At 74.0% G+C, this 109234-nt stretch carries 114 protein-coding genes, 1 tRNA gene and 1 pseudogene (1 of these 116 running past the window's edge); 66 read left to right on the top strand and 50 right to left on the bottom strand.

Translation table 11 applies throughout. From position 1 onward, the window contains the following. Positions 1-1070: the 3' portion of a sugar transferase gene (locus ACFYPD_RS00645; RefSeq protein ID WP_387107242.1), read on the top strand. The gene continues 415 nt to the left of window position 1, outside the view; 1070 of the gene's 1485 nt are visible here — the last part of the coding sequence; the start codon falls outside the window, past its left edge; the stop codon is at positions 1068-1070. Between the two features lie 18 nt (positions 1071-1088). Here ACFYPD_RS00645 and ACFYPD_RS00640 read toward each other — a convergent pair whose 3' ends face one another. After that, the gene (locus ACFYPD_RS00640) at positions 1089-2219 is read right to left on the bottom strand and encodes a PP2C family protein-serine/threonine phosphatase (RefSeq protein ID WP_387107240.1); all 1131 of its coding nucleotides are present in this window, start codon (positions 2217-2219) and stop codon (positions 1089-1091) included. 95 nt (positions 2220-2314) lie between these two features. Between ACFYPD_RS00640 and ACFYPD_RS00635 the strand changes: the two genes are divergently transcribed. Beyond that, entirely contained in the window at positions 2315-2839 is a 525-nt protein-coding gene (locus ACFYPD_RS00635) for a MarR family winged helix-turn-helix transcriptional regulator (protein ID WP_387107237.1), read from the top strand. Here the strand turns inward: ACFYPD_RS00635 and ACFYPD_RS00630 are convergent. After that, positions 2804-4453: a SpoIIE family protein phosphatase gene (locus tag ACFYPD_RS00630; RefSeq protein ID WP_387107235.1), complete on the bottom strand. Its 1650-nt coding sequence runs from the start codon at positions 4451-4453 to the stop codon at positions 2804-2806. The two genes, ACFYPD_RS00635 and ACFYPD_RS00630, sit on opposite strands and share 36 nt — an antisense overlap. Positions 4454-4584: 131 nt before the next feature. Beyond that, on the bottom strand, positions 4585-5844 hold the full coding sequence (locus tag ACFYPD_RS00625; RefSeq protein WP_387107232.1) for an ROK family protein: 1260 nt from the start codon (positions 5842-5844) through the stop codon (positions 4585-4587). 52 nt (positions 5845-5896) lie between these two features. Here ACFYPD_RS00625 and xylA point away from each other — a divergent pair, with 52 nt between their 5' ends. The 3 genes from xylA to ACFYPD_RS00610 all read left to right on the top strand — a co-directional run bounded on the left by xylA (position 5897) and on the right by ACFYPD_RS00610 (position 10087). After that, the gene (gene xylA / locus ACFYPD_RS00620) at positions 5897-7084 is read left to right on the top strand and encodes a xylose isomerase (RefSeq protein WP_387107229.1); all 1188 of its coding nucleotides are present in this window, start codon (positions 5897-5899) and stop codon (positions 7082-7084) included. A gap of 12 nt (positions 7085-7096) precedes the next feature. After that, positions 7097-8575 carry a xylulokinase gene (gene xylB / locus ACFYPD_RS00615; protein ID WP_387107226.1) on the top strand — a complete coding sequence of 493 codons (1479 nt, stop codon included), beginning with the start codon at positions 7097-7099 and terminating at the stop codon, positions 8573-8575. A 96-nt stretch (positions 8576-8671) separates the two neighbouring features. Then, positions 8672-10087, top strand: coding sequence for an MFS transporter (locus ACFYPD_RS00610; RefSeq protein ID WP_387107225.1), 1416 nt, complete (start codon positions 8672-8674; stop codon positions 10085-10087). Positions 10088-10141: 54 nt separating this feature from the next. Here ACFYPD_RS00610 and ACFYPD_RS00605 read toward each other — a convergent pair whose 3' ends face one another. From ACFYPD_RS00605 to ACFYPD_RS00585, 5 genes are all read right to left on the bottom strand, one after another. Beyond that, complete coding sequence (locus tag ACFYPD_RS00605; RefSeq protein WP_387109083.1) at positions 10142-11785, bottom strand: glycoside hydrolase family 13 protein; 1644 nt, start codon at positions 11783-11785, stop codon at positions 10142-10144. A gap of 36 nt (positions 11786-11821) precedes the next feature. Beyond that, positions 11822-12892: a LacI family DNA-binding transcriptional regulator gene (locus tag ACFYPD_RS00600; RefSeq protein ID WP_387107222.1), complete on the bottom strand. Its 1071-nt coding sequence runs from the start codon at positions 12890-12892 to the stop codon at positions 11822-11824. A gap of 63 nt (positions 12893-12955) precedes the next feature. Further along, positions 12956-13915 carry a carbohydrate ABC transporter permease gene (locus ACFYPD_RS00595; protein WP_387107219.1) on the bottom strand — a complete coding sequence of 320 codons (960 nt, stop codon included), beginning with the start codon at positions 13913-13915 and terminating at the stop codon, positions 12956-12958. A 1-nt stretch (position 13916) separates the two neighbouring features. Beyond that, the gene (locus tag ACFYPD_RS00590) at positions 13917-14963 is read right to left on the bottom strand and encodes a carbohydrate ABC transporter permease (protein WP_387107217.1); all 1047 of its coding nucleotides are present in this window, start codon (positions 14961-14963) and stop codon (positions 13917-13919) included. Positions 14964-15034: 71 nt separating this feature from the next. Further along, positions 15035-16375, bottom strand: coding sequence for an ABC transporter substrate-binding protein (locus ACFYPD_RS00585; RefSeq protein ID WP_387107214.1), 1341 nt, complete (start codon positions 16373-16375; stop codon positions 15035-15037). 262 nt (positions 16376-16637) lie between these two features. Between ACFYPD_RS00585 and ACFYPD_RS00580 the strand changes: the two genes are divergently transcribed. Continuing rightward, positions 16638-17411: a peptidoglycan DD-metalloendopeptidase family protein gene (locus ACFYPD_RS00580; RefSeq protein WP_387107211.1), complete on the top strand. Its 774-nt coding sequence runs from the start codon at positions 16638-16640 to the stop codon at positions 17409-17411. 36 nt (positions 17412-17447) lie between these two features. Here the strand turns inward: ACFYPD_RS00580 and ACFYPD_RS00575 are convergent, their stop codons facing one another. The 5 genes and pseudogenes from ACFYPD_RS00575 to ACFYPD_RS00555 form a co-directional block, all read right to left on the bottom strand. After that, a complete protein-coding gene (locus ACFYPD_RS00575; RefSeq protein WP_387107209.1) occupies positions 17448-17573 on the bottom strand; it encodes a hypothetical protein in 126 nt (41 codons plus the stop codon). A gap of 140 nt (positions 17574-17713) precedes the next feature. After that, complete coding sequence (locus tag ACFYPD_RS00570) at positions 17714-17860, bottom strand: GPGG-motif small membrane protein (RefSeq protein WP_189197857.1); 147 nt, start codon at positions 17858-17860, stop codon at positions 17714-17716. Next, positions 17851-18628: pseudogene (locus ACFYPD_RS00565) on the bottom strand (metallophosphoesterase). The gene ACFYPD_RS00570 and the pseudogene ACFYPD_RS00565 overlap by 10 nt, the downstream one beginning before the upstream one ends. Positions 18629-18638: 10 nt before the next feature. Next, positions 18639-18848: a hypothetical protein gene (locus tag ACFYPD_RS00560; RefSeq protein WP_387109080.1), complete on the bottom strand. Its 210-nt coding sequence runs from the start codon at positions 18846-18848 to the stop codon at positions 18639-18641. Between the two features lie 56 nt (positions 18849-18904). Further along, positions 18905-19486 (bottom strand): nucleotidyltransferase, encoded by a 582-nt coding sequence (locus ACFYPD_RS00555; protein ID WP_387107207.1) that lies wholly within the window; start codon positions 19484-19486, stop codon positions 18905-18907. A gap of 104 nt (positions 19487-19590) precedes the next feature. Here ACFYPD_RS00555 and ACFYPD_RS00550 point away from each other — a divergent pair, with 104 nt between their 5' ends. Beyond that, a complete protein-coding gene (locus tag ACFYPD_RS00550) occupies positions 19591-20370 on the top strand; it encodes a dTMP kinase (RefSeq protein ID WP_387107205.1) in 780 nt (259 codons plus the stop codon). On the opposite strand, the gene ACFYPD_RS00545 is transcribed toward ACFYPD_RS00550, so the two are convergent. Continuing rightward, entirely contained in the window at positions 20355-21098 is a 744-nt protein-coding gene (locus tag ACFYPD_RS00545; RefSeq protein ID WP_387107203.1) for an SDR family NAD(P)-dependent oxidoreductase, read from the bottom strand. The genes ACFYPD_RS00550 and ACFYPD_RS00545 overlap by 16 nt on opposite strands. 299 nt (positions 21099-21397) lie before the next feature. On the opposite strand from ACFYPD_RS00545, the gene ACFYPD_RS00540 reads away from it, so the two are divergent. The 3 genes from ACFYPD_RS00540 (at position 21398) to ACFYPD_RS00530 (ending at position 24706) form a co-directional block, all read left to right on the top strand. Continuing rightward, positions 21398-22312, top strand: coding sequence for a MurR/RpiR family transcriptional regulator (locus tag ACFYPD_RS00540; protein WP_387107201.1), 915 nt, complete (start codon positions 21398-21400; stop codon positions 22310-22312). Further along, complete coding sequence (gene murQ / locus ACFYPD_RS00535) at positions 22309-23256, top strand: N-acetylmuramic acid 6-phosphate etherase (RefSeq protein WP_387107199.1); 948 nt, start codon at positions 22309-22311, stop codon at positions 23254-23256. Before ACFYPD_RS00540 ends, murQ begins: the two co-directional genes overlap by 4 nt. A gap of 460 nt (positions 23257-23716) precedes the next feature. Then, a complete protein-coding gene (locus ACFYPD_RS00530; RefSeq protein WP_387107196.1) occupies positions 23717-24706 on the top strand; it encodes an RNA polymerase sigma factor RpoD/SigA in 990 nt (329 codons plus the stop codon). A gap of 68 nt (positions 24707-24774) precedes the next feature. Here ACFYPD_RS00530 and ACFYPD_RS00525 read toward each other — a convergent pair whose 3' ends face one another. Continuing rightward, a complete protein-coding gene (locus ACFYPD_RS00525; RefSeq protein ID WP_387107194.1) occupies positions 24775-25743 on the bottom strand; it encodes an NlpC/P60 family protein in 969 nt (322 codons plus the stop codon). A gap of 494 nt (positions 25744-26237) precedes the next feature. Between ACFYPD_RS00525 and ACFYPD_RS00520 the strand changes: the two genes are divergently transcribed. Then, complete coding sequence (locus tag ACFYPD_RS00520; RefSeq protein WP_387107192.1) at positions 26238-26756, top strand: DUF6232 family protein; 519 nt, start codon at positions 26238-26240, stop codon at positions 26754-26756. 9 nt (positions 26757-26765) lie between these two features. Here ACFYPD_RS00520 and ACFYPD_RS00515 read toward each other — a convergent pair whose 3' ends face one another. Both ACFYPD_RS00515 and ACFYPD_RS00510 read right to left on the bottom strand, forming a co-directional pair. Further along, entirely contained in the window at positions 26766-27095 is a 330-nt protein-coding gene (locus ACFYPD_RS00515; RefSeq protein ID WP_387107189.1) for a DUF3817 domain-containing protein, read from the bottom strand. 25 nt (positions 27096-27120) lie between these two features. Beyond that, on the bottom strand, positions 27121-27540 hold the full coding sequence (locus ACFYPD_RS00510) for a hypothetical protein (protein ID WP_387107186.1): 420 nt from the start codon (positions 27538-27540) through the stop codon (positions 27121-27123). 121 nt (positions 27541-27661) lie between these two features. Between ACFYPD_RS00510 and ACFYPD_RS00505 the strand changes: the two genes are divergently transcribed. The 3 genes from ACFYPD_RS00505 to ACFYPD_RS00495 are packed head-to-tail and all read left to right on the top strand — an operon-like array spanning position 27662 to position 28855. Next, complete coding sequence (locus tag ACFYPD_RS00505; RefSeq protein WP_387107183.1) at positions 27662-27961, top strand: DUF6158 family protein; 300 nt, start codon at positions 27662-27664, stop codon at positions 27959-27961. Beyond that, complete coding sequence (locus ACFYPD_RS00500) at positions 27961-28284, top strand: SRPBCC family protein (protein ID WP_387107180.1); 324 nt, start codon at positions 27961-27963, stop codon at positions 28282-28284. The genes ACFYPD_RS00505 and ACFYPD_RS00500 overlap by 1 nt, the downstream gene beginning before the upstream one ends. Before the next feature lie 31 nt (positions 28285-28315). Next, positions 28316-28855: a DUF1360 domain-containing protein gene (locus ACFYPD_RS00495; RefSeq protein WP_387107178.1), complete on the top strand. Its 540-nt coding sequence runs from the start codon at positions 28316-28318 to the stop codon at positions 28853-28855. A 58-nt stretch (positions 28856-28913) separates the two neighbouring features. Here ACFYPD_RS00495 and ACFYPD_RS00490 read toward each other — a convergent pair whose 3' ends face one another. Genes ACFYPD_RS00490 through ACFYPD_RS00480 form a run of 3 tightly spaced genes read right to left on the bottom strand, consistent with a single transcriptional unit; the run spans position 28914 to position 30525 of the window. Continuing rightward, positions 28914-29123 carry a hypothetical protein gene (locus ACFYPD_RS00490; RefSeq protein ID WP_387107175.1) on the bottom strand — a complete coding sequence of 70 codons (210 nt, stop codon included), beginning with the start codon at positions 29121-29123 and terminating at the stop codon, positions 28914-28916. A 40-nt stretch (positions 29124-29163) separates the two neighbouring features. Next, the gene (locus ACFYPD_RS00485) at positions 29164-29397 is read right to left on the bottom strand and encodes a hypothetical protein (RefSeq protein ID WP_387109077.1); all 234 of its coding nucleotides are present in this window, start codon (positions 29395-29397) and stop codon (positions 29164-29166) included. Between the two features lie 39 nt (positions 29398-29436). Continuing rightward, positions 29437-30525, bottom strand: coding sequence for a 3-deoxy-7-phosphoheptulonate synthase (locus ACFYPD_RS00480; RefSeq protein WP_387107172.1), 1089 nt, complete (start codon positions 30523-30525; stop codon positions 29437-29439). A 265-nt stretch (positions 30526-30790) separates the two neighbouring features. On the opposite strand from ACFYPD_RS00480, the gene ACFYPD_RS00475 reads away from it, so the two are divergent. Further along, the gene (locus tag ACFYPD_RS00475) at positions 30791-31006 is read left to right on the top strand and encodes a hypothetical protein (RefSeq protein ID WP_387107170.1); all 216 of its coding nucleotides are present in this window, start codon (positions 30791-30793) and stop codon (positions 31004-31006) included. Here ACFYPD_RS00475 and ACFYPD_RS00470 read toward each other — a convergent pair. Next, positions 30981-31694 (bottom strand): phosphodiesterase, encoded by a 714-nt coding sequence (locus ACFYPD_RS00470; protein WP_387107167.1) that lies wholly within the window; start codon positions 31692-31694, stop codon positions 30981-30983. The two genes, ACFYPD_RS00475 and ACFYPD_RS00470, sit on opposite strands and share 26 nt — an antisense overlap. 81 nt (positions 31695-31775) lie before the next feature. Between ACFYPD_RS00470 and ACFYPD_RS00465 the strand changes: the two genes are divergently transcribed. The 5 genes from ACFYPD_RS00465 to ACFYPD_RS00445 all read left to right on the top strand — a co-directional run bounded on the left by ACFYPD_RS00465 (position 31776) and on the right by ACFYPD_RS00445 (position 36664). Further along, the gene (locus tag ACFYPD_RS00465; protein ID WP_387107165.1) at positions 31776-33068 is read left to right on the top strand and encodes a M16 family metallopeptidase; all 1293 of its coding nucleotides are present in this window, start codon (positions 31776-31778) and stop codon (positions 33066-33068) included. Next, on the top strand, positions 33065-34411 hold the full coding sequence (locus ACFYPD_RS00460) for a M16 family metallopeptidase (protein ID WP_387107163.1): 1347 nt from the start codon (positions 33065-33067) through the stop codon (positions 34409-34411). Before ACFYPD_RS00465 ends, ACFYPD_RS00460 begins: the two co-directional genes overlap by 4 nt. Positions 34412-34699: 288 nt before the next feature. Beyond that, positions 34700-35725: an aspartate-semialdehyde dehydrogenase gene (locus tag ACFYPD_RS00455; protein ID WP_387107161.1), complete on the top strand. Its 1026-nt coding sequence runs from the start codon at positions 34700-34702 to the stop codon at positions 35723-35725. A 5-nt stretch (positions 35726-35730) separates the two neighbouring features. Further along, complete coding sequence (locus tag ACFYPD_RS00450) at positions 35731-36171, top strand: PPOX class F420-dependent oxidoreductase (RefSeq protein ID WP_387107158.1); 441 nt, start codon at positions 35731-35733, stop codon at positions 36169-36171. 76 nt (positions 36172-36247) lie between these two features. Beyond that, positions 36248-36664, top strand: a complete 417-nt coding sequence (locus ACFYPD_RS00445) for a CBS domain-containing protein (RefSeq protein ID WP_387107156.1) — start codon at positions 36248-36250, stop codon at positions 36662-36664. 55 nt (positions 36665-36719) lie between these two features. Here ACFYPD_RS00445 and ACFYPD_RS00440 read toward each other — a convergent pair whose 3' ends face one another. Both ACFYPD_RS00440 and ACFYPD_RS00435 read right to left on the bottom strand, forming a co-directional pair. After that, positions 36720-36929: a DNA glycosylase AlkZ-like family protein gene (locus ACFYPD_RS00440; RefSeq protein ID WP_387107153.1), complete on the bottom strand. Its 210-nt coding sequence runs from the start codon at positions 36927-36929 to the stop codon at positions 36720-36722. Then, positions 36869-37069 carry a hypothetical protein gene (locus tag ACFYPD_RS00435; protein ID WP_387109075.1) on the bottom strand — a complete coding sequence of 67 codons (201 nt, stop codon included), beginning with the start codon at positions 37067-37069 and terminating at the stop codon, positions 36869-36871. Before ACFYPD_RS00435 ends, ACFYPD_RS00440 begins: the two co-directional genes overlap by 61 nt. Before the next feature lie 435 nt (positions 37070-37504). Between ACFYPD_RS00435 and ACFYPD_RS00430 the strand changes: the two genes are divergently transcribed. Together ACFYPD_RS00430 and ACFYPD_RS00425 are read left to right on the top strand one after the other, a co-directional pair. Beyond that, positions 37505-37873 (top strand): SCP2 sterol-binding domain-containing protein, encoded by a 369-nt coding sequence (locus ACFYPD_RS00430; protein ID WP_387107150.1) that lies wholly within the window; start codon positions 37505-37507, stop codon positions 37871-37873. Continuing rightward, positions 37873-39936, top strand: a complete 2064-nt coding sequence (locus ACFYPD_RS00425) for a glycogen debranching N-terminal domain-containing protein (protein ID WP_387107148.1) — start codon at positions 37873-37875, stop codon at positions 39934-39936. The genes ACFYPD_RS00430 and ACFYPD_RS00425 overlap by 1 nt, the downstream gene beginning before the upstream one ends. Before the next feature lie 55 nt (positions 39937-39991). Here the strand turns inward: ACFYPD_RS00425 and ACFYPD_RS00420 are convergent, their stop codons facing one another. Together ACFYPD_RS00420 and ACFYPD_RS00415 are read right to left on the bottom strand one after the other, a co-directional pair. Continuing rightward, positions 39992-40384 (bottom strand): VOC family protein, encoded by a 393-nt coding sequence (locus ACFYPD_RS00420; protein ID WP_387107145.1) that lies wholly within the window; start codon positions 40382-40384, stop codon positions 39992-39994. A gap of 19 nt (positions 40385-40403) precedes the next feature. Next, the gene (locus ACFYPD_RS00415; RefSeq protein ID WP_387107142.1) at positions 40404-41051 is read right to left on the bottom strand and encodes an alpha/beta hydrolase; all 648 of its coding nucleotides are present in this window, start codon (positions 41049-41051) and stop codon (positions 40404-40406) included. 120 nt (positions 41052-41171) lie between these two features. Here ACFYPD_RS00415 and ACFYPD_RS00410 point away from each other — a divergent pair, with 120 nt between their 5' ends. The 3 genes from ACFYPD_RS00410 (at position 41172) to ACFYPD_RS00400 (ending at position 43670) form a co-directional block, all read left to right on the top strand. Further along, positions 41172-41921 carry a lysophospholipid acyltransferase family protein gene (locus ACFYPD_RS00410; protein ID WP_387107140.1) on the top strand — a complete coding sequence of 250 codons (750 nt, stop codon included), beginning with the start codon at positions 41172-41174 and terminating at the stop codon, positions 41919-41921. A gap of 95 nt (positions 41922-42016) precedes the next feature. Beyond that, the gene (locus tag ACFYPD_RS00405; RefSeq protein WP_387107137.1) at positions 42017-42673 is read left to right on the top strand and encodes an isochorismatase family protein; all 657 of its coding nucleotides are present in this window, start codon (positions 42017-42019) and stop codon (positions 42671-42673) included. A 4-nt stretch (positions 42674-42677) separates the two neighbouring features. Continuing rightward, complete coding sequence (locus ACFYPD_RS00400; RefSeq protein ID WP_387107135.1) at positions 42678-43670, top strand: GlxA family transcriptional regulator; 993 nt, start codon at positions 42678-42680, stop codon at positions 43668-43670. A gap of 7 nt (positions 43671-43677) precedes the next feature. On the opposite strand, the gene ACFYPD_RS00395 is transcribed toward ACFYPD_RS00400, so the two are convergent. The 5 genes from ACFYPD_RS00395 to ACFYPD_RS00375 all read right to left on the bottom strand — a co-directional run bounded on the left by ACFYPD_RS00395 (position 43678) and on the right by ACFYPD_RS00375 (position 48501). Continuing rightward, positions 43678-44421, bottom strand: coding sequence for a hypothetical protein (locus tag ACFYPD_RS00395; RefSeq protein ID WP_387109074.1), 744 nt, complete (start codon positions 44419-44421; stop codon positions 43678-43680). A 73-nt stretch (positions 44422-44494) separates the two neighbouring features. After that, positions 44495-45211 carry a response regulator gene (locus ACFYPD_RS00390; protein WP_387107133.1) on the bottom strand — a complete coding sequence of 239 codons (717 nt, stop codon included), beginning with the start codon at positions 45209-45211 and terminating at the stop codon, positions 44495-44497. Then, positions 45181-46335: a hypothetical protein gene (locus tag ACFYPD_RS00385; protein ID WP_387109071.1), complete on the bottom strand. Its 1155-nt coding sequence runs from the start codon at positions 46333-46335 to the stop codon at positions 45181-45183. Before ACFYPD_RS00385 ends, ACFYPD_RS00390 begins: the two co-directional genes overlap by 31 nt. A gap of 37 nt (positions 46336-46372) precedes the next feature. Further along, positions 46373-47548, bottom strand: a complete 1176-nt coding sequence (locus ACFYPD_RS00380; protein ID WP_387107130.1) for a sensor histidine kinase — start codon at positions 47546-47548, stop codon at positions 46373-46375. A gap of 77 nt (positions 47549-47625) precedes the next feature. Beyond that, entirely contained in the window at positions 47626-48501 is an 876-nt protein-coding gene (locus ACFYPD_RS00375) for a class I SAM-dependent methyltransferase (protein WP_387107128.1), read from the bottom strand. Positions 48502-48567: 66 nt separating this feature from the next. Here ACFYPD_RS00375 and ACFYPD_RS00370 point away from each other — a divergent pair, with 66 nt between their 5' ends. Further along, a complete protein-coding gene (locus tag ACFYPD_RS00370) occupies positions 48568-49380 on the top strand; it encodes a hypothetical protein (protein WP_387107125.1) in 813 nt (270 codons plus the stop codon). On the opposite strand, the gene ACFYPD_RS00365 is transcribed toward ACFYPD_RS00370, so the two are convergent. Continuing rightward, the gene (locus tag ACFYPD_RS00365; protein ID WP_387107123.1) at positions 49287-50138 is read right to left on the bottom strand and encodes an alpha/beta fold hydrolase; all 852 of its coding nucleotides are present in this window, start codon (positions 50136-50138) and stop codon (positions 49287-49289) included. The two genes, ACFYPD_RS00370 and ACFYPD_RS00365, sit on opposite strands and share 94 nt — an antisense overlap. A 189-nt stretch (positions 50139-50327) precedes the next feature. Between ACFYPD_RS00365 and ACFYPD_RS00360 the strand changes: the two genes are divergently transcribed. The 3 genes from ACFYPD_RS00360 (at position 50328) to ACFYPD_RS00350 (ending at position 52567) form a co-directional block, all read left to right on the top strand. Then, positions 50328-50936, top strand: a complete 609-nt coding sequence (locus ACFYPD_RS00360) for a dihydrofolate reductase family protein (RefSeq protein WP_387107120.1) — start codon at positions 50328-50330, stop codon at positions 50934-50936. A gap of 582 nt (positions 50937-51518) precedes the next feature. Beyond that, positions 51519-52100 carry a GrpB family protein gene (locus tag ACFYPD_RS00355; protein ID WP_387107117.1) on the top strand — a complete coding sequence of 194 codons (582 nt, stop codon included), beginning with the start codon at positions 51519-51521 and terminating at the stop codon, positions 52098-52100. A gap of 32 nt (positions 52101-52132) precedes the next feature. Next, positions 52133-52567: a hypothetical protein gene (locus ACFYPD_RS00350; RefSeq protein WP_387107114.1), complete on the top strand. Its 435-nt coding sequence runs from the start codon at positions 52133-52135 to the stop codon at positions 52565-52567. 23 nt (positions 52568-52590) lie between these two features. Here the strand turns inward: ACFYPD_RS00350 and ACFYPD_RS00345 are convergent, their stop codons facing one another. Both ACFYPD_RS00345 and ACFYPD_RS00340 read right to left on the bottom strand, forming a co-directional pair. Continuing rightward, the gene (locus ACFYPD_RS00345; protein ID WP_387107112.1) at positions 52591-53466 is read right to left on the bottom strand and encodes a GNAT family N-acetyltransferase; all 876 of its coding nucleotides are present in this window, start codon (positions 53464-53466) and stop codon (positions 52591-52593) included. Between the two features lie 98 nt (positions 53467-53564). Beyond that, positions 53565-53637, bottom strand: a tRNA-Arg gene (locus tag ACFYPD_RS00340). Between the two features lie 168 nt (positions 53638-53805). Here ACFYPD_RS00340 and ACFYPD_RS00335 point away from each other — a divergent pair. Further along, a complete protein-coding gene (locus ACFYPD_RS00335) occupies positions 53806-54543 on the top strand; it encodes a hypothetical protein (protein ID WP_387107109.1) in 738 nt (245 codons plus the stop codon). Between the two features lie 10 nt (positions 54544-54553). Here the strand turns inward: ACFYPD_RS00335 and ACFYPD_RS00330 are convergent, their stop codons facing one another. Both ACFYPD_RS00330 and ACFYPD_RS00325 read right to left on the bottom strand, forming a co-directional pair. After that, a complete protein-coding gene (locus tag ACFYPD_RS00330; protein ID WP_387107108.1) occupies positions 54554-55570 on the bottom strand; it encodes an alpha/beta hydrolase in 1017 nt (338 codons plus the stop codon). Positions 55571-55658: 88 nt separating this feature from the next. Continuing rightward, the gene (locus tag ACFYPD_RS00325) at positions 55659-56069 is read right to left on the bottom strand and encodes an HPF/RaiA family ribosome-associated protein (protein ID WP_357204644.1); all 411 of its coding nucleotides are present in this window, start codon (positions 56067-56069) and stop codon (positions 55659-55661) included. Between the two features lie 275 nt (positions 56070-56344). On the opposite strand from ACFYPD_RS00325, the gene ssb reads away from it, so the two are divergent. From ssb to ACFYPD_RS00310, 3 genes are all read left to right on the top strand, one after another. Continuing rightward, on the top strand, positions 56345-57136 hold the full coding sequence (gene ssb, locus ACFYPD_RS00320; protein ID WP_387107107.1) for a single-stranded DNA-binding protein: 792 nt from the start codon (positions 56345-56347) through the stop codon (positions 57134-57136). 93 nt (positions 57137-57229) lie between these two features. Next, on the top strand, positions 57230-58243 hold the full coding sequence (locus ACFYPD_RS00315) for a cobalamin biosynthesis protein (RefSeq protein WP_387107104.1): 1014 nt from the start codon (positions 57230-57232) through the stop codon (positions 58241-58243). Next, positions 58240-59781, top strand: a complete 1542-nt coding sequence (locus tag ACFYPD_RS00310) for a cobyric acid synthase (protein WP_387107101.1) — start codon at positions 58240-58242, stop codon at positions 59779-59781. The genes ACFYPD_RS00315 and ACFYPD_RS00310 overlap by 4 nt, the downstream gene beginning before the upstream one ends. A 4-nt stretch (positions 59782-59785) precedes the next feature. Here the strand turns inward: ACFYPD_RS00310 and ACFYPD_RS00305 are convergent, their stop codons facing one another. Then, positions 59786-60187, bottom strand: a complete 402-nt coding sequence (locus tag ACFYPD_RS00305) for a rhodanese-like domain-containing protein (RefSeq protein ID WP_387109068.1) — start codon at positions 60185-60187, stop codon at positions 59786-59788. 110 nt (positions 60188-60297) lie between these two features. Between ACFYPD_RS00305 and ACFYPD_RS00300 the strand changes: the two genes are divergently transcribed. The 4 genes from ACFYPD_RS00300 to ACFYPD_RS00285 all read left to right on the top strand — a co-directional run bounded on the left by ACFYPD_RS00300 (position 60298) and on the right by ACFYPD_RS00285 (position 64317). Then, positions 60298-60951 (top strand): uridine kinase, encoded by a 654-nt coding sequence (locus ACFYPD_RS00300; RefSeq protein WP_387107099.1) that lies wholly within the window; start codon positions 60298-60300, stop codon positions 60949-60951. A 21-nt stretch (positions 60952-60972) separates the two neighbouring features. Further along, the gene (locus tag ACFYPD_RS00295; RefSeq protein WP_387107097.1) at positions 60973-62340 is read left to right on the top strand and encodes a dipeptidase; all 1368 of its coding nucleotides are present in this window, start codon (positions 60973-60975) and stop codon (positions 62338-62340) included. Between the two features lie 78 nt (positions 62341-62418). Next, the gene (locus ACFYPD_RS00290) at positions 62419-62625 is read left to right on the top strand and encodes a hypothetical protein (RefSeq protein WP_151464953.1); all 207 of its coding nucleotides are present in this window, start codon (positions 62419-62421) and stop codon (positions 62623-62625) included. A gap of 108 nt (positions 62626-62733) precedes the next feature. Further along, positions 62734-64317, top strand: a complete 1584-nt coding sequence (locus tag ACFYPD_RS00285; RefSeq protein WP_387107095.1) for an ATP-dependent DNA ligase — start codon at positions 62734-62736, stop codon at positions 64315-64317. Between the two features lie 46 nt (positions 64318-64363). On the opposite strand, the gene ACFYPD_RS00280 is transcribed toward ACFYPD_RS00285, so the two are convergent. Together ACFYPD_RS00280 and ACFYPD_RS00275 are read right to left on the bottom strand one after the other, a co-directional pair. Beyond that, on the bottom strand, positions 64364-65116 hold the full coding sequence (locus tag ACFYPD_RS00280; RefSeq protein WP_387107093.1) for a hypothetical protein: 753 nt from the start codon (positions 65114-65116) through the stop codon (positions 64364-64366). 97 nt (positions 65117-65213) lie between these two features. Next, complete coding sequence (locus ACFYPD_RS00275; RefSeq protein ID WP_387107092.1) at positions 65214-66029, bottom strand: SURF1 family protein; 816 nt, start codon at positions 66027-66029, stop codon at positions 65214-65216. Positions 66030-66164: 135 nt separating this feature from the next. Here ACFYPD_RS00275 and ACFYPD_RS00270 point away from each other — a divergent pair, with 135 nt between their 5' ends. Both ACFYPD_RS00270 and ACFYPD_RS00265 read left to right on the top strand, forming a co-directional pair. Then, positions 66165-67529, top strand: a complete 1365-nt coding sequence (locus ACFYPD_RS00270; RefSeq protein ID WP_387107089.1) for a cobyrinate a,c-diamide synthase — start codon at positions 66165-66167, stop codon at positions 67527-67529. After that, entirely contained in the window at positions 67526-68095 is a 570-nt protein-coding gene (locus tag ACFYPD_RS00265; protein ID WP_387107087.1) for a GNAT family N-acetyltransferase, read from the top strand. Before ACFYPD_RS00270 ends, ACFYPD_RS00265 begins: the two co-directional genes overlap by 4 nt. 103 nt (positions 68096-68198) lie before the next feature. Here the strand turns inward: ACFYPD_RS00265 and ACFYPD_RS00260 are convergent, their stop codons facing one another. Then, the gene (locus ACFYPD_RS00260) at positions 68199-70334 is read right to left on the bottom strand and encodes a transglycosylase domain-containing protein (RefSeq protein WP_387107084.1); all 2136 of its coding nucleotides are present in this window, start codon (positions 70332-70334) and stop codon (positions 68199-68201) included. Between the two features lie 133 nt (positions 70335-70467). On the opposite strand from ACFYPD_RS00260, the gene cobC reads away from it, so the two are divergent. From cobC to cobA, 3 genes are read left to right on the top strand one after another with little or no spacing between them, the layout of a single operon-like run. After that, the gene (gene cobC / locus ACFYPD_RS00255) at positions 70468-71550 is read left to right on the top strand and encodes an Rv2231c family pyridoxal phosphate-dependent protein CobC (RefSeq protein ID WP_387107081.1); all 1083 of its coding nucleotides are present in this window, start codon (positions 70468-70470) and stop codon (positions 71548-71550) included. Then, the gene (gene cobT / locus ACFYPD_RS00250; RefSeq protein ID WP_387109067.1) at positions 71550-72620 is read left to right on the top strand and encodes a nicotinate-nucleotide--dimethylbenzimidazole phosphoribosyltransferase; all 1071 of its coding nucleotides are present in this window, start codon (positions 71550-71552) and stop codon (positions 72618-72620) included. Before cobC ends, cobT begins: the two co-directional genes overlap by 1 nt. A 55-nt stretch (positions 72621-72675) precedes the next feature. Continuing rightward, positions 72676-73917: a uroporphyrinogen-III C-methyltransferase gene (gene cobA / locus ACFYPD_RS00245; protein ID WP_387107080.1), complete on the top strand. Its 1242-nt coding sequence runs from the start codon at positions 72676-72678 to the stop codon at positions 73915-73917. A 115-nt stretch (positions 73918-74032) separates the two neighbouring features. On the opposite strand, the gene otsB is transcribed toward cobA, so the two are convergent. Together otsB and ACFYPD_RS00235 are read right to left on the bottom strand one after the other, a co-directional pair. Then, positions 74033-76594 carry a trehalose-phosphatase gene (otsB, locus tag ACFYPD_RS00240; RefSeq protein ID WP_387109065.1) on the bottom strand — a complete coding sequence of 854 codons (2562 nt, stop codon included), beginning with the start codon at positions 76592-76594 and terminating at the stop codon, positions 74033-74035. A gap of 38 nt (positions 76595-76632) precedes the next feature. After that, a complete protein-coding gene (locus tag ACFYPD_RS00235) occupies positions 76633-78033 on the bottom strand; it encodes a trehalose-6-phosphate synthase (RefSeq protein WP_387107077.1) in 1401 nt (466 codons plus the stop codon). A 306-nt stretch (positions 78034-78339) separates the two neighbouring features. Between ACFYPD_RS00235 and ettA the strand changes: the two genes are divergently transcribed. The 4 genes from ettA to ACFYPD_RS00215 all read left to right on the top strand — a co-directional run bounded on the left by ettA (position 78340) and on the right by ACFYPD_RS00215 (position 81833). Continuing rightward, the gene (gene ettA / locus ACFYPD_RS00230; RefSeq protein WP_387107076.1) at positions 78340-80016 is read left to right on the top strand and encodes an energy-dependent translational throttle protein EttA; all 1677 of its coding nucleotides are present in this window, start codon (positions 78340-78342) and stop codon (positions 80014-80016) included. Further along, positions 80009-80452 carry an acyl-CoA thioesterase gene (locus ACFYPD_RS00225; protein WP_387107074.1) on the top strand — a complete coding sequence of 148 codons (444 nt, stop codon included), beginning with the start codon at positions 80009-80011 and terminating at the stop codon, positions 80450-80452. The genes ettA and ACFYPD_RS00225 overlap by 8 nt, the downstream gene beginning before the upstream one ends. Next, on the top strand, positions 80449-81117 hold the full coding sequence (locus ACFYPD_RS00220; RefSeq protein ID WP_387107071.1) for a hypothetical protein: 669 nt from the start codon (positions 80449-80451) through the stop codon (positions 81115-81117). The genes ACFYPD_RS00225 and ACFYPD_RS00220 overlap by 4 nt, the downstream gene beginning before the upstream one ends. Before the next feature lie 131 nt (positions 81118-81248). Then, positions 81249-81833, top strand: coding sequence for a YbjN domain-containing protein (locus ACFYPD_RS00215; protein ID WP_313718602.1), 585 nt, complete (start codon positions 81249-81251; stop codon positions 81831-81833). Between the two features lie 40 nt (positions 81834-81873). Here ACFYPD_RS00215 and ACFYPD_RS00210 read toward each other — a convergent pair whose 3' ends face one another. The 3 genes from ACFYPD_RS00210 to ACFYPD_RS00200 form a co-directional block, all read right to left on the bottom strand. Continuing rightward, positions 81874-82293, bottom strand: coding sequence for a globin (locus ACFYPD_RS00210; RefSeq protein WP_387107070.1), 420 nt, complete (start codon positions 82291-82293; stop codon positions 81874-81876). 49 nt (positions 82294-82342) lie between these two features. After that, complete coding sequence (locus ACFYPD_RS00205; RefSeq protein ID WP_387107068.1) at positions 82343-83713, bottom strand: MFS transporter; 1371 nt, start codon at positions 83711-83713, stop codon at positions 82343-82345. Positions 83714-83962: 249 nt separating this feature from the next. After that, positions 83963-85015: a mechanosensitive ion channel family protein gene (locus tag ACFYPD_RS00200; protein WP_387107066.1), complete on the bottom strand. Its 1053-nt coding sequence runs from the start codon at positions 85013-85015 to the stop codon at positions 83963-83965. A 286-nt stretch (positions 85016-85301) separates the two neighbouring features. Here ACFYPD_RS00200 and ACFYPD_RS00195 point away from each other — a divergent pair, with 286 nt between their 5' ends. Beyond that, positions 85302-85841, top strand: coding sequence for an HNH endonuclease (locus tag ACFYPD_RS00195; protein ID WP_387107064.1), 540 nt, complete (start codon positions 85302-85304; stop codon positions 85839-85841). Between the two features lie 6 nt (positions 85842-85847). Here the strand turns inward: ACFYPD_RS00195 and ACFYPD_RS00190 are convergent, their stop codons facing one another. The 3 genes from ACFYPD_RS00190 to ACFYPD_RS00180 all read right to left on the bottom strand — a co-directional run bounded on the left by ACFYPD_RS00190 (position 85848) and on the right by ACFYPD_RS00180 (position 87795). Continuing rightward, positions 85848-86714: a class F sortase gene (locus ACFYPD_RS00190; RefSeq protein ID WP_387107062.1), complete on the bottom strand. Its 867-nt coding sequence runs from the start codon at positions 86712-86714 to the stop codon at positions 85848-85850. A gap of 12 nt (positions 86715-86726) precedes the next feature. Next, positions 86727-87233 carry a hypothetical protein gene (locus ACFYPD_RS00185; protein WP_387107059.1) on the bottom strand — a complete coding sequence of 169 codons (507 nt, stop codon included), beginning with the start codon at positions 87231-87233 and terminating at the stop codon, positions 86727-86729. A 91-nt stretch (positions 87234-87324) separates the two neighbouring features. Then, entirely contained in the window at positions 87325-87795 is a 471-nt protein-coding gene (locus ACFYPD_RS00180) for an Lrp/AsnC family transcriptional regulator (protein WP_387107057.1), read from the bottom strand. 142 nt (positions 87796-87937) lie between these two features. Between ACFYPD_RS00180 and ACFYPD_RS00175 the strand changes: the two genes are divergently transcribed. From ACFYPD_RS00175 to ACFYPD_RS00110, 14 genes are all read left to right on the top strand, one after another. Continuing rightward, positions 87938-88822, top strand: coding sequence for a tryptophan 2,3-dioxygenase (locus ACFYPD_RS00175; RefSeq protein WP_387107054.1), 885 nt, complete (start codon positions 87938-87940; stop codon positions 88820-88822). Positions 88823-88833: 11 nt separating this feature from the next. Next, positions 88834-90141, top strand: coding sequence for a kynureninase (gene kynU / locus ACFYPD_RS00170; protein WP_387107052.1), 1308 nt, complete (start codon positions 88834-88836; stop codon positions 90139-90141). Continuing rightward, positions 90138-91472, top strand: a complete 1335-nt coding sequence (locus ACFYPD_RS00165) for an FAD-dependent oxidoreductase (RefSeq protein WP_387107049.1) — start codon at positions 90138-90140, stop codon at positions 91470-91472. The genes kynU and ACFYPD_RS00165 overlap by 4 nt, the downstream gene beginning before the upstream one ends. A gap of 20 nt (positions 91473-91492) precedes the next feature. Continuing rightward, the gene (locus ACFYPD_RS00160) at positions 91493-92974 is read left to right on the top strand and encodes a 2-hydroxymuconic semialdehyde dehydrogenase (protein ID WP_387109062.1); all 1482 of its coding nucleotides are present in this window, start codon (positions 91493-91495) and stop codon (positions 92972-92974) included. Positions 92975-93090: 116 nt separating this feature from the next. Further along, entirely contained in the window at positions 93091-93885 is a 795-nt protein-coding gene (locus tag ACFYPD_RS00155; RefSeq protein ID WP_387107048.1) for a 2-keto-4-pentenoate hydratase, read from the top strand. After that, the gene (locus ACFYPD_RS00150; protein ID WP_387107045.1) at positions 93882-94811 is read left to right on the top strand and encodes an acetaldehyde dehydrogenase (acetylating); all 930 of its coding nucleotides are present in this window, start codon (positions 93882-93884) and stop codon (positions 94809-94811) included. The genes ACFYPD_RS00155 and ACFYPD_RS00150 overlap by 4 nt, the downstream gene beginning before the upstream one ends. Next, on the top strand, positions 94808-95869 hold the full coding sequence (dmpG, locus tag ACFYPD_RS00145) for a 4-hydroxy-2-oxovalerate aldolase (RefSeq protein ID WP_387107043.1): 1062 nt from the start codon (positions 94808-94810) through the stop codon (positions 95867-95869). Before ACFYPD_RS00150 ends, dmpG begins: the two co-directional genes overlap by 4 nt. After that, complete coding sequence (locus tag ACFYPD_RS00140) at positions 95866-96639, top strand: 2-keto-4-pentenoate hydratase (RefSeq protein WP_387107040.1); 774 nt, start codon at positions 95866-95868, stop codon at positions 96637-96639. Before dmpG ends, ACFYPD_RS00140 begins: the two co-directional genes overlap by 4 nt. Beyond that, complete coding sequence (locus tag ACFYPD_RS00135; RefSeq protein ID WP_387107038.1) at positions 96636-97058, top strand: RidA family protein; 423 nt, start codon at positions 96636-96638, stop codon at positions 97056-97058. The genes ACFYPD_RS00140 and ACFYPD_RS00135 overlap by 4 nt, the downstream gene beginning before the upstream one ends. Beyond that, positions 97055-97579, top strand: coding sequence for a 3-hydroxyanthranilate 3,4-dioxygenase (locus tag ACFYPD_RS00130; protein WP_387107036.1), 525 nt, complete (start codon positions 97055-97057; stop codon positions 97577-97579). Before ACFYPD_RS00135 ends, ACFYPD_RS00130 begins: the two co-directional genes overlap by 4 nt. Then, a complete protein-coding gene (locus ACFYPD_RS00125) occupies positions 97579-98580 on the top strand; it encodes an amidohydrolase family protein (RefSeq protein WP_387107034.1) in 1002 nt (333 codons plus the stop codon). The genes ACFYPD_RS00130 and ACFYPD_RS00125 overlap by 1 nt, the downstream gene beginning before the upstream one ends. Positions 98581-98646: 66 nt before the next feature. Continuing rightward, complete coding sequence (locus ACFYPD_RS00120; protein WP_387107031.1) at positions 98647-100110, top strand: amidase; 1464 nt, start codon at positions 98647-98649, stop codon at positions 100108-100110. A gap of 74 nt (positions 100111-100184) precedes the next feature. Then, positions 100185-100475, top strand: coding sequence for a hypothetical protein (locus ACFYPD_RS00115; protein ID WP_387109061.1), 291 nt, complete (start codon positions 100185-100187; stop codon positions 100473-100475). Beyond that, positions 100462-100875, top strand: a complete 414-nt coding sequence (locus ACFYPD_RS00110) for a DUF5130 family protein (RefSeq protein WP_387107029.1) — start codon at positions 100462-100464, stop codon at positions 100873-100875. Before ACFYPD_RS00115 ends, ACFYPD_RS00110 begins: the two co-directional genes overlap by 14 nt. Before the next feature lie 100 nt (positions 100876-100975). Here the strand turns inward: ACFYPD_RS00110 and pepN are convergent, their stop codons facing one another. Further along, positions 100976-103522 carry an aminopeptidase N gene (gene pepN, locus ACFYPD_RS00105; RefSeq protein WP_387107027.1) on the bottom strand — a complete coding sequence of 849 codons (2547 nt, stop codon included), beginning with the start codon at positions 103520-103522 and terminating at the stop codon, positions 100976-100978. 226 nt (positions 103523-103748) lie between these two features. Here pepN and ACFYPD_RS00100 point away from each other — a divergent pair, with 226 nt between their 5' ends. The 4 genes from ACFYPD_RS00100 to ACFYPD_RS00085 all read left to right on the top strand — a co-directional run bounded on the left by ACFYPD_RS00100 (position 103749) and on the right by ACFYPD_RS00085 (position 106674). After that, positions 103749-104372 (top strand): disulfide bond formation protein DsbA, encoded by a 624-nt coding sequence (locus ACFYPD_RS00100; protein ID WP_387107026.1) that lies wholly within the window; start codon positions 103749-103751, stop codon positions 104370-104372. A 121-nt stretch (positions 104373-104493) separates the two neighbouring features. Further along, the gene (locus tag ACFYPD_RS00095) at positions 104494-104853 is read left to right on the top strand and encodes a hypothetical protein (RefSeq protein WP_387107023.1); all 360 of its coding nucleotides are present in this window, start codon (positions 104494-104496) and stop codon (positions 104851-104853) included. Between the two features lie 77 nt (positions 104854-104930). Then, positions 104931-106139: a DUF1015 family protein gene (locus ACFYPD_RS00090; RefSeq protein ID WP_387107020.1), complete on the top strand. Its 1209-nt coding sequence runs from the start codon at positions 104931-104933 to the stop codon at positions 106137-106139. A 64-nt stretch (positions 106140-106203) separates the two neighbouring features. Next, on the top strand, positions 106204-106674 hold the full coding sequence (locus ACFYPD_RS00085) for a ribose-5-phosphate isomerase (protein ID WP_387107019.1): 471 nt from the start codon (positions 106204-106206) through the stop codon (positions 106672-106674). Between the two features lie 37 nt (positions 106675-106711). On the opposite strand, the gene ACFYPD_RS00080 is transcribed toward ACFYPD_RS00085, so the two are convergent. Then, positions 106712-107002, bottom strand: coding sequence for a hypothetical protein (locus ACFYPD_RS00080; RefSeq protein ID WP_387109058.1), 291 nt, complete (start codon positions 107000-107002; stop codon positions 106712-106714). A gap of 244 nt (positions 107003-107246) precedes the next feature. Continuing rightward, positions 107247-108467, bottom strand: a complete 1221-nt coding sequence (locus ACFYPD_RS00075) for a GNAT family N-acetyltransferase (protein WP_387107015.1) — start codon at positions 108465-108467, stop codon at positions 107247-107249. 99 nt (positions 108468-108566) lie between these two features. Between ACFYPD_RS00075 and ACFYPD_RS00070 the strand changes: the two genes are divergently transcribed. Continuing rightward, a complete protein-coding gene (locus tag ACFYPD_RS00070) occupies positions 108567-109097 on the top strand; it encodes a hypothetical protein (RefSeq protein WP_387107014.1) in 531 nt (176 codons plus the stop codon). The last annotated feature ends 137 nt before the right edge of the window (positions 109098-109234 follow it).

Here is a 109234-nt window from a genome sequence, read left to right as displayed (position 1 = left end):
CGATCGGCCTGGAAGTGGCCCGGTTCGCCGCCCGCAAGCGGCTGCACCGCGCCCGCGACCGGGGCGCCGGCTGGTCCCGCAAGGTGCTGGTGGTCGGCGACACCGCGCACGTGCTGGAGCTGGTGCACACCCTGCGCCGCGAGCCGTACGCCGGCTACCAGGTGGTCGGCGCCTGCATCCCGGACGCGCTGCTCGCCCCGGTGCCGCAGCGGCTGGGCGACGTGCCGGTGGTGGGCTCGTTCCGGGGCATCCCCGAGGCGGCCACCGCGATCGGCGCGGACACCGTGGCGGTCACCGCCTCGGGCGAGCTGACCGCGGCCCGGCTGCGCCGGCTGGGCTGGCAGCTGGAGGGCACCGGGGTCGACCTGGTGGTGGCCCCGGCGCTGACCGACGTCGCCGGCCCGCGCATCCACACCCGGCCGGTCGCCGGCCTGCCGCTGATCCACGTCGAGGCGCCCGAGTTCCGGGGCGCCCGCAAGCTGGTCAAGGGGCTGGTCGACCGCTCGATCTCGCTGATCGCCCTGCTCCTGCTGGCGCCCCTGCTGGCGGTGATCGCGCTCGCCATCAAGCTGAACAGCCGCGGCCCGGTGCTGTTCCGCCAGACCCGGGTCGGTCAGGGCGGCAAGGAGTTCGGTGTCTTCAAGTTCCGCACCATGGTGGTCAACGCCGACGCCCTGCTCGCCGAACTGGCCGCGCGCAACGAGACCGACGGTCTCATGTTCAAGATGCGCGACGACCCCCGGGTGACCCGCGTCGGCAAGCTGCTGCGCAAGTGGTCCCTGGACGAGTTGCCCCAGCTGGCCAACGTGCTGCTCGGCCACATGAGCCTGGTCGGTCCGCGCCCGCCGCTGCCCTCCGAGGTGGCCCGGTACGACGGCGACGTGGCCCGCCGCCTGCTGGTCAAGCCCGGCATGACCGGCCTCTGGCAGGTCAGCGGCCGGTCCGACCTGAGCTGGGAGGACGGCATCCGGCTCGACCTCTACTACGTGGAGAACTGGTCGCTCGCCGCCGACCTGACCATCCTCTGGAAGACCTTCGGCGCGGTGGTCAACAGCCGCGGCGCGTACTGAGCCGGGGCCGGGGCCGGGTCAGGGCTGCGGGCCGAGCCAGTCCAGGCAGACCACCACCGCGTCGTCGATCAGGTCGCCGGCCACGAAGGCGCGCAGGTCGCCGATCAGCGACCGGACCGCGTCGAGCGGCTCCATCGGTCCGGTGCGCCGCAGGAAACGGTCCAGCGCGGTCTCGCCGTAGCGGATCCGCTCGGCCGTGGCGTCGATCACCCCGTCGCTGACCACGAAGAGCCGGTCACCGCGGTGCAGCTCGAAGCACTGCTCCCGGTAGTCGGTGCCCTCGAACATGCCGAGTGGGAACTGCTTGTCCAGGACCTGCTCGGTCACCTCGCCGTCGCGCAGCAGCACCAGGCGGGGCGAGCCGGCGTCGACCACGGTCAACCTCCCGGTGGCCAGGTCCAGCTCCAGCAGGAGCGCGGAGAGGTGCTGCTCGCCCCGGTGCAGCGCGTAGATCGCCTGGTCGGCCAGGGCGGCCTGGTCGGCCAACCCGAGCTGGGCGCGGCGGGCGTTGCGCAGCGCGTGGGTGGCCAACGAGGTGAGCATCGAGGCGGCCACCCCCTCGCCCGAGCCGTTGATCACCGACAGCCAGAGCCGCTGGCCGTCGTCGGACCAGTCGAAGCCGTCGCCGCGCACCGCGTACGCCGGCTCCAGCTGCCCGGCCAGGCTGAAGGAGGGGCGGATCCGGCTGCGGCCCGGCAGCAGCTCCCACTGCATCTCGGCGGCCAGGGTGAGCCGGCGGCTGCGCCGGGCGGTCAGGTAGATGTCGGTGGTGGCCGCCACGGCCGCCAGCTCGTGCCCGAGCGCGGTGGCGACGGCGTCCAGCTCGGCCAGGGCGGCCGGGTCGCCCGGCACCGGCGAGATCTGGAGCACGCCGCGCCGCTCGCCGCGCATCCCGACCGGGAACCAGCCGGTGCCCTCCGACACGGTCGGCTCCTGGTGGTCGAAGCAGCGCCAGGCCGGGTGGCCGGGGGTGACGATCGACTCACCCCCGCCCAGCGGCAGCAGCGCGGCCAACCGGTAGTCGACCTGGTACAGCTCGGTGCGGGTGATCCCGTACGACCGTTCGAGCTCGGTGGCGAGCCGGTCGACGAGCTTGTCCGTCGGCGCCTCGGTGAGGCTCCGGCGTGCCCGATCCTCCGGTCCGCTCATCTTTGCTCCTTTGCACAGGTCGTCGGCCTGGTGAGCCGGGTAGTCTCGGGCCCACCATGGCCGAAGAACACGGTCCCCAGGGACCTGATGTGAGTATGGCCGCCGCACTGGACGAGGCGGCGGGCACCCTGCTGGCTGTCTGGGAGGCGGCCCGGGAGCGGACCACGAGCCGGCTCTCCGGCGCCCAGCTGCGCGCGGTCATGGTCGTCGAGCAGTACGACGGGATCAACCTCCGTCGGCTCGCCACGCTGACCGACATGCTGCTCTCCTCCGCCAGCCGGCTCTGCGACCGGCTGGTGGCGGCCGGCATGCTGGAGCGGGAGCCGGGCCGGTACGACCGGCGCGAGATCGCCCTGCACCTCACTCCGGCGGCCACCCAACTCCTCGCCGAGCTGCGTGCCGACCGGCGCCACCGGCTGGACCGGATCCTGGTCGGCATGAGCCCGGAGGGGCGGGCGGCGCTGGTGCGCGGGATGCGCGAGTTCGACGAGGTCGCCCGGCGCGGGGAGGCCGCCGCCGCGGAGGGTTGGCCGGTGCTCCAGCCCTCGGGGGAGCGGATCGGTGACCCGCAGGCCGAGCCGGAGTCACCCGGCGAGCCGCCGGTGGCCCGCACCGCCTGACCCGGCCGGGCCGGCCCGTCCCGCCGCGACGACCAGCATGGCGATGTCGTCGTGCATCTGGCCGTCGAGCCACTCGTCGACGAGCTGGAGCAGCCGGTCGATCAGCGCGGCGGGTGGCAGTCCGGCCCCGGAGGCGAGCGCCCGCCGCAGCCGGGCGTCGCCGAACATCTCCGGCTGGCCGGGGCCGCCCCGGGCCTCGGTCACCCCGTCGGTGTACGCCACCAGCAGGTCGCCCGCGGCCAGGCGTACCTCCGCCTCGACGAAGCGGGCCTCGGTCAGCGCGCCGACCGGCATGCCGCCCACCGGAACCGGCTCGATCCGGCCGTCGGTGCGGACCACCAGCGGGGCGGGGTGCCCGCCGCCCGCCACCCGGGCCAGCAGCCCCCCGTCCGGCTCGCGGGTCAGGGCGCCCAGCAGGAGGGTGGTGAACTGGGCCCGGCGGGCCGCGCCGGGCGCGTCCAGCAGCGCGCGGTTGAGCAGTTCCATCAGCTCTCGCGGGCCCTGCTCGACCAGCCGCAGGGTCTGCAGCGACTGGCGTACCCGTCCGGTCAGCACGGCCGCGCCGACGCCCTTGCCGCAGACGTCGCCGAGGGCGAAGAGGCCGCCGTCCGAGGTGGGGAAGAGGTCGTAGAAGTCGCCCCCGATCCGCAGGCTGTCCCCGGCGGCCCGGTAGCCGCCGGCCAGCGTCATCCCGGGCAGCGCCGGCAGGTCCGGGGGGAGAAGGCTGTTCTGGAGCACCCGGGCCAGGTGGGCCTGTTCGCCGTAGAGTTCGGCGGCGGCCAGCGCGGCGCCCGTCCGGGCGGCGAACTCCCGGGCCAGCTCGACCTCCCGCGGGTCGAAGCCGCTCCGGTCGGGGCGGCGGGCCAGGATGAGCGCGCCGGCCGGGCCGCCGGCGCTGCGCATCGGGCTGATCAGCACGGCGCCGGGCTGGCCGGAGCCCGCAGGCAGCACCTCGGCCAGGTCGGCGTCGAGCCACGGGCTGGGCTCGGTGGCGTCGCCGTCGAGCGCCTCGATCAGCCCGGGCACCGACTCGACCGTCCGCCAGCCGGCGACGCCGGTGACCGGGGCGGGGTCGTCGGCGGCGTACCGGACCCAGTGCGGCTGGTCCTCGACCGGCGGGGACGGGCGGTGCACGACCACGGCGGCGTCGGCCAGGTAGGGCACCGGCAGGGTGACGGCGGCGCGCAGCGTCTCGTCGCGGTGCAGGGCGAGCCCGAGCCGGCTGCCCGCCCGGGCCAGGAACGCGGTGCGGGACCGCTCGGCCAGCAGCGCTTCGGCCCGCGCCTGCTCCTCGGTGACGTCCCGCACGTACCAGGCGCTGGTGTCGCCGGCCAGGCCGCGCCGGACGCCGCGCAGCCGCCGGCCGTGGTGCTCGGTGTCGAAGGTCCCGCCGCCGCCGCGCACCGCGCCGGCCAGCGCGGGCACCGGGCAGTCGGCCAGGTCGACGCCGGGGGAGAGTTCGGGGAGGAGTTCCGCGGCCATCGCGTTGACCAGGGTCACGACGTCGGCGCGGTCGGTGGTCACGACGGCCTCGGCGAGGCCGTCCAGCAACTCGCGGGCGAGCCGGGAGTCGTCCGGCAGTGCGGCCCCGGCCGACCGTCGAGCGGTCGTCACCGCCGGTGGCGGGGCGCTTCGGTCTGTCGAACCGTGCGCATGCTGTCGGTGCACTCCTCGGTCGCGGATCCCTTGCCTGGCGGCAAGCGTACCGAGCGGGGGTGCCGGAAGCCCATCGAGGAGAGTGGCGGTCACCCGGAACGGGCCAGCCAGCCGACCGGCCGGTCGACCACCCGGCGGACCACCGAGGCGGCCCCGCCGACCGCCGCGGACCGCGCCCCGAGCACGGCCGGGCGCACCGTCACCGGGGACCAGGCGGCGGTGAGCACCCGCCGGGAGATCTCCGCGACCACCGGCGGGCGCAGCCAGGGGGCGAGCGGGGCGTATCCGCCGCCGAGCACCACGGTGTCCAGGTCCAGCAGGTTCACCACGCCCGCCACGGCCACCCCGAGGGCGGTCCCGGCGTCCGCCAGCGCGGTCAGGGTGGCAGGGTCGCCCGCGCCGGCCAGGTCGGCCAGCCGGGTGGCGGCGGTGTCCGCCGGCAGGTCCGCGCCGGACAGGCCGGCGGCGGCCAGGATGGCCTCCTGGCCCGCGTACCGCTCCAGGCAGCCCCGGCCGCCGCAGCGGCACGGCCGCCCCTGCGGCTGCACGGGGATGTGACCGATCTCGCCGCTCCAGCCGCGCGCGCCCCGGTAGAGCACCCCGTCCAGCACGATTCCGGCGCCGATGCCGATCTCGCCGGTGATGTGCAGGAAGGTGGCCGAGCCGGGTGGGCCGGCGTGCAGTTCGCCGAGGGCGGCCAGGTTGGCCTCGTTGTCGACCACCAGCGGGGGGATGCCGTCGACCGGCTCGGCGAGCGGGTGCCCGGCGAGCAGGGCGGGCACGTCGACGTCGCGCCAGCCGAGGTTGGGCGCGAGCCGGACCAGGCCGCCACTGTCGACCAGGCCGGGCACGGCGAGCGTCGCGCCGGCCAGGGTCAGCCCGTCGCGTACGGCGGCGGCGCGGGCCTCGGCGGCCAGTGCGGCGAGCCGGTCGAGGGCGTCGGCGGGGGTGACCGGGCGCAGGTCGGCGCGGCGCACCAGATGGTGCCGGACCGCCCCGGTCAGGTCGACCACGCAGGCGGCCAGGTAGTCGACGTTCACCTCCAGGCCGAGCCCGGCCGGGCCGTCGGCGGCCAGCACCAGCCCGCGGGCGGGCCGCCCGGCCCCGGTGCGCGGCGCGGGTTCCGCCTCGGCGACCAGCCGACCGGCGATCAGGTCGTCGACCACGGCGGAGACGGTGGCCCGGGTCAGCCCGGTCCCGGCGGCGATCCCGGCCCGGGACGGCGGTCGGTCGGCGGTGGCGATCCGCCGGAGCACGACCGCGAGGTTGAGCTCGCGGAGGCTGCCCTGGCGAACCGCGCCGGCGATGCTGGCGCTGGTCACCGCTTGACACTGCCACATCGCCGCCATTTAATTCAACCACTGAACAAATTGCGGCCGACACCACCACCCGGAGGTCCCCATGGCGCCCCGTCCCACCCCCGCGGACAAGTTCTCCTTCGGTCTCTGGACGGTGGGCTGGCAGGCCCGCGACCCGTTCGGTGACGCCACCCGACCCGAGCTGGACGCCGTCGTGGCCGTCCACCGGCTGGCCGAGCTGGGCGCGTACGGGATCACCTTCCACGACGACGACCTGGTGCCCTTCGGCGCGGACGCCACCACCCGCGACGCCCACCTGGCCCGGTTCCGCAAGGCCCTCGACGAGACCGGCCTGGTGGTGCCCATGGTCACCACCAACCTCTTCACCCACCCGGTGTTCAAGGACGGCGGCTTCACCAGCAACGACCGCTCGGTACGCCGCTACGCCCTGCGCAAGGTGCTGCGCAACGTCGACCTCGCCGCGGAGCTGGGCGCCCGCACCTTCGTCATGTGGGGCGGCCGGGAGGGCGCCGAGTACGACCTGGCCAAGGACATCCGCGCCGCGCTGGACCGCTACCGCGAGGCGGTCGACCTGCTCTGCCAGTACGTCGTCGACCAGGGCTACGACCTGCGCTTCGCCATCGAGCCCAAGCCGAACGAGCCGCGCGGCGACATCCTGCTGCCCACCGTCGGCCACGCCCTGGCGTTCATCTCCACCCTGGCCCGCCCGGAGCTGGTCGGCCTCAACCCCGAGGTCGGCCACGAGCAGATGGCCGGGCTGAACTTCGCGCACGGCATCGCCCAGGCGCTCTGGCAGGGCAAGCTGTTCCACATCGACCTCAACGGCCAGCGCGGCATCAAGTACGACCAGGACCTGGTCTTCGGCCACGGCGACCTGCTCAACGCGTTCGCCCTGGTCGACCTGCTGGAGCACGGCGGCCCGAACGGCGGCCCCGCATACGACGGGCCCCGCCACTTCGACTACAAGCCGTCCCGCACCGAGGACTTCACCGGGGTGTGGGCCTCCGCGGCGGCGAACATGCGCACGTACCTGCTGCTCAAGGAGCGGGCCGCGGCGTTCCGGGCCGACCCGGAGGTGGCCGAGGCGCTGGCCGCCAGCAAGGTGACCGAGCTGGCCGCCCCCACGCTGAACCCGGGCGAGGGCTACGCCGACCTGCTCGCCGACCGCGCCGCGTTCGAGGAGTTCGACCCGGACGCGGCCGGGGCGCAGGGCTACGGCTTCGTCCGGCTCAACCAGCTCGCCGTCGAGCACCTGCTCGGCGCGCGCTGAGGCGGGCCCGCCATGCCGCTCGTCGCCGGGATCGACTCGTCGACCCAGTCCTGCAAGGTGGTGGTCCGGGACGCGGAGACCGGCGCGCTGGTCCGGCAGGGCCGCGCGCCGCACCCGGACGGCACCGAGGTCGACCCGCACGCCTGGTGGGACGCCCTGCGGGCGGCCGTCGCCGAGGCCGGCGGGCTGGCCGACGTGGCCGCCGTCGCGGTCGGCGGCCAGCAGCACGGCATGGTGTGCCTGGACGAGGCGGGGCAGGTGGTCCGCCCGGCGCTGCTCTGGAACGACACCCGCTCTGCCGACGCCGCCCGTGAGCTGATCGAGGAGGCCGGCGGCGGGGAGGCCGGCCGCCGGTTCTGGGCCGACGCGACCGGCGCCGTGCCGGTGGCCAGCTTCACCGCCACGAAGCTGCGCTGGCTGGCCCGGCACGAGCCGGCCAACGCCGACCGGGTGGCCGCCGTGTGCCTTCCGCACGACTGGCTCACCTGGCGGCTGGCCGGCGCCCCCGGGCTGGCCGCGCTGCGCACCGACCGCGGCGACGCCAGCGGCACCGGCTACTGGTCGCCGCGCACCGGGGAATACCGCCTCGACCTGCTCGAACGGGCCTTCGGGCGGCGGCTGCGGGTGCCGGTCGTGCTCGGCCCGGCCGAGGTGGCCGGCCACCTCGACCCGGCGGCGCTCGGCGCCGGCGCGACCGCCGACGGCCCGGTCCTGCTCGGTCCGGGCACCGGCGACAACGCCGCCGCCGCGCTGGGCGCCGGCGCCGGCCCGGGCGACGTGGTCGTCTCGATCGGCACCTCGGGCACCGTCTTCGCGGTCGCCGACACGCCCGCCGCCGACCCGAGCGGGGCGGTGGCCGGCTTCGCCGACGCGACCGGCCGGTTCCTGCCGCTGGTCTGCACGCTCAACGCCGCCCGGGTGCTCGACGCCGCCGCGACGCTGCTCGGCGTCGACCTGGCCACCCTGAGCGAGCTGGCCCTGGCCGCCCCGCCCGGTGCCGGCGGGCTGGTCATGGTGCCGTACCTGGAGGGGGAACGGACCCCGGACCGGCCCAGCGCCACCGGCGCGCTGCACGGCCTCACCCTGGGCACCTCGACCCCGGCCCACCTGGCCCGGGCCGCCGTCGAGGGCATGCTCTGCGCGCTCGCCGACGGCCTCGACGCGCTGACCGCGCAGGGCGCCCGCGCCGACCGGATCATCCTGGTCGGCGGCGGGGCGCGCTCCGCCGCCGTGCGCCGGATCGCCCCGCAGGTCTTCGGGCGCCCCGTGGTCGTGCCCCCGCCCGGCGAGTACGTCGCCGACGGGGCGGCCCGCCAGGCCGCCTGGGTCGCCCTGGGTGGCGCGGCGCCGCCCACCTGGTCCGTCGGCGACACCGAGGAGTACGCGGCGGACGACGGCTCCACCTCGCGGCGCGGCGCGTCGGGCGTCCCCGCCATCCGCGAGCGCTACGCCGAGGCCCGGGACCGCGTCCTCGACCAGGTGTCGGGGTGAACCGGAGGCCGGTCGACGCGGCGGTCGGGATCCGCCGGTGCCGCTGACCGGCGGGTCGTGTTCCCGCCGTGATCTACGCCTGGTTTGCTGCCCGGCATGAGCAGCGGCACGAGGGTCTCCCGGCGGGGGAACGCGACGCACCGGTACTACAGCGTCGTGGTGTTCGTGGTGCTCGCCTCGCTGGACAACGTGGCCATCGGCCTGGTCCCGCCGCTGTACGGGTCGATCTCCGGCGCGCTGGGGGTGTCGCAGCGGCTGCTCGGGCTGGTCACCGCGGTCAGCTTCCTGGTCAGCGCGGTCGCCGCGGTGGCCTGGGCGTACGTCGGCGACCGGACCGACCGCAAGCCGCTGCTCATGGTCGGCACGCTGATCTGGGCGGCCGGCACCGGGGGCAGCGCCCTCGCCCAGCACTACCCGACGTTCCTGGCCGCACAGCTCGTCGCCGCGGTCGGGCTGGGCGCGGTCGGCTCGGTCGGCTTCTCCGTGGTCACCGACCTGATCTCGCCCCGCCGCCGGGGCCTGGTGATGAGCTTCTGGGGCCTGTCCCAGGGCGTCGGCACGCTCGCCGGCACGCTGACCGGCGGCCTGCTCGGCGCCACCGACTGGCGGCGGCCGTTCCTGGTGCTCACCGTGGTGGGCCTGCTCGCCACCGTGGCGTACCTGTTCACGTACGACATCCGGCGCGGGCAGAGCGAGCCGGAACTGGCCGCGGCGCTCGACGCCGGCGGCGAGTACGACTACCGGATCAGCCGCAACGACCTGCCCCGGATCCTGGCCCGGCGGACCAACCGCTGGCTGGTCCTCCAGGGGCTGACCGCGCAGGCCGCCTTCGGCTCGCTGGTCTGGCTGCCGGTGCTGTTCAGCCAGCGGGCCGAGGCGCAGGGTTACTCGGCGGCCACCGCCGTGGTGGTGGGCAGCGTCTTCGCCACCCTGTTCCAGATCGGCGGGGTGCTCTCCATCGTGGGCGGCCTGGCCGGCGACGCGCTGCAACGGCGTACGCCGAGCGGCCGGGCGCTGGTCGCGGCGGTGGGCATCCTCGCGGCCGTGCCGTTCTACCTGGTCCTGTTCTTCGTGCCGATCCGGATCGACGTGCCGGACGGCGGCAGCTCCGGCGCGGTGATCGCGGCGGTGCTGTCCAGCGTGCTCACCGAGCCCACGGTCGGACTGAGCCTGCTCACCGCCGTGCTGGCCCTCGCGCTCACCTCGGCGAACTCGCCCAACTGGTTCGCGCTGATCGCCGACGTCAACCCGCCCGAGCACCGGGGCACGGTCTACAGCCTCGGCAACCTGGTCAACGGGGTCGGCCGGGCGGCCGGCAACGGGCTGGTCGGGGTGGCCTTCCAGGCGCTGCGGGCGGCCTTCCCGCCGCCGCTGAACTACGCCGTCGGGCTGGCCGCGTTCCAGCTCTTCTTCATCCCGACCGGCGTCATGTACTGGCGGGCCGCCCGCACCTCGCCCCGGGACATCGCCCAGGTCCACGACCTCCTGCACACCCGCGCCGACCGCCTGTGAGGAAGGGCCCCCTCTTGACGCTGGGCGTCAAGAGGGGCCCCCTCCGTGCACCTGTCAGGCGCGGTACCAGACGGTCACGTCGGTGGGGACGGCGTCGCCCGCCAGCGGAGCGCTCGACGCCAGCACCTCGGCGCCGGCCGGCAGCGGCACCGGCTCCGCGCCGAAGTTGGTCAGCACGGTGAGCCCGCCGTTGGTGAAGGTCAGCACCTCGTCGCCGGAGGAGAGCCAGCGCAGCGGCCCCCGGGCCAGGGCGAGCTCACGGCGCAGCCGCAGGGCCGTCCGGTACAGCTCGTAGGTCGAGCCGTCGACCCCGCGCTGCCGGTCGAGCGCGTACTCGGCCCAGCTCGACGGCTGGGGGAGCCAGCTCGCGTCGGTCGGCCCGAAGCCGTACGACGGGGCGTCGGCCTCCCACGGGATCGGCACCCGGCAGCCGTCCCGGCCGCGCTGGGTGTGCAGGCTGCGCTCCCAGGTCGGGTCCTGCCGGGCCTCGTCGGGCAGCGTGGTGTGCTCCGGCAGCCCCAGCTCCTCGCCCTGGTAGAGGTAGGCCGAGCCGGGCAGGGCGAGCATCAGCAGGCTGGCCGCCCGGGCCCGGCGCAGGCCGAGCGCGGCGTCCGGCTGCGGGTCGCCGATGCCGATGCCGTTCGGGCGGCCGCCACCGATGGCCAGCCCGAGCCGGGAGGCGTGCCGGACCACGTCGTGGTTGGACAGCACCCACGTGGTCGGGGCCCCGACGGAGTCGGTGGCCTCCAGCGAGCGGGTGATCACCGCGTACTGGGCGGGGGCGGTCCAGGCGGCCAGCAGGTACTCGAAGTTGAACGCCTGGTGCATCTCGTCCGGCCGCACGTAGCGGGCCAGCCGCTCGGCCGGCTCCACCCACGCCTCGGCGACCAGGATCCGCTCCCCGTCGTAGGAGTCGAGCAGCCGCCGCCACTCCCGGTAGATGTCGTGCACGCCGTCCTGGTCCCACATCGGCGGGCGCGGCTTGTCCACCTCCTGGCCGGAGAGGATCTCCTGCGGCTCCTGCCAGTCGGCCAGGTCGGCCTGCTTGATCAGCCCGTGCGCCACGTCCACCCGGAACCCGTCGACGCCCCGGTCCAGCCAGAACCGGAGGATGTCCAGGAACTCGGCGCGCACCTCCGGGTTGCCCCAGTTGAGGTCGGGCTGGCCGGAGTCGAACAGGTGCAGGTACCACTGGCCGTCCGGCACCCGGGTCCAGGCCGGCCCGCCGAAGACGCTCTCCCAGTCGTTCGGCGGCTCGGCGCCCTGCGGGCCCTTGCCGTCCCGGAAGATGTAACGCTGCCGCTCCGGGCTGCCCGGCGCGGCCGTGACGGCGGCCTGGAACCAGCGGTGCTGCGACGAGGTGTGGTTCGGCACCAGGTCGACGATCACCCGCAGGCCGCGCGCCTTCGCCTCGGCGATCATCTTGTCGGCGTCCGCCAGCGTGCCGAAGAGCGGGTCGACGTCGCGGTAGTCGGCCACGTCGTAGCCGGCGTCGGCCTGCGGGGACGGGTAGAACGGCGACAGCCAGATCGCGTCGACCCCCAGCTCGCTGAGGTGACCGAGGCGGGCCGTGATGCCGGGGAGGTCGCCGATCCCGTCGCCGTTCGAGTCGGCGAACGAGCGCGGGTAGATCTGGTAGATGACGGCCTCGGTCCACCAGCCGGTGGCCGGGGTCTCCTGCGTCGCGTCGGTGTTCAGCGCCTTCTCCCTGTCGTGCGTACGGGACGAATCCGTTCAGTTTGCCCGGGGCTGCGCGGTCGATTCGCGCACCACCAGGCGAGTGGGCAGGATCACCGAGGCCGGCGACCCGTCGTCGGCGCCGGCGCCGCGCGGCGCCGACACCAGCCCGGGGTACGGGTGGGCGGCGCGCCCACCCAGCGGGTCGAGGAGCATCCGCGCGGCGAGGAGCCCCTGCTCCGCCGCCGGTTGGGCGATCGTGCTCAGGCCGAGTGCGCCGGCCAGGTCGTGGTCGTCGATGCCGATCACGCTGACGTCCTGCGGCACCCGCAGGCCCGCGTCGCGCAGCGCGGTCATAGCGCCCATCGCCATCTCGTCGCAGGCGGCGAAGATCGCGGTGGGCGGCTCCCCCCGGGCCAGCAGCTCGGCGGTCGCCCGGGTGCCGCCGTCGACGGTGAACTGCGACTCGACGTCGAGACTTGGGTCGGGCCGGAGCCCGGCGGCGCGCAGCGCCTCCTCGTAGCCGCGTCGCCGGTCCAGGTGGGTGGTGAAGGCCAGCTCGTCGTCCGGGTCGCCGGAGATGTGCGCGATCCGGGTGTGGCCGAGGTCGAGCAGGTGCCGGGTGGCGGTCCGCGCCGCGGCCACGTCGTCGATCCGGACGCAGGGCCAGCCGGGCACCCCGCTGCCGGAGCTGATGGTCACGCCCGGCAGGGCCAGCTTGGTCAGCGCGGTCAGGTCGGCCGGGCGCAGCGGGGTGGCGACCAGGATGATCGCGTCGACCCGCTTGTGCAGGCTGGCCGGGTGCAGCACCCGCTGCCGGACCTGCTCCCGCCCGCCGAGGTTGTAGAGCAGCAGGTCGTAGCCGTTCCGGTGGAGGTAGTCCTCGACCGCCTCGACCACCGTGCCGAAGAACCAGCGGGTGATCCGGGGGACCACCACGGCCACCGTGCCGGTCTTCCCGCCGGCCAGCCGGGAGGCGCTCGGCGAGACGGCGTACTGGAGTTGCTCGGCGGCGGCGAGGACCCGGCGCCGCGTCGCGGCCGAGACCGTCGGCAGGCCGCGCAGCGCCCGGGAGACGGTGGCCGTGGAGACCCCGGCCAGACGGGCGACATCGTCAATCTTCGTCATTGGTTCCCCGCTCCCGACCCGCGCCCGCCGCCGCCGGGGGACCGGCGGCGGCGGAGCAGCGGATCAGCCCTTGACGCTGCCGGCGAGCAGGCCCCGCACGAAGAAGCGCTGGAGGGACAGGAACACGATCAGCGGTACGACGATCGATACGAACGCGCCGGCCGTCAGCCGTTGCCACTCGTTGCCCCGGGTGCCGGCCAGCTCGGCGAGCCGGACGGTGAGCGGGGCGGTCTCGTCGCCGCCGCCCGCGAAGATCAGTGCGACCAGCAGGTCGTTCCAGACCCAGAGGAACTGGAAGATGCCGATCGCGGCCAGCGCGGGGGTGATCAGCGGCAGCACGATGGTCCGGAAGATCTTCGGGTGGGTGGCGCCGTCGACCCGGGCCGACTCCATCAGCTCGCCCGGCAGCTGCGAGATGAAGTTGTGCAGCAGGTAGACGGCGAACGGAAGCGCGAAGCAGGTGTGCGCGAACCACACCTGCGCGAACTTCTGCTCGTCGACCAGGTCCCAGGCGGGAAGCACCTGGATCCCGGCGATGGTCACGCCGGTGGAGAAGAACTTCAGCAGCGGCACGAGCGCCATCTGCAGCGGCACGATCTGCATCGCGAAGATGGCGATGTAGACCCAGTCCCGCCCCTTGAAGTTGATCCACGCGAGCGCGTACGCGGCCAGTGAGGCGAAGGCGATCGGGAAGAGCACCGACGGGATGGTGATCGCCAGCGAGTTGATGAAGTAGCTGGCCAGCTGCCCGGAGGAGCCGGTGCTGAACAACACCTCCCGGTAGTTCTCCAGGGTGAACTGCGGGTCGCTGAAGAACGTCCACCAGCCGGTGGTCTTGATCTGGTTCTCGGGCCGGAACGAGGAGATGAACAGGCCGAAGGTCGGGACCGTCCAGAGCAGCGCGAGCACGATCGAGACCAGTGTCGCGGTGCGGCTGTTCAGCCGCTTGCGGACCCGGGCGGCCCGGCCGGGCGTCGCGGTGGCCTGGACGCCGGCTCCGACGGTGGGGGTGGCGGTGGTCATGTCAGCCCTCCCGCTGCTGGCGCAGGTTACGGATCTGGTAGATCACGATCGGGATGACCAGGACGAAGAGGAAGACCGCGAGCGCGGAGCCCTGTCCGGGCTGGCCGTAGCGGAACGCCTGGTTGTACATCTCGTTCGCGATGACGCTGGTGTCGTAGTTGCCGTTGGTGGCGGTCCGGACGATGTCGAAGACCTTGAGCGTGGCGATCGAGAGCGTCACCACCACGACGATCACCGCCGGCCGGATGCTCGGCATGGTGATCCGCCAGAACATCTGCCACGGGGAGACGCCATCGAGGCGGGCCGCCTCGACGATGTCGGCCGGGATGGCCTTGATCGCCGCGGAGAGCACCACCATGGCGAAGCCCGCCTGGATCCAGACCATGATCACGATGAGCAGGAAGGTGTTCAGCGGCGACTCCAGCAGCCACTGCTTCGGCTCGCCGCCCAGGCTCACGACGATCTGGTTGAGCAGGCCGATCTGGTCGCCATCGCCCCGGTAGGCGTAGACGAACTTCCAGATGATGGCGGCGCCGACGAACGAGATCGCCATCGGCAGGAAGATCAGGGACTTGGCCACCGACTCGAACCGGGCCTTGTCCACGAGGACGGCGTAGATCAGGCCGAACGCGGTGGCCACCAGCGGAACCAGCAGCACCCAGGTCAGGCTGTTGATCAGCACGCGGATGATGGAGTCCTCGGAGAACATCCAGGTGTAGTTGGCCAGGCCCACCCAGTTGCTGCTGTCCTTGTCCATGAACGAGAGGAGGGTGGTCCGGATCGCCGGCACCACCAGCCCGACGGCGAGGAACAGCAGTGTCGGCAACAGGAAGAAGAGCGCGATCGCGCCTTCCCGCGGCTTGCGCCGGCGCGGCAGGGGCGTGCCGCTCGCCACGGCCGCGACCAGCCTCGCCTCCCGGCGGCGGTCGAACCAGGCCGGCACCACGTCGAGGAGCAGGAGCAGACCGCCCACCACCGCGACGAAAGCGATCAGCCCGTACATCAGCATGAGGAACTTCGGCTGTTCCGCCGCGAAGTCGAACTCCATCGACCCTCCCTCAAGGGTTCGGTTGCGGGCGGTGGCCCGGCCCGCGACGCGGACCGGGCCACCGCCTCAGATCACTTCCAGCTGCTCTCGATGCCGTTCAGCACCGTGGTGGTGTCCTTGCCGTTGATCCAGTCGACCATGCCCTTCCAGAAGGTGCCCGCGCCGACCGCGGCCGGCATCAGGTCCGAGCCGTCGAACCGGAACTCGGTCTTCGGGTCCTGCAGGATCTGGACGGAGAGCTTGTCCACCGGGTTCGGGACGTTGTTGATGTCGAGCTTCTTGTTCGCCGACAGCCAGTCGCCGATCTTGGCGCGGCTGTTGACGTACTCGCCGGAGGCCAGGTAGGTCTGCACCGCCTGGACCTCGGGACGGTCGGCGAACGCCGAGACGAACTCGCCGGCACCCAGCACCGGCTTGCCCTTGGCCGGGTCGACGGCCGGGAAGTAGAACGCGAAGACGTCACCGTCCTCGGCCACCTTGGTGCCCTGCGGCCACTGGTTGGCGTAGAAGGACGCCTGGCGGTGCATGGCGCACTTGCCGGTGGTGATGGGCGTGCCGGCCTCCTGGAAGGAGGTGGTGGCGATGCTCTTCACGCCGCCGAAGCCGCCGTTGACGTACTTCTCGTTCTTGAGGATGCTGCCCGCCTTGTCGACCGCGTCAGCGACCTTCGGGTCGTTGAACGGGATGCCGTGGGTGGTCCACTGGTCGTAGACCTCCACCCCCTGCGTGCGCAGCAGCACGTCCTCGATCCAGTCGGTGGCCGGCCAGCCGGTGGCGTCACCGGACTCGATACCCGCGCACCACGGCTTGGTGCCGCTCGCCGCGATCTTGTCGCTGAGCGCGATCAGGTCGTCCCAGGTGGTCGGGACGGACCAGCCCTTCTCCTTGAAGGTCTTCGGCGAGTACCACACGTAGGACTTCACGTTGGAGCCGAGCGGCACGCCGTAGAGCTTGCCGTCCACGGTGCTGTACTTCAGCCAGTCGGGGGAGAAGTTCTGCTCGGCCAGCGCCTTGGTGTCGGCGCCGACCGTCTTGATCTTGCCCGAGTCGACGAACCGCTTGAGCAGGCCCGGCTGCGGGATGAAGGCCAGGTCGGGAGCGTTGCCACCGTCGACCCGGACGCCGAGCTGCGCCTCGAACTCGGCGCTGCCCTCGTGGTCGATGTCGATGCCGGTGCAGTCCTCGAACTGCTTCCAGGACTGGTCCAGGCGGTCGGCCTCGATGTCCCGGATCGACGAGTAGATGGTGACCTTCTTGCCGTCGTGGCCCTGGTACTTCTCGTATGCGGCGCACTCGGGTGAGCTTGCCTTGCTGCTCTTCTTGTCGTTGCCGGTGCCGCAGGCGGTGACGCCGAGCGCCAGCCCCAGAACGCCGGCGATCGCGAGAGCCTGGCGTGATCTGGCAAACGCCATGCCGATCTCCTTCCTTGCCGGCGCGTGGAGGAAATCGAACTCGCGCCGGTCCGATGGTCGTCCACACATGTAAGCGCTTGCATCGCGTCCGGTCCACCCCCTGCCGGACACGGCCCGGTAACAATCCCGAAACCCGCTCACCGGCCGTGGGCGCGCTCCCACGCTGCGCTGACCGGTCCCGGGTGGGACCCCTTCCCATCGATGGAACTTTCTGCCACCCTGTCCCAATCGGATCGAAAACTTTCAACATAGGAGGCAGTGGATGCGCAAACGCTGGTTCAGCCTCGCGGCGGTGACCGCCGTCCTCGTGGCGCTGATCCCCGCGGCGCCGGCGATGGCCGCGCCGACGTTCAAGGTTCCGTTCCCCTGCAACCAGGCATGGTCCGGCCAGACGCGGTCCGACCACAGCCCGGCCTACGCCGTGGACTTCAACCGCACCGACGACCTGGGCGACCCGGTGGTGGCCAGCGCGCCCGGCACCGTGGACCGGGTGACCGACCTCGGCGGGACCAGCTACGGCAAGTACGTGCGGATCGACCACGGCAACGGATACACCACCTACTACGCCCACCTGAGCAGCTTCAACGTCTCGGTCGGGCAGACCGTCGGCTACGGCCGGGTCATCGGCTACGTGGGCAGCACCGGCGGCTCCACGGGTCCGCACCTGCATTACGAGCAGCGGCTGAACGGCAGCGACATCCAGGTGCGGTTCAACGGGGCCCTCGCCCTCTACTGGGGCACGAAGACCTACACCAGCGACAACGGGTGCTCCGGCGCGAACACCGGGGCGGGCACGGTGAACACCGCGGGCGCGGCCCTGACGGTGCGCTCCGGCCCGGGCACCGGCTACAGCGCGGTCGGCTCGGTGGCCGACGGCGCCGGCGTCACCATCTACTGCCAGACCAGCGGCACCAGCGTCACCGGCACCTACGGGACGAGTTCGATCTGGGACCGGATCGGCTCCGGCCGGTTCATCTCCGACGCGTACGTCTACACCGGCTACGACGGCTACATCCCCGGCGTGCCGCGCTGCTGACCCGAGGTGGGCGCGGGGCCGACCGCCCCGCGCCCCTCACCCGTTGAGCCGCCAGATGGCGAGGTTGAGCGCGCCGGCGAAGGTCACCGCGGCGCCGAAGCCCAGCAGCGGCCACCACCTGCGGCCGCGCCCGACCCGCCCGATGGTTCCCGAGATCGTCATGTCACCGGATGCCCGCTGGCCCCGGGGACAGACCGGCCGGCAGCACGACGCCGGGGTCGCCGGATCCGGAGCCCCTGTCTGGGAGGACGGAGCTTCGGACCCGACGACCCCGGCGGGTCAGGGGTGGTGGGAGGTCGACGCTAATTGTTGAAGATGCTGACGCCGCCCGGCCCGACCAACAGGCCGACGATGATGAGGACGATGCCCCACAGGATCTGCCGGCGGAACAGAGCGAGGATGCCGGCGACCACCAGTACGACTGCGAGAATCCAGAGAATCAGCTCCATGTCGGCTGGATACCCGTCCGTCGGATCCGGGAAACCTGCTTCTCAGTCCAGGTGATCACCCAGGTGGAAGATGCTGTACGCCTGCTTGATGACCGGGTGCGCGACGTTGCGGACGCGTACGCCGCCCGGGGTGGTGCCCCGCTCGGTGCCGTGGTGGGCGTGCCCGTGCAGGGCCAGCGCGGTGGGGGCCGAGTCGATCGCCTGGCCGAGCTGGTAGCAGCCGAGGAACGGGTAGATCTCCAGGGGCTCGCCGGCGAGCGTGTCCGGCACGGGGGAGTAGTGGGTGAGCGCGACCAGCACGTCGCAGTCCAGCCCGCGCAGCGCCGCGCCGAGCGCGTCCGCGCTGTCCTTGGTGGTCCGGACGAACGCCTTCATCTCCGGTTCGCCGAAGTCGCTGGCGCACCGCCCGGCGAACCCGCCGCCGAACCCCTTCGCCCCGGCCACGCCCAGCCGCCCGCCGGCGCACTCCAGCACGATCCCGGTCCCCTCCAGGACGGTGATCCCGGCATCCTCCAGCACCTTCACCACCTGCGGCACCTCGTCGCACTGGTGGTCGTGGTTGCCGAGCACGGTGATGACCGGCACGCCGAGGTCACCGAACTCCTGCGCCACGCAGCGCGCCTCGGACTCGGTGCCGTGCCGGGTCAGGTCCCCGGCGAGCAGCAGCACGTCGGCGCAGTCGGGCAGCTCCTCCAGGGCCGGCCGGAACCGGCCGACCACGTCCTCGTCCAGGTGAACGTCGCCGACGGCGGCGATCCGGATCACCATCGCACCTCCCTCACGGCAGCTCCTCGACCTCGCTGGGCGCCTGCGCGCGGATCACGCCGATGTCGCTGGTGACCGGCACGTCCGGGAAGCGCTCGGCCACCCGGCGCAGGATCTCCTCCCGCCGGTGCGGGCTCTCCACCTCGCCGTAGAGCATCAGGCCGCGCTCGCGGCGCACCACGGTGATGCCCTGTTCGGCGACGTCCGGGTCCTCGGCCAACATGCTCTGGATCTCCGCCTCGACGTACTCGTCGGGCGGCGCGCCGCCGTGTTGTCCGGTCACGGGGTTTCCCTTCCTCCGGACGCGCCGCCGGGCAGCACGTCGAGCCGGTCGAGCAGCACCAGGAACGCCTCGGCGTACGGCGAGTGCTGCGTCTCCTTCCGTACCCGTTCCCAGTCGATCTGTTCCCGCAGTGAGCGGGCGAGCGGCAGGGCCCGGGCGAAGTCGCAGTAGTGCTGGGAGAAGCTGAGCAGCTTGTGCACCATGAGCTGGCTGGCCGAGAGCACCGGCATGTGGATGGCGTCGACCGGCCGCACGATGGTGTCGGCGAAGGTCTCCTCGGTCACCGGAGTCTCGATCGGCCGGTGGATGAGGTCGACCATCCGGCCTTCGTCGTAGACCTTGACCAGCCAGTCCTCGGGCGGGCGCTCGGCGGTGAAGCCGGCCTCGACCAGTGCCTCCAGGGCCTGGTCCACGTCCTGTTGCCGGATCAGGAAGTCCACGTCGTGGTCGCTGGAGTGGCCGCCGTGGGCGTACACGGCGAAGCTGCCGCCGAGCGCGAAGGGGATCTCGGACTGCTTGAGCACGGCGGCGACCTTCTTCAGCGTGTGCACCAGGGTCTCGTCCCCGCGCTCGGCCATTCTGGGTCTCCCGTCGTCGTGGGTGGCGGTGGGAATGAAGTTGCGTACCCGGCGAACGGGTCGGCCACACCTGTTGGGGACGCGGCCCGCCGTGCCGGGGACATATGCGGACAAACGCCGAAGGCGAGCACTGGTCGGATAGCCTCGGGAGGGTGGCCAGGTCACTGTGGGTGCGGCGCGGCGGGGCCCGACTGCGCGCCGTCGCCCTGATCGGCATCGACGGCTCGGGCAAGACCACCCAGGCCCACCGGCTCGCCGAGGCGCTCACCGCCGCAGGCCATCCCGCCACCTACCACCGCAACGCGGGCGGCCGCCGCTGGCTCGGCCGGCTGGCCCAGCGGGTCGGCCGGCCCGACGCGCAGCGGCTCGTCGGGCGCAACGGGCTGCTCGCCCTGGAGTCCCTGCTCCGTTGGCTGGCCATCGCCCTCGCCCTGCTGACGTGCCTCGTGACCGGCCGGACGGCGGTGATGGATCGCTGGTCCGCCTGCCAGTACGCCAGCATCCGGGCGCACGGCGGGCAGCGCTGGGAGCGGCTGGCCCGGGCCGGCTACCGGGTCTTCCCGCCGCCCCGGGTCACCTTCCTGCTCACCCTGGACCCGGCCGAGGCGTACCGGCGGATCGAGCGGCGCGGCACCGACCACGAGAGCATGCGGTGGCTCAGCGCCGCGGCCACCGCGTACCGGACGCTGCCGGAGTACGGCAACTTCGTGGTGGTGGACGGCAGTGGCACCCCGGAGGAGGTGTCGCGCCGGATCCGCGCACACCTGACCGAGTGGCTCCCGGGCGACCCGCCCCCGCCGGCCGGGCCGGGCCCGGGGGGCACCCGCCCGCCGTCCGGCGGGGCGGGGCGCGGCGAACCGGTGCCGGCTCAGGCCCGCCCGTAGACCGGGATGCTGGCCCCGCTGGTCGGCGCCGACTCGTCGGAGGCCAGGAAGCGGATCACCGCGGCGATCTCGGCGGGCGGGACCCAGCGACCGTGGTCGGCGTCCGGCTGGGCGGCCCGGTTGGCCGGGGTGTCGATCACGCTGGGCAGCACGGTGTTGCAGCGCACGCCGCGCTGCCGGTACTCCACGGCCACGGCGTTGGCGAAGGCCTGCACGGCCGCCTTGGCCGTGACGTAGCCGGCCGCGCCGGGAAAGGGGGCCACCGCGGCCCGCGCCGACACGCAGACCACCGCGCCGCCGCCGGCCGCCACGAGGTGCGGCAGCGCGGCCTGGGTGACCAGGTACGTGGGCCGCAGGTTGATCCGCAGCATCCGGTCGAACTCCTCGATCGGGGTCTCGTGCACCAGGCCGCCGCTGGCGTACCCGCCGATCAGGTTGACCACGGCGCGCAGCGGCGCGCTCGGCTCGGCGGTGGCGACGGCCACCGCCCGTGCGGCCCCGTCGGGGTCCAGCAGGTCCGCCGCGACGGCTTCAGGTCGCCCCGCGGCGTCGGACGCGCCCGGCTGAAGTTGCCGTCGGACAAGGGCCTCCGCGCCGGCCGCCGGGGCCGTCCCGAGACCCTCCCGTCCGGGTACGACCACCCGCCAGCCGGCCTCGAGGAAGGCGGCGGTGACCGCACCGCCCAGCCCGCCCGTGCCGCCGGTCACCAGCACCGTGCGCTCCGCCATGGGCACACGCTAGCCGCCCGGCCGGCCCGGCGGTGGCCGGGGCGCGATCCGGGCCGGTCGATGCCGGTCGCCCGCGGCCCCGGCCGACCGGTGACCTGGGCGAGGCCGTCCGGCCGACCCGGCCGGCGCGACGGCCGAGCCGCCCGTCGGCCGGCGCGCCGGAGTCGACCGGAGCGGAGGAGGCGGTCGGGCTGCGGGAATGGGACCCTTGGCGCCGGGAGCGGGCGCGGTAGGCGGTACTTTTCCCGATACGCGCCGTCATGGTTGACGGTCACGCCTCATGAAAGTAAGTTTCATCCGTGGCGAAGAGTCCGAAGATTTCTGCGAGTCACGAGCCCGGTGGACTGATCGTCCACATCAGCGGGCTGCTGCCCTCGCTGTCCCCGGCCGAGCAGCGGGTGGCCCGGCTGGTCGTCTCCGATCCGGCCGCCGCCGCCCGGCGTACGATCACGGACCTCGCCACCGCCGCCGAGACATCGGAGGCCACCGTCATCCGGTTCTGCCGGTCGGTCGGCATGGACGGCTACCCCCAGCTGCGCATCCGGCTCGCCGCCGAGGCCGCCCGCCGGATCGAGCCACCGGACGCCCGGGTGGTCGGCGGCGACATCCCGCCCGGCGCCGACCTGGCCCAGATCATCGCCACCATCGCGTTCAACGACGCGCGGGCCGTCGAGGAAACCGCCGAGCAGCTCGACCCGGCCGTCTGCGAGCAGGTGGTCGAGGCGATCGTCGCGGCCGGCCGGATCGACGTCTACGGCGCCGGCGCCAGCGGCTTCGTCGCCTCGGACTTCCAGCAGAAGCTGCACCGCATCGGCCGCACCGCCTTCTACTTCCCGGACGTGCACACCGCGCTCACCTCGGCCGCCCTGCTCGGCCGGGGCGACGTCGCGGTCGGCATCTCGCACACCGGCACCACCTCGGACGTCATCGAGGTGCTCGACCAGGCCCGCGCCCGGGGCGCCACGACCGTCGCGCTGACCAACTTCCCCCGCTCGCCGATCACCGACGTCGCCGACCACGTGCTGACCACCGCGGCCCGCGAGACCACCTACCGCTCCGGCGCGATGGCCAGCCGGCTGGCCCAGCTGACCGTGGTCGACTGCCTCTTCGTCGGGGTGGCCGCACGGAACCGGGCCAAGGCCCGCAAGGCCCTGGAAGCGACCGCCGAGGCGGTCCAGTCCCACCGGGTGGGCGCCGGCCGGAGGCGGGCATGACGGCGGGACGGGTGGAGCGGGACGAGGTGGCCGCCGTGCGGCCCGTGGTCCGGGTGGGCGCCCCCACCGAGCGGCGCAACCCGCACAGCCTCGACCTCGACCTGATGTCGACCCGGGACGTGCTCACCGTCATCAACGAGGCGGACCGGCGGGTGCCGGCCGCGGTGGCCGCCGTCCTCGACGAGATCGCCGAGACCGTCGACCTGGCCGTCGCCGCGCTGCGCGGTGGGAACCGGGTGCACTACTTCGGCGCCGGCACCTCCGGCCGCCTCGGCGTGCTCGACGCCGCTGAGCTGGCGCCCACCTTCAACTCCCCGCGGCACTGGTTCTGCGCCCACCTGGCCGGCGGCCCCGAGGCCATGTGGCGGGCCGTCGAGGACGCCGAGGACGACGAGCGCGGCGGCGCCGCCGAGGCCGCCGAGTGCGTACGCCCCGGCGACCTGGTGGTGGGCCTGGCCGCCAGCGGGCGCACCCCGTACGTCCTCGGGGCGCTCGCCGCATCCCGGGCGCAGGGGGCCGCGACGGTGCTGCTCTGCGCCAATCCGGAGGCCGACGCCGCCGCGTCGGTGGACGTCTTCATCGGGGTGGACACCGGACCCGAGGTGGTCACCGGGTCGACCCGGATGAAGGCGGGCACCGCGCAGAAGCTGGTGCTCAACACGTTCTCCACGGCGGTCATGGTGCGCCTCGGCCGGGTCTACTCGAACCTGATGATCGACATGGTGGCCACCAACGCGAAGCTGCGCGGCCGGATGATCTCGATCCTCATGGAGGCCACCGGCTGCGCCGAGGAGGTGTGCCGCAGCGCCCTCAACGAGGCCGACGGCGACCTCAAGACCGCCCTCGTCTCGCTGGTCTCCGGCGCCGAGGTCTCCGCCGCCCGGGCCGCCCTGGCCCGCTCCGCCGACCAGGTGCGCGGCGCGCTCGCCCTGCTCGCCTCCTGACGCCCCCGCCGGCCGGATCCCCTCCCGGCCGGCTCCGCACCACCGGTGCGACGCGGGTCACGTGCCGGGTGGGTACGGCTCTCCCGCTGCGGATTGTTCAAGGAGGCGTGGGGTAATCCTCACCCGTGGCTGAACCGACCGGCCTGCGGGCGCGTATCTCGCAGTGACCAGGATCGCACCGAAGCGGTGACGCGGGTCGCTGTGTTCATGGAATTCGCAATGGTGCGATTTCCTGAGCGGACGACGATTCCGCTGCTCCGACGCCCTCCGACCGGGGCGTACGCGAGCCACCCGAGCAGGGGTCCTGACAGCAAACATGGACCGGGCTCTCAGCTACTACTCAGGCATTCGTGACAGTTTCGACTCACGACATGGAATCCCCGACGCGTCTCATCTGTTGTGTAGGTGTCAGCACCTACGGGCACAGCGGAGGTTACGGGGAGGGCTGATGAACGTGGGGATGGCAAGGAACCGGGCAACCGGCGCGAGCGAGGGGACCGTGGCAATCGTGGACAAGAACATCGGCATGCGTACCGACGAGGTCGCCGAGGAGCGGGACCTGGTCGGCGTCTACCTGCACGAGATCTCCCGTACGCCGCTGCTGGACGCCGCCAAGGAGGTCGATCTCTCCAAGGCGATCGAGGCCGGCCTCTACGCCGAGCACCTGCTCGGCGCGGACCGCGTCCCCGCCGGCGTCGACCGGGAGGACCTGGAGCGGCTGGTCGTCGAGGGAGAGCGCGCGAAGGACCTGTTCATCCGCGCCAACCTGCGACTGGTCGTCTCGATCGCCCGCCGCTACGTACGGTCGGGCATGCCCATGCTGGACCTGATCCAGGAGGGCAACACCGGCCTGGTCCGGGCGGTCGAGAAGTTCGACTACGAGCGCGGCTACAAGTTCTCCACCTACGCGACCTGGTGGATCCGCCAGGCCATCAGCCGGGCGATCGCCCAGCAGGAGCGCACCGTGCGCCTGCCCGTGCACCTGGTCGAGGACGTCAACCGGATGCGCAACGTGGCCCGGCAGCTCACCCGTGAGCTGGGCAGCGACCCGGAGCCGGAGCAGATCGCGGCGGCCCTCGGCGTCACCGTCGAGCGGGTCAACGAGCTGCGCCGCTGGTCGCAGGACACCGTCTCGCTGGACACCCCGGTGGGCGACGACGGCGACACCAACCTCGGCGACCTGGTCGCCGACAGCGACGCCCCGTCGCCGGAGGAGATCGTCCTCACCGGCCTGGAGCGGCAGCGGATCGAGGGTCTGCTCAACCACCTCGACGACCGTTCGGCCGGCATCATGCGGGCCCGGTACGGCCTGGAGGACGGGCGTGAGCACTCGCTGACCGAGGTGGCCTCGCGGTTCTCGCTCTCCCGCGAGCGGATCCGCCAGCTGGAGATCCAGGCCCTCGGCCGGCTCCGTGAGCTGGCCCGCGCGGAGGGGCTGCAGGCGGCCTGAGCTGGTAGTAATGGAATCGACGAACGGCCGGCGTCCGATAGGGGGACGCCGGCCGTTCGCCGTCCGGGTCAGCGCACCCGGCCGTAGCCGGCGATGCTCATGATGTCCATGTCGCGCTTGTTGACGTTGCGGCCCGCGCTGGGCGCGTCGATGATCTGGCCGCCGCCCACGTAGAGCGCCACGTGCCCGAGACCGGAGTAGAACACCAGGTCGCCGGGTTGCAGCGAGCCCCGGCTGATCCGTGAAGTGGCGTTCCACTGCATCGCCGCGTTGTGCGGCAGGGACCTGCCGGCGGCCCGCCAGGCCGCCAGGGTCAGCCCGGAACAGTCGTAGCTGCCGGGGCCGTCGTCGCCGTAGCCGTACGGCTTGCCGATCGCGCCGTAGGCGTAACGCACGGCCACGCCGGCGGAACCGGAGATGGCCGGGGCGCTGCCGGCGGAGCTGGACCGCGCGGGCGTCTCCGTGGCCCGGCCGTACGCCTTGCGGCGCAGCTCGTAGAGGCGGGCCAGGTCCGCCTCGATCTTCTTCTTGCCGGCGGTCAGCTGCTTGGCCTGCGCCGCCTCCCGGGCCAGCGTGGCGTCGAGCCGGGTCTTCTGGTCGATGAGCCGGCGCTGGCTCTCGGTGAAGCCGCTGATGGTCTGCTGCCGCTGGCGGGTCAGCTGGTCCAGGGTGCCCAGCCGGTCCGGCAGCGTGGCCGGCCCGCCCGGCTCCAGCAGGGCCTGCACGGTGCGCATGCCCCCGGTCTTGTACGCCGTGGCGGCGAGGACGCCGACGTCGGCCCGGCTCCGCTCGGCCTGCTCCTGCAACGGGCCGATCCTGGCCTGCAACGTGGCGGCGGTGGCCTTGTTGGCCTTGATCTCCTCGTTGAGCTTGTTGTACGACTCGACGATTCGCTCCAGCTCAGTCGAGGACTTCTCGATCTGCTTCGTCAGCTCGGCAGGGGTGGGCTCGGCCCGAGCCACCGACGCCGGGGCGAGCAGCGCGGCCGAGAGGCCGGCCACCGCCAGCGAGCGCAGCAGGATCCGTAAGGACGACAAGAGCGGAAAGCTCCTCTCCGATTCCTCGCCGGCGCGGCGTGCCACCCGGCGACACCGACCCCGGGGCCATCCGGGTGGATGGCGGTCGACCGGACCGGCCTGCCCAACCTAACCCGTGACCGGAGTGACGGGGAGTTGAAGCAGGGGCGAAAGTTGGCAAAGTGTCAGGAAGTGCCGCCGGTGCCGGTGACGCTTGGTGACCGGTTCGCGGGCGGGCCGTCGTGGCGCCGGAATCGGCTGGGCGGATCGCACCAGTGGCCCGATTCGTCGTTCTGGGCGGATGTCGCCAGGCAGCGCGGCGCAAAGTCGCGACAAAGGCGGAAATTGGTCCTGTTTCCTGGCGCGACCGTCGTTCGGCCGCAGGCGCGTGGCCAGGGAAAACGCCAGGCCGGGTGGCGCGCCGGCAACACAATGAAGCGCGGAGGCCGGGAATCCCGCAGTGCGGCAACGCCGACGGCGCGGAGGCCCGGCCCGCGAACCCCCGGGAGGCCGCCGTGCAGACCGATGGCTCCACCACCCGCCCGCCCCGGTCGCCGGGCGCGGCCTCATCCACCCTGCTCTACGCCCGGCCGGGCATCGTGGTCACCGGCGAGCGCTTCACCGTGGGCCGCAACAGCTGGCCGGTCGCCGAGATCACCCAGCTCTGGACCGCCCGCGGCCCGCACGACCGGCTCGCCCTCCGGGCGGTCGGCGTCTCCGCGGCGCTGATCGGCGCGGTCGGTGTGCTGCTCGGCTTCACCGGCGGGCTGCAACGGCTCACCGCGGCGGCGTACCTCACGCTGGGCGCGGTCGGGCTGCTGCCGCTGCTGCTCGTGCTGATCGGGGACCGCTGGCGGCCTCCCTCGCACGAGCTGTGGGGCCGGCTCCGCGGCACCGAGGTGCTGCTGTTCAGCAGCGACAACGAGCGGCAGTTCGGCCAGGTCACCCGCGCCCTGCAACGCGCCCGGGAGGGGGCACGCCACGGCGGCTGGGCGGCCCCGCCGGCGGCCGAGGCGTGGCGGCCGAACCGCTGACCGGCCGGGTCAGCCGGCGACCGGCTCCGGGGTCCGGGTCGCCCGCTCGGCGGCCATCCAGTGGCTCACCCGGCGCTCGGCGTAGAACGAGACGAACGGCACGGTGCCGGCGAGCATCACGAGCAGCATCCGCTTGAGCGGCCAGTCGGCCCGGCGCGACAGGTCGAAGGTGAGCGCCAGGTAGATCATGTAGAGCCAGCCGTGCGCGGTGCCGACCACGGCCACCACGGTCGGATTGTCGAAGCCGTACTTCAGCGGCATGCCGATCAGGACCAGCACCACCAGCGCCACGCCCACGATCCAGGCGATCACGCGGTACCGGGTAAGGGCTCCGCCCACCGTCGTCCGTCCTTCCGCACCGGCCTCAGCCGGGATAGTCGCCGGGCCTCGCGCCCGGGTTGGCGTTCAACCATGCAAGGTAGCGGTTGTAGGCGGCCAGTTCGCCGTCGTCGGCCCCGCCGACCGGGACGGCCGGCACCCGGCTGACCCGCACCGGCCGGCGTACCGCCGGGGTGGCGGCGGCCGGCTCGGGGCCGGCGGCCGTCGGCGGCGCCGGGGTGGTCGGCTCCTCGCGCGTGGCCCGCAGCGTGTGCCGCAGTTCACGCCACCAGACGAAGACCACGAAGGCGGCGAAGACCGGCCACTCGATCGCGTAACCGAAGCTCAGCGTGTTGCCCCCGGCGGCCCGGGTGACCTGCCACCAGCCCAGCCCGAGAAAGCCCACCACCAGCACGACCATGGCCACGTGGCGGGCGATCCACGCCGGTGTCCAGAGCCGCTTCATGCCATCGAGGGTACCGGGCCCACCGGCCGTCTCCGACGCGGTGTCGTAGGTGGTCGGGTTTGGTGGCAGCCCGGCTGGGCATCCGTCTAGACGCCAGCCCGAACGAGACGAGGGGGCGACGATGACCGAATCAGTACGCCGTGACGCCAGCCCGGAGCAGCGGGTGACCGAGTGGGACGGCGACCACGCCCGCACCCAGGACGTCGACGGTGAACTGCTCGGGGTGGACCCCGCCGAGCTCGGCGACGAGGACCTGATCCGGGAGATGCAGAGCCTGCACCGGACCCGGCTGGACACCCTCCGGCACGCCACCGACTCGGCGCTCGCCAACCACCTGCGCCGCACCGCCGAGCTGGAGACCGAGTACCTGGCCCGGAACCCGGGCCGGGAGGTCGACCCGAGCCGGCTCCGGGACGCCTGATGAGCAACCACGCCGAGCGCGGCATGTCCGCGCCCCCCGAGGTGGTTTTCAACACCGCCACCGACCCGGACCGGTCGTCGGCCTGGCTGCCCGAGGAGCTGCGCCGCTCCGGCACGCACCGGGTGGAGGTGGTCGACGCCGAGGACATGCGGGCCCGCTGGAGCTCCGAGGCCGCCGGCTGGTCGGCGGACATCGACGTGGAGCCGGCCGACGCCGGTGGCGCCCGGGTCCGGCTCGACCTGAACGGCACCGACCACGGGATGGCCGACGAGATCCTGGCCAGCCTCGCCCGCGAGGTGTCGGACAACCTGAACGCCGGCTGAGCCGGCCGCCACGACGAGAAAAGGAGGCCGGGTGACCGGGAGTGGCCTGAAGCAGAAGGTGGCGCGGCTGCGCCAGGCGTACGCGCCGCACGAGTACCGGCCGCTGGGCGGCTACCTGGCGGCCATGGGCACGTACGGCGCCGTCACCGCGTCGCTGGTCGGCCTGGTCAAGGCGACCGGCCGCCCGGTGCCGGAGCGGCCCTCGCCCGGGGATGTGGTGCTGCTCTCGATCGCGACCCACAAGCTGAGCCGGCTGCTCTCCAAGGACGCGATCACCAGCCCGCTCCGCGCGCCGTTCACCCGGTACGACCACCCGATCGGCAGCGGCGAGGTGATGGAACAGGTCCGCGACCAGGGCAGCGCCACCCGGCACGCCCTCGGCGAGCTGTTGAGCTGCCCGTTCTGCCTGGCGGTCTGGGTCGCCACCGGCCTCACCGGCGGGCTGGTGCTGGCACCCCGGCTGACCCGCCTCGTCGCCACCGCGCTGACCGCGGTGGCGGCCTCCGACTTCCTCCAGATGGGGTACGCGGTGGCCCAGCAGGCGGCCGAGGGCGGGCACCGGAAGGACTGACCGCACGACGGAAAGGGGGCCGGCGCGGCGCGCCGGCCCCCTTCTCGCGTTCCCGGGCTCAGGTGGGGGTGGTGCCGTGGTCCTCGCCGGCCCAGCCGCGCGACGCCTCCGGCTCCCTCTCGTCGCTGTCCTCACCGGTGATGACATCGTCGGAGACCGCGGTCTGGTCGTGCTCGCTGGCGAAGTCGGGCTCCGGCAGCGTGTCCGTGCCCTCGGGTGGCTCGCCGAGCGCCGGAGGGTGCTCGTGTTCCTCGTTGCGGTCGGTCATGGCGCTGTCCTCTCCGTCCTCGGGCCGCCTCGCCGCCGGCTCAGGCCACCGTCCCGCCGAGCAGGTCGGCCGCCTCGTCGACCGCGTACTCGCCCTCGGGCAGCCTGTCGATCCGGGACAGCAGGTCGGCGGGGAGCTCGGCGGACACCGCCCGGCGGTAGATGTCCGCCTGGCTCATCCGCTCCTGGCCACGGAAGATGTCGTCGAGCAGTTCGTCGAGCTGCCGGGTGTCCGGCTGCTCGGTCACGGGCGCGTCGTCGGTCACGCCGACCAGCTACCCGGGCCCGAATCGGTCAAACGTCCCCACCCCCGCTCACGCGGGGGTGGGGAGGGTGGCTCGGCGGGTGCGGACGGCCTGGGCGAGGTGGTCGAGGACCTCGGCCGTGGCGTCCCAGCCCATGCAGGCATCGGTCACCGACTTGCCGTACTCCAGCTCGCGGGTGGGGTCGAGGTCCTGGCGGCCGGGCTGGAGGAAGCTCTCCAGCATGATGCCGACGATGCCGCGCTGGCCGGCGGCGAGCTGGGCGGCCACGTCGGCGGCGACCCGCGGCTGGTTGCGGTGGTCCTTGCCGCTGTTGGCGTGGCTGGCGTCGACCACCACCCGCTCGGGCAGCCCGGCCGCGCGCAGCAGGTCCAGCGCCCCCGCCACCGATTCCGCGTCGTAGTTCGGCCGGCCACCGCCGCCGCGCAGCACGAGGTGACCGTCGGCGTTGCCCCGGGTGTGCATGATCGCCGGGGTGCCGGAGACGTCGATGCCGGGGAAGACGTGCGGCACGCCGGCCGCCCGGATCGCGTCCACCGCGGTGGAGATGCTGCCGTCGGGGCGGTTCTTCATGCCGATCGGCATGGACAGGCCGGAGGCGAGCTGCCGGTGCACCTGGCTCTCCACGGTCCGGGCGCCGATCGCGCCCCAGGCCACCGTGTCGGCGATGTACTGCGGGGTGATCGGGTCGAGGAACTCGCAGCCCACCGGCAGGCCCAGCCGCACCACGTCGAGCAGGAGCGCCCGGGCGGTGCGCAGGCCGGTGTTCACGTCGCCCGAGCCGTCCAGACCCGGGTCGTTGATCAGGCCCTTCCAGCCCACGGTCGAGCGCGGCTTCTCGAAGTAGACCCGCATCACCACGAGCAGGTCGTCGGCGAGCCGGTCGGCGACCTGGCGCAGGCGGCCCGCGTACTCCAGGGCGGCGGCGGGGTCGTGCACCGAGCAGGGGCCGACCACGACCAGCAGCCGGTCGTCGGCCCGGTCCAGCACCTGGCCGACGGCACGCCGGCCGGCCACCACGGCCTCGGCGAGGGAGTCCTCCAGGGGCAGGTGGTGGTGCAGCAGGGCCGGGGTGGTCAACGGCACGACGCGGTCGATCCGCTGGTCGATGACCCGATGGGCGTCCGGGGTCGTCGTCACGGTGGGGTTCCTTCCGCCGACCGTTCCCCGGGGCCGGCGCCCGGGATCGAGCCGGCTGCTCGTACGCGAAAGGGCAGGGAATCATCCCTGCCCGGCCGGCTCGAAGAGGAAGTGACGTCAGCTCATGGTCGAGTCACCGGCTCCTCCAGCCGGCTGCCTAAACCATCGATACGACCACGTCACGGCCGTCAGCGTACCCGACTTCAGGGGCGGGTCCCACCCGCTCGTCGGGTAGGCCGCGCCCCCGTGGGGGTATGGGGACGGCATGAGTCACCACGAGAGCGACCAGGACCGGATCGAGTCCCGTGCCCACCTGCTGCCCGAGGAGGCGGCGGTGGGCAGCGAGGATCCGGAGGCGCAGGCCGACGCGATCCTCGCCGAATCGGACATCCGGGAGGAGGACCGGAACGTCGCCCCGGACACCGTGCTGGAGCACCGGACCTCCGAGCAGACCGTCACCCCCGTCGAGCCTCCCGACTGAGCACGACGCCGCGGGCTCGCCGGGAACCCCGGTAGGTGGTGTCCCGCAACCAGGCGAGCGGACCGGCCAGCCGCAGGCCCGGCGGCACGTTGCCGACCGGGTCGAAGGCCAGCGCGGCGTCCTCCCGGGTGCCTCGCCGGCTGCCCAGCCGGACCTCGCCGAACGGCCGCCAGGGCCCGACCGCGGAGGCCACCGCCAGCACCAGCCGCGGCCCGTCGGGGCCGGCCACCGCCGGGAGTTCGGCCAGGCCGCGGCCCAGCTCCGGCGAGTCCGGGTCGGCCAGCACGGCCAGGTACAGCCGCCGCCGGCCGGCCCGGAAGGACATGATCGAGCTGTACGTCCCGGTGAAGCCGCGCCGGGGCAGCGGCAGGTGACGCAGCACCGGTGCGGCGGCGCTGGAACTGGCCAGCAGGTCCACCGGCGGCTCCGGGTCGCGGTGCAGCCGGATCCCCACCCCCAGCACGTCCGGCCAGCTCCCGGGAGTGGGCACGCCTTTCGACAGGCGGACCGTCGCCGGCCACCGGTCGGGCAGGTCGAGCAGCGGCACGCCGGTCGGTGGGCCCGGCGTACCCCAGATCAGCGCCTCGGCGGAGAAGGTGCGGCCGGCGGGATGCAGCAGCCGGGCGCGCCGGAGCCGGGCGAGCAGGAGGGCGGCGCGCTCGACCGCGGAGGATGCGGGGGTGGACATGCCGGGCGAGTACCCCGGCGCGCGGCGACGATGCTCCCCACGCGTCACCTTTCCACCCGCGAGATCGGATAGCGTCGTGCCATGCCCGACAGCGGTTACCCCTGGCCGATCGAGACGACCCGACTGGACAACGGTCTGCGCGTGGTGGTGAGCGAGGACCGCACCGCCCCCGCGGTCGCCGTGAACATCTGGTACGACGTGGGTTCCCGCCACGAACCGGCGGGCCAGACCGGCTTCGCCCACCTCTTCGAGCACCTGATGTTCGAGGGCTCGGTCAACGTGGCGAAGACCGAGCACATGAGGCTCATCCAGGGCTCCGGCGGCTCGCTCAACGCCACCACGAACCCGGACCGGACCAACTACTTCGAGACGGTCCCGGCCGAGCACCTGGAGCTGGCGCTCTGGCTGGAGGCCGACCGGATGGGCGGGCTGGTCCCGGCGCTGACCCAGGAGACGCTGGACAACCAGCGGGACGTGGTGAAGAACGAGCGCCGCCAGCGCTACGAGAACGTGCCGTACGGCGACGCCTGGCTGCGGCTGCTGCCGCTGCTCTACCCACCCGGGCATCCCTACCACCACGCCACGATCGGCTCGATGGCCGACCTGAACGCCGCCGACCTGGCCACCTTCCAGGCGTTCCACCGCACCTGGTACGCGCCGAACAACGCCGTGCTCACCGTGGTCGGCGACACCACCGCCGCCGAGGTGTTCGCGCTGGCCGACAAGTACTTCGGCGGGCTGCCGTCGCGCGAGGACATGCCGACGGCCCCGGACGGGCGCGCCGTCCCGGCCACCGGCCGGCCCGCCGTGGAGACGGTGACCGCCGACGTGCCCGCTCCCCGGGTCTACGTCGCGCACCGCACCCACCCCTACGGCACCCCGGGATACGACGTGACGACCGTGCTCGCCACCGTGCTGGGCACCGGCCGGGGCAGCCGTCTATACCAGCGCCTCGCCGACGGGGAACGGATCGCCCAGCCGGACCTGGTCGGGGCGTACGGCGTGGACCTGGCGCACGGCCCGGCACCGCTGATCGCCACCGCCACGGCCCGCCCCGGGGTGTCCGGCGACCGGCTGCGCGAGGGGCTGACCGAGGTGGTCGACGAGCTGGCCACCGTGCCGGTGACGGCGGCCGAGCTGGACCGGGCCAAGGCGCTGCTGAGCACCCAGTGGTGGCGGCACATGTCCACGGTGGATGGCCGAGCCGACGTCCTCGGCCGGTACGCCACCCAGTTCGGCGACCCGGCGAAGATCGGTGAGCGGCTGCCCGCCTGGCTCGCCGTCACCGCGGAGCAGATCGCCGAGCAGGCCGCCGAGCTGCTCGGGCCGGCCGACCGGGCGACCCTGACCTACCTGCCCGAGGAGACCTCATGACGCTGATCGCCACCCGTCCCGGGCCGGGCGCCGCCCGCCCGTACCGGTTCCCGCAGGTGGTCCGCCGGTCCGCCGCCGGCGGGCAGGTCGTGGCCGCGCACCTGCCCGGGCAGAACCTCGCCGTCGCGCTGCTGCTGCTCGACGGCGGCGCCGGCCGGGAGCCGGTCGGCAAGGAGGGGCTCGGCGGGGTGCTGGCCAAGGCGCTGGAGGAGGGGACCGCGCAGCGGGACGCCACCGCGTACGCCCTGGCGATCGAGGCGCTCGGCACCGAGCTGGTGACCGGTCTCGACTGGGACTCCTTCCAGGTCAGCGTGCAGGTACCGGTGGACCGGCTGAGCGCGGCCGTGGAACTGCTCGCCGAGGCGGTGCGGACGCCGAAGCTCGACCCGGCGGACGTGCGCCGGGTCCGCGACGACGAGGCGACCGCCCTGCGCATGGACTGGGCGAACCCTGGTCCGCGGGCCGACGCCGTGCTGCGCGCCGACCTGTTCGGCGCGGACAACCGCTGGGGTCGCCCGATGTACGGGGACCCGGAGAGCGTGGCCGCCCTGGACGTGGACGACGTGACCGTCTTCCACTCCGAGTGGTTCATCCGCCCCGGCACGCTGATCGTCGCCGGTGACCTGGACCGGATCGACCTCGACGCGCTGGCCGCGACAGTGTTCACCGGGGCCGGCGGCGCGGCGGCGGACAAGGGCGGCCCGATCGAGGTGCCGCTGTCCGACCGGCGGCGGATCATCCTGGTCGACCGTCCCGGCTCGGTGCAGTCCACGCTCCGCCTCGGGCACCCGGCGCCGCACCGCGCCCACCCGGACCACGTGCCGATGTCGCTGGCCGGCACGGTGCTCGGCGGGGCCTTCACCTCCCGGCTCAACCACCTGATCCGCGAGGTGCGCGGCTACACGTACGGGATCCGCGGGGACTTCGCCTCGTCCCGCCGGTTCGGCCGGTTCGCCATCAGCTCCGGGGTGCAGACCGCGGTGACCGCGCCGGCCCTGGTCGAGGCGGTCGGCGAGGTCTCGCGTACCCAGCTCACCGGGGTGACCGAGGACGAGCTGGCGGTGGCCCGCTCCTGGCGGGCCGGCCAGCTCTCCGTCGAGCTGCAGAGTCCGCGGGCCATCGCGTCGGCGCTGACCACGCTGGTCGTGCACGACCTGCCGGACGACTACCACGCCCGGCTGCGCGAGGCGCTGCTCGCCGCGACCGTCGAGGAGGTCTCCGCGGCGGCCGCCACCCACCTGCACCCGGAGTCGCTCACCCTGGTCGTCGAGGGCGACGCGGCGGTGATCCGGGACGAGTTGGTGGCCGCCGGCCTCGGCGACGTGGTCGACCACGCGTCCTGACCCGGCTCCGGCGCGGTGGCGGTGTCGACCGGCCGGGGACACCGCCACGCCGGGGCCTCGCCGATGTGATTCCCGTCGCGTCGCGCGGTCGCCGCGCCTCCGCCGGGTGGCCGCGGATGCTGCGGCCCGGGCCGCGGATGGCGGGGGATTCTCCACCGGCGGCCCGTCGTCGGCCGGTGTCGTTGCCGCTCGACGGCCCGTCGGGCGAAGGGCGCGGCCGGCGGCCGGCGGCCCGCGCGCTGGGAAAGGCTTCCCGCCGGCCCCGCCCGGCTGGGTAGCCTCGCGGGCATGAGGATCGGCATTGTGGGGGCCACCGGCCAGGTCGGTGGCGTGATGCGGCAGGTGCTGGCGGAGCGCGAGTTCCCGGCGGAGCAGGTGCGGCTGTTCGCCTCGGCCCGGTCGGCCGGGCGCACGCTGCCCTGGCGCGACGGCGAGGTCACCGTCGAGGACGCGGCCACCGCGGACTACCGCGGCCTGGACATCGTGCTCTTCTCGGCGGGCAAGGGCACCTCCCGGGACCTGGCCCCCCGGGTCGCCGAGACCGGCGCGGTCGTCATCGACAACTCCTCGGCGTACCGGATGGATCCCGAGGTGCCGCTGGTGGTCGCCGAGGTCAACCCGCACGCCATCGCCGACCGGCCCAAGGGCATCGTGGCCAACCCGAACTGCACCACCATGGCCGCCATGCCGGTCCTGCGCCCGCTGCACCAGGAGGCCGAGCTGGTCAGCCTGGTGGTCGCCACCTACCAGGCGGTCTCCGGGGCCGGCCTGGCCGGCGTGGCCGAGCTGGACGAGCAGGTCCGCAAGGTCGCCGAGCACGCCGCCGGGCTCGCCTTCGACGGGTCGGCCGCGGAGTTCCCCGCACCGCGCTCGTTCGCCCGCCCGATCGCCTTCAACGTGCTCCCGCTGGCCGGCTCGATCGTCGACGACGGCTCCTTCGAGACCGACGAGGAGCAGAAGCTGCGCAACGAGAGCCGGAAGATCCTGGAGATCCCCGGGCTCAAGGTCTCCGGCACCTGCGTCCGGGTGCCGGTCTTCACCGGCCACTCGCTCCAGATCAACGCGCGCTTCGCCCGCCCGATCACCCCGGCCCGGGCCCGCGAGCTGCTCGACGGCGCGCCGGGCGTGGCGCTGTCCGAGGTGCCGACCCCGCTGGAGGCGGCCGGCCAGGACCCCACCTACGTCGGGCGGATCCGGGCCGACGAGACCGTCGAGCACGGCCTCGCCCTGTTCTGCGCCAACGACAACCTGCGCAAGGGCGCGGCGCTCAACGCCGTGCAGCTCGCCGAACTCGTCGCCGCGGAAGGGCGCTGACTCCCATGGCGGACGAGCAGACCCGGCAGGCCCTGACCGACCTCGTCGCGAGCCGCCGGCTCGGCGTGCTCGCCACGCTGAAGCGGGACGGCCGGCCCCAACTGTCCACCGTGGTCTACTCCGTCGACCGGGACGCCGGGCTGATCCGGATCTCGGTGACCGACGGCCGGGCGAAGACCGCGAACCTGCGCCGCGACCCCCGGGCCAGCTTCCACGTCAGCAGCGAGGACGGCTGGGCGTACGCGGTGGCCGAGGCCCGCGCCGAGCTGACCCCGGTGGCGGAGCGGCCGGACGACCCGACCGTCGAGGAACTGGTCGGGCTCTACCGGGCGGTGCAGGGCGAACACCCGGACTGGGACGACTTCCGGCGGGCCATGGTGGCCGAGCGCCGGCTGGTGCTGCGGCTGCACGTCGAGCGGCTCTACGGGATGCCGCCGCGCGGCTGACCGCCGGTGCCGCCGCCGCGTTACCTCGCCCGCGCCGCCGGGTAGACCGCGGTGCCGACACCGAGAGGGGAGCACCATGACAACGGTCGGAGAATTCATGACGACCCGGTTGGTGACGATGGCCGGCAGCGACACCCTCACCGCCGCGGCGCAGGAAATGCGCGACAGCGCCATCGGTGACGTGGTGGTGACCGATGGCGACAACGTGGTCGGTATCGTCACGGACCGGGACATCACGGTCCGGGGCGTCGCCGAGAACCTGGATCCCAACACGACGAAGCTCGACCAGATCACCAGCAAGGACGTGGTGACGGTCAGCCAGTACGACGACGCGGTGGCCGCCGCCGACCTGATGCGCACCTACGGGGTCCGCCGGCTGCCCGTGACCGAGGACGGGCGCCTGATCGGCCTGGTGTCGATGGGTGACCTGGCCGTGGAGCGGGAGCCCCAGTCGGTGCTCGCGGACGTCAGCGCCGACGACCCGAACAACTGACCCGTCCGCCGCGGTGACGCCGGCCCCCGGTTCGGGGGCCGGCGTTTCGCAACGCTCAGCCGGCCTCGACGGTCACCCGCACCCCGGTGCCGCCGCGGGCCGCGCGGACCGTCTCCGCCTCCGCCTCGACCGCGCGGGCGACCCGGGCCGGCAGCGGCGCGAACGGCGTCACCGTCAGGTCGAGCCGCCCCTTCGTCGCCTGCTTCACCCGCCAGGTGCCAGCGACCTCGCCGTCGACCAGCAGCGCGCCCGGGTTGGCCAGCATTCGCCAGAGTTGCTGCTGGTGGGCCCGCAGCGGGGCAGCGCGTCCGCCGGCCAGACCCGGCGCAGCTCCCCGGCGGAGCTGCCCAGGAACCCGGCCACGTCGCCGGGGGTGGCCGGCCCGAACAACCGTAGGTAGGCCAGGACCAGCGCCTCGGTGCCGAACGCCGCGGCGGGTACCGGGGCCGGCTCCGCGAGCGGCGGTGAACCCGGCCACGCCGAGCTTCGCCCCGTCCCGGATCTGCGTCGGCAGGCGGCGGGCGGCGTCGGTGTCGCTCAGCGGCCAGAGCGCGGCGGCCAGCGCCGGCAGGTCGCCCGGCGGTGCAGGTGCGGGGCGCCGCGCAAGACCAGACCAGCTCCAGGCGGTCGTCGTCCAGGTCGGCGGCGGCCGGCCAGCGCCGTGCGGACTGGTAGGGCGTGTCCGGCGCAACCAGGTCGAGCACGGGCAGCACCGTACCGCCCGGATCCGACACCGCCTGCGGAGCGCGACTCACCCGAACCGGGCGAGGTTGGCCCCCGTACCCGGCGGGGACCCGTCCTCGGACGTCGGAGGCCGCGGATCGCGGGAGGAGTCGCCCGATGGACATGACCACCAGATTCTTCGAGGACCTGGACCGGCGAGGGTTCGAGCCACTGCTGGTCAAGACCTCCGGAACCCTCCGGTTCGACCTGCACGAGGGACCGCAGACCACGCACTGGCTGCTGGAGATCGACCGGGGCAACCTCCGGGTCCGCCAGGAGGACCGGGAGGCCGACACCGTGGTCGGGGCCGAGCCGCGGCTCTTCGGCGAGCTGGTCAGCGGTGAGGAGAACGCCATCGCGGCGCTGCTGCGCGGAGACATGACGGTCTCCGGCGACCTGCGCCTGGTGTTGCAGGTCGAACGAATCTTCCCCGGTCCGCCGGATTCGCGGGGGCCGCACCACGCGTTCCAGAGGAGGACTGCCTGATGGCCGCGAGCAACACCATCCGGATCCTGGACGGCAACACGTTCGTGGTCTCCGAGGACACCGGTGACATCGAGGCCACGCCGAGCGAGCCGACGGGCCTCTTCTCGCTCGACATGAGGTTCCTGTCCAAGTGGGTGCTGACCGTCAACGGCGAGCGCCTCAACGCGCTCTCCTACGACGACCTCCAGTACTACGAGGCCCGGTTCTTCCTGGTGCCGGGGATGGCCACGCACTACGTCGACGCCAAGCTGTCGATCATCCGGGAGCGGGCGGTGGGCGGCAGCTTCCGGGAGTCGCTGACCATCCTCAACCACGACGAGAAGGCGGTGGACCTGGAGATCCGGATGGACGCCGGCGCCGACTTCGCCGACCTGTTCCAGGTCAAGGACGAGATCTTGAACAAGAAGGGCGAGACGTACGCCGAGGCCGAGTCGGACAGGCTCCGGCTCGGCTACCGGCGCGGCAACTTCCGGCGCGAGACGGTCATCTCCGCCTCCCGACCGGCCCGCTACGACCGCAACGGGTTCGCCTGGACCCTCCACCTCGAACCGAACGAGCAGTGGGACACCGCCATCGACGTGCAGACCCACGCCGTCGGGCCGGGTGGCCGGGACCTGCGGATGGGGCTGCGGGCGCACGGCACCGAGCGGCTGGCCCTCCAGCACGACCTGGAGCAGTGGATCACGAGGGCGCCGAAGGTGAACAGCGAGCACGGCCAGGTGGCCGCGACGTACCGGCGCAGCCTGATCGACCTGGCCGCGCTGCGGTTCTCGCCGCTCTCGCTCGGCGGGCAGACCCTGCCGGCCGCCGGCCTGCCCTGGTTCATGACCATGTTCGGCCGGGACAGCATCCTCACCTGCCTCCAGGTGCTGCCGTTCGCGCCGGAGATGTCGAAGACCACGCTGCGCATCCTGGGCGCGTTGCAGGGCACCCGGTTCGACGACTTCCGCGACGAGGACCCGGGCCGGATCCTGCACGAGATGCGCTACGGCGAGACCGCCGCCTTCGAGGAGCAGCCGCACTCGCCGTACTACGGCTCGGTGGACGCCACGCCGCTGTTCATCGTGCTGCTCGACGAGTACGAAAAGTGGAGCGGCGACGTCGCGCTGGTCAAGGAGCTGGAACGGGAGTGCCGGGCCGCGCTGAAGTGGATCGACGACTACGCCGACCTGATCGGCAACGGCTACATCTGGTACGAGCGGCGCAACAGCGACACCGGCCTGGAGAACCAGTGCTGGAAGGACTCCTGGGACTCCCTCTCGTACTCCGACGGCACGCTGCCGCCGTTCCCCCGGGCCACCTGCGAGGTGCAGGGGTACGCGTACGACGCGAAGATGCGGGCCGCCCGGCTGGCCCGGGAGTTCTGGGACGACCCGGTGTACGCCGACCAGCTGGAACGCGAGGCGGCGGAGCTGAAGGAGCGCTTCAACCGGGACTGGTGGGTGGACGACGGCGGCTACTACGCCCTGGGGCTGGACCCCACCGGCCGGCAGTGCGACGTGCTCAGCTCCAACATCGGCCACCTGCTGTGGAGCGGCATCGTGCAGGAGGACCGGGCGGCGCAGATCGCCGCGCACCTGGTCGGCCCGCGGCTCTTCTCCGGCTGGGGGGTACGCACGCTGGCCGAGGGCGAGGTCCGATACAACCCGATCGGCTACCACAACGGCACGATCTGGCCGTTCGACAACTCGTTCGTCGCCTGGGGTCTGCGCCGGTACGGCTTCGCCGAGGAGGCCGCCACCATCGCCAACGGCATCCTGGACGCGGCGCGGTACTTCGACGGGCGGCTGCCGGAGGCGTTCGGCGGCTACCAGCGGGAGCTGACCAAGTTCCCGGTGGAGTATCCGACGGCGTGCAGCCCGCAGGCCTGGTCGACCGGTGCCCCGCTGCTGCTGATCCGGACCATGCTGGGGCTGGAGCCGCACGAGGGGCACCTCGCGGTGGACCCGCGGCTGCCGGTCGGCATGGGGCGGATCGAGGTGCTGGACATCCCGGGCCGGTGGGGCCGGGTGGACGCCTTCGCCCGGGGCCGGCTGGAACTGGAGAACCAGGCCGCCTCCTGACGCACGGGGTCCTGCGCGCCGCCGGTCGGAAGGCCGGCGGCGCGCCGCCGCGGCCTCAGTGCCCGGGCAGCAGCGTGTCGCCGTGCGCCTCGCTCCGGGGGAGCAGGCAGAACTCGTTGCCCTCCGGGTCGGCCAGCACGGTCCACCGGGGCAGCTCGCGGACCATCGTGGCGCCCGCCTCCAGCACGGCGGCCCGCTCCTCCGCGTCGCCGACCAGGTCCAGGTGGATCCGGCCGGCGCCGGGCAGGTCGTCGACGGGGCTGATCCAGACGTCGGGCCGGCGCCCGGCCGGGTCGCGCAACAGCACCGACTCGTCCGGCTCCAGCGACCGGTCGGCGAGCTTCGCCCGGTCCTCCTCGACCACGGGCAGCCCGGTCACCGTGCTCCAGAACGGGGCTAGCAGGTAGGGATCGCGGCAGTGGATGACGATCGCGGTGAGATCGGGCATGCCCTGCACCGTAGTCGGCTCAGCCCGGCGGGAGGACGCTGTCCAGGAACGCGGCGGTGACCGCCCGGATGTCGGGGCGGGCCAGGTCGAGCTCGTGCCCACCGTGGGTGAGCCAGAGGTGCGCCGGATGGCCGGCGGCGAGCAGCCGGCCGGCCAGCCCGACCGACTGGGCGGCCGGCACCGCGGCGTCGTCGCGGCCCTGCACCAGCAGCACCGGCACCCCCGAGCCCAGGTGGCTGGCGACGGTGGCGTCGACGGTCGCCGCGTCGCCCGCGGCGGGCGGGTGGCCGAGCAGGCCCGCCCAGGGGTCGTCGTGCCGGCGCCGCCGCCGCCACTCCGGGTCCAGCGGGTCGACCGGCGCCCAGTAGGCCAGCACCCCCCGGACGTCGCCCGGCCGGTCCACCCCGCGCAGGCCCAGGTGCAGGGCCAGCATCGCGCCGGCCGAGTCGCCGCCGACCAGCAGCGGCAGCCCGCCCGCCGTGGCGCGGGCGGCCCGCGCGGCGGCGCGTACGTCGTCGAGCTGGGCCGGCCAGCGGGCCTCGGCCGCGAAGCGGTAGGTCGCGGGCACCACCCGCAGCCCGAGCGGTGCGAGCGCGGCCCCGTCCTCGTCGGAGCGGGCCCGCCACCCGCCGCCGTGGATCCAGAGCAGTACGGCGCGATCGGTCATCCCGCCATGCTGGCCGCTCCGGTACGCCGTCGGCCACCCGCTCTGCCGAGGGCAGAGCGGGTGGCCGACCGCACTTTTCGCCCCTACGGTCGCGTAACCTACTCGGGGTAAAGTTGGCGGATGTCGGAACTCGTGTACCCGCCCGTGATCCTCGCCGCCAAGACGATGTTCCGCGCTCTCGACCTGCGCCTGCGCGTGGAGGGCAGCCACCACGTGCCGCGCACCGGCGGGGCGGTGCTGGCCTCGAACCACGTCAGCTACCTCGACTTCATCTTCTGCGGCTACGGCGCGCGGGATTCCGGCCGGCTGGTCCGGTTCATGGCCAAGGACGCCGTCTTCCGGCACAAGGTCTCCGGCCCGCTGATGCGCGGCATGAAGCACATTCCGGTGAACCGGGCCGCCGGCGCGGGCTCGTACGCCTCCGCGGTGAGCGCGCTGCGCCGTGGCGAGGTGGTCGGCGTCTTCCCGGAGGCGACGATCAGCCGCTCCTTCACCGTCAAGGACCTGAAGAACGGCGCGGCCCGGATGGCCCAGGAGGCCGACGTGCCGCTGCTGCCGGTCGCGCTCTGGGGCACCCAGCGGCTGTGGACCAAGGGCCGGCCGCGCACCCTGACCCGCCGGCACACCCCGATCACCATCCTGGTGGGCGAGCCGATCGACCCCGCCGCCTACCCGGACGGCAACGCCCTGACCGCCGAGCTGCGCACCCGGCTCACCGCGCTGGTCGACCAGGCCCAGCGGGAGTATCCGGACCAGCCCGCCGGCCCGGACGACGCCTGGTGGCAGCCCGCCCACCTGGGCGGCGCCGCGCCCACTCCCGAGCAGGCCGCCGAGCTGGACCGCCCGGGCCGCCGCACCCCCACCTCCTGATCCGCGCGCCGAGGCCCCGGGCGTGACCGGATCGTTCCGCATCCGGGCATGATGGTGTCTGCCGGCCGGGCGCCCGCCCGGCCAGGATCGAGCCCATGAGCAGAGCAGCACTCGTCGTCATCGACGTCCAGGAGTCCTTCCGGCAGCGCCCGATCTGGGCCCACGCCTCCCAGCCGGACATCGTCGAGCAGGTGAACCGGCTGGTCGACGCCGCCCGCCGCCGGGGCGACCTGGTGGTCTGGGTCCTGCACGCCGAGCCGGGCACCGGTGGCGTCTTCGACCCGGCCTCCGGGCACGTGCGGCTGATCGACGGCCTCGCCCCGGCGGCCGGGGAGCCGACGCTGGTCAAGACCTCGCACAACGCCTTCACCACCACCAACCTCCAGCAGGTGCTCACCCTCGCCGGGATCCGCGCGGTGTCGGTCTGCGGCATCCGCACCGAGCAGTGCGTGGAGACCACCGCCCGGGTCGGCTGCGACCTCGGGTACGAGATGACGTTCGTGACCGACGCGACGGTCACCTTCCCCACCCCGCACCGGGACCTGCCGGCCGACGCGCCGCTGGAGCGGATCCTGGCCGACCCGCGCACCCTGTCCACCGCCGAGATGACCGCCCGCACCGAGTACGCCCTGGCCGGCCGGTTCGCCACCGTGCGCACCGTCGCCGAGGTGGTACGACAACTCCGGCCCGGCGCGTCCGACGCCGCGCCGCGACCTGGAGCCGTCGCGGCCGCGGTCCCGGCCGGCGCCTGATCCCATGAGCCGGGTCGACCGACAACTCCAGCTCGGCGCGTCTGGCGCCGCGCCGCGACCTGGAGCCGTCGTGTTCCTCCTGGTCCCGCAGCTGCATCTGCTGGACCTCGCCGGGCCGGCCCAGGTCTTCTCCACCGCCGCCGACCTCGGGTACGACTACCGCCTGCACTACGTCGCCGCCACCCCCGAGGTGCCGACCGTGCAGGGGGTGTCGCTGCGGGCCACCCTCGACTGGCCCGCGCTGGACCGCGACGACCTGGTGGTCGTACCCGGTTGGCGGGTGTCGGCGCACGGCCCGGCGGGGCCGGTCGGGCCGGACGGGCTGCGGCGGCTGGCCGACCACCACGCGGCCGGCGGCACCGTGGCGAGCGTCTGCGCCGGCGCCTTCGCGCTCGCCCGGGCCGGCCTGCTCGACGGGCGGCGCTGCACCACGCACCACGACGTGCAGGACGAGCTGGCCCGGCGACACCCGGCGGCCCGGGTGGTCCGCGACGTGCTCTACGTGGTCGACGACCGGGTGGTCAGTTCCGCCGGCATCGCCAGCGGCATCGACGTGGCGCTGCACCTGATCGCCACCCGGCACGGCCCGGCGGTGGCCGCCCGGATCGCCCGCACCCTCGTCGTGTACGCCCGGCGCAACGGTCACGAACAGCAGGCCAGCGCCATGATGCGGCACCGGTCGCACCTCTCCGACGCGGTGCACCGGGCGCAGGACCTGATCGACGCGCACTACGCGGAGCCGCTGCCGCTGGCCGAGCTGGCCGCCGCCTGCGGGGTCGCCGAACGCACCCTGAGCCGGCTGTTCCGGCAGGCCACCGGGCTGACCCCGCTCGGCTACCAGCAGCTGCTGCGGGTGGAACGGGCCGAGCACCTCATCGGGCACGGGACCACGGTGGAGGCCGCCGCCCGCACGGTCGGCTTCACCGACGCCCGGATGCTGCGCCGGCTGCGCGCCCGGGGGCGCCCCGACCCCGCCGCGCTGCGGCTGGCCGGCTGAGCACGGGTCAGCAGGCGGAGCCGGGGCGGTCCCGCGCCGGGACGTCCTGGCGGGGCCAGCCCGGCGGCTCCGCCACCGCCGGGCGGTAGTAGTCGTCCCGGGACAGGAACTCGACCGGCAGCGAACCCGGCAGGGTCACCGCACCCAGGGTAGGGCCGGGCGCCGGGCTCATCCGGACCGCCAGGGTGTCCCGCTCCGGCGGGGAGAGGTCCACCAGCTCGGGGCGGGCCAGCCGGAACGCGGCCACCGACCGGCGCACCTGCCGGGTCAACCCGGCGACCAGGTCGACCGGGCCGGCGAGCGCCAGCGCCGGCTGCCGGATGGTCCGCAGCGCGTCGCAGACCACCCGCAGCTCGCCGGTGCCGTCGGGCCTCTCGGCCAGCTCCAGCCGGGACGGCCACTGCCAGCGGATCTGGCCGCTGACCAGGCGGGACAGCCGGAGCGGGCGCCGGTGCCGGGCGTCCGCCCGGCCGCCCCGCCCGGAGACCAGGGACAGCTCGGAGCCGGTGCAGACGTACGCCAGCCGCCGGTCGGTCACGGTGACCGCGGCCGGGGTGGGCAGCGCCCAGGACCGGAGGTCGTCGGTGGGGCCGAGCAGATGACCGGCCACCAGCAGCCGGTGCTGCCCGAGCAGTCGTTCGCCCGGTTCCGGGAGCAGCGCGTAGCGGCGATCGAGCAGGGGATGGGTGGGATCGTCATCCGCGTCGAAGCGGTGCGGCCCGATGAAGAAGGGAGCGGCGTCCTCCTGCACGGTCACGACCTCCCGGTGGCGGTTGGCGATACGTCGAGCCTGGCCCACCCGGGGGCGGCTGTCATGACGCCCGTTAGGGGGTCGGCCGGTCGGCGGACGCCTGTGACCGGTAGATGCCGATATCTTCCGGCCGGACGAGGCCGTCCTCAATCGCCCGGGCGAGCAGCGCCGCCTTGGTGGCGGCCGGCCGCCCCGCCCGGGTGTACTTGATCCGCGCCCGGTCCACGTACTGCTTCACGGTGTGCTCGCTGATCCGCATCCGGCGCGCCACCGACGCCTTCGACATCGACTGGAACCACAGCAGCAGGGCCTCGCGCTCCTTGTCCGACAGGGCCGGCCGGTCCGGACGCGGATCGCCCACGATCGCCCCGGCCAGCGCCGGCGGCACGTACGGGCGGTCGCTCGCCGCGGCGAGCACGGTGGCCACGCAGTGCTCCCGACCCTCGTGCTTGGCCAGGAACGCCACCGCGCCGGCGTCCAGCGCGGCCAGCATGGTCTCCGGGTCGGTGTGCTCGGAGTAGACCACCACCCGGCGGCCCGCGGCGCTCAGCTCGGCGAGCTTGTCGAGCACCATCCGCCCGTGCAGCCGCAGGTCGAGCAGGACCACCTCGGCCTCCGGGGCGGCCCTCAGCACCACGTCCGGGTCGTCGCCGGTGGCCAGTACGCGCAGCCGCGGCTCGCCGGCCAGCCAGGCCCGTACCCCGTCGATCACGACCGGATGGTCGTCCACGATCGCCACGCCCACCGGCTGCCCGCCGGTCACGTCCTCCGCCACCGGGTCTGCGTCCATCTGATCTCCCCGTCCCGCTCGTGCAGGTGTTCCACCGGCCCGTCCCCGTCCCCGCCGGGCGGGCCGGTCGCCTCCGGCCCGTCGTGGTCGGGGGTGACGAGGCTGACCACCACCTCGTCCGGGCCGGCCACCACGGTCAGCCGGGCCCAGCCCCGGGCGCCGGCGAGCCCCGCGGTCGCCGGGTCGGCCAGCCGCCGGCGGACCTCGACCGGCAGCTCCGGCGGCGCCCCGACGGCGACCAGCTCGATCGGCAGGCCGTTCCGTTCCGCCAGGTCCGCGGCGGCGCGCAGCTCGTGCAGCAGCGGATCCGGCACGTCGTCCGACTCGGCGATCAGCCGGCGCAACCGGGCCGCCGCCAGCACGGCGCGACCGCGTACCGCCGGGTCGCCCGGGTCGGCGTCGCCGGCCGCAAGGGCGGCCAGCACCTCCTCGGCGGTGCCGCTGACCAGCGCCAGGCGCGCCTGCCGCTCCCGCTGCGCCCGTTCCGCCGCGTCGCGTTCCACCGCCACGGCCCGTTCCGCCGCGGCGGTGGAGGCCCGGTCCCGGGCCAGCGCGGCGATCGCCGCCGCCCCGGCGAAGACGGCCACCGGCAGCGACGACGTGCCGTAGACGTACATGGCGTAGCGGCTGAGGTCGGCCGGGGCGGTGGCGCCGTGCAGGACCACCGCGGCCAGGGCGATCGCCGCGTGCGCGGCGAGCAGCCCGAGCAGCCAGCCCACCGGCCGCCGCCAGAGCACCAGCAGGAAGAACCACGCCAGGCCGCCCCACACCCAGTTGCCCGCGGTGAAGAGCTGCCGCTCACCGGCCGCCGCGAAGACCACCCCGTCGACGACCAGCAGCGCCACCGCCAGCAGCCGGGCCGGCGGCAGCCCGCCGCGCAGCAGGCGTACGCCGGCCGCGACGCCGACCGCCGCGGTCACCAGCCAGCCGGCGGCGACCACCGGCGGGGCGGCCAGCCGGGACCAGGAGGTGAGCAGCGCCGGCAACCCGATCGCCAGGTGCCAGGCCAGCGCGATGAGCACCGCCGCGATCCGGGCGCCCCGGTCCGAGGCGTCGCCCACCGCGTGCGCCGCGGTCGCGGCCGCCCCCGGGTCGGCGCCCTCCGGCGTCCGCTGCCGCACGATCGACGGAACCGCCGTGCCGGTCCCGACCGCTTCCGCCTCAGTGGACACCGGACCACTCCAGCCGGATCCGGGTACCCGTGCCAGGGGCGGAGGTCACGACCGCGCCGCCGCCCACCGTGGACATCCTCCCGTGGATCGACTCGCGCAGCCCGTACCGGTGGGCCGGGACGGTGGCCGGGTCGAAGCCGGGGCCGCCGTCGGCCACCTCGACCACGACGGCGCCGGCGTCCCCGGCCAGGCACAGCGTGGCGGCGGCGCCCGGCGCGTGCCGGACCACGTTGGCCAGCGCGGCGGCGGCGCTGTCGGCGAGCGCCGCGGCGACCGCCGCGGGCACCCTGCACGGCGCGAGCGTCGCGTGCACGGTCAGCTCGGGCAGCCGGGCGAGGACCGTCCGCAGGCGCTCGTCCAGGGCCACCTCGCCCGCCGGCGTCGCGCGCACGTCGGCGAGGGCGGTGAGGGCACGCAGGTCGGCCGCGCACCGCTCGCGCAGCGCGGCGGACGGACCGGGCACCGCGCCGAGCCCGACCATGGTCAGCGTGGCGAGGACGGTGTCGTGCAGGTCCCGGTTCTGCCGCCGCTCGGCCTCCCGGGCGGCCCGCCCCACCACCGCCTCCCGCGACAGCCGCTGGTAGTCCGCGAAGGCGGCGTCGCCGCGCCCGATCCGGCGGCGCATCACCGCGGTCATCACCGCCGTGCAGCCGGTCTGGACCAGCAGCGTCCCGGCGTGCGCCCGCGCCTCGACCGGGTTGCCGGCGAGCGAGGCGCCGGTCGCGTAGCCGGCGGTGACCAGCAGCCCGGCCGGGACCGACCAGCGGGCCGGGGCGGCGGCCTGCGCGTTGATCACGGTGGTGCTGGCCAGCACCGCCATCCAGCTTCCCTCGCCGGGCAGCACCTCCGGCGCGACCAGCCAGGGGATCGCCAGCCCGGCCGCGGTCGTCAGCGCCACGTCGCCGGCCACCAGCGCGGCGGTGAACCCGTACCGCAGCGCGCGGACGGCGTACCAGACGGACCAGACGGTGAGCGCGACGATCGCCGGAACCAGCAGGGACACCCGGACCGGCGGGGTGCGCACGGTCAGCGCGACCACCGCGGCGACCAGGCCGCAGGTGAGCCGGAGAAGCGCCGGCAGGGTGGTGAAGATCAGGGTGAACGCGCCGCCCGCCGGCCGGTCCAGCGGGGACGGCGGCAGGGTCGTGGCGGCTACGACCGGCATCGGGGGAGGTGTCCTTCCGGCAGCGACCCGGTCGGGTCCGCACGGTAGATCGACGCCGGAGAATAACACGTACGGCCCTACCTGGTCACCCTCGGTACGCGGCGCGTCGCTATGCAGATTTCCCGCCCGCCGGCCGGCCGGCTCCGGTCCGCTCCGGTGTGGGCCACGGCGAGCAGGTGGGCGCTTTCCCCGAGCACCGCCGGATCCCGCTCGAACGCCTCGGCGCACGCCACCGCGTCGGCGAAGAGCCGCTCGGCCGGGCCGGTGCCGAGCGCGTTCAGCACCGGCCACAGCGGACCCTCCACCCCGTACACCGCGGGGGCCGGCAGGCCGGCCGCGACGAACTCGTCCACCACCTGCCCGGGCCGGTGGAAGTAGGCCGTCGTGAAGCCGCTCCGTGGATCGTTCACCCCGGTGGCGTACTCCTCGCGCAGCAGCGCACGGTGGTGCTCGTCCACCCGCCCCTGAACGGTCAGATCCATCAGGGCCGCGTTGCGGCTGATCACGGCCGCGAGCACCGGACCGCCGGGCCGGGTCAGCCGGGCGGCCTCGCGCAGCGCCGCCACCCGGTCCGCCTGGTCAGGCAGGTGGTAGAGCGGGCCGAGCAGCAAAGTGGCGTCGGCCGCGTCGTCGGGCAGCGGCAGTTTCCGCGCGTCACCCACGGTCGCGGTGATCCCCGGGTACGTCGCCCGGGCCGCAGCGACGTGCGCCGGCACCAGGTCGACCAGGTGCACCCGGTGCCCGGCCGCGGCGAGCCAGCCCGCGTACGCGCCGGGGCCACCGCCGACATCCAGCACCTCGGCCGGCGGCGCCGGCAGCAGCCGGGTGAGCAGGTCGCGCGTGCGGCGCGCCTCCAACCGTCCCTGCGGTGACCGGTCCAACCGGTCCGCCTCGGCGAAGACCTCCGTGTAGTAGCGCGTGATGTCCGGCTCGGCGGGTCGATGCTGCGGCATCCGTCGATGGTGGACGCCCCGCGGCGGCTGGTCACCCTGTTTAGGGCGGGGGCCGCTCTTACCTAGGTGCGGACCCGGGTCGACGAGAGCGGCTGCGCCGTGTCGGGCTGCACGGGTACCGGGATGGCCGTCGTCGGCTGGCTCCTCATCACCCTCCCGGTTCTCTGGGTCGCGGTTGCCCTCGTGCTGTGGGCACGGCTCAGCGCGCCGGCCCGGGTCGCCGCCGTGCTGGTCGGCCTGGCGTTCCTGCTGGTCGCCTGGGTGCACGTGCCCGGCAAGCGATCCGCCCTGGACCTGCTCCTCGACGGGTCGGCGGCCGGGGCGATGGCCACCGGGATCCGCTGGGGCGGGGTCGGCGCCGGCCTGGCCGTGGTCGCCGTCTTCGTCCTGACCGTCCGGGCCGAGGGCCCGCGGCGGTCGGCTCGCGGACCCGGCGGACCCGCCCTCGTCGCGGTGGCCCTGCTCGGCACCCTCGCGGTGGCGCTGGTCCGGACCGAGGCGCCGCCGGTGACCGTGGCCGAGGCGATGCCGGAGCGCATGTTCCAGGCGGCGGGGGACACCCGAGACCATCACGGTGAGCTCCACGACCGGAAGCTGGGTGCTGCTCAGCAGCGTCGGGCACGCCGACGGGCGAAGCATCGCCGAAGCCGACCGGGGTTACCTGCTCTGGGCGGCGAAGCAGGTGGCGTACCGGTTCATCGGGCGGCAGGTGGGACTGCTGATCGGCCCCTCGGCCGCGGACGGCATCGGTCCGCGTACGCCCTGACCGGCTGCCGCCTCACCCGCTACCGGGCGGACGCCTCGTCGGCATGCCGGCGCAGCCACTCCAGCGCCGGCCCGGCGTGGCGCAGCACCGAGATGTGCCCGTCCTCCGGGTAGCGGCGCAGCTCGGCGGCGGGACAGCGGCCGGCCAGCCACTCGGCGTGGGCCACCGGCGCGACCCCGTCCCGCTCCCCGTGCACCAGCAGCACCGGCGGCGTCACCTCGGCCGGGTCAAAGCCCCACGGGTGCACGTACGCGAGGTCGTCGTCGATCAGCCCGCCCGGGCCGGCCCGCATCGCCGGGCCCACCACACCGTCGAACCAGGACCACTCGCCGTGCAGCGCGGCCAGGTCGGCCGCGGTGAACTCCGGGTCGTACGCAACGCCCGAAGCCTCGTGCGCCTCCTTGGCCGCCCGTCCCGCGGCGGCCGCCCGCAGCGACGCCGCCCCGGCGGGCACCATGCCGGCGAACCAGTCCAACCCGGCCGCGCCGTGCGGTGCCAGGCCGGCGCCGACCACCACCGCGACCACCCGGTCGGGCAGGAGCGCGCCGCAGGCCAGGGCGTGCGGACCGCCGCCGGAGTGGCCCATCACCGCGAACCGGTCGAGGCCCAGCGCGTCGGCCACCGCGGCGACGTCGGCGGCCGCGGAGGCGATGTCGCGCCCCGGCAGCGGCGTCGATCCGCCGTATCCGGGGCGGTCGTGGGAGACCCAGCGGAGGCCGAGCCGGTCGGCCGCGGCGAACAGCGGCGCGGGCGGGGCGCCGATGTTCGGCGTGCCGTGGTGCCAGAAGACGGCGAGCCGGTCCGCCCCGCCGGTGTCGTAGACGTGCAGCGTGCGGCCGTCGCCCAGGCGGAGATCCGTCTCGGTCACCATGACCGGAGACTACGTCGGCCCCGCTCCCGCCGCTGACCGCCGCCCCTGTCCGGCCGCAGGCCCTCCGGCGAACCGGACACTGTGGTCCAGGTCACAATCTTGGTCGGTCCGGGTTGTCGAATCGGTTGCTCCTCGGCCGTCGGCAGGGTGGAGGCCGGCGCGGGGCCGGTCACGAAGGAGGGGACAGTCATGCGACTCACCATCACCACGTTCCTGACCCTGGACGGCGTCATGCAGGCCCCCGGCGGGCAGGAGGAGGACCGCACCGGCGGGTTCGACCTGGGCGGCTGGCTGCCGCCGCACTTCGACGAGACGGTCGGCGGGTGGATGGGCGAGACCCTTGAGCGGGCCGAGGCCCTGCTGCTCGGCCGCCGCACCTACGACATCATGGCCGCCTACTGGCCGCACGTGACCGACCCGGCCGAGGGCGGACCGGACAACCCGCTCAACCGGCTGCCGAAGTACGTCGCCACCACCCGGAACGACGAGCTGACCTGGTCGGGTTCGCACCGCCTCGACGGCGACCTGGCCGCCGCCGTCACCGAACTCAAGAACCGCCCCGGCGGCGAACTCCAGGTGCACGGCAGCGGCGCGCTCGCCCGGTCGCTGATGCGGGAAGGGCTCATTGACACGTACCAACTGCTGGTCTTTCCGGTGGTGCTCGGGCGCGGGCAGCGACTCTTCGCCGACGCCGTGCCCCCGGCGGGCCTGCGACTGACCGGCACCCGCACCTCCGGCACCGGGGTGACCATGCTGACCTACGACGGCACCGGCGCGCCGACCTTCGGCAACCTCTGAGCGTTCCGGCCCGCCCAGCCGGTCGTACCGCACGCGGCTGGACCTCCGAGTGCTGGTAGGCGGAAGCCGACCGTGCGGCTCGTCGCTGCCTTCGTGGTCGGCGTTGTGCTGGCGGCCTCGCTGTCGGCGAGTTGCAAGACTCGCGCGCTGAGCGGGAGCAGAACGCTGTAGTCGCTCTCGTCGCCCTACCGGGATCGGCGAACCTGGGAGGCTCGTTCGCCCAAGGATCGGTCGAACTGTCCGGGCAGCTGACGTTGATCAACGCCGGACCCGCGCCCGTCACGCTACGTCAGGCTCATGCGGAGAGGCCGGGCGTCGTGGTGCGCAGCACGGGAGAAGGGCCGAGGTTGCCCGCGGGCAGCACCCGTCAGCTCCTGGTCGAGCTGAGCTTCGAGTGTGCGTTCGCATTTCAGCCGGAGCCGTTGTCGATACGGTTCTCCGTCGAGAGCGGGGACAAGCAGGTCAGGGAGGTCGGCTACCCCGTCGCCCTGGTGGGAAGCGACTGGGAGCGCGATGCCCGGAGCATGTGCGCGCTCCCCGCATAGCGACAGCGGGTGGGCTCGGCCGTACCCGGCCGCTACGGTGACCGACGTGAAGGACGATGCACGCGTGGTCGAGGTGGTGCCCTACGACCTGACCTGGCCGGAGCGGTTCGAGGCCGAGCAGCGGTTGTTGTCGGAGGCCCTGCCCGAGGCGCTGAGCGTCGAGCACATCGGATCCACAAGTGTTCCCGGCCTGGCGGCCAAGCCCATCATCGACATCATGGCGGTCGTGCCAGAGGTCGACGCGGTCGTCGCCAACCTCCGGCCACTCGAACAGATCGGGTACGTCTATCGCCCGATGGTCTTCCCCGAGGACAGCGACCACCTGTTCTTCGCGAAGGACACCGCCGGGAGGCGGAGCCACCATCTCCACGTCTTCGGCGTCACCTCGCTGGCGCCGGAAGAGAACCGCGTCTTCCGCGCCTACATCGAGGCCAATCCCGCAGCTGCCCGCCGGTACGAGGCGGCGAAGAGGCGTGCGGCCGAGCTGCATCCCGACAGTCGGGCCCGGTACGGCGCCGCGAAGGAGGTGACGGTGACGCGGTTGTCGGCGGAGGCCCGGCTGTGGAGCGAGTCAGTAAGAAGCTCGACCACCAGTGCAGAGGTTCGGCGTCGAGCTTGATCCGTCGGGCCGCGCTGATAACGTCCCGGGTCGTGACGGCCGAAGCAGCGGGGGTCTTTCGTCGGACGGAGATCGAGCGATCAGATCAGCGGATCGCCTGGGAACGGACGGACCAGGCCTTCTTCGCTGCCGGAGCGTGTCACATCCTGGCCTGGGTCTGCCGGGATTCCTACCCCGACCGGCCGATCGAGATGGCAGGGGTGCGCGTGGCGGGAGACTGGCAGGTCTTCCACGTCTACGCGCTCTGCGACGGCTGGGCATTCGACCACTCGGGCTGGAATCCGGAGCCGCAATTGCTGGCGGCGAACACGGCCTTCGAGGGCCGCCGGCTGGAGCGCGTCAAGATAGTGGAAGGCCTCGCTGAGTTCTGCGAGACCCACCACTCCCGCATGCCGGACCAGTATTGGCGGGACCCGCTCCCTCGTGCTCGCGGCTACGTGAGCCGATACACCCCACCGTGGACGTAGCGCCGTCGATACGGGCAGAACGCCTAGTGCGGGACGTCGTTGGAAAGGTTGATCCGGATCTCCGTATTGCGGTATCCGGCGCGACCGAAAGCGGCCGCCATGGGCGCGTTGCCCAAGTCGGTGGTGGCGGTGATGCGTGACGACCCGTTGGCCGCGTGAAGGCGGGTGATTTCGGCGAGCACCTCGTCCACGTAGCCGCGCCCACGGAACTCCGGCACCACCCCGAGATAGCCGACGTTCACGTTGTACGGGGTTGCGGAGGGAATCCCCAGGCCCGCCACCTCGCCCTCGCGCGTGTAGGCGATCCGCCACCACTCCCGCTTGCCCGGCGCGCTTAGATAGAAGTCCATCTCCTCGCGCGCGGTCGCGTCCACGCCCTTGGCGGCCAGGTTCGCACGGGTCTGGGCGTCCAGGCTGCCCTCGGCGATTCTCCGGAACACCGCGAGGAACTCCTCGTCGGAGGCCTCGGCGAACCGCAGCCTCCCGGCCGCGGGGGGCACCCCGTCGGCGGGCGCCCACTCGAACTGCAGCCGCTCCACCTCCCGGGTGAGGCCCGCCGCGTGCGCCGCCGCCCGCCGCCACTCCACGGCCGCCGAGGTGGCCGGATCGTCGCGCCAGCCACCGGTGACCTTGATCGCGTACTGCACCGGCTCCGGGAACCCGGCCAGCGCGGCCCTGATCAGCTCAGCGGCGACGGCGGCACGGTCGCCCACGGCAGGATCCACGTCGAGGCAGTCGAGCGCGACCGGATGCGTGCTGCCCTTCGGCCCCCACCACAACGCCCGTCCCACGACCCGGCCGTCGTGCTCGGCGATCCAGGTCCATTCCGGCCGGTACATGTCCTCGGCCAGTTCGGCCAGGTAACGGTCGGCGGTGATCCACCCCACGGGCTCGGTCACGATCCAGGAGGTCACGCGGTCGTGGTCTGCGGGGCCGGTAGCGCGGTAGGAGATCACCTGCAGAGACTAGTGAAGCTCCGCACCATGATTCGCAGGGGTGCGCCCGGCAGGATTCGAACCTGCGGCCTTGGGATTAGAAGTCCCCTGCTCTATCCGCTGAGCTACGGGCGCGCGTCGACGGTGTCGCGCCAAGAGGGTACCGCCGAGCCGGGGCTCGCCGGGGGAACGGGTGGGCGCGGCCACGTCGCTGCTCAGCGTCCCACGGCCCGGCCTCCGCGGGCACCCTGGATATCCGGGTCACGGGCCACCGACGCCGGGCCGGTCCGTACCCTCGGCGTCGTGCTGCTCGACCAGGAAACCGAGAACGAGATCGCGTACGAGCTGTGCCAGCTCCTCGGCCGCGCCATCCTGCCCGTGAGCGGGTCGGACGGGCCCGGTGCGCCGGGTACGACCGTCGGCACCGCCTTCTTTTACAGCGAGCTGATCGGCGCGACCGACGACGGCGAGGTGGTGCACGAGTGGCTGCTCACCGCCGCCGCGACCACCCGGGCGCCGTACGGGGAGCTCGGGCTGCGGCCGAGTCTCACCGAGCCGGCGGAGGCGGCCGCGGAGCCGATCGAGCTGCCCGACTTCGCCGACCGGTGGCTGCACCTGCCGGAGCTCGGCCTGGCCGCCATGCCCACGGGTGGGCTGCACGGATACGCCGAGGACGGGGGCTGGAGCTGGCGTACCCAGCAGGTGACCGACGCGGTGGCCGCGCCGGCCGACGCGGTCGCCCGGGTCGGCGCGGAGCCCGGCTCGGCGTTCGTGCTGGCGCTCGGCGTCGGCGACGACGGGTCGCGGCCGTTGGAGGCGGTGATCGAACGGGTGGCGCGGGACGGCGACGAGGTGCGGGTCACCACGGAGCTGCCGTCCGGGTACGTGGGCGCGCCGGTGTTCGGCGTCGAGGCACCCGACGGGGAGCTCTCGCTGCGCTGCCTGGGCCTCCTGCTGCCGGCGGACGATCGCGGCCACCCGGTCGCGACGTTCGACCGGATCCGGTCGGCACTGGCGGCGGCGACCGCCGGTTACCGCTGACCGGCCCGGCTCAGCCCTCGGCGGTCGCGCCGGCCGACTCGGCCGGCCGCCGCGGCGCCGGTGCCGCGGGCTCGGTCGGCCCCGCGCCGAGGAAGCCCTCCGCCCACCGCCCGACCTCCGTGAAGACCTTCTCGCGTACGGCGGGGCCGGACAGGGTCAGGTCGTGCAGCCCGCCGTCGAAGCGGGCCAGGGTGACGTGCCGGCCGAGCCGGGGTGCCCAGCGCACCATGTGTTCCACGTCGAGCACCGCGTCGGCGAGGGTGGCCGAGTCGTGCCACTTCGTGCCCCGGTAGCTGCGGGTGGAGCAGGCCAGCAGCACCGGCACCGGGATGTCCAGGCCGGCCCGGAGCTCGCGTTGGCCGGCGCGGATCGCGTTGATCCAACCGGCCCGCACGGGGAACCCGGCGAGCGGCTTCCAGGCCAGGTCGTAGCGCCACTCGCCGCGGTGGTCGGCGTGCAGGCTCTCGCCGTACACCGTGCCCAGCCCGAACGGGAGGATGCGCTGCGGCGCCCGGCGGCCCAGCCGGGAGACGGCGGCCGCGAGGGGTCGACGGACCAGCCAGGGCGCGTTGATGTCGAAGAAGGGGCTGTTGAGGACGATCCCGTCGACCAGGCCGGCCGCGCGGCGGGCGTGCGCCCAGAGCGAGATGATCAGGCCCCCGGTGGAGTGGCCCATGGCGAGCAGGGTGTCGTGGCCCTCGTCCTGACGGATGATCTTCGCGGCGGCGTCCAGTTCCGGGAAGTAGTCGCTCAGGTCGCGGCAGAAGTTCGGGGTCTGGTGCGGTTGCAGGCTGCGGCCGTACTTGCGCAGGTCGAGCGCGTAGAAGTCCCAGCCGCGCTCGGCGAAGAAGTCGGCGACGTGGGTCTGGAAGAAGTAGTCGACGAAGCCGTGCACGTAGAGCACGGCCCGACCGGTCGGGCGCTCCGCCCGCCGGCGGACCAGGGTCGCGACGACCGGTCCCTCGTCGTCGGTGCCCAGGTCGATCGTCTGCCGCTCGTACGGCGGTCCCAGCACGTCGGGTTCCACGACCGCGACGGTACGCCGCCAAGCTACCCGGCGGTAGCCCCCGCCCCCGCCCGCCGGCACCGGGTGCGGACGGGAGGCGGGGTCGCCCTCAGACGGTCTCGGCGTCGGCCCGCTCGGCGGCCTGCGCGGGGACGCCCTCGGGCTGGTCCGTCTCGCGCAGGTGCTTGTTGTGGCGCGGCTCCTGCCGGGTCTTCGCGTCGTTCAGGCGGCGGCGCAGGTCGTCCCGGACGTCGTTGAGCGCGGCGTGCAGGTCCTCCTCCGCGGAGGTGGTGACGATCTTCTGCCGGCCCGCGACCCAGCACTCCAGGGTGACCTTCTGACCCCGGGCGTTCCGGTCCTTGACCGACACCTCCAGCTCGGTGGCGTCGGCGTGGAAGCCGGCGAGCCGGGCGTCGAGGGTCGCGAACTGCTCCGCGATCCAGTTGCGGTCGCCCTGGGAGAACCCGGCGCCGACCCGCAGGCACTCGGCCACGGTCGCGGGGTTCGCCACGGCGCTCATCGCCGGGCCTCGCAGGCGTCTCGGAGAAGCATCGGCGCTCCCTTTCTCTCGGTTGATCAAGTTCTTACCCAATCGGGCTCGGCCGGAACCCGGCCTGCTGATCTGTTCCTTCGCAGGTCAGGGCCCTGGAGTCACCGGTCCTAGCGCATCGTGACCTTGATCAGGTGGTTGTCCACAGCCGGCTCCGTCGTCCACAGCCCGGCCGGGGACGGCTGGCCCACGGCCGGTCGCCGGCCGAGGCTCGCCCCACAAGCCGAGTTCCCCTGGGAGGGGCGATGTTCGATACGTACGTCACGATCGTCGGCAACGTGCTGACCGCGCCAGAGTGGCGCCGGACTACCCAGAGCAACACCCTGGTGGCCAACTTCAAGGTCGCGTCGACCGCCCGCCGACTCGACCGGGAGAGCGGCCGCTGGGTCGACGGAAACAGCCTGCGGGTCCGGGTGAACTGCTGGCGGAAGCTAGCCGAGGGGGTGGCCTCCTCGGTGGCGGTCGGCGACCCGGTGGTGGTGGCGGGCCGCCTCTACACCCGCGACTGGACCGACGACGCCGGCAACCACCGCACCCTCTACGAGCTGGAGGCGGTCGCCGTCGGGCACGACCTGTCCCGGGGCCGGGCCCGGTTCCTGCGCAACCGGCCGAGCATGACGACCAGCACCGTCGAGGACGCCGAGGCGGAGAGCCGGGTGCACGGCGAGGCCACCGAGCCGGTGCCGGTCGCGCAGGCCCCGGCCTCGTTCGACGACCAGCCGTTCGACGACGAGTTCCCGCCGCCGGAGTTCCACACGTCCCGGGTCGGACTCTCCGCCGGGGTGGACGCGACAGCGGGTGACCTCGACGAGCTGGCCGACCCGTTCGACGATCGGCCCGACGGCCCGGCCGCCGAGCCGGACGACCTGGCCGCCGAGCCGGACGACCTGGCCGCCGAGCCGGACGACCCGCCGACCGACGACGAGCTGGGCGCCGAGCCGGTGACCGGCGGCCCGGACCGGGCCGGTGCGGCTGCGGGGGTCACCGGGACCGGCCGCCCCCGGCGGGGCCGCGGGCGGACCCCGGTGCCCGCCTGAGCAGCTCGGCTCGTGCAACGGGGGAGCGGGGTGGCGACGCCGGCGTGGCCACCCCGCCGTACGACTAGGCTGGCCGGCCGGAGGTGGTGACGGGTGCGGCAGGCGACCGCCATGGCGAACGCGGCGGGACTGGTGGCGGGCTACGCCCTGGACTCGCTGCTCGGCGATCCCCGGCGGTGGCATCCGGTAGCCGGCTTCGGCCGGGCGGCCGGCGCCCTGGAGCGACGGATCTACCGACCCGAGCGATCGGCCGGCGCGGCGTTCACCGCGCTCGCGGTCGGCGCGCCGGTGCTGCTCGGGGCGGCCGCCGGTCTCGCCACCCGGCGTCACCCGGTGGCCCGGGCCGCGCTGGTGGCCGCCGGCACCTGGACGGTGCTGGGCGGGCGCACCCTGCGGCACGAGTCGCGGCTGATGGCCCGGGCGTTGCAGGCCGGTGACCTGCCCGCCGCCCGGGGCCGGCTCAACCACCTCTGCGGGCGGGACCCGTCGGCGCTCGACGAGCCGGAACTGGCCCGGGCCACCGTCGAGTCGGTCGCCGAGAACACCTCCGACGCGGTGGTCGCCCCGCTGGTCTGGGGCGCCGTCGCCGGGCTGCCCGGCCTGCTCGGCTACCGGGCGGCGAACACGCTCGACGCCATGGTGGGCCACCGCTCACCCCGCTACGCCCGCTTCGGCACCCCGGCCGCCCGCCTCGACGATGTGCTCAACCTGATCCCCGCCCGGCTGACCGGGCTGCTCACCGTCGCCGTGGCGCCGGCCGCCCACGGGGACCGTTCGGCCGCCTGGCGGGTCTGGCGACGGGACCGCAACGACCACCCGAGCCCGAACGCCGGCCAGTGCGAGGCGGCCATGGCCGGGGCGCTCGGCGTCCGGCTGGGCGGGCGCAACGTCTACTTCGGACGCGAGGAGACCCGGCCGTTCCTGGGGGACGGGCCTCGGCCCGAGGCGCGGCACCTGAAGCGGGCCGCCCGGATCTCCGGCGCGGTCGGCCTGGCCGCGCTCGGCCTCGCGGCGGCGTACCCGGTGACGGTCGGCCGTCTGGTCGGCGCGACCGGCCGCGCCGCGCTGCGCGCCCTCGGCGGGCCGCGACCGGGGAGCGGGCGATGAGCGGCGGGCTGCTGGTTGCCGGGACCACCTCCGACGCCGGCAAGAGCGTGCTCACCGCCGGCATCTGCCGCTGGCTGCGCCGCCGAGGTGTGTCGGTGGCCCCGTTCAAGGCGCAGAACATGTCCAACAACTCGGCCGTGGTGGTCGGGCCGGACGGGCGCGGCGGGGAGATCGGCCGCGCCCAGGCCATGCAGGCCGCCGCCTGCGGGCTCGCACCGGACCTGCGCTTCAACCCCGTGCTGCTGAAGCCGGGCAGCGACCACGCCAGCCAGGTGGTGCTGCTCGGCGAGGCGGTCGACACGGTCACCGCCGGCAACTACCGGGAGCTGCGTCCCCGGCTCGCCGAGACCGCCTACGCGGCGCTGGCCGAGCTGCGGGCCGAGTACGGCGTGGTGATCTGCGAGGGCGCGGGCAGCCCCGCCGAGATCAACCTGCGGTCCGGCGACTACGTGAACATGGGGCTGGCCCGGCCTGCCGGCCTGCCGGCCATCGTGGTCGGCGACATCGATCGGGGCGGCGTGTTCGCCTCGATGTTCGGCACGGTCGCGCTGCTCGACCCGGCCGACCAGGCCCTCGTGGCCGGCTTCGTGATCAACAAGTTCCGGGGCGACCTCGGGCTGCTCCGGCCGGGGCTGGACATGCTGCACCAGGTCACCGGCCGCCCCACCCTCGGCGTGCTGCCCTGGGCGCTCGACCTCTGGCTGGACGCGGAGGACTCGCTCGCGTACGGGCGGGTGCTCGGCCGGCCGGCGGCACCCCGCGGCACCGACTGGCTCGACGTGGCGGTGGTCCGGCTGCCCCGGATCAGCAACGCCACCGACGTCGAGGCGCTGGCCACCGAGCCCGGCGTCCGGGTGCGGCTCACCATCGAGCCGGCCGAGCTGGCCGCCGCCGACCTGGTGGTGCTGCCCGGCTCCAAGTCGACCGTGGCCGACCTGGCCTGGCTGCGGGAGAGCGGCCTGGCCGACGCCGTCCTGGCGCACGCCGCCGCCGGCAAGCCGCTGCTTGGCATCTGCGGCGGGTTCCAGATGCTGTCCCGGGCGATCCACGACCCGGTGGAGAGCCGCCAGGGCAGCGTGCCCGGCCTGGGACTGCTCCCGGTCGAGATCACCTTCGACCCGCGCAAGACGGTCCGGCGCGCCGCCGGCACCGCCGCCGGGGACGTGCCGGTCCACGGCTACGAGATCCACCACGGTCAGGTCTCCGGAGCCGACCCGGGCCTGCCGCCGCTGCTGCGCTACGCCGACGGCACCGGCGAGGGCGCCCGGCTGGGCGCGGTGCACGGCACCCACTGGCACGGCGCCTTCGAGTCCGACGCCTTCCGGCGCCGCTTCCTCACCGAGGTCGCCGCGCTGGCCGGGCGGACCGGGTTCAAGGTCGCCCCGGACACCTCGTTCGCCGCCGCCCGGGAGCGCACGTTGGACCTGGTCGGCGACCTGGTCGAGGAGCACCTCGACACCGACGCGCTGTGGCGGCTGATCGAGTCCGGCCCACCCGCGGACCTGCCGTTCATCCCGCCCGGCGCGCCGACGGCGTGAGGGGTCAGTAGCGGATGTCGGCGGGGCGGTCGGACATCGGCAGGCCCGCCTCCCGCCAGCCCTGCACGCCGCCGATCATGTCGGTGGCCTGGCGCAGGCCGAGCGCCTGGAGGCCGGCGGCCGCCAGGCTGGAGCTGTAGCCCTGCCGGCACACCACCACGATCTGCCGGTCGTAGCTGGTCGACTCCGGGATGCGCCAGGCGCTTGCCGGATCCAGCCGCCACTCCAGCACGGTCCGGTCGATGACGATCGCCCCGGGCAGCTCGCCCTGCTCGCGGCGCTGCGCCTCGGTGCGCGTGTCGACCAGCAGCGCCCCGGCGCGGACCGCCTCGACGGTGTCGTGCGGGGTGAGCCGGCGGAGGCCGGCCCGAGCCTGTTCGAGGAGGGCGTCGACGCCCGGACTCATCACGTCATGGAGCACCCCCCGATGATGCCCGCGGGGAGGCGGGCCCGCCCGGCGAACGGCCCGCTGGTGCCGCAGGATCCAGCGGACGGGGGACGGCTAACGTCGGCCGGGTGACGGTGGCGGTGGTCGAGGCGTACGCGGGGTTGGCCCGGCGGGTGCTGGCCGGGCCGGCGCGGTTGGGGCGTACCCGACTGGTGGCGGTCGACGGGCCGAGCGGCGCGGGCAAGAGCGTCTTCGCGACGCGCCTCGCGGACGCCGTCGCGGCGCTGCCCGGCGGCGTCCGGCCGCCGGTGGTCCGCACCGACGACCTGCTCGACGGCTGGGACGACCAGCTCACCTTCTGGCCGCGGCTGGAGGAGCGGGTGCTCGGACCGGTCCGCGCCGGCCGGCCCGGGGCCTACCGCCGGTACAGCTGGGTGCGCCGACGCTTCCTGGACCGGGCGGTGCCGGTGCCGGCCGGGCCGGTGCTGATCGTCGAGGGGGTCAGCGCCGCGCGGGCGGCGATCCGGCCGGAGCTGACCCTTTCGGTCCTCGTCACCGCGCCGGCCGGGTTGCGGTTGTCCCGGGCGCTCGCCCGCGACGGCGCGGAGATCCTGCCCGAGCTGCGCCGCTGGCACGCCGGGGAGCGGGCGCACTTCGCCGCCGACGGCACCGGGGCCGCGGTGGACCTGGTGGTCGACGGTGCCCCCGACCTGCCGCACGACGCGGACCGCTACTACGTCCGCCGGCCCGCGGGGACGGGCTCGGACGGCGGGGTCCGGTAAGGCCGGCATACGATTCCGGTCATGACCACACCGATCCTGTCCGAGTCCGAGGTGCGGGCCGCCGTCGAGCGGGAACTGCCCGGCGTCCGTGCCGACCTCGAGCGACTCGTCCGCATCCCGGGCATCGCCTTCGAGGGCTTCGACCACTCGCACGTGGAGCGTTCCGCCGAGGCGGTGGCGGAGCTGCTGCGCGGCTGCGGCCTCGACACGAAGGTCGTGCGCTCCGGCGGCCAGCCGGCGGTGATCGGGACGAAGCCGGCGCCGCCCGGCGCGCCCACCGTCCTCCTGTACGCCCACCACGACGTCCAGCCGGTCGGCGACCTGTCGCTCTGGGAGTCCGACCCGTTCGAGCCGGTGGAGCGGGACGGCCGCCTCTACGGCCGGGGCGCCGCCGACGACAAGGCCGGCATCATGGCGCACGTCGCGGCGCTGCGCGCGTTCGGCGACCAGCTTCCGGTCGGCGTGGTGCTCTTCATCGAGGGCGAGGAGGAGTACGGCTCGGACTCGCTCGAGCAGCTGCTCATCGCGCACCGTGAGGAGCTCGCGTCGGACGTCATCGTCATCGCCGACTCGACCAACTGGGACGTCGGCGTGCCCGCGCTGACCACCTCGCTGCGCGGCATCGTCAACTGCTTCGTGGAGGTGCGTACCCTCGACCACGCCGTGCACAGCGGGATGTTCGGCGGCGCGGTGCCCGACGCGCTCACCACGCTGGTGAAGCTGCTCGCCACGCTGCACGACGACGCCGGGAACGTGGCTGTCGAGGGTCTGGTCGGCCGCGAGGGCGCCAGCGTCGACTACCCCGAGGACCGGTTCCGCGCCGAGGCCGGGCTGGTCTACGGCGCCCAGCTCTTCGGCACCGGCCGGATCACCGACCGGCTCTGGACCAAGCCGGCCCTCGCGATCCTCGGCGTGGACGCCCCGGCCACCGGGGAGGCGCCGAACGCGCTGGTCCCGGCCGCCAAGGCGAAGCTGAGCGTACGGCTGGCGCCGGGCGACGACCCGAAGAAGGCGTACGCGGCGCTCATCGCGCACCTGGAGAAGCACGCCCCCTGGGGCGCGCAGGTGACGGTGACGTTCGAGCACGACGGCGCGCCCTGTGTCATCGACGCCACGGGGCCGATGTTCGAGGCGGCGCGGGCGGCGTTCCGGGGCGCCTGGGACGGCACCGACCCGGTCGACATCGGCGTGGGCGGGTCGATCCCCTTCATCGCCACCTTCCAGGAGATGTTCCCCGCCGCGGCGATCCTGGTGACCGGCGTGGAGGACCCGCACGCCCGGGCGCACGGGCCGAACGAGAGCCTGCACCTGGGCGAGTTCGCCCGGGTCTGCGTGGCCGAGGCGCTGCTGCTGGCGAAGGTCGCCGAGGCGGGCGCGAACCGCCTCTGAGGTGTCGAAACCGTAACTTCGGGGCGGATGTCGGAGTTTGCGGTGTGTCGGGCGACGGGGTGTTATAGCCTCTCGAACATGCGTACGAACGACGAGATGTCGCGGCTCCAGGCCGCCGTCAGTGCTCTGGGGGACGTCGATGTCTCCGCGTGGCCCGAGGACACGCTCAAGGACCAGCTCGGCGAGCTCTCGGCCGTGCTGGTCGCGCTCGACACGCTGCTCACCCGGGTCGCCGACGAGGTGCGCGCCCGCGGCCTCCGCATCGAGGAGCCCGTCTCGGCCTGAGCCGGCCGCCGCTGCCCCGCTCGTGGGGAGTTGACGTTCCCGGGGGACGCCAACTCTCCACGATCGGGAAGCGCCCGGCTGTCGGGGGCGGCTGGCAGGATGAGGGACGTGCGCTTCGTTGAGCTGGCGGCCACGTCGGCGGCCGTGGGCGCCACCAGCGGCCGACGGGCCAAGGTGGAGCTGCTGGCCGCCGCCTTGCGGTCGCTCGATCCCGACGAGGTGCCGGCGGGCGCCGGCTACCTCGCCGGCGAGCTGCGGCAACGGCAGACCGGGGTGGGCTGGGCGAGCCTGCGTGACCTGCCCCCGCCGGCCGCCGAGCCGAGCCTGACCGTCGGCGGCGTCGACGCGGCGATCGAGGAGATCGCGGCGGTCGGCGGCGCGGGCTCGCAGGCTCGGCGGCGCGAGCTGCTCGGCCGGCTCTTCGCCGCGGCCACCGCCGACGAGCAACGGCTGCTGGTCGGCCTGTTCCGCGGCGAGCTGCGCCAGGGCGCCCAGGCCGGCCTGCTCACCGAGGCGGTGGCCCGGGCCGCCGACGTGCCGGTCGCCGCCGTCCGGCGAGCCCTGCTGCTCGCCGGTGACCTGCGGGCGGTGGCGGTCGCGGCGCTCTCCGGCGGGGCGGCCGCACTGGCCGGATTCGGGCTCCAGGTGGGCCGCCCGCTCGCCCCCATGCTGGCGCAGAGCGCGCCCTCGGTCGACGAGGCGCTCACCGCCACCGGCACCCCGGCGGTGGTCGACGTCAAGCTCGACGGCATCCGCATCCAGGTACACCGGTCCGGCCAGGACATCGCGGTCTTCACCCGCAGCCTCGACGACATCACCGGCCGGCTGCCCGGGGTCGTGGCCGCCGTCCGCGCGCTGCCCGCCCGCGAGCTGGTGCTCGACGGCGAGGCGATCGGGCTGGACGCCGAGGGGCGCCCGCTGCCCTTCCAGGAGACCTCCAGCCGGGCTGCCCGGCGCATCACCCCGAGTACCACCGGCGGCACACCGGTGGCGCCCGCCGTGCTCGCCGCGGCCGAGCGCACCGGCGAGACGCTGCTGACGCCGTACTTCTTCGACCTGCTGCACCTCGACGGCACGGACCTCATCGACCTGCCCGGCCGGCAGCGGTGGGCCGCGCTGGCCGGCGCGGTCGACCCGGCGCTGCTGGTCGGCCGGGTGGAGGTGGACGACCCCGAGCAGGCCGGCGCCGCCTTCGCGGCGGCGGTCGACGCCGGCCAGGAGGGCGTGGTGGTCAAGGACCCGGCCGCCCCCTACGACGCCGGCCGGCGGGGCGCGGCCTGGGTCAAGGTGAAGCCACGGCACACCCTCGACCTGGTGGTGCTGGCGGTCGAGTGGGGCAGTGGCCGGCGGCAGGGCTGGCTCTCCAACCTGCACCTGGGCGCCCGGGACCCGCGCACCGGCGAGTTCGTCATGCTCGGCAAGACATTCAAGGGGCTCACCGACGAGCTGCTGCGCTGGCAGACCGAGCGCTTCCTCGCGCTGGCCGTGGAGAAGGGCGACTGGGTGGTCCGGGTCCGGCCGGAGCAGGTGGTTGAGATCGCCTTCGACGGGGTGCAGACCAGCAGCCGCTACCCGGGCGGGATGGCGCTGCGCTTCGCCCGGGTGATCCGCTACCGGGACGACAAGACCGCCGCCGAGGCGGACACCATCGACGCGGTCCGGGCCATCCACGCCGGTCGGGTCACCGGCTGACCTTCGCTCCGCCCGGAGGCGGCACGGCTGAACTCCGGCACGCGATTCAGGCGACCGACAGCGACCGGGCGTAGTTGACCTGGTTGTTGATCTGCTGCACCTGGAACTGGTCGGCCACCGGGATCCGGGCCACGTACTGGTAACCGCCGTTGGTGACCGTCACCTGCACGGTGCCGTGGTGCCGCGTCTCCTTGATCAGCAGGAACAGGAGGCTGAACACGGTCAGGCAGAAGAAGCCCAGGACCGCGGCGACCACCGCCCAGGTCGCCACCTTCTCCTCCTTCTGCCAGTGGTCCATCACGTGCCAGGAGGCGCCGGCGAGCGGCAGGACACCGGCCGGAGTGCGGATCACCGGCGGCGTCACCATGATCTCGCCGATCTGCACGGCCACCACGGACTGCGCCGGCAGCAGCGGACCCGCCGGCGGGACCGGAACGGGCGGGTACGGAGCCGCGGGGACCGCCAGCGCGTACGGCGCCGGCCCCCCGACCGGCGGAGCGGGCGGCGCGGAGAACTGCGCAGGCGGCGCGGAGAACTGCGCGGTCACGGGCGGGGCGGAGAACTGCGCGGGCGGCGCGGAGAACGGGGCGGTGGCCGGCGGGGCGGGGAACTGCAGGGGCGCCGGCGCCGGAGTCGCGGCCGGCGTCGGGAACTGCGTGGTGACCGGGGGATCCGCTGGTGGCGCGGCCAGCACCGGGAACTGCTCGGTGGGCGGGGCGCCGGCCGGCGGCATGGCGGCACACGGGTCGTACGTCGCCGGGGGCTCGGCGGGCGGCGGCATCGTGGGATCAGGGGTCACCGCGACCCCCCACGGTTCACGATCATGGGCGGACCCTACAGCGTCCCCGCCGCCGGGTGTGCCCGCCGAAGGTCCGGTTCGGAGGCCCCGACCGGGGTCAGGTGGCGGCCGGCTCGGCGGCCCGGTCCACCGGCTCGCGCGGCCCGTCCAGGCCGGCCAGCCGCCGCGCCTCCCGGCGGGCGACCCAGCCGTAGCCGACCAGGCTCATGGCGGCGAAGAGCCACCACTGCACCACGTAGCCGAAGTTCTGCCAGTTGTTGGTGTGCCCGATCGGCACCGCCTGGAACGCCGGGTCGGCGGCGGGCGTCTGCGAATCGAGCAGCACGTAGCCGCCGGACACCGGGTAGGGAAGCTGCTTCGCCAGGCGGGGGATGCTGATCCGCCGGGTCTCCAGCTTGCCGTCGCGCCGGTCGACCGCGCCGCCGCCGCTCTCGCTGGACACCAGCCGGCCGGTGACCGTGACCTCGCCGGGCGGCGCGGCCGGCACCTGCGGCTGGGCGGTGGCGCCGCCGCCGGGGACGGGCGGGACCCAGCCCCGGTCGACCAGCACGGCGCTGCCGTCGGCGAGGACCAGCGGGGTGAGCACCTCGAAGCCGACCGTGTTGTCGACGGTGCGGCCGCGGACCAGGACGACGTTGGCGCTGTCGTACCGGCCGGTGGTGGTGACCCTGGTCCAGGTGAGCCGGTCGGCCGGGGCCGGGCCGGTGGTGCCCGGGCCGCCGGTCGGGGCCGGCAGGGCGTGGCGCAGCGGGGCGGGTGTCATGGTGGCGCCGGCGTCGATCCGCTCGTTGATCGCCGTCCGGCCCCGGTAGCGGTCCAGCTGCCAGTTGCCGAGGAAGACCATCACCGCGGCCGCGACCAGGGTCAGCGCGAGGTAGCCGAGCCAGCGCGGGGTCAGCAGGAACCGGTACACGTTGGCCAAGGCTACCCGTATGAGCGGCGCCACTGGCCCGCGCCGGGCCGGAACGGGTCGGTCGCCGGCCGTCGCGCGTCGGTCGGGGCGGGTATGGTCACGCGGGCGGAAACCACCCCAGACCAGGAGTCGATGATGACCGTCGTGCCGCGCGTCGTGCTGAGCGCGCCCTCCTCGGGGCACGGCACCGGTGCCCTCTCGCTCGGCCTGCTCGCGGCCCTCGCCGACCGGGGGCTGGACGTGGCCGGGTTCAAGATCGGGCCGGACCAGGTCGACGCGGCCTACCTGGGGCTGGCCGCCGGGCGGCCGGGGCGTAACCTCGACCCGCGGCTGGTCGGCCCGGAGCGGGTCGTCCCGCTCTTCGCGCACGGCGCGGCCGGGGCCGGGTTCGCGCTGGTCCAGGGCACCATGGGGCTCTACGACTCGATCGCCGGCCGGCCGGAGACCGAGTCCACGGCGGCGGTCGCGACCGCGCTGCGCAGCCCGGTGGTGCTGGTGGTCGACGTGGCCGCGATGGGCCAGTCGGTGGCCGCTCTGGTGCACGGCTTCCGGGCCTACGACGAGCAGCTCTGGCTGGGTGGCGTGATCCTCAACCGGGTGGCCTCGCCCCGGCACGAGGCGATGCTGCGCGAGGCGCTCGACGACGTGGGGGTGCCGGTCTACGGCGCGCTGCGCCGGCACGAGCTGCCCCCGGTGCTGCCCGCCCGCCGGCACGGCCTGGTGCCGGTGGTCCAGCGCGACGCCGAGGCCCAGCGGGCGGTCCGCCGGCTCGGCGAGGCGGTCGCCGCCACGGTGGACCTCGACCGGCTGCTGGGGCTCGCCCGGTCGGTTCCGGAGCTGACCGCCGCGCCGTGGTCGCCGGAGCCGGCCGGTCCGCCCGCCGGGGAGCGGCCGGTGGTCGCGCTGGCCGGCGGCCCGGGCGGCAGCTACAGCCACCCGGAGACCGCCGAGCTGTTGCGCGCCGCCGGCGCCGAGGTGGTCACCGTCGACCCGCTGCGCGACGAGTCGCTGCCCGCCGGGACCCGCGCGCTGGTCGTCGGCGGCGGGCTTCCCGAGACGTACGCGGAGCAGCTCTCCGCCAACCGCCGGCTCTGCATCGCGGTGGCCGAGCTGGCCCGCACCGGCCGCCCCGTGGTCGCCGAGGGGGCCGGCATGCTCTGGCTGGCCCGGGAGCTGGACGGCCTGCCCATGTGCGGGGTGCTCGACGCGGTCGGCGCCAGCCGGGACGGCCTGGTGGTCGGCTACCGGGAGGCCACCGCGGCCGGTGACAGCGTGGTGGCCCGGGCGGGCACCACGGTGGTGGGGCACAAGCAGCACGGCGCGGTGCTCACCCCGCGGGCCGGCGAGCGGGCGGCCTGGCAGTGGGAGGGCGGCGCCCCGGAGGGCTTCGTGTGGCGGGGCGTGCACGCCTCGCAGCTCGTGCCGCACTGGGCCGCGTACCCGGAGATCGCGGCCCGGCTGGTCGCGGCGGCCCTGGCCCCCGCGGAGGCCCCGGCGTGATCGGGCAGGTGGCGGTGCGCCGCTTCCCGGCGCTGACCGTCTCCACCCCGCGCACCGAGGTCCGCCAGCTCGTCGTGGCGGATGCCGAGGCGGTCGACGAGGTGTTCGCGGACCGGCAGACCCAGCGGTGGCTGCCGCTGGCCGACGCGTCGGGGCAGATCGACGGGCGGGCCTGGTGCACGGAGCTGGCCCGGCAGCGCCGGGACAGCGGCGAGGGCGACCACTGGGCGGTGGTCCGCCGCGAGGACCGGCGGGTGATCGGCTGCCTCTGGACCCGCCGCACCGACTGGGGCGCCCGGCTGACCGAGGTGTCCTACGCGATCGCCCCGCACGCCCGGGGCTACGGCCTGGCCGCCGAGGCGGTCGACGCGGTCGCCATCGCGCTGATCCTGGAGCACGGCTTCCAGCGCGTCGAGCTGCGGGTGGCCCCCGGCAACGTCGCTTCCCGCCGGGTGGCGGAGAAGGCCGGCTTCAGCTACGAGGGCCTCCTCCGCAACGCCGGCTTCGTCCACGGCGCCCGAGTGGACCTGGAACTCTGGTCCTTCGTCAGCGCCGACCTCCGCTGACCCTCTGCGGAAGTTGATCAAGAGGTTTGCGTCAGGAATCGAGCGATTCCGCGCGCAAACCTCTTGATCAACTAACCCGGGCGCACCCCCGGGCGGCCCAGGGTCAGCCGACTATCTGGTCGCTGGGTGGCGTGAACTGGCGGGTGGGTTGGCCCTTCAGGGCGTCGCGGAGGGTCATGGCCACCGCGTTCACCGGGACCTGGGACAGCCCGTCACCCACCGCGTTGAACGGATTGTCCGGGTCGGCGATGAAGCTCGCCGCGGCCAGCTCCGGGGTGTAGCCGGCGAACCAGGCGGACCGGGTGCTGTCGGTGGTACCCGTCTTCCCGGCGACCGGGCGGCCGACCGTGCCCCGGACGCTGTCGGCGGTGGACCAGCCGCCGCAGCCGCCCCTGGCCGGGGTGTCACCGGTCGGGCAGCGGGCGGCGTCGGTGGCGGCCCGTGCCGCGTCCGCGCTGACCACCTGCCGGCAGCGCGGCTTGGCGACCTCCCGCTCCACCCCGCCGGCAGTCCGGTACACGGCCGGCGTGCCGTCCCGGTTCATGATCGAGTTGACCGGGATGGCCTCGCAGTACCGGCCGTCGGCCGCGACCGCGGCGTACGCGTTCGCCACCTCCAGCGGGGTGGCGTCGGAGACGCCCAGGGTGAACGCCCCCCACTTGTTCGCCTTGTCCGGCGAGGCGTGGTCACGGTCCACGTCGGTACGCCAGCGCAGCCCGAGCTGCTCGGCCAGGCGCACTCCCTTCTCCGCGCCGACCTTCTCCTCCAGCTGCACGAAGAAGGTGTTCACCGACTTGCCGAAGCCGGACCACATGGTCTGCACGCCGGTCATCGCGCCGCTGGCGTTCGACGGCGCCCACCCGTCGTAGACCTTGGACTGGTAGCGGTACGGCGAGTTGATGGTGTCGGAGAGCTTCGTCCCGGAGTTGAGCGCGGCGAGCATCGTGAACATCTTGAACGTCGATCCGGCCTGGTATCCCGGGAGTGTGCCCCCGCCGAGCAACGGCGCGACCGTGTTCGGATAGTTCGCCTTGATGTTCGGGCCGGCCTCCGGGTTGGAACTGTTCGGGTTCTCGCTCAGGTCGAGCGAATAGGTCCGGTTCACCGCCATCGCCTTGATCCGCCCGGTGCCCGGTTCGGCGACCACGACCCCGTTGGCGAACGGGCTGCCGGTGCCGTCCTTCGCGCCGACGTTCTTCTCCGCCGCCTCCTGGATCTTGGGGTCGAGGGCGAGCACGATGCGATAACCGCCCCGGCGCAGCTTGTCCATCCGTTCCAGCCGGTTGTCCCCGAACGCGGGCTGGCTGCTCCACCAGTTCTTCAGGTAGTCGCAGTAGAAGCCCCAGGTCGCCCGGTACTTCTCCAGGAGCGAGGCGCAGTCGTTCGGCGGGTTGGTCAGCCGCAGCTTGATGGGTTCGGTCTTGGCCGCCGCCACCGCGTCCGGCGAGAGGTAGCCGAGGCGGGCCATGTTGTCGAGCACGTAGTTGCGCCGGCCGGTGGCGTCCTTCTGGTCGGAGGTGATCGGGTCGTACTCCGAGGGGGACTTGACCAGGCCGGCCAGGGTGGCCGCCTCGACCGGAGTGAGGGTGGCCGGGGTCTTGGAGAAGAAGATCTGCGAGGCCGCGTAGATCCCGTACGCCCGGTGGCCGAAGTAGGCCGAGTTGAGGTAGCGCTCCAGGATCTGCTCCTTGCTGACGTGCTTCTCGATGTCCAGCGCCATGCGCATCTCCTTGACCTTGCGCAGGCTGGTCTGCTGGGTGGCCTCCTGGACCTCCTTCGGCGTCTTCGCGCTGTCCCGCAGGGCCATCCGGACGTACTGCATGGTGATCGTCGAGGCGCCCTGGGAGACACCGCCGGACCGGGCGTTGGACACGAAGGCACGGGCCACACCCTTCGGGTCGACGCCGTGGTGCTGGTAGAAGCGGTTGTCCTCGGCGGCGACGATCGCCTGCTGGATGTTCGGCGACATCTCGTCGATCTTGGTGTACTGCCGGTACTCCTCGTAGAACATCGTCAGCACGGTCTTGCCGTCCGGCGCGTACAGGTACGAGGTCTCGGCGGGCAGCGCGGTCTTGAGGATGCTCGTCTTCTGCTCCACTGCGTGTGCGGTGGCCTTGGCTCCGATGCCGGTGACGGCGGCCAGCGGATAGGCCGCGGCGGCGACCACGATGCCGGCGATGAGCCCGGCGCGGAGGAGGGGCACGGCACGACCAGCGGAGGCAAGGGGTCGGTTGCTCACGTGGTCAAGCTATGACATTTCCGATTCGGAAATGAGAAGAATTCATAAACGGGCGAGGGGGTTCAGCGGTGGTGACGCGGCCCACGCCGGGATGCGCTGTCCCGGGCGGCGGCTTCCCGGCAGGATCGCGGACATGCGTGCTCAGCTGATCGGGACCGCCGCCGCGGCGGGCGAGCCGGACCTCGGCCACCACGGGGACGCCGAGGCCACGCCCGGTCTGGTCGACCTGGCGGTCAACGTCCGCCGCGCCCCGATGCCGGAGTGGCTGGCCGATCCGCTGGTCGCCGCGATGGGGGCGCTGGCCGCGTACCCGGATCCCGGCCCGGCCCGGGCCGCCGTCGCCGCCCGGCACGGGCGTCCCCCGGAGGAGGTACTCCTCACGGCCGGCGCCGCCGAGGGCTTCGTGCTGATCGCCCGGGCGCTGCGCGAGGCCCGGCGGCCGGTGGTGGTGCACCCGCAGTTCACCGAGCCGGAGGCCGCCCTCCGAGCCGCCGGCCACACCGTCGAGCGGGTGCTGCTCGACGCGGGCGACGACTTCCGGCTGGACCCGGCCCGGGTGCCCGCCGACGCCGACCTGGTGCTGCTCGGCAACCCCACCAACCCCACGTCCGTGCTGCACCCCGCCGAGGCGCTCGCCGCGCTGGCCCGCCCCGGCCGGGTGCTGGTGGTCGACGAGGCGTTCGCCGACACCACCGCGGCGCCCAGCGTCGAGGGCGAGCCCGAGTCGCTCGCCGCTCGCCGCGACCTGCCCGGCCTCCTGGTGGTCCGCAGCCTCACCAAGACCTGGGGGCTGGCCGGGCTGCGGATCGGCTACCTGCTGGGCGACGCCGCGCTGCTCGCCCGGCTCGCCGCCGCCCAGCCGCTCTGGGCGGTTTCCACCCCGGCGCTCGCCGCCGCCACCGCCTGCGCGTCCCCGGCCGCCGCCGCGGCCGAGCGCGCCATCGCCGCCGGGCTCGCCGCCGACCGCGACCACCTGGTGGCCCGCCTGTCCGGCCTGCCGGGTGTACGCGTCGTCGGCCGTCCCGCGAGCGCCTTCGTCCTGGTCCACCTGGCCGGTGCCGCCGCCGTACGCGAGCGGCTGCGCGAACGCGGCTGGGCGGTCCGCCGCGGCGACACCTTCCCCGGGCTGGGCCCGGACTGGCTGCGGATCGCGGTGCGCGATCCGGCGACGACCGACGCCTTCACCGAGGTGCTGGCGGAGATCCTGGAGGCATGATGTTGGAGTCCACCGTCGCGGCGATCCGGCCGCTCGACGAGGCCGCCATGGCGGCGGCCCGCGAACTCCAGGGCCGGCTGACCAAGCCCGCCGGTTCGCTCGGCGCCCTGGAGCCGCTCTCCGTACGCCTCGCCGGCCTCGCCGGGACCTGCCCGCCGCCGCTGCCCGAGCCGGCCGCGGTGGCGATCTTCGCGGGCGACCACGGCGTGCACGCCCAGGGCGTCACCCCGTGGCCGCAGGAGGTCACCGCCCAGATGATCGGCAACTTCCTGGCCGGCGGCGCGGTGGTCAACGCGTTCGCCCGGCAGGCCGGCGCCTCGGTCACCGTGGTGGACGTCGGTGTGGCCACCCCGCTCCCGGCCGACCCCGCCGCCGACCCGGCCGGCCCCCGCCTGGTCGCGGCGAACGTGCGGCCCGGCACCCGGGACATGACGGTCACCGCCGCGCTCACCCGCGACGAGGCCCGCGCGGCCGTGGAGACCGGCATCCGGGTCGCCGGGGACCTGGTCGACGCCGGGGCGGGCATCCTGCTCACCGGGGACATGGGCATCGCCAACACCACCCCGGCCGCCGCGCTGATCGCCGCGTTCACCGGGGTCGACCCGGCGGCGGCGACCGGCCGGGGCACCGGGGTGGACGACGAGACGTACGCCCGCAAGGTCGGCGTGGTGCGCGCCGCGCTGGACCGGCACGCGCCCGACCCCGCCGACCCGCTCGGGGTGCTGGCCGCGGTCGGCGGCCTGGAGCACGCCGCGCTGGCCGGGCTGGTCCTCGGCGCCGCCGCGCGCCGGGTGCCGGTGCTGCTGGACGGCGTCATCGCGGTCAGCGCCGCGCTGGCGGCCGCCGCGTTCGCGCCGGACGCGGTCGGGGCCATGGTCGCCGGGCACCGCTCGGCCGAGCCGGGTGCCACGGCCGCGCTGCGGCACCTCGGCCTGGACCCGCTCATCGACCTCGGGCTGCGGCTCGGCGAGGGCACCGGCGCGCTGCTCGCGCTCCCCGTCGTCACCGGCGCGGTCCGGGTGCTGCACGAGGTCGCCACCTTCGACTCGGCGGGAGTGGCCGAGAAGTGACCGCGCGAAGCCCTCGGTTCAGCGCGCCGGCCCGGTCCGGCGGGGAGGCGGCCCGGTGACCGGCAGTCCGTACCCCCTCGGGTTGCGGCTGGCCGGCCGGCGGGTGGTCGTGGTCGGCGGGGGAGCGGTGGCCACCCGGCGGGTGCCCGCGCTGCTCGACGCCGGCGCGGACGTCCTGCTGGTGGCGCCGGAGCTGACCCCGGCGCTGCGGGCGCACGTGGACGCCGGCCGGCTGCGCTGGGAGCCGCGCCGGTTCGCCCCGGACGACCTGGACGGCGCCTGGCTGGTCCAGGTGGCCGTGGACGACCGGGTCGCGGCGGCGGCGGTCAGCGCCGCCGCCGCCGAGCGGCGGATCTTCTGCGTCCGCGCCGACGACCGGGCCGCCGCCACCGCGTGGACCCCGGCGGTGACCCGGCACGGCCCGGTCACCGTGGCCGTGCTGGGCGGCGGCGACCCCCGCCGCGCGATGAGCGTCCGCGACGCGGTGCGCGACCTGCTGGGTGCAAGCAGGGGCCCGCTGTTGACGCCTCCGGTGGAGCAGGGGTCCCCTGTTGACACCCCCGGCGGCGCCGGCGGGCGGGTGGCGCTCGTCGGGGCGGGACCGGGCGACCCCGAGCTGATCACCGTGAAGGGCTGGCGGCTGCTCACCGAGGCGGACGTGGTCGTCGCCGACCGGCTCGTCCCCGGGCTGCTCCTCGACGAGCTGCGCGCGGACGTCGAGCTGGTCGACGCCTCCAAGATCCCGTACGGGCCGGCCCGGGCCCAGGAGGAGATCAACCGGATCCTGGTGGACCGCGCCCGGGCCGGGAAGGTCGTGGTCCGGCTCAAGGGCGGCGACCCGTACGTCTTCGGCCGGGGCGGCGAGGAGGTGCTGGCCTGCGCGGAGGCGGGCGTGCCGGTGACCGTGGTGCCCGGGGTGACCAGCGCGATCTCGGTGCCCGCCGCGGCCGGGGTGCCGGTCACCCACCGCGCGGTGGCGCACGAGTTCACCGTGGTCTCCGGGCACGTCGCGCCCGACTCGCCCGCCTCCCTGGTCCGGTGGGAGTCCCTCGCCGGCCTGCGCGGCACCCTGGTGATCCTCATGGGCCTGAAGAACCTCGCGGCGATCAGCGCCACCCTCGTCGCGCACGGCCGGCCCGCGGACACCCCGGCCGCGGTGATCCAGGAGGGCACCACCAGCGGGCAGCGGACCCTCCGCTCGACCCTCGGCGCGGTGGCCGCCGACGTGGCGGCCGCCGGCCTGCGCCCACCCGCCATCGTGGTCGTCGGCGACGTCGTCGGCGCCCTCGACACCTGACCCTCGCCGATGCGGCGGGGTCGGCGCGCCCCGGACACCGGATCGCCGCACCGGAGCGGATCACACGAGCGGCCCGGGACCAGCCGGTCCCGGGCCGCCGTCATGGCTGGTCAGGTCACTGCTTGAGCATGTTGTCCAGCATCAGGGCGCAGCGGATCAGTCCGAGGTGGCTGTAGGCCTGCGGGTGGTTGCCCAGCCCGCGCTCGGCGAGCGGGTCGTACTGCTCGGGAAGCAGCCCGGTCGGCCCGGCCGTGTCGACCATCTGGACGAACAGCTCCTCCGCGTCGGTGCGCCGGCCGGTGCGCAGGTACGCCTCGATCAGCCACGCCGTGCAGATGTGGAAGCCGCCCTCCCGGCCGGGCAGGCCGTCGTCCCAGTGGTACCGGTAGACGACCGGGCCGCTGCGCAGGTCCGCCTCGATCTTCAGCACCGTGGACAGGAAGCGCGGGTCGTCCCCGGCGAGCAGCCCCGAGATGCCGATCCAGAGCGACGAGGCGTCCATCTCCTCGTACCCGTAGGCGACGCTGTAGGCCTCCGCCTCCGGGTGCCAGCCGTGCTCCAGCACGTTGTCGGCGATCCGGTCGCGCAGCTCGACCCACTCGGGCCGGTCCTCGCCGCCGTGCTGCCGCACCACGTGCAGCGCCCGGTCGACGGTCATCCAGAGCATGACCTTGGAGAAGACGTGGTGCCGGGGCGGGAGGCGGGCCTCCCAGATGCCGTGGTCCGGCTCGTGCCAGCGGCGGCGGACCGCCTCGACCATGTTCTCCAGCACCCGCCACTCGTCGTCGCGGACCGAGCCCCGGGCGTCGGCCACCGCGGCGATCAGGTCGGCGACCGGCCCGAATACGTCGAGCTGGAGCTGGTGGTTGGCGAGGTTGCCGACCCGGACCGGCCGGGAGCCGGCGTAGCCGGGCAGGGTGTCGATGACCGCCTCGGCGCCCAGCTCGTAGCCGTCGACCGTGTAGAGCGGGTGCAGCCGCTCCGGGTGCCCACCGGTGCGGTCGATGACGCCGTCGACCCAGCGCAGCAGGCCCTCGGCCTCCTCGGTGGAGCCGAGGTCGACCAGCGCGCGGGCGGTCATGGCCGCGTCCCGCAGCCAGCAGTAGCGGTAGTCCCAGTTGCGGACGCCGCCCAGCTCCTCGGGGAGCGAGGTGGTCGCCGCGGCGAGGATCGAGCCGGTCGGCTCGTGGCAGAGCCCGCGCAGGGTGAGCGCGCTGCGGGCCACCAGGTCCCGGGCGGTGCCGGGCAGCCGCAGCGAGGCCACCCAGTCCTTCCAGGGCTGCTCGGCGGCGGCCTGTCGCTCGTGGATCGGCACCCGGTGGTGTTCCAGGCTCTGCGTGCCGAAGCGCAGCTCCAGCACCACCTGGCCGCCGGCGGCCGACAGGTCCACCACGGCCTTGGCGGTCTCGTAGCCGGCGTCGTTGGTGACCTCCCACTCGACGCCCGGCGAGTAGAGGGCCACCGGCTCGTTGGAGCCGAGCACCAGCAGCCCGTCGTCCAGCGGCTGGAGCTGCACGGCGACCTGACCGAACTCGGGGCGCGGGGCGAACTCGATCCGGGCCCGCCCGGTGCCGCTGAGCACCCGGACCAGCGTCGAGTCGCCGGTGACGACCACCGGGCCGTCCGGCGTGGTCTCCCTCGCCGGCAGGTCCAGCCAGTCCGTCACGGTCAGGCCGGACCAGCGGGTCTCCACCGTCATGGTGTTGCTGCGGTAGCGCTGGCCCAGCGGGATGCCGCCCCGCTGCGGGCCGACGGTGAAGTGCCCGGCCGGGCTGCCGCCGACCAGGTCGGCGAAGATCGCCGCCGAGTCCGGCTTCGGGTGGCACAGCCAGGTGATCTTGGCTTCGGGGGTGACCAGCGCGACCGTGCGGCCGTTGGCCAGCATCGAGTGCCGCTCGATCGGCACCGCCCGCTCGCCGAAGAGCCAGTGCCGCCGGGTCTCCAGCAGCAGGCCCAGCGCCCGGGCCGCCTCGATCGGCTCGGCCACCCGGTAGTCGGCCTGGGTGTCGCCCGGACCGATCTTGATGCCGACGTCCGGCCCGTGCAGGTTGCCGAAGGCGTTCTCGTCGGTGACGTCGTCGCCGATGAACAGCACCGCGCTGGCCGCGAGCTGGGTGCGGAGCTGGTCGACCGCGGTGCCCTTGTGGGTCGCCACCACCGACAGCTCGATGACCTCCTTGCCCTGGGTGACGGTGACGTCCTCCCAGGTGGCGGGGCCGCTGCGGACCGCCTCGATGGCCGCGGCGGCGATCTGCGGGTCGACCCCGCGGGTGTGCACCGCGACGCTGGCCGGCTTGCGTTCCAGGCGGATGCCCGGGTGGGCCGCCGCGATCTCGCGCAGCTCGCCGCGGAGCCGGTGGCGGACCGCGATCAGCTCCGGGGTGAGCCGCTCCACGAAGCCGATGTCGAACTCGGAGCCGTGGCTGCCGACGAGGTGCACCTCGCTGGGCAGCCGGGAGAGCGTCGCCAGGTCGCGCAGCGCGCGGCCGGAGACCACCGCGACGCTGGTCTGCGGCAGGGACGCGAGGGCGCGCACCGCGGCCACCGACTCCGGCAGCGGCACCGCCTTGCTCGGGTCCTCGACGATCGGCGCGAGGGTGCCGTCGTAGTCGCAGGCGACCAGGAGCTGGGGGACCCGGGCGATCCGGCCGATCGCGGCGCGCAGCTCGGGATCCATCACCCCGCCGTGTGCAGTGGTGGGGGCAGGGAACGCGCTCACGCAACCTCCGCATCGGGCACGCCGAGTTCGGTCAGGAAGGACTTGGCCCAGTGGCCCACGTCGTGGCTGCGCAGATGGCGTTGCATTATCCGCATCCGGCGCCGGGCCTCGGGTTTCTCGACGTGCACGGCGCGCAGCAGCGCGTCCTTGACCGCGTCGGGGTCGTGCGGGTTGCACAGGAAGGCCTGACGCAGCTCGGTGGCGGCGCCGGCGAACTCACTGAGCACGAGCGCGCCGCCCTGGTCGGCACGCGATGCGACGTACTCCTTGGCCACCAGATTCATTCCGTCTCGCAGCGGGGTCACCATCATGACGTCTGCCGCGACGTACATCGCGGCCAGTTCGGAGCGACTGTACGACTGATGCAGATAATGCACCGCCGGCACGCCGACCCGTCCGAATTCGCCATTAATCCGGCCAACTTCGCGTTCCACCTTCACCCGAAGTGCCTGGTAGTGCTCCACGCGCTCGCGGCTCGGGGTGGCGACCTGCACCATAACCGCGTCGGGGACTGTCAACTTTCCGTCAGCGAGGAGTTCGCGGAAGGCCTTCAGCCGGAGCTCGATGCCCTTGGTGTAGTCGAGCCGGTCGACGCCCAGGATGATCGTCTTCGGGTTGCCCAGCTCCTCGCGGATCTGCTTGGCCCGGGCCTGGATCGCCGGGTCCTCGGCCAGCCGCTCCATCTCCCGGGTGTCGATGGAGATGGGGAACGCCCCGGCCTTCACCTGCCGACCGTCGACCTGGATCATCTGCCCCTCGTAGCGGAGGCCGAGCAGGTGCCGGGCCAGCCGGACGAAGTTCTGCGCCGCCAGCCGCTGCTGGAAGCCGACCAGGTCGGCGCCGAGCAGGCCGCGCAGGATCTCGGTGCGGAACGGCATCTGCATGAACAGCTCGATCGGCGGGAACGGGATGTGCAGGAAGAACCCGATCCGCAGGTCCGGCCGCAGCTCGCGGAGCATCGCCGGCACGAGCTGGAGCTGGTAGTCCTGCACCCAGACCGTGGCGCCCTCGGCCGCGACGTCCGCCGCGGCCTCCGCGAACCGAGCGTTGACCAGCCGGTACGCCTCGCGCCAGCGCCGCTTGTAGGCCGGGGTCTCGACCGCGTCGTGGTAGAGCGGCCAGATCGTCGCGTTCGACTGCCCCTCGTAGTAGCGCTCCAGCTCCTCGGCGCTCAGCGGCACCGGGTGCAGCCGGATCCCCTCCAGGTCGAAGGGCTCGGGGGCGGCGCCGGTGCCGCCGGCCCAGCCCACCCAGGTGCCCTGGTGCTCGGCGAGGACCGGGTGCAGCGCGGTCACCAGGCCGCCCGGGCTGCGTCGCCACTGCCGCCCTTCGGGTGTGCTCACCTCGTCGACCGGCAGTCGGTTCGCCACAACGACAAAGGAGCTACGGACGGTCACGATCGGCCACCTCCGGTTGCTGACGGGTCCACCGCGATGAGCGTACTGAGCGTAGCTGCGGCCTCTGTTGCCCCGTGCCGGAGTTCCCTACCCGTCCCGGAAGCGCCGAATCCACATCGTGATCTTGTCGACAGCGGCGGCGCGCCGCGTACCCGGGGCGGGGTGATGTGGGCGGAGCGGGGCTTACCTGTCAGGATTGACGACGGCGTGCGCGCGGCCGGCCCCGGCCGGCGGCGGCGGGCGGACCTCGCAGCCCGCGCCCGCGCCGCCAGCTCGCGATCGCAACCGACGGAGGTAGCCCGCACCGTGGCCCAGTTCATCTACGTCTTGGAAAAGGCGCGCAAGGCGCACGGCGACAAGGTCGTGCTCGACAACGTGACGCTGAACTTCCTGCCGGGGGCCAAGATCGGTGTGGTCGGCCCGAACGGCGCCGGTAAGTCCAGCCTCCTCAAGATCATGGCAGGGTTGGACCGGCCGAGCAACGGCGACGCCCGGCTCATGCCCGGCTACACCGTCGGCATGCTCGCCCAGGAGCCCCCGCTCAACGACGCCAAGACCGTCCTCGGCAACGTCGAGGAGGCGGTCGCCGAGACCAAGGCCAAGCTGGAGCGGTTCAACAAGATCGCCGAGCAGATGGCGACGGACTACTCCGACGAGCTGATGGAGGAGATGGGCAAGCTCCAGGAGGAGCTGGATCACCTCGACGCGTGGGACATCGACTCCAAGCTCGAACTGGCCATGGACGCGCTGCGCTGCCCGCCGCCGGACGCCGACGTGACCCAGCTCTCCGGTGGTGAGCGCCGCCGGGTCGCGCTGTGCAAGCTGCTGCTGGAGGCGCCCGACCTGCTGCTGCTCGACGAGCCCACCAACCACCTGGACGCGGAGAGCGTCTCGTGGCTGGAGCAGCACCTGGCCAAGTACGCCGGCACGGTGATGGCGATCACCCACGACCGGTACTTCCTGGACAACGTGGCCAACTGGATCCTGGAGCTGGACCGCGGCCGGACCTACCCCTACGAGGGCAACTACTCCACCTACCTGGAGAAGAAGGCCGCCCGGCTGGCCGTCGAGGGCCGCCGCGACGCCAAGATGAAGAAGCGGCTGACCGAGGAACTGGAGTGGGTCCGCTCCAACGCCAAGGCCCGCCAGACCAAGTCCAAGGCCCGCCTGGACCGGTACGACGAGATGGCCACCGAGGCGGAGAAGACCCGCAAGCTCGACTTCGAGGAGATCCAGATCCCGCCGGGCCCGCGCCTGGGCAGCACGGTGATCGAGGCGTCGCACCTGACCAAGGGCTTCGGCGACCGGGTGCTGATCGACGACCTGAGCTTCTCGCTGCCGCGCAACGGCATCGTCGGCATCATCGGCCCGAACGGCGTCGGCAAGACCACGCTGTTCAAGACCATCGTCGGGCTGGAGCAGCCGACCGACGGTTCGGTCCGGGTCGGCGACACCGTCTCGCTGTCATACGTCGACCAGAACCGGCAGGGCCTCGACGGGGACAAGACCGTCTGGGAGGTCGTCTCCGACGGCCTGGACTACCTGATGGTGGGCAAGGTCGAGATGCCGTCGCGGGCCTACATCGCCGCGTTCGGCTTCAAGGGCCCGGACCAGCAGAAGCCGACCAAGGTGCTCTCCGGCGGCGAGCGCAACCGGCTCAACCTGGCGCTGACCCTCAAGATCGGCGGCAACGTGATCCTGCTCGACGAGCCGACCAACGACCTCGACGTCGAGACGCTCGGCAGCCTGGAGAACGCGCTGCTGGAGTTCCCCGGCTGCGCCGTGGTCATCTCCCACGACCGGATGTTCCTGGACCGGGTCGCCACGCACATCCTGGCCTGGGAGGGCGACGACGAGAACCCGTCGCGGTGGTTCTGGTTCGAGGGCAACTTCGAGGCGTACGAGAAGAACAAGATCGACCGACTCGGCGCCGAGGCCGCCCGGCCGCACCGGGTGACGTACCGCAAGCTGACCCGTGACTGACCGGTTCGTCTACGACTGCGCGCTGCGCTGGTCCGACCTGGACGCGTACGGCCACGTCAACAACGCCCGCTTCCTCACGCTCTACGAGGAGGCGCGGGTGGCGATGATGTTCGCCGGCGGCCGGGCGTGGGGAGTGGGCTCGTTCGCCGACGGGGTGGTCATCCGCCGGCACGAGGTCGACTACCTGCGCCCGGTCGACTACGCGCTGGGCCGGGCCAGCGCGGAGGCGGCCCCCACGGTCCGGATCGAGCTCTGGGTCGAGGAGATCAAGGCGGGCTCGTTCACCGTCGCCTACGAGCTCTACGACCGGGACGTGCTGGCCAGCCGGGCCCGCTCGGTGCTGGTCCCGTTCGACCTGGCCGCGCAGCGGCCCCGCCGGATCTCCGCGGACGAGCGGGCCTTTCTGCTCCGGTACGCGCCCGGGCTGCCCGGATGACCACGCCGGCCACCGGGCACGGGCTGGACGGGGTGCCCGACGCGGGCGCCTTCCTGGCCCGCCTCGTCCGGCTGGACCCGGGCACCCTGGTCCGGCTCCGGCCGGTGCCCGGGACCGGGCGTACCGCCCTCTGGGCCCGGCTGCCGTGGGACGTGCTCGCGGTCCGGACCGTCTCGGGCACGGCGCCGGGCGACGTCACGGTGGCGGCGGGGGACCTGCTGGCGGAGCTGTCGGCGGGTGGCGACGCGCTGCCCCGGCGGCGGGACGACGGGTGGCGCTGGCCGCTGCCGCCGGCGGCCAGCCGGGCGGTGGAGGCGCTGCCCGCCGCCGAGGTCGAACGGATCGCCGCCGCGGCGGCCGGGACGCTGCGCGAGGCGGCCACTCACGGCGTGGCGGGCCGGGCGGTGGGCCAGCGGGCGCTGCGGGACGCGCTGCTGGACCACGTCGCGGTGGTGGTGACCCCGGACGAGGCGCCGGACGCCCCGGTGGAGGTGCCGCAGCGGCTGGTGCAGGGGCTGGTCCGGATGGGCTTCCTCGGCGCCGGCAACGTTCAGGTACGCGTCGCCGGCCGTTGGGTCGGCCTCGTCGGACCGTACGGAGCGGCCTGGTCGCGGAAGGTCGCGGGCCTCGCACTGACGCCCATCGGAGTTCATCCGAACGGATGACCCCTAGTCGTTCTTCCGGTTTGGGGCGACCGTTGGGGGGATGCCTCATGCCGGCTGTCCGGGTACCGTCCATCCTCGGATCCAACGCACCGTAGGCGGCTGGATCCGCTGGGGAGTGAGGTGCGCGAGCGATGCCGTGGTGGTCATGGCGCCCAGGTCCCGCCGGTGGCGGCGACCCGGAAACTCGAAGCGGGATCACAGTGGATGACACCGTCCGGGTCGGGCCACCGACCCCCCGTCAGCCGGCGGACGACGCGGCGGCCGCGGAGCGGCCCGTGATCGCCGACATGCCGGCAACCGTCGCCCCGGTCACCCTCCGCCGGGTCTGCGACGCGCTCGACCTGCTCGACGTGCGCTACCTGGCCGACGGCGACGGCAACCTGCTGGCCATGTGGGAGCGGCACGCGGTGCTGGTCACGCTGGAGGGCCCCGAGGACGAGATCCTGGTGATGCGGGCCCGGCCGCACGCGACGGTCCCGCCGGACTGGGCCGACCGCGCCTACCGGGTGGTCAACGAGTGGAACCACACCCGGCGGTTCTGCAAGGCCTACATCGGCGACCCGACCGAGCGCGGCCAGCTGCCCATCTACGCGGAGCTCCAGGTCCCGCTCGGCGCCGGCACCCACGACGCGCTGCTGGTCGAGATGCTCGACTGCGGCGCGGCGGTGGCCACGACCTTCGTCGACTGGCTGCACGACGAGGGCGCCCTGCTCTGACTCCTCCGGGCGGCGCCACGGCCCGCCCACCGCGCCCGGCTCAGCCCTCGGCCGCCGGGTCCTCCATCACGTTCACCATGAAATAGGCGGCCCGCTCCAGGTAGTCCCAGAGCGCGGCGGCGAGCTGCGGCGGCAGGTCCAGCCGGTCCACCGCCCGGCGCATGTGGCGTAGCCAGGCGTCCCGCTCGACCGCGCCGATCCGGAACGGGGCGTGCCGCACCCGCAGCCGCGGGTGGCCGCGCTGCTCCGAGTAGGTGTGCGGGCCACCCCAGTACTGGATGAGGAAGAGGGTCAGCCGGTCGGCCGCGGGGCCGAGGTCCTCCTCCGGGTACATCGGCCGCAGTAGCGGGTCGGTGGCGACACCGGCGTAGAACTCGTCCACCAGCTTGCGGAAGGTGGGTTCGCCGCCGATCGCCTCGAAGAGGGTCATCGACTCGCCAGGGGAAGTCACGCCATCCATCCTGCCAGGTGCCGTCCGGAGGCGGCCCGGGCCCACCTCCCGGCGGGAGTCAGGTCACCGCGTGCCGGCGCCGGCTGCGCTCGCCCACCGCCGCCCCGCGGGCCGGAGTGTGCCCGCCGCGCCCCGCGGCGGCCGTCGCGGCGGACTCCGCCCGAGCGCTCTCGACGGCCGCCTCGATCGTCGCCGGCCGCGGCCACGTGAGCACCGCGAGGAGCATCAGCAGTACGCCGGCGGCGCTCCACACACCGACCACCGAGGGGATGGCGAACCGCTCGGCGAGCGCCCCCGTGGCCAGCACGGCGGCGCCCTGGATGATCTGGGTCCCGCTGGCCATCACGCCGAACGCCCGGGCCCGGTAGCCCTCCGGCAGCGCCTGGACGAAGAGTCCGTTGGCGACCGGGATGAGCCCCGCCACCGCGAAGCCGCACGCGGCGGCGAGGAGCGCCACCACGATCGGCGGCGGGTCGAGCAGCGCCGGCACCAGCACCGCCGGAGCGATCACCGCCAGCGGGCGCATCAGGGCCAGCCGGCGGGTCGGGCCGACGAGCCGCCCGACGGCGAGCCCGCCGAGCACGTACCCGACCGGGTTGGCGGCCATGATGACCGCCTGGGCGGTGCCGGTGTCCATGCCGTCCCCGGCCCGCTCGGCGGCCCAGGCCGCGGCGAGCCCTTCGGGGACGATCGAGAAGACCATCGCGCTGAACACCAGCACGGCGATGGCGCGCAGCACCGGACGGCCGAAGACGAGCCGGAACCCCTCCGCGGTCTCCCGCAGCAGGTGGCTGCGGTGCGCCTCGGTCATGGCCGGCGGCCGGTCCCGCAGGCCGAAGCGGACCAGCGCCGCGGAGAGGCCGAAGGTGGCCGCGTTGATCAGCAGCGCGGCGGCCGGGTTGACCGCGGCCACCGCCGCGCCGAGCAGGTAGCCGAGGACCTGGGCGGCCTGCCCGCTGCTCACGGAGACCGACAGGCCGACCACCAGCCGGTCGCCGGTGAGGATCTGTGGCATCAGCGCGGACCGGGCGGCCTGGCTCGGCGGGTTGGCCAGCGTGGCGGCGAAGATCAGGGCGAGGACCGCCCAGGGCGGCATCCCGGGCAGGGCGACCAGCACCATCAGGGCCATCCGGACCACGTCGCAGGCCACCATGACCTGCCGGTACCGGTAGCGCTCGGCGAGCGCGGAGAGCAGCGGACCGCCGACCAACCAGGGCAGGTAGCTGGCCGCGAACGCGGCGGCGGAGAGCGCCACCGAGTCGGTCTGCCGGTAGACGAGGACGGTTACCGCGGCCTTCGCGACGTAGTCACCGATCCAGGACAGAGCGCTGGCCGTGAAGAGGACGCGGAACTCCGCGAGGCTGAACACGTCGCGGAAGGTGGCCGGCCCCTCCTGGGCGGGTCGCTCGTCGGACACCGTCGCCTCCATCGTTTCCGGGTCGACCACTCGTGATGGTCCGACCTGGAAACCGTCGTCAGATCTACGGATCAGCGAGGACACCAGCACGCTCCCTTGGGGAGCGTGTTCACCGGATTCTGCCCGATCGTCTGACAGCTGGCTAGGGTGAACGGATTGATCGTCACATCTCCGACTGAACGAACGGACGATACCCGAGGGGCCGCGCGGTGCGCGACCCCCGAAAACCGTCGGGCCTGGCGAGCCGACCGGCGGCCCGGGTCAGGTGGCTCCGCCGGTCCCCGTCTCGCCGCCGGTCGAGGCGCGGGTCGGCAGGCCGGGATAGAGCCGGGCCGCCGCGATCCGCGCGGTGATGCCCGAGTTCTCCAGCGCCTCGGCGAGCCGGCGGCGCAGCTCGCGGCCGACCGCGAACTGCCCGTCGGCGGTGGTCTTGACCACGGTACGGATCACCGCGCCGTCGACCGTCATCTGCTCGACGCCGAGCACCTCCGGCTCCTCGACGATCTGCGGCGCCAGCTCGGGGTCCAGCGCGACCGAGGCGGCCGCCGTACGCAGCACCGCGCTGGCCTCCTCGGTGCCGGCGAACCCGATCGGCAGGTCGACCACGACCAGGGCCCAGCCCTGGCTCTTGTTGCCCACCCGGACGATCTCGCCGTTACGGATGTACCAGAGCACGCCCCGGCCGTCCCGGACCGTGGTGACCCGCAGGCCCACCGCCTCCACCACGCCGGTCGCCTCGCCCAGGTCGACGGTGTCGCCGACGCCGTACTGGTCCTCGATCAGCATGAACAGGCCGGCGATCAGGTCCTTGACCAGGCTCTGCGCGCCGAAGCCGAGGGCCACGCCGGCGATGCCGGCGCTGGCCAGCAGCGGCGCCAGGTCGAAGCTGAACTCCTTGAGCACCATGAGCAGGGCGATGCCGAAGATGAACGCGGTGACCATGCTGCGCAGCACCGAGCCGATCGCCTCGGCGCGCTGCCGCCGTCGCTCCGGCACGAACTGCTCCGGTTCGAGCGTGGCGCTGGGGATCCGCTCCCGCAGCGGGCGGAGCATGGTGGGCACCGCGCCCTCGGTGGTGGTCCGGACCAGGCGGTTGATGGTGCGGTGCAGCGCCCAGCGGGCGGCCACGGCGAGCAGCAGGATCAGCGCGATCCGCAGCGGCTTCAGGACGATCCAGTAGCTGCCCTCCGCGAACCAGGCCGAGCCGGTGATGTCCCAGACGTTCTTGCACCAGGTGTCGGTGCGGCAGTCGGCGGACGGGGACGGGCTGGGGTCGACGGCGGACAGCGCGTGGAGCAGGTTGGCGGGACTCACCCTGCCTTCGTACCGCAACGCCGCTGGACGCTGACTGGCGACCCGCCCGGCTCCCGCCGACGGGGCGGCGGACCGATCATGGCGGGCGGAACCGGTCATCCTGGCACGGACGGAGAAAGCTTCACGAGGGTACCCCGGATTAGTGCGTGCAATCCGGGGCGCGATCAGGGACTATTGGCGCAACGGACGTCGGTGATCCGGCCGGCGTCGGTGTCGTTCCCCGCTGCCCGCGGGGCGGTCCCGGCGCGGCGGCGGCAGGAGCGGCTGGACCGGGAGGGTGAGCGCGATGCCTGACATACGACCCACGGCGGGTTCCGGTGCACTCGTTCTCAACGCCACCTACGAGCCCCTGTGTGTCGTGTCGGTACGTCGTGCCGCGATCCTCGTGCTGTCCGCCAAGGCCGTCTGCGTGGCCGACGGCGACGGCATCCTGCACAGCGCGCGCAACGCGCTCCCGGTCCCCTCGGTGGTCCGGCTGACCCGCTTCGTCCGGATCCCCTACCGCACCCACGTGGGGCTCTCCCGCCGGGCGATCTTCGCCCGGGACGGCTGGCGCTGCGCCTACTGCCGCGGCCCGGCGGAGACCATCGACCACGTCTTCCCGCGCAGCCGGGGCGGCCGGCACGCCTGGGAGAACGTGGTCGCCGCCTGCGCCCGCTGCAACCACACCAAGGGCGACAAGACGCCGGCCGAGCTGGGCTGGCGGTTGCACAACCTGCCGGCGGCCCCGAAGGGCACGGCCTGGCGGGTGCTCGGCCACCGCGCGCCCGACCCGCGCTGGGCGGACTGGCTCGACCTGCGCGAGCCGGAGTCCGAGGCGGCCTGAGCGGCGCTACCGCCGCGCCTTCACCAGCGAGGCGTAGACCACCAGGTTGTCCGCGTACCCGGTCTCGCCGCCCACCCAGCGGCCGCCGCAGGTGATCAGCCGCAGGTTGGGCCGGCTGAAGTCGCCGTAGACCTCCCGCGTCGGCAGCCGCTCCTTGCCGTACCGCTCGATCGAGGTCACCTCGAAGACGGCCACCGAGCGGTCCTGCCGGGTCACCTCGATCCGGTCGCCGTCGTCGAGGTCCTTGAGGTCGTGGAAGACGGCCGGCCCGGTGGTGGTGTCGACGTGCCCGACGATGACCGCCGGGCCGTACTGGCCGGGGGTGGGTCCCTGGTCGTACCAGCCGGCCTCGCCGGCCCGGCCGAGGTCCGGCACCGCGATGCTGCCGTCCGGGGCGATGCCGACCCGGTGCACCGGCGCCCGCAGGTCGATCTTGCCGATAGTGAGGTCCGTCGGCGGGCTGCCGGACAGCACCGGGAACTTCTTCGGCGGCGGGCGCAGCCCCGCGGTGAGCTGCTCCGGCAGCATGCTGATGCCGGTCACCTGTTCCACGCCGAGCATGGCCACGATCAGCGCCATCACCGCCGCGACCACCAGCACCGGGGCGCCGGGGCCGCGCTGGGCGGCGTACCGCCAGCGGCCGGCGGCCGCGGCCTGCCGTGCCGCCGGCACCGGGCGGGCCTGCGGGTCCGCGGTGGTGACGCTGGCCGAGAAGGCGTGGCCGGCGGCGCGAGCGAACCGGCGCGAGGCGCGGGACACCAGCCGCAGCCCGGCCCCGATCCGGTGCCGGCGCTCCCGGCGGCCCGCGCCGGAGGTCCGGCGCGGGTCCGGCCCGGGGCCGGTGCGATCGTGGCGGCGCGGTGAGCGGGCCATGGCCGCGCCTCGTCAGAAGCGGCTACCGGTCTTGCGGCGGGCGCCCACCCCGGCCACCACCGCCACCGCGACCAGGCCGCCGACCAGCAGCAGCGAGCCGGCGCCCCGGCCGCCCGCGGTGCCCCCGCCGCCGGTCGCCGGGCCCTTGCTCGGCTGGGCCATGTTCAGCACGGTGAGCATGGTGGAGGCGGTCTTCCCGTTGGAGCAGTCCAGGTTCACCGGGTAGTCGCCGGGCGCCTTGTTGCCGGGGATGGTGACCGCCCCGGTGAGGAAGCCGTTGTCCGGCCGGAGCATCACCCGGCCGAAGGCGTCCGAGGTGACCTGGGCCTGTCGGTCGTTGTTGTCGCAGCTGGCCCGGATGCTCACCCGGCTGCCGGCCTGGACGCTGTTCGGCGTCACCTCGACGAAGACGTTCTCCCCGGCGCGAACCGGGGAGGCCGTGGTCAGGACGAACGCCGCGACCAGGCCGAGCAGCCCCAGAACGGCCCAGAGCGTGCGGTGTGACAGGAGCCCTCGCATGATTCCCCCCTTCCGGTGCGGCGCACCGGAATCCTGCTGATGGGCAGTGCGGGCTGCATTCCCCCTGGCGTGGAGGCAAACCCGGGGCGGATCAGCGGCGTCGGGCGGTAGGGGACGCTCCGGGCGGCGGGAGCGGGGTGACCGGGTGCCAGTCCAGCGGGGTGGAGAGCACCATGGTGCTGGACGGCTGGCCGTACGGGGCGAGCCGGTCGATGACCCCCTCGAACTCGCCCATCGTGCCGGCGGCCACCTTGAGCATGCTGCACGCGTCGCCGGTGATCCGGTGGATCTCCATGATCTCCGGCCAGTCCGCCACGGCGGGGTCGTTGAGGATGCACCGGGACCCGTAGCAGGACATCCGGATCAGCGCGAGCACCGTCCGGCCGGCCCGGGTCAGGTCGACGTGCGCGTGGTAACCGGTGATGACCCCGGACTCCTCTAGCCGCCGCACCCGCTCGGCCACCGCGGGCGGCGACAGGTGCACCCGGCGGGACAGCTCGCTGTACGAGAGCCGGGCGTCGGCCTGGAGTTCGCGCAGCAGCGCCCAGTCCATGTCGTCCACGCGGGGACCTTTCTTCCGTGAAGTCGAGGGCGGAAGACGCCTTCGGTGTGAGAGGTGAGACCACCGTACCGCCGTCGAACAGGCATTCCATCCGCGGATCAACCAGCGGCATCATGTCGTCTACCCCGGCGTACGGAGGGAGATGACGGTGGAACAGACGACAGCGGTGCGGCCGGCGACCTCGCAACAGCGGGCGGTCCGCGCGGCGCGCAACGGCGGTGAGCCGACCCTGGAGTTCGCCGACCGCGTGCCCTACGACGCGTACGTGCACGCGAGCACGCTGCACCAGCTTCAGCAGCCGCTCAGCGACGACCCGGGCGAGATGTCCTTCCTGATGGTCAGCCAGATCATGGAGCTGTACTTCGGGCTGACCTGCCACGAGCTGCGGCACGCCCAGCGCGAGCTGCGGGCCAACCGGATCTGGGACGCGCTGCCCCCGCTGCGCCGCGCCGCCCTGCACCTGGAAGGGCTCAACGCCGCCTGGCAGGGGCTGCGCTGGATGACCCCGGCCGACTTCAACCGCTTCCGCGACCGGCTCGGCGAGGGCTCCGGCTTCCAGTCGGCCATGTACCGCCAGTTGGAGTTCCTGCTCGGCCTGCGCGACCCGGCGCTGATCCGCCCGTTCCGCCGGCAGGCCGAGGTGCACGCCGAGCTGACCGCCGCGCTGGCCACGCCGAGCCTCTGGGACGACGTGGTCGCGCTGCTTGCCCGGCGCGGCTTCGAGCTGCCCGCCGACCTGCTGGAGCGGGACGTGGCGACCGAGCACGAGTCGCACCCCGCCGTCGAGGCGGCCTGGGTGCGGATCTACGCCGACGGTGGCCCCGACAACCACCTGCGCCTGCTCGGCGAGGCGCTGACCGAGGTGGCCGAGGGGTTCGGCGACTGGCGCTGGCACCACATCAAGGCGGTGCAGCGCTCGATGGGCGCCAAGGTCGGCAGCGGCGGCTCCGCCGGGCTGGCCTGGTTGCAGCGGAGCATGGCCCGGGTGGTCTTCCCGGAGCTGTGGTCGGCCCGGACCGCGATGTGACCGGAGGAATCGTGCGAAACACCGAGACTGAGCCGCCGGGCTTCGGCGGTGCCGAAGCCGAAGCGCGGACGCTCGACGCCGCCGACCCCGGCCACCGGCACCTGTTCCTCGTGCCGCCGGCCGAGGGCGGGCGCTACCCGGAGGTGGCGTACCTGGCCGGCAACTCGCTGGGCCTGCAACCCCGGGCCACCCGGGAGGAACTCCTCGCCGACCTGGACTCCTGGCGGCGGCTGGGGGTCGAGGGGCACCTGGAGGCGAAGCGGCCCTGGCTGCCGTACCACGAATTCCTGACCGCGCCGGCCGCGCGACTGGTCGGCGCCCGCCCCGCGGAGACCGTGGTGATGAACTCCCTCACGGTCAACCTGCACCTGTTGATGGTGAGCTTCTACCGGCCGGCGGGGGAGCGGACCCGGATCGTCATCGAGGACAGCGCCTTTCCCTCGGACAGCTACGCGGTGCGCAGCCAGGCGCGCTTCCACGGCCTGGACCCGGACACCGCCGTCGTCCGCCTCACGCCGCGCCCCGGCGAGGACACCCTGCGGACCCAGGATGTCCTGGACTTCCTGGCCGCCGAGGGGCACACCGTGGCGCTGCTGCTGCTCGGCGGGGTCAACTACCTGACCGGCGAGCTGATGGACATCCCGGCGATCACCGCCGCCGGGCGGGCCGCCGGCGCGGTGGTCGGCTGGGACCTGGCGCACGCGGCGGGCAACGTGCCCCTCGCCCTGCACGACTGGGACGTCGACTTCGCCGCCTGGTGCTCCTACAAGTACCTGAACTCCGGGCCCGGCGCCCTCGGCGGCGTCTTCGTCCACGAGCGCCACCTCGGCGACCCCGCACTCCCGCGCTTCGAGGGCTGGTGGAGCACCGAGGCGGCCACCCGGTTCGAGATGACCCCGGTGTCCCGGCCGCCGGCCACCGTCGAGGCGTGGCAGATCTCCAACCCGCCGATCTTCGCGATGGGTCCGGTGCGCACCTCGCTGGAGCTGTTCGACTCGGTCGGCATGCCCGCGCTGCGCGAGCGCAGCCTCCGGCTCACCGGCTACCTGGAGGGGCTGCTCGACGAGGTGACCGTCGACCGGCCGCTGACCGTGGTCACCCCGCGCGACCCGGCCCGCCGGGGCTGCCAGCTCTCCGTGCGGATCGGCGCGGGCAGCGCCAACGAGCTGACCAAGCGGCTGCGCCACGAGCATGGCGTGATCGCCGACGCCCGGGAGCCCGACATCGTGCGCTTCGCGCCGGTGCCGCTCTACTCGACGTACCACGACTGCTGGCGGGTCGCCGACGCGCTGGCCGCGACGGTGGAGAAGCAATCATGAGTACGGAACGCGAGGAGATCGCCGTCGTCGGCGCCGGGCTGGCCGGCTGCCTGCTGGCCTGCTTCCTGGCCCGGCGCGGCTACCCGGTCGCCCTCTACGAGCGGCGGCCGGACCCGCGCACCGGGAAGGTCGAGCGGGGCCGCTCGATCAACCTGGCGCTCTCCGAGCGCGGCCTGGACGCGCTGCGCCGGATCGGCCTGGACCACCAGGTGATGACCGACGCGCTGCCCATGCGCGGCCGGATGATCCACCCGGTGGAGGGGGAGCCGCAGTTCCAGTCGTACAGCGTCTCCGGCGACCGGGCGATCAACTCGATCAGCCGGGGCGCGCTGAACAACGCGCTGCTCGACGCCGCCGCCGCGCTGCCCGGCGTGCGGATCGCCTTCGACCACCGGCTCGTCGGGCTCGACCCGGTCACCGGCGAGATGACCTTCGAGACCCCACAGGGCAAGGTCAGCGAGACCGCGTCGGTCGTGCTCGGCGCCGACGGCGCCGGCTCCGCCGTGCGCGGGCAACTGCTGGCGTACGGGGCGGTGAGCGAGAGCCTGGACTTCCTCGACTACGGCTACAAGGAACTCACCATCCCGCCGATCGGCGGCGAGTTCGCCCTGGACCCGGGTGCGCTGCACATCTGGCCGCGCGGCACCTCGATGATGATCGCGCTGCCGAACCCGGACCGCTCCTTCACCTGCACGCTGTTCTGGCCGACCCACGGCACGCAGAGCTTCGCCTCGCTGGGCAGCCCGGCCGCCATCGAGACGTACTTCGCCACCCACTACCCGGACCTCGGGCCGCTCGCGCCGAACCTGGTCGACGACTACCAGCACAACCCGGTCGGGGTGCTCGGCACGGTCCGCTGCACGCCGTGGCAGGTGGCCGGCAGGGTCGGCCTGCTCGGCGACGCGGCGCACGCCATCGTGCCGTTCTACGGCCAGGGCGCGAACTGCGCCTTCGAGGACGTGGTCGAGCTGGACCGCTGCCTGGACGAGTGCGGCGACCAGTGGGCGTCGGCGCTGCCGCTGTTCCAGCACCGCCGGCAGGCCAACGCCGAGGCGATCGCCCGGATGGCGCTGACCAACTTCGTGGAGATGCGGGACAAGGTCGCCTCGCCGGTGTTCCAGACCCGCAAGAAGATCGAGCACGCGCTGGAGCGTGCCCTGCCCGGCCGCTACGTCTCGCAGTACGAGCTGGTCTCCTTCTCCACCACCCCTTATGCCGAGGTGCGCCGCCGGGTGCGCCGGCAGTACGGGGTGGTGGGGGCGGTGGCCGCCGGTGCGGTGGCGGCGCTGGCCGGGGCGGCGGTGGCGCTCGGCCGAGGGAGGCGAGGATGACCCTCTGGGATCCCCGGCTGATGGCCGGGCACGCACCGGACGGCCCGGGCCTGCTGCGCAACTTCGTCGGCGGTTCCTTCGTGGACGCCGGGCCGCGGTTCACCAAGCGCAGCCCGGTGACCGGTGAGCCGGTCTTCGAGGTGGTCGAGGCGGGCGAGTCCACCGTGGACGACGCGGTGACCGCGGCCCGGGCCGCGCTGCGCGGCCCGTGGGGCCGGATGGGGGAGCGGGAGTGCGCCGAGGTGCTCCGCCGGGTCGCCGACGAGCTGGAACGCCGCTTCGACGACCTGGTCGCCGCCGAGGTCGCGGACACCGGCAAGGCCATCTCCCAGGCCCGCACGCTGGACATCCCGCGCGGGGCGGCCAACTTCCGGGCGTTCGCCGAGATCGTGGCGACCGCGCCGACCGAGTCGTTCACCACGGTCACCCCGACCGGCGGCCGGGCGCTGAACTACGCGGTCCGCAAGCCGGTCGGCGTGGTCGCGATCATCGTGCCGTGGAACCTGCCGCTGCTCCTGCTCACCTGGAAGGTCGCCCCGGCCCTGGCCTGCGGCAACGCCGTGGTGGTCAAGCCCAGCGAGGAGACGCCGGCGTCGGCGACCCTGCTCGCCGAGGTGATGGCCGCGGCGGGCGTGCCCGAGGGCGTGTTCAACCTGGTGCACGGCTTCGGCCCCGGCTCGGCCGGCGAGCACCTCACCCGGCACCCGGGCGTCGACGCGATCACCTTCACCGGGGAGTCGGCCACCGGCAGCGCCATCATGCGCGCCGCCGCGGACGGGGTGAAGGCGGTCAGCTTCGAGTTGGGCGGCAAGAACGCCGGGCTGGTCTTCGCCGACGCCGACCTGGACGCGGCGGTCGCCGGCTCGGTCCGGTCCAGCTTCACCAACGGCGGACAGGTCTGCCTCTGCACCGAGCGGATCTACGTGCAGCGGCCGGTCTTCGAGGAGTTCACCGCCCGGCTGGCCAAGCGCGCCGACGAACTGGCGTACGGCTGGCCGGCCGACGAGGCCACGGTGAACATGCCGCTGATCTCGCACGCCCACCGGGACAAGGTGCTGGGCCACTACGAGCTGGCCCGCACCGAGGGCGCCGAGGTGCGCGCCGGGGGCGGGACGCCGCGCTTCGGCGACGCCCGCGACGGCGGCGCGTACGTGCAGCCGACCGTCCTCACCGGGCTGGGTCCGGACGCCCGCACCAACACCGAGGAGATCTTCGGCCCGGTGGTGCACGTCGCGCCGTTCGACGACGAGGACGAGGCGTACGCCCTGGCCAACGGCACCGACTACGGCCTGGCGGCGACGGTGTGGACCCGGGACGTGGGCCGGGCGCACCGGGCCGGGACCCGGCTGGACGCCGGCATCGTCTGGGTGAACACCTGGTTCCTGCGCGACCTGCGCACCCCGTTCGGCGGGGTGAAGGCGTCCGGCATCGGCCGGGAGGGTGGCGTGCACTCGCTCGACTTCTATTCCGAACTCACGAACGTCTGCGTGGACCTCGCATGAGTGCGCGGTCGGGGCAGAATGGCTCGCATCGTGAGCGTGAGGAGCGAGCCGGGGTGGCGAGCCCCGCAGTCGCGAACCCCCGCCAGCGCCGTCAGCGTTCGCAGCGAGGAGCCGGGATGACCGTCGACATCGAAGCCGCCAACCGGGAACTGGCCGTGGCCCGGCAGGAGGAGAAGCCGTGCCCGCCGCTGCGCGGGCGGCTGCTGCCGGAGGGCGACATCGAGGCGGCCTATCAGGTGCAGCAGGTCTACACCCGGCAGCGGCTCGGCAAGGGCCACCGCCGGGTCGGTGCCAAGATCGGCCTCACCTCGCGCGCCGTGCAGGAGAACTTCGGCGTCTTCCAGCCCGACTTCGGGGTGCTCTTCGACGACATGGCGGTCGGCGACGGCGTCGAGGTGCCGATGAGCCGGCTGCTCCAGCCGCGGGTGGAGGCGGAGATCGCCTTCGTGCTCGGCGCCGACCTGCCCGACGAGCGGGTCACCACCGTCGACCTGATCCGGGCCGTCGACCACGTGCTGCCGGCCATCGAGATCGTCGACTCGCGGATCGCCGGCTGGGACATCTCCATCGTGGACACTGTGGCGGACAACGCCTCCAGCGGGCTGTTCGTGCTCGGCACCTCCCCGCGCCGGCTGGCCGACGTGGACCTGCGGCTCTGCGGCATGGTGCTGGAGCACGCCGGCGAGCCGGTCTCGGTCGGCGCCGGTGCGGCCTGCCTCGGCAACCCGTTGCACGCGCTGCAGTGGCTGGCCGGCACCATGGCCCGCGCCGGCGACCCGCTGAAGGCCGGGGACGTGGTGCTCTCCGGGGCGCTCGGCCCGATGGTGCCGGTGACGCCTGGAGCGGCGTACGAGGCGCGGATCTCCGGGCTCGGCTCGGTGCGGACCTGTTTCTCCAAGGAGACGCGATGACTGTCGGCGTGGCGGTGCTCGGGTCGGGCAACATCGGCACCGACCTGATGATCAAGGTGTTGCGGCTCAGCACCGGGCTGCGCATGGTGGCGATGGCCGGCATCGACCCGGCCTCCGACGGCCTCGCCCGGGCCCGCCGGCTGGGCGTGGCGACCACCGCCGAAGGTGTGGACGGCCTGGTCGCGCTGCCCGAGTTCGCCGACGTCGAGCTGGTCTTCGACGCCACCTCGGCCGGGGCGCACCGGCACCACGACGCGGTGCTGCGGGCGCACGGCCGGACCGTGGTCGACCTGACGCCGGCCGCCATCGGCCCGTACGTGGTGCCGCCGGTCAACCTCGACGAGCACCTGCGCGAGCCCAACGTCAACATGGTGACCTGCGGCGGGCAGGCGACCGTGCCGATCGTGCACGCGGTCGGCCGGGTCACCCCGGTGGCGTACGGGGAGATCGTCGCCTCGATCGCCTCGAAGTCGGCCGGGCCGGGCACCCGCGCCAACATCGACGAGTTCACCGAGACCACGGCCCGGGCCATCGAGGTGGTCGGCGGCGCCGAGCGTGGCAAGGCCATCATCGTTCTGAACCCGGCCGACCCGCCGCTGCTCATGCGGGACACCGTCTACTGCCTCTGCCCGGACGCCGACGCCGACCGGGCCGCGATCGCCGCCTCCGTCGCCGACATGGTGAAGGCCGTGCAGGAGTACGTCCCGGGCTACCGGCTCAAGCAGGACGTGCAGTTCGACCGGGTGGACACGTACGCGCCGGTGCTGGGCCGGCACTTCACCGGGCTCCAGGTGTCGGTCTTCCTGGAGGTCTCCGGCGCCGGGCACTACTTGCCCGCGTACGCCGGGAACCTGGACATCATGACCTCGGCCGCGCTGCGCACCGCGGAGCGGCTGGTCACGCTCCGAAAGGCGGCCGCGCGATGACCGACCTCTACATCCAGGACGTGACGCTGCGCGACGGCATGCACGCCATCGCCCACCGGTACAGGGTGGACCAGGTGCGGACCATCGCCGCCGCGCTCGACGCGGCCGGGGTGGCTGCCATCGAGGTGGCGCACGGCGACGGCCTGGCCGGCTCCAGCGTCAACTACGGCCACGGCGCGGCCGGCGACGCCGACTGGATCTCCGCGGCCGCCGAGGTGCTGACCAGCGCGAAGCTCACCACCCTGCTGCTGCCCGGCATCGGCACCATCGCCGACCTGAAGGCGGCCAAGGCGCTCGGGGTGACCAGCGTGCGGATCGCCACCCACTGCACCGAGGCCGACATCTCCGCCCAGCACATCTCCTGGGCCCGGGAGAACGGCATGGACGTCTCCGGGTTCCTCATGATGTCGCACATGAACGACCCGGCCGGGCTGGCCGCGCAGGCCAAGCTCATGGAGTCGTACGGGGCGCACTGCGTCTACGTGACCGACTCGGGCGGGCGGCTGCTGATGTCCGACGTGGCCGAGCGGATCGACGCGTACCGACAGGTGCTCGACCCGGAGACGCAGATCGGCATCCACGCCCACCACAACCTGTCGCTCGGCGTGGCCAACAGCGTGCTGGCGGTCGAGCACGGCCGCATCCCCGGCCCCGGGCCCGCCGGCGCGGACGCCCCGCACGGCCGGACCGTCCGGGTGGACGCGTCGCTGGCCGGCATGGGCGCCGGCGCCGGCAACGCCCCGCTGGAGGTCTTCGTCGCGGTCGCCGAACTGCACGGCTGGAAGCACGGCTGCGACGTGTTCGCGCTGATGGACGCGGCCGACGACCTGGTCCGCCCGCTCCAGGACCGGCCGGTCCAGGTCGACCGGGAGACGCTCTCCCTCGGGTACGCGGGGGTCTACTCCAGCTTCCTCCGTCACGCCGAGCGGGCCTCGACCAAGTACGGGGTCGACGTCCGCTCGATCCTGGTCGAGCTGGGCCGGCGCCGCATGGTCGGCGGCCAGGAGGACATGATCGTGGACGTGGCACTCGACCTGGCCGGCAAGGAGAACTCATGATCGGACCGGACATCGCGGGGATCGCCGAGAAGCTGGGCGCGGCGGCCGACCAGGCCACCGCGATCCCGCAGCTCGCCGCCGAGACCGGCCTCGACGTGGACGCCGCGTACGCGGTGCAGGCCGCGCTGCTGAAGCGTCGCCTCGACCGGGGCGAGCGGCTGGTCGGGCTGAAGATGGGGCTGACCAGCAAGGCGAAGATGGCGCAGGTCGGCGTCGACGAGGTGATCTGGGGTCGGCTCACCGACGCGATGCGGGTGGCGGACGGCGGCACGGTCGACGTGGCCGACTTCATCCACCCCCGGGTCGAGCCGGAGGTGGCGTTCCTGCTGGACCGCCTCCCCGAGGCCGGTGAGCCGGTCGGCGCGTTCACCGAGGCGGTCCGCGCGGTCGCCCCGGCGATCGAACTGATCGACTCCCGGTACGCCAACTTCACCTTCTCGCTGCCGGACGTCGTCGCCGACAACACCTCGGCCGCCGCGTTCGTGGTCGGACCCTGGTCGCCGGTGCCGGACGGCCTGGACAACCTCGGCGTGCTGCTGGAGATCGACGGTCGGGTGGCCCAGGTCGGCTCGACCGCCGCCATCCTCGGCGACCCGCGCCGCGCGCTGGACGAGGGCATCCGCCTGGCCGGCCGGCACGGTGTCCGGCTCCGCGAGGGCTGGGTCTTCCTGGCCGGGGCGGCCACCGCGGCCGTGCCCCTGCGCCCCGGCGCGCACGTCCGGGCCGTCGTGGAGAAGCTCGGCACGGCCTCCCTGCGGGCCACGGCGTGACGGCCCGGGTGGTGGCCGGTAAGGCCGTGCCGCGCGGCGCCTTCCCGCACGTCAAGGTCGCCGGCGGGTTCGTCTTCGTGTCGGGTACGTCATCGCGCCGGCCGGACAACACCTTCGCCGGTGTCGTGGTGGACGAGTTCGGCACCACCGACCTGGACATCCGGGCCCAGACCCGGGCGGTGATCGAGAACATCCGGGACCTGCTCCGCTCGGCCGGCGCCGACCTGGCCGACCTGGTGCAGGTCACCAGCTACCTGGTCAACATGAACGACTTCGGTGGCTACAACGAGGTGTGGGCGGAGTTCTTCGACGCCACCGGGCCCACCCGGACCACGGTGGCCGTGCACCAGCTTCCGCACCCGCACCTGCTGATCGAGATGCAGGCCGTGGCCCTACTTCCGTCGGGAGGTCCGTCATGAGTGAGATCGCCGAGCCGTTCAGCTTCTCCGGCTGGATCGGGGACAACCAGCACCTGCTCAAGCCGCCGGTGGGCAACAAGGAGATGCTGCCGGGCAGCGACGACTTCATCGTCATGGTGGTGGGCGGCCCGAACCAGCGGACCGACTTCCACGTCGACCCGTACGAGGAGTTCTTCTACCAGGTCAAGGGCAACATGCACATCAACCTGATGCTGCCCGAGGGGCCGCGTACGGTGCACGTGCGCGAGGGTCAGATGTGGATGCTGCCGCGCAACACCCCGCACTCGCCCCAGCGCCCCGAGGCCGGCTCGATCGGCATGGTCATCGAGCGGGTCCGCGAGGAGGGCACGCTGGAGAAGTTCCAGTGGTACTGCCCCGAGTGCCACCACAAGGTGCACGAGGTGGAACTCCAGGTCCGCGACATCGCCGCCGACCTGCCGCCGGTCTTCGCGGCGTTCTACGCCGACGAGAAGGCCCGCACCTGCACCGCCTGCGGCGCGCTGCACCCGGGCAAGGGCTGATGCGCCCACGCGTCGTCGACGTGCACACGCACGTCGTACCCAAGGGGTGGCCGGACCTCGCCGCGGCCTGCGGCGGGTCCGGCTGGCCCTGGCTCCGGGTGGACTCCGAACGCGCCGCCATGATCATGGTGGGGGAGACGGAGTTCCGGCCGGTCGGCGCGGAGTGCTGGGACCCGGAGACGCGGCTCGCCGACATGGCCGCCGACGGCGTCGACGTGCAGGTCGTCTCGCCCACCCCGGTCTTCTTCAGCTATGACCGCCCGGCCGACCAGGCCGTGAAGGTGGCCCGGATCTTCAACGACCTGACCCTGGCGGTCACCGCGGCCGGCGGTGACCGGCTGGTGCCGTTCTGCCAGGTGCCGTTGCAGGACCCGGACGCCGCCTGCGCGGAGCTGGATCGCTGCCTGGCCGCCGGGCACGCCGGGGTGGAGATCGGCAACCACGTCGGCGACCGCGACCTCGACGACGCCGGCATCGTGCAGTTCCTGACCCACTGCGCCGAGGTGGGCGCGCCGGTCTTCGTGCACCCGTGGGACATGCCGGGCGGGCCCCGGCTGGACCGGTGGATGGCCCGCTGGCTGACCGGGATGCCCGCCGAGACGCACCTGTCGGTGCTGGCGCTGATCCTCGGCGGGGTCCTCGACCGGGTGCCGGAGACGCTGCGGATCTGCTTCGCGCACGGCGGCGGCAGCTTCCCGTTCTGGCTGGGCCGCGCCGACAACGCCTGGCACCGCCGCGGCGACCTGGTCCGCGGCGCGTCCAGCGCCCCGCCGAGCGCCTACGTCGACCGGTTCTGCGTCGACTCGGTGGTCTTCGACCCGGCCGCGCTGCGGCTGCTGGTCGACACCATGGGCGAGGACCGGGTGCTGGTCGGCAGCGACTACCCGTACCCGCTGGGGGAGCGGCCGGCCGGTCAGGTGGTCCGCAAGGCCGACTTCCTCACCGCCGACCAGCGCGACAAGCTGCTGTCCCGCAACGCCCTGCGCTTCCTGCACGGCTGACCGCGACCGGCCGGCGCGCGGCGGGTGATGAGTGCGAGGGCCGCGGTGACCAGGCAGGATGGGGGCATGGCCGAGCCGCACGACCTGACCGCGCTGGAGCAGGCCGCCGCGATCCGCCGGGGTGAGCTGTCCAGCGTGGAGCTGGTCGAACACCACCTGCGCCGGGTGGACGCGCTCGCCGACACCCTCGGCGCGTTCGTCACCGTCACCCCGGAACGCGCCCGGGCGGCGGCCGCCGCCGCCGACGCGGTGCCGGCCGACCGGCGTGGCCCGCTGCACGGGGTGCCGACCGCCATCAAGGACCTCACCCTCACGGCCGGGGTCCGCACCACCTTCGGCTCGGCGGCCTTCGCCGACTTCGTGCCGCCCGTCGACGCCGACGTGGTCCGGTTCATGGCGGACGCCGGGCTGGTCAGCCTCGGCAAGACCACCACCTCCGAGCTGGGGTGCTCGCTGTACTCCGAGGGCCTCGTCGCACCGCCGGCCCGCAACCCGTGGGGCCTCGCCTACACCGCGGGCGGGTCCAGCGGCGGGGCGGCGGCCGCCGTGGCCGGCGGGCTGGTGCCGGTGGCACAGGGCTCCGACGGCGGCGGCTCGCTGCGCATCCCGGCGGCGCTCTGCGGCCTGGTCGGCTACAAGCCCAGCCGGGGCCTGGTGTCCAGCGGCCCGCTCGGCTTCGGTGCCTTCGGGCTGCCGATCAGCGGCCCGCTCGGCCGGACCGTGACCGACGTGGCCGCACTGCTCGACGTCATGGCGCAACCGGTGCCCGGCGAGCCCTACCTGCCGCCCGCCGCGCCCACCGGCGGCTACCTGGGCACCGCCCGGGCCGCCGCGCCCGGCCGGCTGCGCATCGGCCGGTTCACCGCCCCGATGCTCGCCGACGAGCCGGTCCACCCGGACTGCGTGGCCGCCGTCGACCGCGCCGCCGCGCTGCTCACCGCGGCCGGCCACGAGGTGGTCGACGTCCCCGCGCCGCTCGGCCCCGAGGCGTGGCCACTCTTCGAGACCGTCTGGTACGTGCTGGCGCTCGCCCCCGTGCCGTCCGAACGGGAGCGCGACCTCCTGCCACTGACCCGGTTCCTCCGGGCCCGGGGCGCGGCCGTCGGCGCCGGCCCGCTGATGGCCGCGCTCGGCGAACTCCAGGCGCAGGTACGCCGCGGCGTGCGCCGTACCGCCGGCTGCGACCTGCTGCTCTGCCCGACCCTGGCCGCCCCGCAGGCGTCGGTCGGGGCGTTCGCGAGCCTCGATCCGGCGGAGGATTTCGACCGGCAGCGGCGCTTTTCGCCGTACTGCGCCATCTTCAACGTCACCGGCGACCCGTCCGTTTCGCTGCCGGTGGGCCGCACCGGCGACGGGATGCCGGTCGGCGTGCTGCTCACCGGCCGGTACGGCGACGACGCGACATTGATAGGCACTGCCGCGCAACTGGAGCACGCCTGTGGCGGGTGGGATCAGCACCCCGCAATCTGGCGGGCCGTCGACTCCGCTAACGTGAACAGCACAAGCGGAGTCGGGCGCGCGTCGTCATGACCGTCCACCCGACCCGGAACATTCCTGGTCTCTCTTTCCGCCTGGGGGCGTTGGGATTGTCTGTTACCGAGACGTTGCTGGTCTTCATCGGCATCCCGGCGGCCGCCGTGCTGGTGATCGCCGGACTGGCGGCCGCCGGCAGTCGCGGCGGCGGCGGCGGTGGCGGCGCCAAGCGCTACCGGCCGGGCCGGCCCTTCGACTTCACTCCGGTCTGGTTCCTGGGCCGTCCGGAGCAGCTGGCCGACTCGGCCGGCACCGCACTGGCCGCCGGGGCGCAGGCGCCGGCGCTGACCAGCCGCAAGCAGGAGCAGGCCGGCCGGGAGGCACCGGCCGGTGGAACCGGAGGCGCAAGTGACCGTTGGTGAGAAGCAGGCCGCGACGGGGACCGGTAACCCGCCCGAGGTCCTGGACGGGCCGTTCTCGACCCGTCAGCTGCTCCGCATCGACGAGGCGCTCCGCCTGGCCGACCAGGGCACCGGCCTGGTCTTCTCGGTCTACGTGGGCGGCCTCGACGAGCCGATCCGGGAGCACGCCGAGCGGCTGCACCGCCAGCTCGCCGAGCCGGACAAGTCGGTGCTGATCGCCGTGTCGCCCAACCAGCGGCAGCTCGAGATCGTCACCGGCCGCTACGCGCGCAAGCGCATCCCGGACACGTACGCCAAGCTGGCCGCGCTCTCCATGGTGGCCTCCTTCGGCGGCGGCGACCTGGCCGGCGGCGTCATCCAGGGCCTCGACCAGCTCGCCAGCCACGCCGGCAAGGGCTGAGCCCACCACAGACGACGAAGCCCGGCCCGCGAGATGCGGGCCGGGCTTTTTCGTGTCTGCGGGAGGGCGGCCCGGGCCGGGACTCGGGCCGCCCCGCGAATCAGGCGGTCTGGGCGTCCCGGGCGCGGGCCTTCAGGGCGCGGGCCACGCCGTCGCGGCCCTCGGCCACCAGCCGGCGCAGCGGCGCCGGGTGACCTTCCTGGGCCAGCCACGCGTCGGTGGCCGCCACCGTGTCGTCCTCGACCAGGTACGCCGGGTAGGCGAGCTGGACGAACTCCTGCGCCGGCTCGCTGTCCCGCTGCGCCCACACCTGCGCGACCGCGGCGAAGTACTTCTCCCGGTACGGCGCGGTGAGGTCCACCTGCGCCGGGTGGGTGAAGCCCTGCAGCAGCGCCCGGTTGCGCCAGTTCGGCAGGCTCTCCGGGCCGGTGAGCAGCGCCCACACCGCCGCCTTGTTCTCGGCGGTCGGCACCAGCGCGTGCGCGTACGCGGCCTCCCGCTCGCCGCTGGCGGTCCGGTCGCCGGCCAGTTCGGCCTCCACCTCGGCGGTCCCGGCCGCGCCGTTGGCCACCAGCGACTGGAGGACGGTCCAGCGCAGCTCGGTGTCCACGGTCAGCCCGGCCGGCACCTCGCCGCCGTCCAGCCAGCCGCGCAGCGTGGCGAGATCCTCGCCGGAGCGGGCCGCGGAGGCGTACGCCCGGGCCCAGGCGAGCTGGAAGCCGCTGCCCGGCTCGGCCGCGGCGAGTGCCGTGCGGGCGGTCCGGGCCAGGTCGGCCCAGCCGGTCGGCGCCCAGGCCGGGTCGGCGTAGAAGGTGAGCGCGGTGGTCGCCTGGCGCAGGGTGGCGGTGACCAGGTTGATGTCGGTCTCCGCCGGCAGCCCGGCCAGCACCAGCGCCACGTAGTCGCGGGCCGACAGCTCGGCGTCGCGGGTCATGTCCCAGGCGGCGGTCCAGCAGAGCGCCCGGGCGAGCGACGACTCGAAGCCGGCGATGTGCTGCACCACGGTCGCCATCGACCGCTCGTCCAGCCGCAGCTTGGTGTAGGTCAGGTCGTCGTCGTTGAGCAGCAGCACGTCGGCGGCGGGCTTCCCGTGCAGCACGGACAGCTCGGTCAGCTCGCCGGTCACGTCGACCTCGACCCGCTCCCGGCGGACCAGCCGCCCGTCGGTCAGGTCGTAGAGGCCCACCCCGATCCGGTGGGTCCGCAGCGTCGGGTGCCCGGCGGGCGCCTCCTGCCGCACCAGCACCTGCTCGTACGCGCCGTCGGCGCCGATGACCACCTCGGGGCGCAGCGTGTTGACCTGCGCGGTCTCCAGCCACTGGGCGGCGAACTTACGCAGCTCCCGGCCGGAGGCCGCCTCCAACTCGGAGAGCAGGTCGTCGAAGGTGGCGTTGCCCCAGGCGTGCTTGCCGAAGTAGGCCCGCAGGCCGGCCAGGAACGGCTCCTCGCCCACGTACGCGACGAGCTGCTTCAGCACGCTGGCGCCCTTGGCGTAGGTGATGCCGTCGAAGTTGACCTCGACCGCCTCCAGGTCCGGCATCTCGCAGTAGACCGGGTGGGTGGAGGAGAGCTGGTCCTGCCGGTAGCCCCAGTTCTTCCGGATGGACAGGAACGTCGTCCAGGCCTCGGAGAAGCGGGTGGCGTGGGTGTTGCACCAGTGGCTGGCCCACTCGGCGAACGACTCGTTCAACCACAGGTCGTTCCACCAGCGCATGGTGACCAGGTCACCGAACCACATGTGCGCCAGCTCGTGCAGGATCGTGTTGGCCCGCTGCTCGTACTCGAAGTCGGTGACCTGAGAGCGGAAGATGTAGTGCGACTCGGCGTGCGTGACGCAGCCGAAGTTCTCCATCGCCCCGGCGTTGAAGTCCGGCACCCAGAGCTGGTCGTACTTGGGCAGCGGGTAGCGCACCTGGAACTGCTCGTGGAAGAAGTCGAAGCCCTGCTTGGTGATCAGGAACAGGTCGTCCGCGTCCAGGTACTGCGCCATCGAGGCCCGGCAGTAGACGCCCAGGTCGATGCCGTCGTGGCTGTCCCGCACCTCGTGGTACGGGCCGGCGCACAGCGCGGTGATGTAGGTGCTCATCCGCGCCGACTCGGCGAAGTGGACGGTCTTGAGCGCCTCGCCGGCCGGCTCCTCGCGCTCCACCGGCATGTTGGACACCACCCGCCAGTGCTCCGGGACGGTGGCGTGCCAGGTGTAGACGCTCTTCAGGTCGGGCTGGTCGAAGCAGGCGAACACCTTCTGCGCGTCGGCCGTCTCGAACTGGCTGTAGAGGTAGGTCTCGCCGTCCACCGGGTCGACCGTGCGGTGCAGGCCCTGCCCGCTGTTGGAGTAGCCGAAGTCGGCGTCGACCACGAGGACGTTCTCGGCGGCCAGGCCGGTGAGGGTGAGGCCCTTCTCCGCCGACCAGTCGGAGAGGTCGACCGGCGTGCCGTTCAGCGTCGCCGACCGCACCGACTCGGCGGCCGTCTCGATGAAGGTGCTCGCCCCCGGCTCGGCGCAGCGGAACCGGACCTCGGTCACCGACCGGAACGTGCGGCCGTCGGCCTGCACCGCGGTCGACAGGTCAAGCTTGATGTCGTACCCGGTGACGTCGAGCAGGCGGGCCCGCTCGGTGGCCTCGACCTGGGTCAGGTTGCGCACTCCCGGCACTGTTCGTCTCCATCCCACTCGTCTCGCCGCGCCCCGCGGCACCGGCCTCCCCGGCCCGCTCGTGACGGCCGGTCCGAAACCGAGTCTTCCATGCACGGTCACCCTTCGGTGGCCGAGGTCACGCTCTCATTCCGGTACCGGTCGATGCCGCGGGGGGTGAGGATCGGAGGGGAAGGCGCCGGAGCTCCGGCGCGTGGAGTCGTGAAGGGATGACACCGTGACCGAACGTGTCGCCGTGGACATGTGGTTCGACCCGCTGTGCCCGTGGGCGTGGATCACCTCCCGCTGGCTGCTCGAGGTTGAGCAGGTCCGGGACGTGGACATCCGGTTCCACGTGATGAGTCTGTCCGTGCTCAACGAGGGCCGGGACCTGCCGGAGCAGTACCAGGATCTGATGAAGAAGGGCTGGGGCCCGGTGCGGGTCTGCATCGCCGTCGAGCAGGCGCACGGCGGGGAGGCGCTGGGGAAGCTCTACACCGCGATGGGCACCCGGATCCACCTCGGCAAGGAGGAGTTGGGCCGGGAGATGCTGGCCGGCGCGCTCACCGACGTCGGCCTCGACCCGGCGCTCGCCGACGCCGCCGAGTCGACCGAGTACGACGAGGCGCTGCGGGCCAGCCACGAGGCGGGCATGCGGCCGGTCGGCACCGACGTGGGCACCCCGGTGATCCACGCTCCGGGCCCGGACGGCCGTCAGGTCGCCTTCTTCGGCCCGGTGATCACCCCGGCGCCGAAGGGCGAGGCGGCCGGCCGGCTCTGGGACGGCGTCCTGCTGGTGGCCGGCACGCCCGGCTTCTACGAGCTGAAGCGCACCCGGGAGCAGGGCCCGATCTTCGACTGATGCGCTGCCCGACGAGCCCCGCGCCGCCCCGTCACCGGGCCGGTGCGGGGCTCGTTTCACCGGGTGTCCCAGCCGGCGGCCCGCCCGGGGCCGCAGCCCGGCAGCTCCTGGAGGCGTTCCCATGGGTAAGCACCGCCGCCTGTCCGACAACGCGCCGGTGACGGCGACCGAGGACTCCGGTGCGACGTACTGGTCGGTGGCCGAGGGCGACTGGCCGGCCGTCCCGGCCGAGATGGCCGACCTGCTGGCCCCGCCGATCGTGGTCGGCGTCGCCCGGGTGGTGGCGACCTCGCGGATGACCCCACCCACCGACGCGGGCCTGCCGGCCCGGCCCCCGGGCACGGTCCGCACCAGCGCCGAGTCCGGCCGTCCCGCCCCCGCCGGGACGACGACGGTCCGGCTCGCCGCGACCGGTGGTTCCCGTCCGGCCGCCCCGGCGCCGGGTGGGAGCCCTGCGCCCGGCCGGCACCGCAACGGCTGACCGGTTCCCTTTCATCTGGTGGACGGCGCGCGGGTCCGCCACCGGGGCTCCGGACGGCGCGGGTAGCGTCAGCGGGCATGACGGTCGTGCATCCGATCGCCCGGGCCTGGATCACCACTGGCGGCACCGGCGCGCAGAACTACGACGAGTTCGCCGACGACGCGGAGATCACCGCCATCGTCGAGGCGAATCCGCACAGTGCCCTGGGCATCGAGATGCCCCACCGGGCGCCGGGGAGCCTCGGGAAGTCCTTCCTCGACGCGCTTCCCGACGCGGTGGCCCGCCTCGTCGAGGCCAAGGCGGACGGCAGCTACACCCCCGCCGAGCAGGTCGTGGTCCTCTACCGGATCAGCGCGCCGGGCGAGGAGAGCGCGTACGGGCTGTTCGCCATGGTCGACACCGACCAGATCTCCACCCGGGCCGACGAGCCCGGCCTGGTGATCCGCAACGAGGATGTGTTCATCGCCAAGGTGCGGGAGCGGGTCGCCCTGGCCGAGGCGCTGGGTCACCTGCTCTCACCCGTACTCCTGCTCCAGACCGGGCGCGGCGACGAGCTGCACGCGGCGCTCGCGGCGGCGACCGAGTCGGCCGGCGCCCCCGCCGCCACGGACGTGGACCAGTCCGGGCGCACGCACGCCATCTGGCTGCTCGGTCCGGGCCCGGCGCAGGACGAGCTGACCGCCCTGGCGGGCGGCGGCGAGCTGGTGGTCGCCGACGGCAACCACCGCAGCCTGGCCGCGCAGGCCGGCGGCTTCCCGCGTTTCCTGTCGGTGATCACCACGCCGGCCTCGGTCGCCATCCAGCCCTACAACCGGCTGGTCAGCGAGCTGACCACCACCCCGGACGAGCTGCTCGACCGGCTCCGCGCCGCCGGCGCGGAGATCACCCCGGTCGCCGGCCCGATCGGCGTCCCGGCGACCGGCGGCGCCGTGCACCTTCACCTCGCCGGCCAGGGGTACGCGGTCCGCCTGCCGCACGTCGGCGGCGGCCGGCTGGAGAACCTCGACCACGCCCTGGTCGAGCGGCTGCTGCTGCGCGACGCGCTCGGCCTCGACCCGGGCGACAAGCGGATCACCTACGTGGGCGGCGACTACCCGGCGAGCTGGCTCACCGGCGAGGTCGACGCGGGCCGGGCCGAACTGGCCGTCCTCGTCGCGCCGGTGACCGTGGACGACTTCGTCGCGGTGAACCTGGCCCGGGAGAAGATGCCCCGCAAGAGCACCTGGTTCACCCCGAAGGCGCGGGCCGGGCTGGTCGTCGCCGAACTGCCGCGGTCGACCGTGTGACGAATCCGCCTCCGTGCCGCCGCCGGCGCGCCGGCACGGGGGCGGGCCTGTCAGACTGCGCGGTATGCGCGTCTACCTGGGATCCGATCACGCCGGTTTCGAGCTGAAGGTGCACCTCGCCAACCACCTGGCCAAGCAGGGGTACGAGGTGGTCGACGTCGGCCCGCACGCCTACGACCCGGACGACGACTACCCGGCCTTCTGCCTGCACACCGGGGAGCGCGTGGTCGGCGACGCGGGCAGCCTCGGGGTCGTCATCGGCGGGTCCGGCAACGGCGAGCAGATCGCCGCCAACAAGATCGCCGGGGTCCGGGCGGCGCTCGCCTGGAACATCGACACCGCCCAACTGGCCCGCGAGCACAACGACGCCAACATCGTCGCGCTCGGCGCCCGGCAGCACACCCTGGACGAGGCCACCGCCTTCGTCGAGGCGTTCCTCACCACCCAGTTCTCCGGCAACCCGCGGCACGCCCGCCGGATCGCCCAGGTCGCCGACTACGAGCAGAGCCGGCAGCTTCCCGACCTGCCCGCCTGACGCGTCGCCCACGGGTGCGGCCGCCGGGTCGCCCCCGTCACCGCCCGGTGCGGGGCAGCTCCTCGCGGGGCACCCAGTTGCGGCGGACGATCACCACCCGGGCCTCGGCCTCGGCCAGGTCCTCGTCGGTCGGCCGGGCGGCGTCCCGCGCCCGCAGCGCGGCCGTCACGCTCACCTGCGAGGAACCCGAGCCGACCAGGCCGCGCAGCCCCCGCTCGCCCTCCTCGGCGGGCGGCCCCCCCGGGCGCCGGCCCCGGGGTTCCGACGACTCCAGCTCGGCGCGTCTGGCGCCGCGCGGCGACCTGGAGCCGTCGTCCGACGATTCCAGCTCGGCGCGTCTGGCGCCGCGCGGCGACGGGGAGCGGTCGTCCGACGATTCCGGCTCGGCGCGTCTGGCGCCGCGCGGCGACGGGGAGCCGTCGTCGTGCACCCCGGGCGTGCTCGCGCTCGCACCCTCGCCGTCCGGTGTCCCGCCGTCGCCGTGGTGCCGCAGCCGCCGGCGGCGGCGCTCCACATCACCCATCACCCGACCGTACCGGCCGCAGCGCGGCGCGCGGCAGGTGCCGAGGGAGTCAGAACACCTCCATGGGAGCGGGGGCGCGGTGCCAGCCGAGCGCCGGGGTCGTCGCCGCCGCCGTTCCGGGGACCAGTTCCCGCACCCGGCCGGCGGCGGTGAGCGCGGCCAGGCCGGCGCCGCCCAGGTAGAGCTCGCCGAGGGCGCGGACGTCACAGGCCAGCCCGGCCGGCGCCGAGGTGGCCGTGCACTCCGCCCCGGACGGGCCGCCGACCAGCCGCCACCGGCCGCTGTTCTCCGGCAGCAGGTCGTCGGTGACCTCGATCACCACGTCGACGTCGGTGGCGTACCGGCGGGCGGCCAGCGCGGCCGGCACGTCCACGACGCGGACCCAGAGGGCGTCGGCGAGCCGGGCGCCGAGCTGCCGCGGCTCGTCCACCAGCCGGAACAGCGGCTCGTCCACGGCGGCGATCGAGAAGGAGACCCGGCGGGTCAGATCGATCGAGAGCAGCAGCCGCCACAGCGCCCGGTACGCCTCCGGCCGGGCCGCCACCACCTCGCCGACCTGGACCTCGGCGCGCGGCCCGGTGTCGGCCCACTCCTCCTTCGTCCGGTAGAGCGCGTACCCGTCGAGGCCGTCCGGCCCCTCGTGCAGGAGCACCCGGCGCTCGGTGGCGCCGCCGCGCATCCCCTTCACGTCGGCGAGCACGTACGCCCACCAGCGCTCGTCCCGGCGTGACCAGCCGGGACGGTCGGCGCGCACCCGCTCGTACAGCCGGGCCAGCTCGGCCCGGTGCGGCGCCGGGCGGTCCAGGCGGAGGGTGCCCTCGGCGGGCGTCGGGTCCGGCAGGCGCAGCCCGAGGGTGTCGCCGGCCAGGACGAGCCGCTGCGCGGCCAGGCCGTAGCCGAACCGGGGGTAGATCCGGCCCTCGCTCGCCCACAGGACGGCGAGCGGCTCCCGGCCGGCGTCGTGGATCTCGCGGAGCTGCCGGCGCATCAGCCCGGTGAGCAGCCCTCGCCGGCGGTGCGTCGGGGCGACCGACACCATGGTCACGTGCGCGGCCGGCACGCTGGCCCCGGGCACGGCCAGCTCGCGGCTGAACGCGCCGGCGTGCGCGACAGCGGTCGCGCCGTCACGGACCAGCAGCGACCGGTCCGGTTCGAAGACCCCGCGCTCGACCTCCCGCAGTTCGAGGTCGAAGCCGCCGTGGAAGGCCACCGTCAGCAACGCGGAGATCTCGTCGAAGTCCTCGGCCCGGGGAACCAGCGCGTCGGTCATCCGGTGTGTCTAACCCATCACCGTCGTGGTCGGCACCCTATTTGCCGGCTCGCTACCCTCGGAACCGTGGCCGGCGTCGGTCGAGGGGGAGGACACGAGATGGCGGACCAGACACAGCCGTGGGCCGAGCGGACGGTCGAGGTGCCGCCGCAGCCCGCCGCGGTGCCCTCGCAGCGGGACGCGTTCCGGCGCGGGGTGGCAGCGGTCGGCCAGCCGCGTACGCCCCGGACCGAGCAGTTCCCCGCCGTCGACACGAGCGACTGGACCGCCGAGTCGGCCCCCCGCCGGCCGATGGGCTGGCATGTCGCCCAGCTCCGCAAGGGCGGGGAGTGGAGCGCGGCCGGCGCGCTGTTCGCCTTCGTCTGCTGGGGCATCTGGGCGATCTCCGGCCGGGGGGATCTGACCGCCCCGCTGCTCACCTTCGTGCTCAGCCTGCTCACGGCGGCCGGCCTGTTCGCCCTGGCCCGCCTGCTCGGCCGGCTGGTCCTGGAGCGGCAGCTCGGCCGGGTGCGGCGCAGCGCCCGCGGTGCGCACCTGGTGACCGCGCTCTTCCTGGCCGGCGTGGGGGTGGCCTACCTCCAGCAGACCGAATGGGTGGTCTCCGCCTGGAACTGGGTGACCGGCAACTGAGACACCGTGGCCGCGGGCGGGGGGGGGGGGGCCCCCCCCCCCCGCGCCCCCCCCCCCCCCCCCCCGCCCCCCCGCGGCCCACAAACCCGCCGGCGCGCGCAAATCCCCCCCCGGCGCGGTGGAAACCCCGCCCCCGG

Origin of the sequence: Micromonospora sp. NPDC005299 (assembly GCF_042872345.1) — a bacterium.
Lineage (GTDB): Bacteria > Actinomycetota > Actinomycetes > Mycobacteriales > Micromonosporaceae > Micromonospora.
Note: the sequence above shows the minus strand (reverse complement) of the source record. Positions and strands in the feature narration are given on the sequence as shown.

Coding starts and splice junctions, on each gene's coding strand:
- ACFYPD_RS00510 (WP_387107186.1), bottom strand. CDS start 27,540: ATGAAGCGGCTCTGGACACCGGCGTGGATCGCCCGCCACGTGGCCATG.
- ACFYPD_RS00560 (WP_387109080.1), bottom strand. CDS start 18,848: ATGTTGGCCGAGGACCCGGACGTCGCCGAACAGGGCATCACCGTGGTG.
- ACFYPD_RS00570 (WP_189197857.1), bottom strand. CDS start 17,860: ATGGAGCTGATTCTCTGGATTCTCGCAGTCGTACTGGTGGTCGCCGGC.
- ACFYPD_RS00125 (WP_387107034.1), top strand. CDS start 97,579: ATGCGCCCACGCGTCGTCGACGTGCACACGCACGTCGTACCCAAGGGG.
- xylA (WP_387107229.1), top strand. CDS start 5,897: ATGGCGCCCCGTCCCACCCCCGCGGACAAGTTCTCCTTCGGTCTCTGG.
- ACFYPD_RS00640 (WP_387107240.1), bottom strand. CDS start 2,219: ATGAGCGGACCGGAGGATCGGGCACGCCGGAGCCTCACCGAGGCGCCG.
- ACFYPD_RS00475 (WP_387107170.1), top strand. CDS start 30,791: ATGAGTCACCACGAGAGCGACCAGGACCGGATCGAGTCCCGTGCCCAC.
- ACFYPD_RS00175 (WP_387107054.1), top strand. CDS start 87,938: ATGACGGTGGAACAGACGACAGCGGTGCGGCCGGCGACCTCGCAACAG.
- ACFYPD_RS00290 (WP_151464953.1), top strand. CDS start 62,419: ATGCGTACGAACGACGAGATGTCGCGGCTCCAGGCCGCCGTCAGTGCT.
- ACFYPD_RS00155 (WP_387107048.1), top strand. CDS start 93,091: ATGACCGTCGACATCGAAGCCGCCAACCGGGAACTGGCCGTGGCCCGG.
- ACFYPD_RS00070 (WP_387107014.1), top strand. CDS start 108,567: ATGGCGGACCAGACACAGCCGTGGGCCGAGCGGACGGTCGAGGTGCCG.
- ACFYPD_RS00380 (WP_387107130.1), bottom strand. CDS start 47,548: ATGCCGGTCGTAGCCGCCACGACCCTGCCGCCGTCCCCGCTGGACCGG.
- ACFYPD_RS00635 (WP_387107237.1), top strand. CDS start 2,315: ATGGCCGCCGCACTGGACGAGGCGGCGGGCACCCTGCTGGCTGTCTGG.
- xylB (WP_387107226.1), top strand. CDS start 7,097: ATGCCGCTCGTCGCCGGGATCGACTCGTCGACCCAGTCCTGCAAGGTG.
- ACFYPD_RS00405 (WP_387107137.1), top strand. CDS start 42,017: ATGAGCAGAGCAGCACTCGTCGTCATCGACGTCCAGGAGTCCTTCCGG.
- ACFYPD_RS00500 (WP_387107180.1), top strand. CDS start 27,961: ATGAGCAACCACGCCGAGCGCGGCATGTCCGCGCCCCCCGAGGTGGTT.
- ACFYPD_RS00305 (WP_387109068.1), bottom strand. CDS start 60,187: ATGAGTCCGGGCGTCGACGCCCTCCTCGAACAGGCTCGGGCCGGCCTC.
- ACFYPD_RS00415 (WP_387107142.1), bottom strand. CDS start 41,051: ATGACCGATCGCGCCGTACTGCTCTGGATCCACGGCGGCGGGTGGCGG.
- ACFYPD_RS00085 (WP_387107019.1), top strand. CDS start 106,204: ATGCGCGTCTACCTGGGATCCGATCACGCCGGTTTCGAGCTGAAGGTG.
- ACFYPD_RS00205 (WP_387107068.1), bottom strand. CDS start 83,713: ATGGAGGCGACGGTGTCCGACGAGCGACCCGCCCAGGAGGGGCCGGCC.
- ACFYPD_RS00545 (WP_387107203.1), bottom strand. CDS start 21,098: ATGGCGGAGCGCACGGTGCTGGTGACCGGCGGCACGGGCGGGCTGGGC.
- ACFYPD_RS00600 (WP_387107222.1), bottom strand. CDS start 12,892: ATGACGAAGATTGACGATGTCGCCCGTCTGGCCGGGGTCTCCACGGCC.
- ACFYPD_RS00420 (WP_387107145.1), bottom strand. CDS start 40,384: ATGCCCGATCTCACCGCGATCGTCATCCACTGCCGCGATCCCTACCTG.
- ACFYPD_RS00430 (WP_387107150.1), top strand. CDS start 37,505: ATGGACATGACCACCAGATTCTTCGAGGACCTGGACCGGCGAGGGTTC.
- murQ (WP_387107199.1), top strand. CDS start 22,309: ATGACGGCGGGACGGGTGGAGCGGGACGAGGTGGCCGCCGTGCGGCCC.
- ACFYPD_RS00410 (WP_387107140.1), top strand. CDS start 41,172: ATGTCGGAACTCGTGTACCCGCCCGTGATCCTCGCCGCCAAGACGATG.
- ACFYPD_RS00390 (WP_387107133.1), bottom strand. CDS start 45,211: ATGGACGCAGACCCGGTGGCGGAGGACGTGACCGGCGGGCAGCCGGTG.
- ACFYPD_RS00445 (WP_387107156.1), top strand. CDS start 36,248: ATGACAACGGTCGGAGAATTCATGACGACCCGGTTGGTGACGATGGCC.
- ACFYPD_RS00530 (WP_387107196.1), top strand. CDS start 23,717: ATGGCAAGGAACCGGGCAACCGGCGCGAGCGAGGGGACCGTGGCAATC.
- ACFYPD_RS00610 (WP_387107225.1), top strand. CDS start 8,672: ATGAGCAGCGGCACGAGGGTCTCCCGGCGGGGGAACGCGACGCACCGG.
- ACFYPD_RS00590 (WP_387107217.1), bottom strand. CDS start 14,963: ATGGAGTTCGACTTCGCGGCGGAACAGCCGAAGTTCCTCATGCTGATG.
- ACFYPD_RS00220 (WP_387107071.1), top strand. CDS start 80,449: ATGACCACGCCGGCCACCGGGCACGGGCTGGACGGGGTGCCCGACGCG.
- ACFYPD_RS00190 (WP_387107062.1), bottom strand. CDS start 86,714: ATGGCCCGCTCACCGCGCCGCCACGATCGCACCGGCCCCGGGCCGGAC.
- ACFYPD_RS00625 (WP_387107232.1), bottom strand. CDS start 5,844: ATGGCGGCGATGTGGCAGTGTCAAGCGGTGACCAGCGCCAGCATCGCC.
- ACFYPD_RS00075 (WP_387107015.1), bottom strand. CDS start 108,467: ATGACCGACGCGCTGGTTCCCCGGGCCGAGGACTTCGACGAGATCTCC.
- ACFYPD_RS00160 (WP_387109062.1), top strand. CDS start 91,493: ATGGCCGGGCACGCACCGGACGGCCCGGGCCTGCTGCGCAACTTCGTC.
- ACFYPD_RS00310 (WP_387107101.1), top strand. CDS start 58,240: ATGAGCGGCGGGCTGCTGGTTGCCGGGACCACCTCCGACGCCGGCAAG.
- ACFYPD_RS00490 (WP_387107175.1), bottom strand. CDS start 29,123: ATGACCGACCGCAACGAGGAACACGAGCACCCTCCGGCGCTCGGCGAG.
- ACFYPD_RS00185 (WP_387107059.1), bottom strand. CDS start 87,233: ATGCGAGGGCTCCTGTCACACCGCACGCTCTGGGCCGTTCTGGGGCTG.
- ACFYPD_RS00555 (WP_387107207.1), bottom strand. CDS start 19,486: ATGGCCGAGCGCGGGGACGAGACCCTGGTGCACACGCTGAAGAAGGTC.
- ACFYPD_RS00595 (WP_387107219.1), bottom strand. CDS start 13,915: ATGACCACCGCCACCCCCACCGTCGGAGCCGGCGTCCAGGCCACCGCG.
- ACFYPD_RS00440 (WP_387107153.1), bottom strand. CDS start 36,929: ATGCTGGCCAACCCGGGCGCGCTGCTGGTCGACGGCGAGGTCGCTGGC.
- ACFYPD_RS00585 (WP_387107214.1), bottom strand. CDS start 16,375: ATGGCGTTTGCCAGATCACGCCAGGCTCTCGCGATCGCCGGCGTTCTG.
- ACFYPD_RS00130 (WP_387107036.1), top strand. CDS start 97,055: ATGAGTGAGATCGCCGAGCCGTTCAGCTTCTCCGGCTGGATCGGGGAC.
- dmpG (WP_387107043.1), top strand. CDS start 94,808: ATGACCGACCTCTACATCCAGGACGTGACGCTGCGCGACGGCATGCAC.
- ACFYPD_RS00210 (WP_387107070.1), bottom strand. CDS start 82,293: ATGGATGGCGTGACTTCCCCTGGCGAGTCGATGACCCTCTTCGAGGCG.
- ACFYPD_RS00470 (WP_387107167.1), bottom strand. CDS start 31,694: ATGTCCACCCCCGCATCCTCCGCGGTCGAGCGCGCCGCCCTCCTGCTC.
- ACFYPD_RS00575 (WP_387107209.1), bottom strand. CDS start 17,573: ATGACGATCTCGGGAACCATCGGGCGGGTCGGGCGCGGCCGCAGGTGG.
- ACFYPD_RS00460 (WP_387107163.1), top strand. CDS start 33,065: ATGACGCTGATCGCCACCCGTCCCGGGCCGGGCGCCGCCCGCCCGTAC.
- ACFYPD_RS00465 (WP_387107165.1), top strand. CDS start 31,776: ATGCCCGACAGCGGTTACCCCTGGCCGATCGAGACGACCCGACTGGAC.
- ACFYPD_RS00270 (WP_387107089.1), top strand. CDS start 66,165: ATGACCGTCGTGCCGCGCGTCGTGCTGAGCGCGCCCTCCTCGGGGCAC.
- ACFYPD_RS00120 (WP_387107031.1), top strand. CDS start 98,647: ATGGCCGAGCCGCACGACCTGACCGCGCTGGAGCAGGCCGCCGCGATC.
- ACFYPD_RS00455 (WP_387107161.1), top strand. CDS start 34,700: ATGAGGATCGGCATTGTGGGGGCCACCGGCCAGGTCGGTGGCGTGATG.
- ACFYPD_RS00140 (WP_387107040.1), top strand. CDS start 95,866: ATGATCGGACCGGACATCGCGGGGATCGCCGAGAAGCTGGGCGCGGCG.
- ACFYPD_RS00505 (WP_387107183.1), top strand. CDS start 27,662: ATGACCGAATCAGTACGCCGTGACGCCAGCCCGGAGCAGCGGGTGACC.
- ACFYPD_RS00295 (WP_387107097.1), top strand. CDS start 60,973: ATGACCACACCGATCCTGTCCGAGTCCGAGGTGCGGGCCGCCGTCGAG.
- ACFYPD_RS00165 (WP_387107049.1), top strand. CDS start 90,138: ATGAGTACGGAACGCGAGGAGATCGCCGTCGTCGGCGCCGGGCTGGCC.
- ACFYPD_RS00375 (WP_387107128.1), bottom strand. CDS start 48,501: ATGCCGCAGCATCGACCCGCCGAGCCGGACATCACGCGCTACTACACG.
- ACFYPD_RS00150 (WP_387107045.1), top strand. CDS start 93,882: ATGACTGTCGGCGTGGCGGTGCTCGGGTCGGGCAACATCGGCACCGAC.
- otsB (WP_387109065.1), bottom strand. CDS start 76,594: ATGGATCCCGAGCTGCGCGCCGCGATCGGCCGGATCGCCCGGGTCCCC.
- ACFYPD_RS00195 (WP_387107064.1), top strand. CDS start 85,302: ATGCCTGACATACGACCCACGGCGGGTTCCGGTGCACTCGTTCTCAAC.
- ssb (WP_387107107.1), top strand. CDS start 56,345: ATGTTCGATACGTACGTCACGATCGTCGGCAACGTGCTGACCGCGCCA.
- ACFYPD_RS00090 (WP_387107020.1), top strand. CDS start 104,931: ATGACGGTCGTGCATCCGATCGCCCGGGCCTGGATCACCACTGGCGGC.
- ACFYPD_RS00360 (WP_387107120.1), top strand. CDS start 50,328: ATGCGACTCACCATCACCACGTTCCTGACCCTGGACGGCGTCATGCAG.
- ACFYPD_RS00425 (WP_387107148.1), top strand. CDS start 37,873: ATGGCCGCGAGCAACACCATCCGGATCCTGGACGGCAACACGTTCGTG.
- ACFYPD_RS00580 (WP_387107211.1), top strand. CDS start 16,638: ATGCGCAAACGCTGGTTCAGCCTCGCGGCGGTGACCGCCGTCCTCGTG.
- ACFYPD_RS00215 (WP_313718602.1), top strand. CDS start 81,249: ATGCCGTGGTGGTCATGGCGCCCAGGTCCCGCCGGTGGCGGCGACCCG.
- ACFYPD_RS00365 (WP_387107123.1), bottom strand. CDS start 50,138: ATGGTGACCGAGACGGATCTCCGCCTGGGCGACGGCCGCACGCTGCAC.
- ACFYPD_RS00400 (WP_387107135.1), top strand. CDS start 42,678: ATGAGCCGGGTCGACCGACAACTCCAGCTCGGCGCGTCTGGCGCCGCG.
- ACFYPD_RS00450 (WP_387107158.1), top strand. CDS start 35,731: ATGGCGGACGAGCAGACCCGGCAGGCCCTGACCGACCTCGTCGCGAGC.
- cobC (WP_387107081.1), top strand. CDS start 70,468: ATGCGTGCTCAGCTGATCGGGACCGCCGCCGCGGCGGGCGAGCCGGAC.
- ACFYPD_RS00550 (WP_387107205.1), top strand. CDS start 19,591: ATGCGGACAAACGCCGAAGGCGAGCACTGGTCGGATAGCCTCGGGAGG.
- ACFYPD_RS00325 (WP_357204644.1), bottom strand. CDS start 56,069: ATGAGCGCCGTGGCGAACCCCGCGACCGTGGCCGAGTGCCTGCGGGTC.
- ACFYPD_RS00095 (WP_387107023.1), top strand. CDS start 104,494: ATGGGTAAGCACCGCCGCCTGTCCGACAACGCGCCGGTGACGGCGACC.
- cobT (WP_387109067.1), top strand. CDS start 71,550: ATGTTGGAGTCCACCGTCGCGGCGATCCGGCCGCTCGACGAGGCCGCC.